Annotated in this window: 108 protein-coding genes, 3 tRNA genes and 1 riboswitch (1 of these 112 only partly in view); of the genes, 70 read left to right on the top strand and 41 right to left on the bottom strand. The window is 70.7% G+C overall.

Annotated features, from left to right (window positions below; all coding sequences use genetic code 11):
* A partial coding sequence (locus ACTWPW_RS02475) for a tRNA methyl transferase PRC-barrel domain-containing protein (RefSeq protein ID WP_443167835.1) occupies window positions 1–605 on the top strand: 605 nt, incomplete at its 5' end.
* Between the two features lie 28 nt (window positions 606–633).
* On the opposite strand, the gene ACTWPW_RS02480 is transcribed toward ACTWPW_RS02475, so the two are convergent.
* Window positions 634–1,266 (bottom strand): MBL fold metallo-hydrolase, encoded by a 633-nt coding sequence (locus tag ACTWPW_RS02480; RefSeq protein WP_443167836.1) that lies wholly within the window; start codon window positions 1,264–1,266, stop codon window positions 634–636.
* 24 nt (window positions 1,267–1,290) lie between these two features.
* Between ACTWPW_RS02480 and ACTWPW_RS02485 the strand changes: the two genes are divergently transcribed.
* The 7 genes from ACTWPW_RS02485 to gatB all read left to right on the top strand — a co-directional run bounded on the left by ACTWPW_RS02485 (window position 1,291) and on the right by gatB (window position 11,844).
* Window positions 1,291–2,283, top strand: coding sequence for a methionine synthase (locus ACTWPW_RS02485; protein WP_375111428.1), 993 nt, complete (start codon window positions 1,291–1,293; stop codon window positions 2,281–2,283).
* A gap of 64 nt (window positions 2,284–2,347) precedes the next feature.
* On the top strand, window positions 2,348–4,537 hold the full coding sequence (gene ligA, locus ACTWPW_RS02490) for an NAD-dependent DNA ligase LigA (protein WP_375111427.1): 2,190 nt from the start codon (window positions 2,348–2,350) through the stop codon (window positions 4,535–4,537).
* A gap of 266 nt (window positions 4,538–4,803) precedes the next feature.
* On the top strand, window positions 4,804–6,870 hold the full coding sequence (locus tag ACTWPW_RS02495; RefSeq protein ID WP_375111426.1) for a putative bifunctional diguanylate cyclase/phosphodiesterase: 2,067 nt from the start codon (window positions 4,804–4,806) through the stop codon (window positions 6,868–6,870).
* 83 nt (window positions 6,871–6,953) lie between these two features.
* The gene (locus ACTWPW_RS02500; RefSeq protein WP_443167837.1) at window positions 6,954–8,393 is read left to right on the top strand and encodes an ATP-binding protein; all 1,440 of its coding nucleotides are present in this window, start codon (window positions 6,954–6,956) and stop codon (window positions 8,391–8,393) included.
* Between the two features lie 97 nt (window positions 8,394–8,490).
* Window positions 8,491–8,790, top strand: a complete 300-nt coding sequence (gene gatC / locus ACTWPW_RS02505) for an Asp-tRNA(Asn)/Glu-tRNA(Gln) amidotransferase subunit GatC (protein WP_364117850.1) — start codon at window positions 8,491–8,493, stop codon at window positions 8,788–8,790.
* Entirely contained in the window at window positions 8,787–10,283 is a 1,497-nt protein-coding gene (gatA, locus tag ACTWPW_RS02510; protein WP_375111424.1) for an Asp-tRNA(Asn)/Glu-tRNA(Gln) amidotransferase subunit GatA, read from the top strand. The genes gatC and gatA overlap by 4 nt, the downstream gene beginning before the upstream one ends.
* Window positions 10,284–10,338: 55 nt before the next feature.
* Window positions 10,339–11,844 (top strand): Asp-tRNA(Asn)/Glu-tRNA(Gln) amidotransferase subunit GatB, encoded by a 1,506-nt coding sequence (gene gatB, locus ACTWPW_RS02515; protein ID WP_375111423.1) that lies wholly within the window; start codon window positions 10,339–10,341, stop codon window positions 11,842–11,844.
* A gap of 92 nt (window positions 11,845–11,936) precedes the next feature.
* On the opposite strand, the gene ACTWPW_RS02520 is transcribed toward gatB, so the two are convergent.
* Genes ACTWPW_RS02520 through ACTWPW_RS02530 form a run of 3 tightly spaced genes read right to left on the bottom strand, consistent with a single transcriptional unit; the run spans window position 11,937 to window position 14,900 of the window.
* Window positions 11,937–13,448: a tripartite tricarboxylate transporter permease gene (locus ACTWPW_RS02520; protein WP_375111422.1), complete on the bottom strand. Its 1,512-nt coding sequence runs from the start codon at window positions 13,446–13,448 to the stop codon at window positions 11,937–11,939.
* Window position 13,449: 1 nt separating this feature from the next.
* The gene (locus ACTWPW_RS02525) at window positions 13,450–13,935 is read right to left on the bottom strand and encodes a tripartite tricarboxylate transporter TctB family protein (protein ID WP_375111421.1); all 486 of its coding nucleotides are present in this window, start codon (window positions 13,933–13,935) and stop codon (window positions 13,450–13,452) included.
* Entirely contained in the window at window positions 13,935–14,900 is a 966-nt protein-coding gene (locus tag ACTWPW_RS02530) for a tripartite tricarboxylate transporter substrate binding protein (RefSeq protein WP_364117859.1), read from the bottom strand. Before ACTWPW_RS02530 ends, ACTWPW_RS02525 begins: the two co-directional genes overlap by 1 nt.
* Before the next feature lie 136 nt (window positions 14,901–15,036).
* Between ACTWPW_RS02530 and ACTWPW_RS02535 the strand changes: the two genes are divergently transcribed.
* The 3 genes from ACTWPW_RS02535 (at window position 15,037) to ACTWPW_RS02545 (ending at window position 19,363) form a co-directional block, all read left to right on the top strand.
* Window positions 15,037–16,611, top strand: a complete 1,575-nt coding sequence (locus tag ACTWPW_RS02535; protein WP_443167838.1) for an ATP-binding protein — start codon at window positions 15,037–15,039, stop codon at window positions 16,609–16,611.
* Window positions 16,608–17,264: a response regulator gene (locus ACTWPW_RS02540; RefSeq protein WP_375111419.1), complete on the top strand. Its 657-nt coding sequence runs from the start codon at window positions 16,608–16,610 to the stop codon at window positions 17,262–17,264. The genes ACTWPW_RS02535 and ACTWPW_RS02540 overlap by 4 nt, the downstream gene beginning before the upstream one ends.
* A 92-nt stretch (window positions 17,265–17,356) precedes the next feature.
* Window positions 17,357–19,363, top strand: coding sequence for a VanW family protein (locus tag ACTWPW_RS02545; RefSeq protein WP_375111418.1), 2,007 nt, complete (start codon window positions 17,357–17,359; stop codon window positions 19,361–19,363).
* 359 nt (window positions 19,364–19,722) lie between these two features.
* Here ACTWPW_RS02545 and ACTWPW_RS02550 read toward each other — a convergent pair whose 3' ends face one another.
* Window positions 19,723–20,784, bottom strand: a complete 1,062-nt coding sequence (locus tag ACTWPW_RS02550) for a PQQ-dependent sugar dehydrogenase (RefSeq protein ID WP_443167839.1) — start codon at window positions 20,782–20,784, stop codon at window positions 19,723–19,725.
* A gap of 38 nt (window positions 20,785–20,822) precedes the next feature.
* Between ACTWPW_RS02550 and ACTWPW_RS02555 the strand changes: the two genes are divergently transcribed.
* The 6 genes from ACTWPW_RS02555 to ACTWPW_RS02580 all read left to right on the top strand — a co-directional run bounded on the left by ACTWPW_RS02555 (window position 20,823) and on the right by ACTWPW_RS02580 (window position 29,192).
* Window positions 20,823–21,731 carry a 2-hydroxyacid dehydrogenase gene (locus ACTWPW_RS02555; protein WP_443167840.1) on the top strand — a complete coding sequence of 303 codons (909 nt, stop codon included), beginning with the start codon at window positions 20,823–20,825 and terminating at the stop codon, window positions 21,729–21,731.
* Window positions 21,732–21,967: 236 nt separating this feature from the next.
* The gene (locus ACTWPW_RS02560; protein WP_443167841.1) at window positions 21,968–24,586 is read left to right on the top strand and encodes a putative bifunctional diguanylate cyclase/phosphodiesterase; all 2,619 of its coding nucleotides are present in this window, start codon (window positions 21,968–21,970) and stop codon (window positions 24,584–24,586) included.
* 204 nt (window positions 24,587–24,790) lie between these two features.
* Window positions 24,791–26,530, top strand: coding sequence for an acetolactate synthase large subunit (locus ACTWPW_RS02565; protein ID WP_375111414.1), 1,740 nt, complete (start codon window positions 24,791–24,793; stop codon window positions 26,528–26,530).
* Window positions 26,523–27,047, top strand: a complete 525-nt coding sequence (ilvN, locus tag ACTWPW_RS02570; RefSeq protein ID WP_364117873.1) for an acetolactate synthase small subunit — start codon at window positions 26,523–26,525, stop codon at window positions 27,045–27,047. The genes ACTWPW_RS02565 and ilvN overlap by 8 nt, the downstream gene beginning before the upstream one ends.
* 23 nt (window positions 27,048–27,070) lie before the next feature.
* The gene (gene ilvC / locus ACTWPW_RS02575; protein WP_375111522.1) at window positions 27,071–28,054 is read left to right on the top strand and encodes a ketol-acid reductoisomerase; all 984 of its coding nucleotides are present in this window, start codon (window positions 27,071–27,073) and stop codon (window positions 28,052–28,054) included.
* A gap of 160 nt (window positions 28,055–28,214) precedes the next feature.
* Complete coding sequence (locus tag ACTWPW_RS02580) at window positions 28,215–29,192, top strand: NAD(P)-dependent alcohol dehydrogenase (protein WP_443167842.1); 978 nt, start codon at window positions 28,215–28,217, stop codon at window positions 29,190–29,192.
* Window positions 29,193–29,256: 64 nt separating this feature from the next.
* Here ACTWPW_RS02580 and ACTWPW_RS02585 read toward each other — a convergent pair whose 3' ends face one another.
* Window positions 29,257–29,511: a hypothetical protein gene (locus tag ACTWPW_RS02585; RefSeq protein WP_443167843.1), complete on the bottom strand. Its 255-nt coding sequence runs from the start codon at window positions 29,509–29,511 to the stop codon at window positions 29,257–29,259.
* Window positions 29,512–29,523: 12 nt separating this feature from the next.
* On the opposite strand from ACTWPW_RS02585, the gene ACTWPW_RS02590 reads away from it, so the two are divergent.
* From ACTWPW_RS02590 to ACTWPW_RS02610, 5 genes are all read left to right on the top strand, one after another.
* The gene (locus ACTWPW_RS02590; protein ID WP_443167844.1) at window positions 29,524–29,916 is read left to right on the top strand and encodes a PadR family transcriptional regulator; all 393 of its coding nucleotides are present in this window, start codon (window positions 29,524–29,526) and stop codon (window positions 29,914–29,916) included.
* Window positions 29,913–30,641 (top strand): siderophore-interacting protein, encoded by a 729-nt coding sequence (locus ACTWPW_RS02595; RefSeq protein ID WP_443167845.1) that lies wholly within the window; start codon window positions 29,913–29,915, stop codon window positions 30,639–30,641. Before ACTWPW_RS02590 ends, ACTWPW_RS02595 begins: the two co-directional genes overlap by 4 nt.
* A 63-nt stretch (window positions 30,642–30,704) precedes the next feature.
* Window positions 30,705–31,472: a type I methionyl aminopeptidase gene (gene map, locus ACTWPW_RS02600; RefSeq protein WP_443167846.1), complete on the top strand. Its 768-nt coding sequence runs from the start codon at window positions 30,705–30,707 to the stop codon at window positions 31,470–31,472.
* A 398-nt stretch (window positions 31,473–31,870) separates the two neighbouring features.
* On the top strand, window positions 31,871–32,152 hold the full coding sequence (locus ACTWPW_RS02605) for a hypothetical protein (protein ID WP_364117886.1): 282 nt from the start codon (window positions 31,871–31,873) through the stop codon (window positions 32,150–32,152).
* Window positions 32,153–32,413: 261 nt separating this feature from the next.
* Window positions 32,414–32,695, top strand: coding sequence for a hypothetical protein (locus ACTWPW_RS02610; RefSeq protein WP_375111409.1), 282 nt, complete (start codon window positions 32,414–32,416; stop codon window positions 32,693–32,695).
* A gap of 66 nt (window positions 32,696–32,761) precedes the next feature.
* Here the strand turns inward: ACTWPW_RS02610 and ACTWPW_RS02615 are convergent, their stop codons facing one another.
* Window positions 32,762–32,896: a hypothetical protein gene (locus ACTWPW_RS02615; protein ID WP_443167847.1), complete on the bottom strand. Its 135-nt coding sequence runs from the start codon at window positions 32,894–32,896 to the stop codon at window positions 32,762–32,764.
* Between ACTWPW_RS02615 and ACTWPW_RS02620 the strand changes: the two genes are divergently transcribed.
* Window positions 32,889–33,248: an ABC transporter permease gene (locus ACTWPW_RS02620; RefSeq protein WP_443167848.1), complete on the top strand. Its 360-nt coding sequence runs from the start codon at window positions 32,889–32,891 to the stop codon at window positions 33,246–33,248. The genes ACTWPW_RS02615 and ACTWPW_RS02620 overlap by 8 nt on opposite strands.
* Before the next feature lie 39 nt (window positions 33,249–33,287).
* The gene (locus ACTWPW_RS02625) at window positions 33,288–34,214 is read left to right on the top strand and encodes a hypothetical protein (protein ID WP_443167849.1); all 927 of its coding nucleotides are present in this window, start codon (window positions 33,288–33,290) and stop codon (window positions 34,212–34,214) included.
* Between the two features lie 437 nt (window positions 34,215–34,651).
* Here ACTWPW_RS02625 and ACTWPW_RS02630 read toward each other — a convergent pair whose 3' ends face one another.
* From ACTWPW_RS02630 to ACTWPW_RS02650, 5 genes are all read right to left on the bottom strand, one after another.
* On the bottom strand, window positions 34,652–35,542 hold the full coding sequence (locus ACTWPW_RS02630) for a CAP domain-containing protein (RefSeq protein ID WP_443167850.1): 891 nt from the start codon (window positions 35,540–35,542) through the stop codon (window positions 34,652–34,654).
* Window positions 35,543–35,677: 135 nt separating this feature from the next.
* A complete protein-coding gene (dacB, locus tag ACTWPW_RS02635; RefSeq protein WP_375111405.1) occupies window positions 35,678–37,225 on the bottom strand; it encodes a D-alanyl-D-alanine carboxypeptidase/D-alanyl-D-alanine endopeptidase in 1,548 nt (515 codons plus the stop codon).
* 99 nt (window positions 37,226–37,324) lie between these two features.
* Window positions 37,325–37,873, bottom strand: coding sequence for a DUF1707 and FHA domain-containing protein (locus ACTWPW_RS02640; RefSeq protein WP_364117896.1), 549 nt, complete (start codon window positions 37,871–37,873; stop codon window positions 37,325–37,327).
* 103 nt (window positions 37,874–37,976) lie between these two features.
* Window positions 37,977–39,338, bottom strand: a complete 1,362-nt coding sequence (locus ACTWPW_RS02645; RefSeq protein ID WP_443167851.1) for an MFS transporter — start codon at window positions 39,336–39,338, stop codon at window positions 37,977–37,979.
* Between the two features lie 59 nt (window positions 39,339–39,397).
* Window positions 39,398–40,252: a hypothetical protein gene (locus ACTWPW_RS02650; RefSeq protein WP_364117899.1), complete on the bottom strand. Its 855-nt coding sequence runs from the start codon at window positions 40,250–40,252 to the stop codon at window positions 39,398–39,400.
* A 240-nt stretch (window positions 40,253–40,492) separates the two neighbouring features.
* Between ACTWPW_RS02650 and serA the strand changes: the two genes are divergently transcribed.
* Window positions 40,493–42,082, top strand: a complete 1,590-nt coding sequence (gene serA / locus ACTWPW_RS02655; protein WP_375111403.1) for a phosphoglycerate dehydrogenase — start codon at window positions 40,493–40,495, stop codon at window positions 42,080–42,082.
* Between the two features lie 427 nt (window positions 42,083–42,509).
* Here serA and ACTWPW_RS02660 read toward each other — a convergent pair whose 3' ends face one another.
* Window positions 42,510–42,632 (bottom strand): hypothetical protein, encoded by a 123-nt coding sequence (locus ACTWPW_RS02660; RefSeq protein WP_375111402.1) that lies wholly within the window; start codon window positions 42,630–42,632, stop codon window positions 42,510–42,512.
* Window positions 42,629–42,859 carry a hypothetical protein gene (locus ACTWPW_RS02665; RefSeq protein ID WP_443167852.1) on the bottom strand — a complete coding sequence of 77 codons (231 nt, stop codon included), beginning with the start codon at window positions 42,857–42,859 and terminating at the stop codon, window positions 42,629–42,631. Before ACTWPW_RS02665 ends, ACTWPW_RS02660 begins: the two co-directional genes overlap by 4 nt.
* A gap of 195 nt (window positions 42,860–43,054) precedes the next feature.
* Here ACTWPW_RS02665 and ACTWPW_RS02670 point away from each other — a divergent pair, with 195 nt between their 5' ends.
* Window positions 43,055–43,444 carry an SSI family serine proteinase inhibitor gene (locus ACTWPW_RS02670; protein WP_375111401.1) on the top strand — a complete coding sequence of 130 codons (390 nt, stop codon included), beginning with the start codon at window positions 43,055–43,057 and terminating at the stop codon, window positions 43,442–43,444.
* Between the two features lie 72 nt (window positions 43,445–43,516).
* On the opposite strand, the gene ACTWPW_RS02675 is transcribed toward ACTWPW_RS02670, so the two are convergent.
* The gene (locus tag ACTWPW_RS02675) at window positions 43,517–43,921 is read right to left on the bottom strand and encodes a C40 family peptidase (RefSeq protein ID WP_375111400.1); all 405 of its coding nucleotides are present in this window, start codon (window positions 43,919–43,921) and stop codon (window positions 43,517–43,519) included.
* Window positions 43,922–44,119: 198 nt separating this feature from the next.
* Window positions 44,120–44,261: riboswitch (cyclic di-AMP (ydaO/yuaA leader) on the bottom strand.
* A gap of 99 nt (window positions 44,262–44,360) precedes the next feature.
* On the opposite strand from ACTWPW_RS02675, the gene ACTWPW_RS02680 reads away from it, so the two are divergent.
* On the top strand, window positions 44,361–45,407 hold the full coding sequence (locus ACTWPW_RS02680; RefSeq protein WP_375111399.1) for a 3-isopropylmalate dehydrogenase: 1,047 nt from the start codon (window positions 44,361–44,363) through the stop codon (window positions 45,405–45,407).
* 249 nt (window positions 45,408–45,656) lie between these two features.
* Window positions 45,657–46,754 (top strand): branched-chain amino acid aminotransferase, encoded by a 1,098-nt coding sequence (locus tag ACTWPW_RS02685; protein ID WP_375111398.1) that lies wholly within the window; start codon window positions 45,657–45,659, stop codon window positions 46,752–46,754.
* A 42-nt stretch (window positions 46,755–46,796) separates the two neighbouring features.
* Here ACTWPW_RS02685 and ACTWPW_RS02690 read toward each other — a convergent pair whose 3' ends face one another.
* Window positions 46,797–47,441: an O-methyltransferase gene (locus ACTWPW_RS02690; protein WP_443167853.1), complete on the bottom strand. Its 645-nt coding sequence runs from the start codon at window positions 47,439–47,441 to the stop codon at window positions 46,797–46,799.
* Window positions 47,442–47,500: 59 nt separating this feature from the next.
* On the opposite strand from ACTWPW_RS02690, the gene ACTWPW_RS02695 reads away from it, so the two are divergent.
* Complete coding sequence (locus tag ACTWPW_RS02695; protein ID WP_443167854.1) at window positions 47,501–48,148, top strand: DsbA family protein; 648 nt, start codon at window positions 47,501–47,503, stop codon at window positions 48,146–48,148.
* 222 nt (window positions 48,149–48,370) lie between these two features.
* Complete coding sequence (gene cimA, locus ACTWPW_RS02700; protein ID WP_443167855.1) at window positions 48,371–49,948, top strand: citramalate synthase; 1,578 nt, start codon at window positions 48,371–48,373, stop codon at window positions 49,946–49,948.
* Here cimA and ACTWPW_RS02705 read toward each other — a convergent pair.
* Window positions 49,945–51,573, bottom strand: coding sequence for a heparinase II/III family protein (locus ACTWPW_RS02705; RefSeq protein ID WP_443167856.1), 1,629 nt, complete (start codon window positions 51,571–51,573; stop codon window positions 49,945–49,947). The two genes, cimA and ACTWPW_RS02705, sit on opposite strands and share 4 nt — an antisense overlap.
* 151 nt (window positions 51,574–51,724) lie before the next feature.
* On the opposite strand from ACTWPW_RS02705, the gene ACTWPW_RS02710 reads away from it, so the two are divergent.
* The gene (locus tag ACTWPW_RS02710) at window positions 51,725–52,321 is read left to right on the top strand and encodes an HD domain-containing protein (RefSeq protein ID WP_375111393.1); all 597 of its coding nucleotides are present in this window, start codon (window positions 51,725–51,727) and stop codon (window positions 52,319–52,321) included.
* Window positions 52,322–52,326: 5 nt separating this feature from the next.
* Here ACTWPW_RS02710 and ACTWPW_RS02715 read toward each other — a convergent pair whose 3' ends face one another.
* The 7 genes from ACTWPW_RS02715 to ACTWPW_RS02745 all read right to left on the bottom strand — a co-directional run bounded on the left by ACTWPW_RS02715 (window position 52,327) and on the right by ACTWPW_RS02745 (window position 55,448).
* Window positions 52,327–52,671 (bottom strand): antibiotic biosynthesis monooxygenase family protein, encoded by a 345-nt coding sequence (locus tag ACTWPW_RS02715; RefSeq protein WP_364117921.1) that lies wholly within the window; start codon window positions 52,669–52,671, stop codon window positions 52,327–52,329.
* A gap of 16 nt (window positions 52,672–52,687) precedes the next feature.
* Window positions 52,688–53,275, bottom strand: a complete 588-nt coding sequence (locus tag ACTWPW_RS02720) for an alkaline shock response membrane anchor protein AmaP (protein WP_443167857.1) — start codon at window positions 53,273–53,275, stop codon at window positions 52,688–52,690.
* Window positions 53,272–53,907, bottom strand: a complete 636-nt coding sequence (locus ACTWPW_RS02725) for a DUF6286 domain-containing protein (RefSeq protein ID WP_375111391.1) — start codon at window positions 53,905–53,907, stop codon at window positions 53,272–53,274. The genes ACTWPW_RS02720 and ACTWPW_RS02725 overlap by 4 nt, the downstream gene beginning before the upstream one ends.
* Window positions 53,904–54,302, bottom strand: coding sequence for an Asp23/Gls24 family envelope stress response protein (locus tag ACTWPW_RS02730; RefSeq protein WP_375111390.1), 399 nt, complete (start codon window positions 54,300–54,302; stop codon window positions 53,904–53,906). Before ACTWPW_RS02730 ends, ACTWPW_RS02725 begins: the two co-directional genes overlap by 4 nt.
* Window positions 54,299–54,487: a hypothetical protein gene (locus tag ACTWPW_RS02735; RefSeq protein ID WP_364117929.1), complete on the bottom strand. Its 189-nt coding sequence runs from the start codon at window positions 54,485–54,487 to the stop codon at window positions 54,299–54,301. Before ACTWPW_RS02735 ends, ACTWPW_RS02730 begins: the two co-directional genes overlap by 4 nt.
* Window positions 54,484–54,777 (bottom strand): hypothetical protein, encoded by a 294-nt coding sequence (locus ACTWPW_RS02740; protein ID WP_375111389.1) that lies wholly within the window; start codon window positions 54,775–54,777, stop codon window positions 54,484–54,486. Before ACTWPW_RS02740 ends, ACTWPW_RS02735 begins: the two co-directional genes overlap by 4 nt.
* Before the next feature lie 164 nt (window positions 54,778–54,941).
* On the bottom strand, window positions 54,942–55,448 hold the full coding sequence (locus ACTWPW_RS02745) for an Asp23/Gls24 family envelope stress response protein (protein ID WP_375111388.1): 507 nt from the start codon (window positions 55,446–55,448) through the stop codon (window positions 54,942–54,944).
* Between the two features lie 180 nt (window positions 55,449–55,628).
* On the opposite strand from ACTWPW_RS02745, the gene ACTWPW_RS02750 reads away from it, so the two are divergent.
* The 3 genes from ACTWPW_RS02750 (at window position 55,629) to ACTWPW_RS02760 (ending at window position 58,651) form a co-directional block, all read left to right on the top strand.
* Entirely contained in the window at window positions 55,629–56,405 is a 777-nt protein-coding gene (locus tag ACTWPW_RS02750) for a fumarylacetoacetate hydrolase family protein (protein WP_375111387.1), read from the top strand.
* Window positions 56,398–57,771, top strand: a complete 1,374-nt coding sequence (gene gltX, locus ACTWPW_RS02755) for a glutamate--tRNA ligase (protein ID WP_443167858.1) — start codon at window positions 56,398–56,400, stop codon at window positions 57,769–57,771. Before ACTWPW_RS02750 ends, gltX begins: the two co-directional genes overlap by 8 nt.
* Window positions 57,772–57,832: 61 nt before the next feature.
* Window positions 57,833–58,651: an NAD(P)H-binding protein gene (locus ACTWPW_RS02760; RefSeq protein ID WP_443167859.1), complete on the top strand. Its 819-nt coding sequence runs from the start codon at window positions 57,833–57,835 to the stop codon at window positions 58,649–58,651.
* Between the two features lie 34 nt (window positions 58,652–58,685).
* Here ACTWPW_RS02760 and ACTWPW_RS02765 read toward each other — a convergent pair whose 3' ends face one another.
* Window positions 58,686–60,656, bottom strand: coding sequence for a M3 family metallopeptidase (locus ACTWPW_RS02765; protein ID WP_443167860.1), 1,971 nt, complete (start codon window positions 60,654–60,656; stop codon window positions 58,686–58,688).
* Between the two features lie 165 nt (window positions 60,657–60,821).
* On the opposite strand from ACTWPW_RS02765, the gene ACTWPW_RS02770 reads away from it, so the two are divergent.
* Window positions 60,822–60,893: transfer RNA gene (locus ACTWPW_RS02770), tRNA-Gln, on the top strand.
* 38 nt (window positions 60,894–60,931) lie between these two features.
* Here the strand turns inward: ACTWPW_RS02770 and ACTWPW_RS02775 are convergent.
* Window positions 60,932–61,876, bottom strand: a complete 945-nt coding sequence (locus ACTWPW_RS02775; protein ID WP_375111382.1) for an alpha/beta hydrolase — start codon at window positions 61,874–61,876, stop codon at window positions 60,932–60,934.
* A 109-nt stretch (window positions 61,877–61,985) separates the two neighbouring features.
* Here ACTWPW_RS02775 and ACTWPW_RS02780 point away from each other — a divergent pair, with 109 nt between their 5' ends.
* The 5 genes from ACTWPW_RS02780 (at window position 61,986) to ACTWPW_RS02800 (ending at window position 65,071) form a co-directional block, all read left to right on the top strand.
* Window positions 61,986–63,284 (top strand): sensor histidine kinase, encoded by a 1,299-nt coding sequence (locus ACTWPW_RS02780; RefSeq protein WP_443167861.1) that lies wholly within the window; start codon window positions 61,986–61,988, stop codon window positions 63,282–63,284.
* Window positions 63,285–63,391: 107 nt separating this feature from the next.
* The gene (locus ACTWPW_RS02785) at window positions 63,392–64,006 is read left to right on the top strand and encodes a response regulator transcription factor (protein ID WP_364117945.1); all 615 of its coding nucleotides are present in this window, start codon (window positions 63,392–63,394) and stop codon (window positions 64,004–64,006) included.
* Between the two features lie 238 nt (window positions 64,007–64,244).
* A complete protein-coding gene (locus ACTWPW_RS02790; protein WP_443167862.1) occupies window positions 64,245–64,823 on the top strand; it encodes a hypothetical protein in 579 nt (192 codons plus the stop codon).
* 81 nt (window positions 64,824–64,904) lie between these two features.
* Window positions 64,905–64,980 (top strand) — tRNA-Glu (locus ACTWPW_RS02795).
* A gap of 18 nt (window positions 64,981–64,998) precedes the next feature.
* A tRNA-Glu gene (locus tag ACTWPW_RS02800) sits at window positions 64,999–65,071 on the top strand.
* Window positions 65,072–65,462: 391 nt separating this feature from the next.
* Here the strand turns inward: ACTWPW_RS02800 and ACTWPW_RS02805 are convergent.
* A complete protein-coding gene (locus ACTWPW_RS02805; RefSeq protein WP_443167863.1) occupies window positions 65,463–67,172 on the bottom strand; it encodes a hypothetical protein in 1,710 nt (569 codons plus the stop codon).
* Between the two features lie 58 nt (window positions 67,173–67,230).
* Window positions 67,231–67,947 (bottom strand): IclR family transcriptional regulator, encoded by a 717-nt coding sequence (locus tag ACTWPW_RS02810; RefSeq protein ID WP_043618626.1) that lies wholly within the window; start codon window positions 67,945–67,947, stop codon window positions 67,231–67,233.
* Between the two features lie 62 nt (window positions 67,948–68,009).
* Here ACTWPW_RS02810 and leuC point away from each other — a divergent pair, with 62 nt between their 5' ends.
* From leuC to ACTWPW_RS02830, 4 genes are all read left to right on the top strand, one after another.
* Complete coding sequence (leuC, locus tag ACTWPW_RS02815; RefSeq protein ID WP_375111378.1) at window positions 68,010–69,395, top strand: 3-isopropylmalate dehydratase large subunit; 1,386 nt, start codon at window positions 68,010–68,012, stop codon at window positions 69,393–69,395.
* A 76-nt stretch (window positions 69,396–69,471) separates the two neighbouring features.
* Window positions 69,472–70,059, top strand: coding sequence for a 3-isopropylmalate dehydratase small subunit (gene leuD / locus ACTWPW_RS02820; RefSeq protein WP_443167864.1), 588 nt, complete (start codon window positions 69,472–69,474; stop codon window positions 70,057–70,059).
* Entirely contained in the window at window positions 70,038–70,277 is a 240-nt protein-coding gene (locus ACTWPW_RS02825; RefSeq protein ID WP_364117955.1) for a hypothetical protein, read from the top strand. Before leuD ends, ACTWPW_RS02825 begins: the two co-directional genes overlap by 22 nt.
* 99 nt (window positions 70,278–70,376) lie before the next feature.
* On the top strand, window positions 70,377–70,676 hold the full coding sequence (locus ACTWPW_RS02830; RefSeq protein WP_355428372.1) for an HU family DNA-binding protein: 300 nt from the start codon (window positions 70,377–70,379) through the stop codon (window positions 70,674–70,676).
* A gap of 47 nt (window positions 70,677–70,723) precedes the next feature.
* Here ACTWPW_RS02830 and ACTWPW_RS02835 read toward each other — a convergent pair whose 3' ends face one another.
* Both ACTWPW_RS02835 and cofC read right to left on the bottom strand, forming a co-directional pair.
* Window positions 70,724–70,930: a hypothetical protein gene (locus ACTWPW_RS02835; RefSeq protein ID WP_375111376.1), complete on the bottom strand. Its 207-nt coding sequence runs from the start codon at window positions 70,928–70,930 to the stop codon at window positions 70,724–70,726.
* A 355-nt stretch (window positions 70,931–71,285) separates the two neighbouring features.
* Window positions 71,286–71,921 (bottom strand): 2-phospho-L-lactate guanylyltransferase, encoded by a 636-nt coding sequence (gene cofC / locus ACTWPW_RS02840; RefSeq protein WP_443167865.1) that lies wholly within the window; start codon window positions 71,919–71,921, stop codon window positions 71,286–71,288.
* A gap of 130 nt (window positions 71,922–72,051) precedes the next feature.
* Between cofC and ACTWPW_RS02845 the strand changes: the two genes are divergently transcribed.
* The 3 genes from ACTWPW_RS02845 (at window position 72,052) to ACTWPW_RS02855 (ending at window position 74,886) form a co-directional block, all read left to right on the top strand.
* Window positions 72,052–72,711, top strand: coding sequence for a lysophospholipid acyltransferase family protein (locus ACTWPW_RS02845; protein ID WP_375111372.1), 660 nt, complete (start codon window positions 72,052–72,054; stop codon window positions 72,709–72,711).
* A gap of 4 nt (window positions 72,712–72,715) precedes the next feature.
* A complete protein-coding gene (locus ACTWPW_RS02850) occupies window positions 72,716–73,726 on the top strand; it encodes an NAD(P)H-dependent glycerol-3-phosphate dehydrogenase (RefSeq protein ID WP_364117964.1) in 1,011 nt (336 codons plus the stop codon).
* Between the two features lie 65 nt (window positions 73,727–73,791).
* Window positions 73,792–74,886: a D-alanine--D-alanine ligase family protein gene (locus ACTWPW_RS02855; RefSeq protein WP_443167866.1), complete on the top strand. Its 1,095-nt coding sequence runs from the start codon at window positions 73,792–73,794 to the stop codon at window positions 74,884–74,886.
* Here ACTWPW_RS02855 and ACTWPW_RS02860 read toward each other — a convergent pair.
* Together ACTWPW_RS02860 and ACTWPW_RS02865 are read right to left on the bottom strand one after the other, a co-directional pair.
* Window positions 74,869–75,300 carry a DUF3515 family protein gene (locus tag ACTWPW_RS02860; RefSeq protein ID WP_443167867.1) on the bottom strand — a complete coding sequence of 144 codons (432 nt, stop codon included), beginning with the start codon at window positions 75,298–75,300 and terminating at the stop codon, window positions 74,869–74,871. The two genes, ACTWPW_RS02855 and ACTWPW_RS02860, sit on opposite strands and share 18 nt — an antisense overlap.
* 13 nt (window positions 75,301–75,313) lie before the next feature.
* Window positions 75,314–75,547 (bottom strand): Lrp/AsnC family transcriptional regulator, encoded by a 234-nt coding sequence (locus ACTWPW_RS02865; RefSeq protein WP_106249262.1) that lies wholly within the window; start codon window positions 75,545–75,547, stop codon window positions 75,314–75,316.
* 47 nt (window positions 75,548–75,594) lie between these two features.
* Here ACTWPW_RS02865 and ACTWPW_RS02870 point away from each other — a divergent pair, with 47 nt between their 5' ends.
* The 3 genes from ACTWPW_RS02870 to thiD all read left to right on the top strand — a co-directional run bounded on the left by ACTWPW_RS02870 (window position 75,595) and on the right by thiD (window position 79,357).
* Complete coding sequence (locus ACTWPW_RS02870) at window positions 75,595–76,563, top strand: thiamine-phosphate kinase (RefSeq protein WP_443167868.1); 969 nt, start codon at window positions 75,595–75,597, stop codon at window positions 76,561–76,563.
* Between the two features lie 125 nt (window positions 76,564–76,688).
* A complete protein-coding gene (locus tag ACTWPW_RS02875) occupies window positions 76,689–78,545 on the top strand; it encodes a hypothetical protein (RefSeq protein WP_443167869.1) in 1,857 nt (618 codons plus the stop codon).
* Between the two features lie 8 nt (window positions 78,546–78,553).
* Entirely contained in the window at window positions 78,554–79,357 is an 804-nt protein-coding gene (gene thiD / locus ACTWPW_RS02880) for a bifunctional hydroxymethylpyrimidine kinase/phosphomethylpyrimidine kinase (protein ID WP_375111369.1), read from the top strand.
* A gap of 177 nt (window positions 79,358–79,534) precedes the next feature.
* On the opposite strand, the gene rpmB is transcribed toward thiD, so the two are convergent.
* Window positions 79,535–79,720, bottom strand: a complete 186-nt coding sequence (rpmB, locus tag ACTWPW_RS02885) for a 50S ribosomal protein L28 (protein ID WP_043618345.1) — start codon at window positions 79,718–79,720, stop codon at window positions 79,535–79,537.
* 243 nt (window positions 79,721–79,963) lie between these two features.
* Between rpmB and ACTWPW_RS02890 the strand changes: the two genes are divergently transcribed.
* The 8 genes from ACTWPW_RS02890 (at window position 79,964) to mutM (ending at window position 87,990) form a co-directional block, all read left to right on the top strand.
* Window positions 79,964–81,508: a DAK2 domain-containing protein gene (locus ACTWPW_RS02890; protein ID WP_443167870.1), complete on the top strand. Its 1,545-nt coding sequence runs from the start codon at window positions 79,964–79,966 to the stop codon at window positions 81,506–81,508.
* Window positions 81,509–81,630: 122 nt separating this feature from the next.
* The gene (gene recG / locus ACTWPW_RS02895; RefSeq protein ID WP_443167871.1) at window positions 81,631–83,817 is read left to right on the top strand and encodes an ATP-dependent DNA helicase RecG; all 2,187 of its coding nucleotides are present in this window, start codon (window positions 81,631–81,633) and stop codon (window positions 83,815–83,817) included.
* A 319-nt stretch (window positions 83,818–84,136) separates the two neighbouring features.
* A complete protein-coding gene (rsmD, locus tag ACTWPW_RS02900; RefSeq protein WP_443167872.1) occupies window positions 84,137–84,703 on the top strand; it encodes a 16S rRNA (guanine(966)-N(2))-methyltransferase RsmD in 567 nt (188 codons plus the stop codon).
* Between the two features lie 14 nt (window positions 84,704–84,717).
* Complete coding sequence (gene coaD / locus ACTWPW_RS02905) at window positions 84,718–85,194, top strand: pantetheine-phosphate adenylyltransferase (protein ID WP_364117981.1); 477 nt, start codon at window positions 84,718–84,720, stop codon at window positions 85,192–85,194.
* Window positions 85,195–85,248: 54 nt separating this feature from the next.
* Window positions 85,249–85,818, top strand: a complete 570-nt coding sequence (locus ACTWPW_RS02910; RefSeq protein WP_375111365.1) for a YceD family protein — start codon at window positions 85,249–85,251, stop codon at window positions 85,816–85,818.
* A 1-nt stretch (window position 85,819) separates the two neighbouring features.
* A complete protein-coding gene (gene rpmF / locus ACTWPW_RS02915) occupies window positions 85,820–85,999 on the top strand; it encodes a 50S ribosomal protein L32 (RefSeq protein WP_033409409.1) in 180 nt (59 codons plus the stop codon).
* A 212-nt stretch (window positions 86,000–86,211) separates the two neighbouring features.
* Window positions 86,212–86,931, top strand: a complete 720-nt coding sequence (gene rnc, locus ACTWPW_RS02920) for a ribonuclease III (RefSeq protein WP_364118032.1) — start codon at window positions 86,212–86,214, stop codon at window positions 86,929–86,931.
* A 213-nt stretch (window positions 86,932–87,144) separates the two neighbouring features.
* Complete coding sequence (mutM, locus tag ACTWPW_RS02925) at window positions 87,145–87,990, top strand: bifunctional DNA-formamidopyrimidine glycosylase/DNA-(apurinic or apyrimidinic site) lyase (RefSeq protein ID WP_375111364.1); 846 nt, start codon at window positions 87,145–87,147, stop codon at window positions 87,988–87,990.
* On the opposite strand, the gene ACTWPW_RS02930 is transcribed toward mutM, so the two are convergent.
* Complete coding sequence (locus ACTWPW_RS02930; RefSeq protein WP_375111363.1) at window positions 87,938–89,113, bottom strand: MFS transporter; 1,176 nt, start codon at window positions 89,111–89,113, stop codon at window positions 87,938–87,940. The genes mutM and ACTWPW_RS02930 overlap by 53 nt on opposite strands.
* A gap of 93 nt (window positions 89,114–89,206) precedes the next feature.
* On the opposite strand from ACTWPW_RS02930, the gene ACTWPW_RS02935 reads away from it, so the two are divergent.
* The 6 genes from ACTWPW_RS02935 to ACTWPW_RS02960 all read left to right on the top strand — a co-directional run bounded on the left by ACTWPW_RS02935 (window position 89,207) and on the right by ACTWPW_RS02960 (window position 97,849).
* The gene (locus ACTWPW_RS02935; RefSeq protein WP_443167873.1) at window positions 89,207–90,109 is read left to right on the top strand and encodes a LysR family transcriptional regulator; all 903 of its coding nucleotides are present in this window, start codon (window positions 89,207–89,209) and stop codon (window positions 90,107–90,109) included.
* 9 nt (window positions 90,110–90,118) lie between these two features.
* Window positions 90,119–90,409: an acylphosphatase gene (locus ACTWPW_RS02940; RefSeq protein ID WP_364117990.1), complete on the top strand. Its 291-nt coding sequence runs from the start codon at window positions 90,119–90,121 to the stop codon at window positions 90,407–90,409.
* A 190-nt stretch (window positions 90,410–90,599) separates the two neighbouring features.
* The gene (locus ACTWPW_RS02945) at window positions 90,600–90,794 is read left to right on the top strand and encodes a hypothetical protein (RefSeq protein WP_090938435.1); all 195 of its coding nucleotides are present in this window, start codon (window positions 90,600–90,602) and stop codon (window positions 90,792–90,794) included.
* Window positions 90,795–90,962: 168 nt separating this feature from the next.
* Window positions 90,963–94,676 (top strand): chromosome segregation protein SMC, encoded by a 3,714-nt coding sequence (gene smc / locus ACTWPW_RS02950; RefSeq protein ID WP_443167874.1) that lies wholly within the window; start codon window positions 90,963–90,965, stop codon window positions 94,674–94,676.
* Window positions 94,677–94,729: 53 nt separating this feature from the next.
* Window positions 94,730–95,905 carry a signal recognition particle-docking protein FtsY gene (gene ftsY, locus ACTWPW_RS02955; protein ID WP_375111360.1) on the top strand — a complete coding sequence of 392 codons (1,176 nt, stop codon included), beginning with the start codon at window positions 94,730–94,732 and terminating at the stop codon, window positions 95,903–95,905.
* 267 nt (window positions 95,906–96,172) lie between these two features.
* Window positions 96,173–97,849 carry a tetratricopeptide repeat protein gene (locus ACTWPW_RS02960; RefSeq protein WP_443167875.1) on the top strand — a complete coding sequence of 559 codons (1,677 nt, stop codon included), beginning with the start codon at window positions 96,173–96,175 and terminating at the stop codon, window positions 97,847–97,849.
* A 64-nt stretch (window positions 97,850–97,913) separates the two neighbouring features.
* On the opposite strand, the gene ACTWPW_RS02965 is transcribed toward ACTWPW_RS02960, so the two are convergent.
* From ACTWPW_RS02965 to ACTWPW_RS02975, 3 genes are read right to left on the bottom strand one after another with little or no spacing between them, the layout of a single operon-like run.
* On the bottom strand, window positions 97,914–98,705 hold the full coding sequence (locus ACTWPW_RS02965; protein WP_443167876.1) for an ABC transporter ATP-binding protein: 792 nt from the start codon (window positions 98,703–98,705) through the stop codon (window positions 97,914–97,916).
* Window positions 98,702–99,745, bottom strand: coding sequence for a FecCD family ABC transporter permease (locus ACTWPW_RS02970; protein WP_443167877.1), 1,044 nt, complete (start codon window positions 99,743–99,745; stop codon window positions 98,702–98,704). Before ACTWPW_RS02970 ends, ACTWPW_RS02965 begins: the two co-directional genes overlap by 4 nt.
* Complete coding sequence (locus ACTWPW_RS02975) at window positions 99,745–100,779, bottom strand: FecCD family ABC transporter permease (RefSeq protein ID WP_443167878.1); 1,035 nt, start codon at window positions 100,777–100,779, stop codon at window positions 99,745–99,747. Before ACTWPW_RS02975 ends, ACTWPW_RS02970 begins: the two co-directional genes overlap by 1 nt.
* A 101-nt stretch (window positions 100,780–100,880) precedes the next feature.
* On the opposite strand from ACTWPW_RS02975, the gene ACTWPW_RS02980 reads away from it, so the two are divergent.
* On the top strand, window positions 100,881–101,858 hold the full coding sequence (locus ACTWPW_RS02980; RefSeq protein ID WP_375111355.1) for an ABC transporter substrate-binding protein: 978 nt from the start codon (window positions 100,881–100,883) through the stop codon (window positions 101,856–101,858).
* Here the strand turns inward: ACTWPW_RS02980 and ACTWPW_RS02985 are convergent.
* Window positions 101,855–102,928 carry a PLP-dependent cysteine synthase family protein gene (locus ACTWPW_RS02985; protein ID WP_375111354.1) on the bottom strand — a complete coding sequence of 358 codons (1,074 nt, stop codon included), beginning with the start codon at window positions 102,926–102,928 and terminating at the stop codon, window positions 101,855–101,857. The two genes, ACTWPW_RS02980 and ACTWPW_RS02985, sit on opposite strands and share 4 nt — an antisense overlap.
* A 248-nt stretch (window positions 102,929–103,176) precedes the next feature.
* Between ACTWPW_RS02985 and ACTWPW_RS02990 the strand changes: the two genes are divergently transcribed.
* Window positions 103,177–103,761, top strand: coding sequence for a sigma-70 family RNA polymerase sigma factor (locus tag ACTWPW_RS02990; protein ID WP_364118007.1), 585 nt, complete (start codon window positions 103,177–103,179; stop codon window positions 103,759–103,761).
* On the opposite strand, the gene ACTWPW_RS02995 is transcribed toward ACTWPW_RS02990, so the two are convergent.
* Window positions 103,758–104,666: an anti-sigma factor RsbA family regulatory protein gene (locus tag ACTWPW_RS02995; protein ID WP_375111353.1), complete on the bottom strand. Its 909-nt coding sequence runs from the start codon at window positions 104,664–104,666 to the stop codon at window positions 103,758–103,760. The two genes, ACTWPW_RS02990 and ACTWPW_RS02995, sit on opposite strands and share 4 nt — an antisense overlap.
* A gap of 334 nt (window positions 104,667–105,000) precedes the next feature.
* On the opposite strand from ACTWPW_RS02995, the gene ACTWPW_RS03000 reads away from it, so the two are divergent.
* Genes ACTWPW_RS03000 through ACTWPW_RS03010 form a run of 3 tightly spaced genes read left to right on the top strand, consistent with a single transcriptional unit; the run spans window position 105,001 to window position 106,824 of the window.
* A complete protein-coding gene (locus tag ACTWPW_RS03000; protein WP_375111352.1) occupies window positions 105,001–105,306 on the top strand; it encodes a hypothetical protein in 306 nt (101 codons plus the stop codon).
* Window positions 105,307–105,336: 30 nt separating this feature from the next.
* On the top strand, window positions 105,337–106,131 hold the full coding sequence (locus ACTWPW_RS03005; protein WP_375111351.1) for a polysaccharide deacetylase family protein: 795 nt from the start codon (window positions 105,337–105,339) through the stop codon (window positions 106,129–106,131).
* A gap of 42 nt (window positions 106,132–106,173) precedes the next feature.
* Window positions 106,174–106,824: a DUF2461 domain-containing protein gene (locus ACTWPW_RS03010; protein WP_443167879.1), complete on the top strand. Its 651-nt coding sequence runs from the start codon at window positions 106,174–106,176 to the stop codon at window positions 106,822–106,824.
* A 61-nt stretch (window positions 106,825–106,885) separates the two neighbouring features.
* Here ACTWPW_RS03010 and ACTWPW_RS03015 read toward each other — a convergent pair whose 3' ends face one another.
* Window positions 106,886–108,085 (bottom strand): hypothetical protein, encoded by a 1,200-nt coding sequence (locus ACTWPW_RS03015; RefSeq protein WP_443167880.1) that lies wholly within the window; start codon window positions 108,083–108,085, stop codon window positions 106,886–106,888.
* Window positions 108,086–108,129: 44 nt separating this feature from the next.
* On the opposite strand from ACTWPW_RS03015, the gene ACTWPW_RS03020 reads away from it, so the two are divergent.
* Window positions 108,130–108,741 carry a hypothetical protein gene (locus ACTWPW_RS03020; protein WP_443167881.1) on the top strand — a complete coding sequence of 204 codons (612 nt, stop codon included), beginning with the start codon at window positions 108,130–108,132 and terminating at the stop codon, window positions 108,739–108,741.
* An 888-nt stretch (window positions 108,742–109,629) separates the two neighbouring features.
* Here ACTWPW_RS03020 and typA read toward each other — a convergent pair.
* Window positions 109,630–111,273: the 3' portion of a translational GTPase TypA gene (typA, locus tag ACTWPW_RS03025; RefSeq protein ID WP_443167882.1), read on the bottom strand. The gene runs 207 nt beyond the window's last position; 1,644 of the gene's 1,851 nt are visible here — the last part of the coding sequence; its start codon lies beyond the right edge, outside the window; its stop codon occupies window positions 109,630–109,632.

Raw genomic sequence — 111,273 nt, forward strand, 5'->3', positions numbered from 1 at the left:
GCGACTCGACCAAGGCCGAGGTGCGCGAGGAGGCCGCCAGGCGCGGCCTGACCGTCGCCGACAAGCCCGACAGCCACGACATCTGCTTCATCGCCGACGGCGACACGCGCGGCTTCCTGGCCGAGCGCCTCGGCTCGGCCGAGGGGCCGATCGTCGACGAGAGCGGCGCGGTCGTGGGCAGCCACCAGGGCGCCCACGGGTTCACGATCGGGCAGCGCAAGGGCCTGCACATCGACCGGCCGGCCGCGGACGGCCGGCCGCGCTACGTGCTGTCCATCGAGCCGGTGTCCAACACCGTCACGGTCGGCCCGCGTGCGGCGCTGCAGGTCACCTCGATCGTCTGCGGCAGCCCGGTCTGGAACGGGCCCGTCTCGAACGGGCCCGTCTCGAACGGGCCGGTCCGGAACGGGCCGGCCGCCTCCGACGACGTGACCGTGCAGCTGCGGGCCCACGGCGAGGTCTATCCGTGCACGTTCGAGGAGATCGCGGGCGGGCTGCGGATCGACCTGGGCCGGGCGGCCACGGGCGTCGCCGCCGGCCAGGCCGCGGTGCTCTACTCCGGCTCGACGGTCATCGGATCGGCGACCATCGTGTCCGCCGGCTGAAGCTGATTGACCAGCTGAGGGTGGCCGACTAGCTGAGGGTGGTCGACTCGCCGACCGCGAGGCGGCGGATGTCGGCGCCCTGCTTCTCCGCCTCCATCCGCAGCCAGTTGTCGACCAGGGCCAGGCCGATCTCGCTGTAGAGGGCGTCGTGGGTGGAATATGCGCGCGCCGGGCGGATCGTACGGAGGTATTCCACCATCTCCATCAGCTTCAGCCACGGCGCGCCGGTCGGCACCAGCAGCGTGGAGACCTCCACGTCCGGCACGGTCAGCGCGTCACCCGGGTAGAAGAGCTCGTCGTCGAGCAGGAAACCGACGTTCTGGACGATGCTCATGTCGGGGTGGTTCTTGGCATGCCACTCGCCGAACACCTTCACCCCGAAACCGGCCGTCTCGAACCCGTCGCCGTGCCGTACCACCTGGACCTTGCCCGGCACCTCGGTCAGCTCCGCAGCGACGCCCTCGCAGGTCCAGATCGCCAGGTCGGGCGAGGCGGCCTTCAGCTTCTCGACGTCCACGTGGTCGAAGTGCTGGTGGGTGATGAGCACCGCGTCGGCGCCGTCGAGCACCGGACCCTTGCTGAAGGTGCCGGGGTCGATGACCAGGACCTTGCCGTTCTTCTCCAACCGGACGCAGGCGTGGTCGAGTTTCGTGAGCTTCATTCGGCAGAGCCTACGCTGGTGCCCATGTCTACGTGGGAAGCCACCGGGGTTGGTTCGCATCCGGGTGAGGATCATCTTGAGGCGATCAGGATCGTGTTCGGCGAGGTGCCCGGCCTGCCGTACCTGCCAGAGCTGCCCGCCAGGGGCGTCGGGGCCGACATGGTCGGGCGTACGGCGGGGTTGCTGGTCGACCTGCACGTCGAGGTGCAGCCCTCCGGGTGGCGGCTGAGCGACCGGCCGGGGCGCGACCACCAGCGGGCCGTCGACCACCTGCGGCGCGACCTCGACGGGCTGGAGGAGATCGGGCACGACCACTCGGGGCCGCTGAAGCTGCAGGTCTGCGGGCCGTGGACGCTGGCGGGGTCGATCGAGCTCAAGTACGGGGACAAGATGCTCTCCGACGCCGGGGCCGTACGCGACCTGACCGCCTCGCTGGCGCAGGGGGTCGCGGATCACTGCGCCGAGGTGCGGCGCAGGGTGCCCGGGGTGACGGAGATCGTGCTGCAGCTCGACGAGCCCGGGCTGCCGGGCGTGCTGGCGGGCAACGTGCCGACCGCCTCGGGGTTCGGGCGGCTGGCGGCGGTCGAGGAGTGGCGGGTGGAGGAGTCGCTGCGGCTGTTCGACGAGCCCGTGGTGCACTGCTGCGCCCCCGCCGTGCCGTTCGCCGTGCTGCGCCGGGCCGGGGTTCGCGGGGTCTCCGTGGACGCCGCGCTGCTTCGGCGCAGGGACGACGACGCGCTCGGGGAGCTGTTCGAGGCGGGGATGGCGCTGTTCCTGGGCGTCGTGCCGGGCAGGGACGTGCGGCTGGCCGGTCCGGGGGTGGTGGCCAAGCCGGCGGTGGAGCTGTGGCGGCGGCTGGGGTTCGAGCCGGACCGGCTGGCCACCCAGGTCGTGCTGACCCCGGCGTGCGGGCTGGCGGGGGCCTCTCCCGCGTACGCCCGGGCGGCGCTGGCGGCCTGCAGGAAGGCGGCCCAGGTGCTCAGGGACGATCCGGCGAACGGGATGCCGGGCGACTGAGCGTGTCACCGTCGGTGCCCGGCGGTAGCGTTTGCTCAGGTTGTCGGATGGAAGGAGGGTCGGCGTGAGTGAGGCTGACACCGAGGTCGGAGGCGTGCCGGTGACCGCGCTCAAGCGGCATGCGGAGCTGAGCGAGCTGGTCGAGGACGCACGCTGGCGCTACTACGTGCTCGACCAGCCCACGGTGAGTGACGCCCAGTTCGACGAGTGGTTCAAGGAGCTGCTCACGCTGGAGGCGGCGCATCCGACGCTCCAGACGCCCGACTCGCCCACGCAGAAGGTGGGCGCGCCGGTCTCGGGCGATTTCGCCAAGGTTCAGCACCTCAACCGGATGGAGAGCCTCGACAACGCCTTCAACGCCGAGGACATGGCGGCCTGGCAGGCGCGGGCCGAGCGGCTGGCCGAGCGTGACCCCGGCCCCTACCTGTGCGAGCTGAAGATCGACGGTCTGGCGATCGCGCTGGTCTACCGCGACGGGAAGCTGGAGCGGGGCGCGACGCGCGGCGACGGGCGCACGGGCGACGACGTGACGGCCAACGTACGCACGATCAAGGGCATCCCGCACCGCCTCAAGGGCGACGACATCCCGAGCCTGGTCGAGGTGCGCGGCGAGGTCTACATCCCGGTCGAGGACTTCAAGAAGCTCAACGAGCAGCTGATCGAGCAGGGCAAGACGCCGTTCGCCAACCCGCGCAACTCCGCGGCCGGCACGCTGCGGCAGAAGGATCCGCGCATCACGGCCCAGCGGCCGCTGCGGATGCTGGTGCACGGCATCGGCCTCTGGGAGGGCGCGGCGGAGCCGCGGGCGCAGTCGCACGTCTACGACCGGCTGCGGGAGTTCGGCCTGCCGGTCAGCGACCTCTACCAGGTGCTGCCGGGGCTCGACCAGATCAACGAGTTCATCGAGCACTACCACGCGCACCGGCACGACCCGCCCTACGAGATCGACGGCGTCGTGGTCAAGGTCGACGACTTCCGGCTGCAGCGGGAGCTGGGCTCGACCTCGCGGGCGCCGCGGTGGGCGATCGCGTACAAATACCCGCCGGAAGAGGTCAACACCAAGCTGCTCGACATCCAGGTGGGAGTCGGGCGCACCGGGCGGGTCACGCCGTTCGCGGTGATGGAGCCGGTCGTCGTGGCGGGCTCGACCGTCGTGCGGGCCACGCTGCACAACGCGGCGATCGTGGTCAAGAAGGGCGTGCTCATCGGCGACACCGTGGTGCTGCGCAAGGCGGGCGACGTCATCCCCGAGATCGTCGGGCCGGTCACGGCGCTGCGTGACGGGTCCGAGCGGGAGTTCGTCATGCCGACGCACTGCCCGGAGTGCGGCACGGAGCTGGCGTACGAGAAGGAGGGCGACGCCGACCTGCGCTGCCCCAACGCGCGCGGTTGCCCGGCCCAGATCCGCGAGCGCATCTTCTTCGCCGCCGGCCGGCGCGCGCTCGACATCGACGGGCTCGGCTACGTCGCGGCCACCGCGCTCAGCCAGCCGCTGCCGCCGCAGGAGCCGGTCGTGCGCACCGAGGCCGACCTGTTCGACCTGACGCTGGAGCAGCTCATCCCGATCAAGTCGGTGGTCCGCGACCAGGACACCGGCCTGCCCAAGATCGACCCGAAGACGGGGGAGGAGAAGGTCGTCACCTTCTTCTCCAACATCAGCGGCGAGCCCAGCCAGAACGCGCTGCGGCTGATGGAGGAGCTGGAGCGGGCCAAGCAGTCCTCGCTCGCGCAGGTGCTGGTGGCCCTGTCGATCCGGCACATCGGCCCGCCCACGGCCCGTGCCCTGGCCGACGCCATGAGGTCGATCGACGCCATCATGAACGCCTCCGAGGAGGAGCTGGCCGCGGTCGAGGGCATCGGGCCCAGGGTGGCGGCCACGGTCAAGGAGTGGTTCGAGGTCGACTGGCACCGGGAGATCGTCGAGCGCTGGCGGGCCGCCGGGGTCCGGATGGAGGACGAGCCGGCTCCCGAGAAGGGGCCGCAGACCCTCGAAGGGCTGACGTTCGTGGTGACCGGCACGCTGGAGGGCTACACGCGTGACTCGGCCTCCGACGCGCTCACCAGCCGGGGCGGCAAGGTGTCGGGGTCGGTGTCGAAGAAGACCTCGTTCCTGGTGGCGGGGGAGAACGCGGGGTCGAAATACGACAAGGCGGTGAGTCTCGGCGTGCCCATCCTCGACGGGGCCGGGTTCGAGGTGCTGCTGAAGGAGGGGCCGGAGGCCGCGGCCGGGGCGGTGGTCACTCCGGAGGCCTGATCTCCGTTCTACCGGGGCTCGCTCGTGTGGACGAGCGGGCCCCCTTGTCGTGTGCCCCGCCGTGTGCCCCGCCGTGTGCCGCGTCATGTGTCGTGTCATGCGTCGTGTGGCGGGCCGCTCGGGTCTTAGCGTGCATGGTTTGCTACTGAGGGTGCTTTTTGGGTATATGTCGGAAAGGAGAAGTGACGGAACGTACGCGCTTGGTTTCGCGAAGTGGGGTGAAGGTCGTACCCTCCCATAGTGACCTAATGGGGGTTCTGTTACCGATGACTGACCCAACCGACACCCGCGACACTGGACCACGCGTCGGCACGCCACTGTGGGCGTTCCTCGCGGGCATCACCGTGATCGGCTTCACCGCCCTGGTGGTGGCCATGCTCAGGCTGGACCCGGCCGGTCTCGTCGAGCTCGCCCGCATGCCGTTGTTCTGGGTGCTCGGGGTGCTGGTGGTCCTGGGTGAGCTGCGGCCCGTGATGGTGTCGTCCGCGACGGCCGTGGGCGGCACATATCCGTCCACCATGTTCACCTTCGCTGTGCTGCTGCACTTCGGGCTGCCGGTGGCGGTGCTGATGCAGGCCGTCGCCGTGGCCATGAACGGCGTGGTGACGCGCAAGGCGTGGCACCGGGTCATGTTCAACATCGCCCAGTCCACCCTGGCGCTGACCGCGGCGGCCGTGGTGCTGGGGACGTTCGGGATCGTTCCGAGCCCGGCCGCGCCCTGGGTGCCGAGCGGGGCCGACCTGCTGGCGATCGCGCTGGCCGGGGTCGCCTACTTCGTCACCAGGGCCACCCTCGTCTCCGGCGCGGTCGCGCTGCACGAGCGGCGCTCGATCATGCGCGTGCTGAAGGCCACCGTGGGCCCGCAGGGTCTCGTCTACACCGGGCTGCTGGGCCTGGCCCCCCTGGTCGTCGTGGTCATGAACCACTCTCCCGGGCTCGTGCCCCTCTTCGTCGCCCCCCTGGCCGCCGTCTACTTCACCGCCACGCTCTCCATGCGCCGCGACCACCAGGCCCTGCACGACGAGCTGACCGGCCTGCCCAACCGCAAGATGCTCATCGTCAGCACCGAGGAGGCGCTGGCCGAGGTGCGCCAGGACGAGCGGGTCGGCCTGTTCCTGCTCGACCTCGACCGGTTCAAGGAGGTCAACGACACGATGGGCCATCCGGTGGGCGACCGGCTGCTGCAGATGGTGGCGCACCGGCTCACCCACTCCGTACGGCCCGGCGACGTCGTGGCCCGGCTCGGCGGCGACGAGTTCGCGGTGCTGCTGCCGTCCATCAGGGACGCCCACGCGGCCAGGGAGGTGGCGGCCCGGCTGCGGGCGGCGCTGACCGAGCCGGTGCGGCTGGAGGGCATGACCTTCGACCTCGACGGCTCCGTCGGGATAGCGCTCTATCCGGACCACGCCCCCGACTTCGAGCTGCTGCTGCAGCGCGCCGACGTGGCCATGTACCTGGCCAAGGAGGGCCGTACGGGCGTCGAGCTCTACCAGCCGGACAAGGATCGCAACTCCCCCGAACGCCTCACCCTGCTCGGCGACCTCCGCCGCGCCATCGACAACCGCGAGCTGCGCCTGCACTACCAGCCGAAGGTCGCCCTGGGCACCGGCGACGTGCAGGGGGTCGAGGCCCTGCTGCGCTGGCGGCATCCGGTGCACGGGCCGATCCCGCCGTCGGAGTTCGTGCCGCTGGCCGAGCAGTCGTACCTGATGCGGCAGCTCACGGCGTACGTGGTCGAGGAGGCCCTGGAGCAGGCGGCCGCCTGGTGGCACACCGGGCTGCGGGTGCAGATCTCGGTCAACATCTCCGCCCGCGACCTGCTCGCCTCGGCCCTGCCGGAGCAACTGGAAGTGGGACTGGCCCGGTACGGCCTGCCGCCCGCGGCCATCCAGCTGGAGGTCACCGAGCGCATCCTGACCGGCGACCAGGCCTACACCCAGGAGACCATCAAGGCCCTGGCCACGCTCGGCGTCCCCCTGGCGCTCGACGACTTCGGCACCGGCTACTCCTCGCTGATCCGGCTCCAGCGGCTGGCGGTGTCCGAGGTCAAGATCGACGCCTCGTTCGTCCGCCGGATCGCCGAGTCCGAGGACGACTACCGGATCGTCCGCTCGATCGTGGACCTGGTCCGCTCGCTCGGGCTGAGGTCGGTCGCGGAGGGCGTGGAGTCGGACGACGTGGCGATGCGGCTGGTGGAGATGGGCTGCGAGGTGGGCCAGGGCTGGCTGTTCGGCCGGCCGATGCCGGCCGCCGAGGCGGCGGTGTGGCTGCGCGAGCAGGCGGGGACGGCGGTCGAGTACGGCTACCAGCCCGAGGTCAGCAGCTCGGCCTGACCGACTGTCATTGATTGCAAGCAGAAGTATGGTTCTTAGAAGTACACTTCTCAGGAATCTACTTCTGTGCGCAGGGGATGCCGATGCTGCCGAAGCCCGGTGAGGTCTTCGCTCGCGACTTCGAATGGCAGCGGTTGGCCAGGTTCGCCGAGCGCTCCAGCATGCGTCCCAAGCTGGGTGTCGTCAGCGGGCGGCGCCGGCAGGGAAAGACCTTTCTGATGGTCTCGCTCGCCCAGCAGACGGGTGGCTTCTACTTCAGTGCGACGGAGGCCACGGAGACGGAATCGCTGCACCTGTTCGCCTCGGCCCTGGCCGAGCATGTCGGGGCATCGGCTCCGTTCAGCTTTCCGAGCTGGGATGTGGCGATCCAGCAGCTTTTCGCCACCAGCGCCGAGAGGCGAGAGCTCATGGTGATCGACGAGTTTCCCTACCTCGGCAAGGCCGCGCCGGCATTGCCGTCCATCATCCAGCGGGAGATCGACCGGGCGGTCTCGCGGAACTCGCCTGTGTCCCTGCTGTTGTGCGGGTCGGCGATGTCCGTCATGGGGCGGCTTCTGGCGGGTAACGCCCCGTTGCGTGGCCGGGCTGTGCTGGAGCTCGTGCTGCGTCCTTTCGACTTCCGCCTTGCCGCCCGCTACTGGGGCATAACTGATCGGCGATTGGCGGTGCAGGCCCATGCGATCGTGGGCGGCACCCCGGCGTATCTGCCCTTTGTGGAGGACGACGTGCCGAAGGGGCCCGATGACTTCGACGATTGGGTGCGGCGCACGGTCCTCGATCCCGGGACCCCTCTCTTCAGGGAGGCGCGCTATCTCCTCGGCGAAGAGGCGGAGATGCGAGACTCCGCGATGTATCACTCGGTGCTGGCGGCGGTGGCCGCGGGCAACCGCACGAGAGGTGCGATCTCCTCCTACGTCGGACGCAAGGCCACCGACATAGGCCACCATCTGAACGTGTTGGAGGACTGTTGCCTGCTGCGAAGGGAGCCCGACGCATTCCGCCCTTCCCGGTCGATCTACCGCATCTGCGAGCCGTTGGTCACTTTCTATGAGGTGATCATGCGGCCGCGCTGGGGCTTTCTGGAGAGCGGCCGTGCGGAAAACGTCTGGGCCGACTCCGGGGCCAGATTTCGCGATCAAGTGCTCGGTCCTCACTTCGAGGAGATGTGCCGCCAGTTCGTGATGCTGGAGCCGGACTACTTCGGCGGCCTCCCCGGAGAGGTGGGCTCGGGGATCGTCACGGACCCCGTACGCCGCGAGCAGATTGAAGTGGACGTCGTCGTCTTCGCGCCTGCCATGCCCGGCGAGCAGCGGCGGGTCCTCTCGCTGGGAGAGGTGAAATGGGGCAAGGCCATGGGCTCCGGGCATGTGGCGCGGCTCAGGAGGGCCAGGGACCTGCTCGACGCCAAGGGGTACGACGTGCGCGACACCGTGCTCACCTGCTACAGCGGCGTGGGGTTCGACGCCTCACTGTCCGGGGAGCGGGACGTGCGGGCGGTGGGGCTGGACGAGCTCTACGGGTGAGGTGGCCCCAGGGGCTTAATGGTTCGGGGCTGCTCGGTCAAGGCCCCTAGGATGGCAGTGTCCAAAGACTCCATCCACGAAACGGGTTCAACGACTCATGTCCGCCATAACCCGCGACGAGGTCGCACACCTGGCCCGGTTGTCCAGGCTGGCGCTGACCGGCGACGAGCTCGATCACTACGCCACCCAACTCGATGCCATCATCGAGGCGGTCGCGAAGGTGGCCGAGGTCGCCGCCGAGGACGTGCCGCCTTCGTCGCACGCGCTTCCGCTGACCAATGTCTTCCGTGCCGACGAGGTGCGACAGTCCCTGACGCCTGACCAGGCGCTCTCCGGCGCTCCCGCCGTCGAGGACGACCGATTCCGGGTGCCGCGCATCCTCGGGGAGGAGGCATGAGTTTGATCCGCAAGACCGCCGCCGAGCTGGGTTCGATGATCGCCGGTGGCGAGGTGTCGGCCGTCGAGGTGGCCGAGGCGCATCTCGACCGCATGGCCGAGGTCGAGCCCAAGGTCAAGGCCTTCCTGCACGTCGATCGCGAGACGACGCTGGAGCAGGCACGCGCCGTGGACGCCAGGCTCAGGGCCGGTGAGCGGCTCGGCCCGCTGGCCGGGGTGCCGATCGCGCACAAGGACATCTTCGCCACGCGCGACATGCCCACGACCGCCGCCTCCAAGATCCTCGAGGGCTGGCGGCCTCCTTACGACGCGACCGTCACCGCGCGCCTGCGCGAGGCCGGCCTGGTCATCCTGGGCAAGACGAACCTCGACGAGTTCGCCATGGGCTCCTCCACGGAAAACTCCGCCTACCACGCGACCCGCAACCCCTGGGACCTGACGAAGGTGCCCGGAGGCTCGTCGGGCGGTTCGAGCGCCGCCGTGGCCGCCTACGAGGCGCCGCTGTCCACGGGCACCGACACGGGCGGCTCCATCCGGCAGCCCGCCTCGGTCACCGGGATCGTGGGGATGAAGCCGACCTATGGCGGTTCGTCCCGCTACGGGCTGATCGCGTTCGCGAGCTCGCTCGACACGCCGGGCCCGTTCGCGCGCAACGTGCTCGACGCGGCGCTGCTGCACGAGGCGTTCTCCGGCTACGACCCGATGGACTCCACCTCGGTCGACGCGCCCGTGCCCTCGGTGGTCGAGGCGGCGAAGAACGCCGACATCGCCGGCATGCGGATCGGCGTCGTCAAGGAGTTCGCCGGCGAGGGCTACCAGGCCGGCGTGCTGGCCCGCTACCACGAGGCCGTCCAGCTCCTTGAGTCGCTCGGGGCCAAGGTCGTCGAGGTCTCCTGCCCGTCGTTCCTGACCGCGCTGCCCGCCTACTACCTGATCGCCCCCTCGGAGTGCTCCTCCAACCTGGCGCGCTTCGACGCCATGCGCTACGGCCTGCGCGTGGGCGACGACGGCACCCGCAGCGCCGAGGAGGTCATGGCGCTGACCCGGGCCGCCGGGTTCGGTCCCGAGGTCAAGCGGCGCATCATGCTGGGCACGTACGCGCTGTCGAGCGGCTACTACGACGCCTACTACGGCCAGGCACAGAAGGTCCGCACGGTCATCTCCCGCGAGTTCGAGGCCGCCTACCAGCAGGTGGACGTGCTGGTGTCGCCGACCACGCCGACCACGGCGTTCTCGCTCGGCGAGCGCACGGACGACCCGATCGCGATGTACCTCGCCGACCTGTGCACGATCCCGTCCAACCTGGCGGGCAACGCGGCCATGTCCGTTCCGTGCGGCCTGGCCGACGAGGACGGCCTGCCGGTGGGCCTGCAGATCATGGCCCCGGTCCTGGCCGACGACCGCTGCTACCGCGTCGGCGCGGCCGTGGAGCAGGCCCTGGAGAGCCGCTGGGGCGGCGGGCTGCTGGCCAAGGCGCCGGAGCTGCAGGGGTAAGAGGGGACTGCGGCGTGCTCACGCAAACGCAACGATCTGAACTAAGGACCTCACCATGACTGCCGGTACGCTCATGCCGTACGACGAAGCGCTCGACCGGTTCGAGCCGGTGCTCGGCCTGGAGACGCATGTCGAGCTGGGCACCAAGTCGAAGATGTTCTGCGGCTGCAAGACGACCTTCGGCGCCCCGCCCAACACGCAGGTCTGCCCGACCTGCCTGGCGTTCCCCGGGGCGCTGCCGGTGGCCAACGCCGCGGCCATCGAGTCGACGATCCGCATCGGCCTGGCGCTGAACTGCTCGATCGCCGAGTGGTGCCGCTTCGCCCGGAAAAACTACTTCTATCCGGACATGCCGAAGAACTACCAGATCTCGCAGTACGACGAGCCGCTCTGCTTCGACGGCTACGTCGACGTCGAGGTCGAGGGCGAGACCGTGCGGATCGAGATCGAGCGGGTGCACCTGGAGGAGGACACCGGCAAGTCCACGCACGTGGGTGGCGCGACCGGGCGCATCCACGGGGCCGACTACTCGATCGTCGACTACAACCGGGCCGGCATCCCGCTGGTCGAGATCGTGACCAAGCCCATCCCGGGCACGGACCGGCTCGCGCCGGAGGTGGCCAAGGCCTACGTCACCGAGCTGCGGGAGATCATGCGCTCGCTCGGCGTCTCCGACGTGCGGATGGAGGAGGGCTCGCTGCGGTGTGACGTGAACGTCTCGCTGATGCCGCGCGGCTCGTCCGAGTGGGGCACCCGTACGGAGACGAAGAACGTCAACTCCCTGCGCAGCGTCGAGCGCGCCGTGCGGAGCGAGATCGAGCGGCAGGCGGGCCTCCTCGCCGCGGGCGGGAAGATCGTCCAGGAGACCCGCCACTTCCACGAGGACACCGGCACCACCACGTCCGGCCGGTCCAAGGAGGAGGCGCAGGACTACCGCTACTTCCCCGAGCCCGACCTGGTGCCGATCGCGCCCGACACGGCGTGGGTGGCCGAGCTGAAGGCGGCCCTGCCCGAGCTGCCGTCGGTCAAGCGCAAGCGGCTGCAGGCCGAGTGGGGGCTGTCCGACCTCGACATGCAGGCCATGCACAACGCCGACGCGATCGACCTGGTCGAGGCCACGGTCGCGGCCGGCGCGCCGGCGGCCGACGCGCGCAAGTGGTGGATGGGCGAGCTGGCCCGGCGGGCCAACGAGACCGGCACGCCGCTGGCCGACCTGCCCATCACCCCGGAGCAGATCGCCAGGGTGACCGAGCTGGTGGCCTCGGGCGCGCTCAACGACAAGCTGGCGCGCGAGGTGCTCGAAGGCGTGCTGGCCGGTGAGGGCACGCCCGACGAGGTGGTCGAGCGGCGCGGGCTGCAGATCGTCAACGACGAGGGCGAGCTGTCGGCGATCATCGACCAGGTGCTGGCCGACAACGCCGACGCGGCCGAGAAGGTGCGGTCTGGGAAGATCGCCGCCGCCGGTGCGCTGGTGGGCGGGGTCATGCGGGCCAGCAAGGGCAAGGCCGACGCGGGCCGCGCCCGGCAGCTCATCCTGGAGAAGCTGGGCGTCTCCGAGTAGGCAGGCCGTCCGGTGGGCCCCGCCGATTCGGACAAATCGGCGGGGCCAGTCAGCCAAGAACCGCTTATCGGGGTTCCCGGCCGGAGCCGCGGTTACTCCTCACGTGAGGGTGCGAGTCCCCGGCGGGCCAGGAGCTTCCTGAACAGGGGCGTGAGCAGCGCCAGGGCCGCCAGCACCAGCAGCACGGCCGCGATCGGGCTGCGTACGAGCACGCTGACGTCGCCCGCGCCGATGGCCAGCGCCCGGCGGAGCTGGATCTCGGCCATCGGGCCCAGGATCATGCCGATCACCGCGGGGGCGACGGGCAGGCCGAAGCGCCGCATGGCGTAGCCGAGCAGGCCCAGCACGTACAGGACGAAGAGGTCCACCACGGTGCCGTTCAGCGCGTAGACGCCGAGGGCGGCGAACAGGACGATCCCGGCGTAGAGGTACGGGCGGGGGATGTGCAGGATCCGGGCCCAGAGCGGGGCCAGGGGCAGGTTCAGCACCAGCAGCATCACGTTGCCGATGAACAGCGAGGCGATCATGCCCCAGACCAGCGCCGGGTTGTGGTCGAAGAGCTGGGGGCCGGGCTGCAGGCCGTACTGCTGGAAGGCGGCCAGCAGGATCGCGGCCGTGGCGGACGTGGGCAGGCCCAGCGTGAGCAGCGGGACCAGGGTGCCGGCCGCCGAGGCGTTGTTGGCCGCCTCCGGGCCGGCGACGCCCTCGATGGCGCCCTTGCCGAACTCCTCGCGGGCCACGCCGCGCGCCAGGCGCTTCTCGGCCGCGTACGACAGGAACGTGGGGATCTCCGCCCCGCCGCCCGGCAGCGCGCCGAACGGGAAGCCGAGCGCGGTGCCGCGCAGCCACGGGAGCCAGGAGCGCCCCCAGTCGGCCCGGCCCATCCACGCCCGCCCCACCGGGATCACCTCGGGCGGTACGTGGCGCAGCCGGGAGGCCACGTACAGGGCCTCGCCGAGGGCGAACAGGCCGACCGCCACGATCACCACGTCGATGCCGTCGAGCAACTGCGGGATCCCGAGCGTCAGGCGGGCCTGGCCGGTCTGCTGGTCGATGCCGACCAGGCCGATCGCCAGGCCGAGGCCGAGCGAGGCCAGGCCGCGCACGATCGAGCGGGACAGCACCGAGGACACGGCCGTGAACGCCAGGACGGCCAGGGCGAAGTAGTCCTCGGGACCGAACGAGATCGCGAAGCTGACCACCGCCGGCGCGGCCACGACCAGCAGCGCCGTGGCGATGGTGCCGGCCACGAACGAGCCGATGGCCGCCGTGGCCAGCGCCTGGGCGGCCCGGCCGCGCCTGGCCATCTTGTTGCCCTCCAGCGCCGTGATCATCGACGCCGACTCGCCGGGCGTGTTGAGCAGGATGGAGGTGGTGGAGCCGCCGTACATGCCGCCGTAGTAGATCCCGGCGAACATGATGAACGCGCTGGCCGACGGCACCGTGAACGTGATCGGCAGCAGCAGCGCCACGGTCATCGCCGGACCGATGCCGGGCAGCACGCCGACGAGGGTGCCGAGCGTGACGCCGATGAGCGCGTACAGGAGGTTGACCGGGGTGAGCGCGGCGGCGAACCCGTCGAGCAGGAGCTGGAACGACGTCACCTCAGATCACCCCCTCCAGCGGCCCGCCCGGCAGCGTCACGCCGAGGCCCTTGACGAACAGCAGGTACGTCGCCACCCCCATGACCACCGCGATCCCCGCCGCGCGCAGCTTGTGCTCGGCGCCCAGGGCCACGGACAGGCCGAAGAACAGCAGGCTCGCGCCGATGATCCAGCCGAGCACGTTCAGCAGGGCCGCGAACGCCAGGAAGATGCCGCTGACCAGGCCGACGCTGCGCCAGTCCGTGGGCGCGGCGGCGTCCACGTCCTCGCTCTCCTCGGGGTCGCCGTGCCCGCCGCGTACGACGTCGGCGACGTAGAACAGGCCGATGAGCACCATGGCGCCGCCCACCAGCATGGGGAAGAACCGCGGCCCGATGCCGAGCTGGGAGGCCGCCGCGGAGACGTCGAGCGTCCCGACCACGACGAGCACGCCCAGCGCCAGCACGACGACCGCCAGCCCGAGCTCGGGCCGCCACCACCGAGTCATCAGGAGACGAGCCCCATCTCGGCGATGATCCCCTTGACCCGGGTCTGCTCGGAGTTGAGGTAGTCGGCGAACTGCTGGCCGGTCTGGAAGGAGTCGATCCAGCCGTTCTTGGCCACCGCGTCCTTCCACGGCTGCGAGTCGTGCATCTTGGTGACCAGGTCGGTCAGGGCCTTCTTGTCGGCGTCGGAGATCCCGCCGGGGGCGACGAAGCCGCGCCAGTTGGCCAGCTCGACGGCCAGTCCGGCCTCCTTCAACGTGGGCGCGTCCAGGTCGGGCAGCCGCTCGCCGGAGCTCACGCCCAGGGCGCGCAGCTTGCCCGACTTCACGTGCTCCGCGAACTCGCCCACGCCCGAGATGCCCGCGCTGACCTTGTTGCCGAGCAGCTCGTTCAGCGCCTCGCCGCCGCCGGAGTGGGCGATGTAGTTGACCTGCTTGGGGTCCACACCCGCGGCCTTGGCCATCAGGCCGGCCACGATGTGGTCGGTGCCGCCCGCCGAGCCGCCCGAGATGGAGACCTTCGCCGGGTCGGCCTTCCAGGCCGCGACCAGGTCGGCCAGCGACTTGTACGGGGAGGCGGCCGGGACCACGACGATCTCGTACTCCTCGGTCAGCTTGGCGATGGGCGTGGTCTCGGCCAGCGTGACCTTCGACTTGTTCTGCTCGATGGCGCCCACCATGACCAGGCCCATGGTCATCAGCAGGTTGCCGTTGCCCTTCTCGCCGGCGAGCTGGGCCAGGCCGATCGTGCCGCCGGCGCCGGGTACGTTGAACACCTCGACCTTGCGCTTCGGGTCGGCCGCCTTGAACGCCTGCTCGGCCGTACGGGAGGTCTGGTCCCAGCCGCCACCGGGCGCGGCCGGGGCCATGATGCGCAACGAGGCGTTGGCGGAGGTGCCCGACTCGCCGCAACCCGTCAGCGCGCCGAGGGAGAGTGCCGCGAGGGCGGCGAATACGCGCAAGCGCATGATCACTCCAAGGGGGGATTTCACGTCTATGGAACTGGCATGGTGAAGTTCCTTCCCCGCGGCGTCGAGGCTTTGCGCGGTTGCCGTCGTAGTGGTCGTATTGGTCGCGACCTGGACGTGACCTCCGTTTGTTTCCATGTGCAGGGTGAGACGGGTTCGTGACGCCTCCCTCGGGACCCAGCTGTTCGTGCTCCAGATGGTGATCGTGCTGCTCGCCGTGGGGGGCACCGGAGGCGTGTGGGCCGAGCACACGCGCGACCAGCTCGACTCGCTGCACCAGCAGCGGGCCCTGGCGATCGCCCAGTCGGTGGCCGGGCTGCCGCAGGTCCGCGAGGCGTTCGAGCTGGAGCATCCCGAGACGGTGCTGCAGCCGCTGGCCATGAGCGTCCAGCAGGAGACCGGCGCCGACTACGTCGTGATCGCCAACATCGACCAGAAGCGCTACGCCCACCCCAACGCCTCGCTGATCGGCAAGCAGCTGTCCACCGACGGCACCACGGTCCTGCGTACGGGCCGGAGCTGGGTCGGCACGGAGACCGGCACGATCGGCACCACGGTCCGCGGCAAGACGCCCATCCGCGACGAATACGGCACCGTCATCGGCCTCGTCTCCGTCGGCGTGTTGGAGACCACGGTCATCAGCCAGGTCTCCCGGGCCCTGCCGCCGCTCGTCTGGACCGCGCTGGCGGTGCTCCTCGCGGGGCTCGCGCTGGCCGCGCTGATCACCGCACGCGTGCGCAAGCAGACGTTCGGCCTGGAGCCGCGCGAGATCGCCGCGCTGCTGGAGCAGCGCGAAGGCGTGCTGCACGGCGTCAAGGAGGGCGTGCTCGCGCTCGACCTGGCCGGCCGGGTGACCCTGGTCAACGACGCCGCCCGCGAGCTGCTCGGCGAGGTCGGCGAGGACCTCACCCAGATGCCGGTCTCCGAGCGCATGCGCGACGTGCTCAGCGGCGCCGACCCGGGCGAGGACCGCGTGGTGCTGCACGGCGATCGCGTGCTGGTGCTCAACCGCACCCAGGTCTGGGTACGCGGGCGCCACCGCGGCTGGGTGGTCACCCTGCGCGACCGTACGGAGCTGGTCCGGCTGGCCCGCGAGCTCGACGACAGCAGCAGCGCCACCGAGGCGTTGCGGGCGCAGGCCCACGAGTTCGCCAACCGCATGCACACCGTCGTCGGCCTGCTGGAGCTGGGCGAGCACGAGGCGGCCATCTCCTTCATCACCCGCACCACCGGCGGCGCGTACGCCACCGACCTGCCCGAACGCATCCAGGACCCCACCCTCGCCGCGCTGCTCCTGGCCAAGTCCGCCGAGGCGGCCGAGCGCGGGGCCACGCTCGTGCTGTCGGAGGACTCCTCGGTGCCCTCGGGCCTGCTCGGCGACCCGAGGGACGCGGTCCTGGTGGTCGGCAACCTGGTCGCCAACGCCATCGACGCCCTCGACGGGGCCGCGGGCACGATCGAGGTGTCGGTGCGGGCCGACGACGGCGGGCTGCACGTACGGGTCGGCGACTCTGGCCCCGGCATCGCGCCCGACCTGGTGGAGGAGGTCTTCAGGGAGGGGTTCACCACCAAGGCCGCGCACTCGGGGCCGCGCGGGCTGGGCCTGGCGCTGACCAGGCAGGCGTGCCTGCGCAGGGGCGGCTGGGTACGCGTACGGAACTCGGGCGGCGCCGTCTTCACCGCCCTGCTCCCGGTCAGGGGGCACCCGTGATCCAGGTGCTGGTGGTCGACGACGACTTCATGGTCGCCCGCATCCACAGCGGCTATGTGAGCCGCGTGCCCGGGTTCAGCGTCGTCTCCGTCGCGCACAGCGCGGCCGACGCGCTGGCCGCGGTCACCGAGCTCCGGCCCGACCTCGTGCTGCTCGACATCTACCTGCCCGACATGTCCGGCCTGGAGGTGCTCAAGTCGCTCCACGACGTGGACGTCATCATGATCAGTGCCGCCCGCGACGTGCCCACCGTCAGGGAGGCCATGCGCGGCGGCGCGGTCAACTACCTCATCAAGCCGTTCACCGCCGCCGCGCTGACCGAACGCCTCCAGCAGTACGCCGACACCCGCAAGCGCCTGACCGCCATCGGCCCCGAGGCCCGCCAGGACGACGTGGACCGGCTCTTCGGCACCTTCATGACCGCCGCCCCCATGCCGAAAGGGTTGTCCTCGGCCACGTGCGCGCTGGTCGCCGATACCCTGCGGGAGGCGGGCCGCGACCTGTCAGCCGCCGAGGCCGCCCAGCTCACGGGCCTGTCGCGGGTGAGTGCCCGCCGCTATCTCGAATACCTGTGCGCGGCCGGGCAGGCCGAGCTCCGGCCGCGTTACGGCACGGCCGGCCGACCGGAACATCGCTACCGGTGGCTAGGTTGACACACTTCCGTAGTCATTTTCCGTGACATATGCGGATCCCCGTGCCTTACTGTTGCCTGAGACTTGGCTGCGGACCGGGAGGAGATTGAGGCGTGCGAAACGCCGGACCGATCGAGTCACCGACCGACCCGTTCGCCTCGGTGCCGTTACCCACGTCGGGCGTCTCCAAGAAGCCGCGGATCGAAGGGCTGCCTCCAGGTGTCTCCCGGGACATCTTCGGCCCGCCGGACCGGCAGGAGTCCCGGGGGAGCCAGGGCCCGAGCAACCAGGGCGGTTCGTCGGGCAAGGGCGCGCTGCCGCCGGTGGCCGCGCCCGCACAGCCCTGGCCGATGGCCGGCAAGGAGCCGCCGATCCCGCCCGCTCCCGTGTTCGGCGGGGGCGGTTCGCCGGAGCGGCCCTCCTCGTACGAGCCCGAGTCGCCCCGGCGCCGGCGCTTGCTGCCCGGCCTGATCGTGTTCGTGCTGCTGCTGGCGGCTCTGGCGTACGTGATCCCGGCCGTGCTCATGTCGGGATCGGTCTTACGCGGCACGCGCGTCTCCGGTGTGGACATCGGCGGGCTGACCGTGACGCAGGCGGCCGACAAGCTGCGCGGCGAGCTGGCCACCAAGCTCAGCAAGCCCGTCGTGGTGGACATCGGCGGCAAGAAGGAGACCATCCAGGCCGACGAGGCCGGGCTCGAACTCGACGTGGTCGGCACGATCGGGCAGGCGCCCAGCGGCTTCCCCAGCCCGGAGGAGGTGTGGCGCGGCCTGACCGGCACCACCGAGCTCCAGCCGAAGACCACCGTCGACTCCTCCCAGCTCACCAGGACCGTCGAGGGCATGGCCGAGGCCGCCGACAAGCGCGCGCACGAGGGCCGGGTGACCTTCATCGGGCTGCAGCCCAGGGCCCGGCAGCCCGAGGACGGCGTGCTGCTCGACAGGGACGACGCCGTACGCAGGATCAGCGCCGCGTTCCTCGGCGGGGGCGGCACGGTCGTCCTCACCCTCAGGCCCGCCAAGCCCGCCACCACCCCCGAGGCCGTCGAGGCCGCGCTGACCAAGGCGAGGGCCGCGGTCTCCGCCCCCCTGACGCTGACCCTCGGCGCCAAGCAGGCGCAGATCTCCCCGGCCATGATCGCCGCGAACCTGACGTACATCGCCGACGGCGACGGCGGCCTCGTGCCCCAGTTCAACGCCAAGGCGGTGCTGGAGGTCGTGGAGAGCAGCCTGGTGGACGCCGCGCAGCAGCCGCGCGACGCCACGTACGAGATCGTGGACGGCAAGCCGGTCCTCGTGCCCGCCCGCGCGGGGCGGGGGGTCAACGACAAGCTGCTGGCCAGGGATGCCGAGAAGGTGTTCGACCAGGGCGGGAGCCGTACGATCCCGGTCCGGCTGGGCACGGTCGCGCCCCTCGTGGAGACCTCGGAGATCCAGGGGCTCGGCATCAAGGAGCTCGTCAGCACGTTCACCACGAACTTCGACTGCTGCCAGCCCCGGGTGAAGAACATCCAGCGGATGGCGCAGGAGCTCGACGGCCATGTGGTGAAGGCGGGGGAGACGTTCTCGCTCAACGACGTCGTGGGCGAGCGGACGGCCGAGGACGGGTACGTCGAGGCGGGGCAGATCGTCGGCGGGCGGATGGTGAACATCATCGGCGGCGGGGCCTCGCAGTTCGCCACCACCATGTACAACGCGGCGTTCTTCGGCGGGTTCGAGGACGTGGCGCACCAGCCGATGGACTATTACGCGCCGCGTTATCCGGCCGGGCGCGATGCGGCGCTGCTGTATCCGGACCTGGACCTGAAGTGGCGTAACGACTCCGAGAGCGGTGTGCTGATCAAGACCGCCTTCACCGAGACGTCGGTGACGGTGACGTTGTGGAGCACGAAGCGGTACGACGAGATCACGGTCGTGGAGTCGGAGCGGCGGAACTTCACGCCGTTCCGGCGGGAGAGCAGCTCTGCGGCTGACTGCCTGCCTACGGTGGGGGAGCAGGGGTTCACGATCGATGTGACCCGGGTCTTCCACCAGGACGGCAAGGTGGTCAAGAAGGACAAGAAGCTGACCACCAAGTACCGCCCCCAGGCTCAGATGACCTGCACCGCCGTAACCCGCTGAGGCCCCCGGGGGTTCGGGGCGGATCGCAGCCGCCCCGGCTTCCCGGCTCGGGCCGCGTCCCCGGCGCTCAGCACTGCCGCGTCAACCCACGACTCCACCCGAAGGACCTCAGCCCCCTACGGCGCCGCAGCGGGCTGAGGTCCGTCGGAGTCCGGGGCGGGTGCGGCGCTGTCAGGCGCAGGGTCTTTCGGGGGTGCGACGCCGTGGGGCGCCGGGGTTCCTCGGGGGTGGGGTGTGGTGTGGCGCTGTAGCGCGACTCCGCCGCGTCAACGCACGACTCCACCCGAAGGACCTCAGCTCGCTACGGCGGCGCAGCGGGCTGAGGTCATTCGTCGCGCTGTAGGGCTTCGGGGATCGGGTCAGGACGGGGGGACCGAGAGGATGCGGTCGTCGCCGGGGCGGGGGGAGCCGCGGCCGTCCTTGTTGCTGGTGCCGACCCACAGGGTGCCGTCAGGGGACGCCGTGACCGCGCGCAGGCGGCCGTAGCGGTCGGTGAAGTGGGCCGCGGGGGTGCCGGCCGAGCCGTCCTCCCCGAGGGGGATCTGCCACAGCCGGGCCCCGCGCAGCGCGCCCACCCACAGCGAGCCGCTCGCGTACGCCATCCCCGACGGCGACGCCTCGCCGGTGGGCCAGGTGAGGATCGGGTTGACGAAGCGCCGGTCGTCGCCGCGCCCCTCGACCTCCGGCCAGCCGTAGTTGGCCCCTGGCCTGATCAGGTTGACCTCGTCGTAGGCGTTGGCGCCGAACTCCGAGGCGTACAGGCGGCCGGAGCCGTCCCAGGCCAGGCCCTGGACGTTGCGGTGGCCGTAGCTGTAGACGAGGGTGCCGAACGGGTTGCCGGGCGCTGGGGCGCCGTCCACGGTCATGCGGAGGATCTTGCCCCCGAGCGAGTCCCGCTGCTGGGCCAGGTCGCGGTCGCCGGTGGTGGCGTACAGGTAGCCGTCGGGGCCGAACTCGAGCCGGCCGCCGTTGTGGATGCCGCCCTTCGGGATGCCCCGCACGAGGAGTCGCTCGTCGGAAAGGCTGTCGCCGGACAGGCGGTAGCGGACGATCCGGTTGTCCTGTTCGGCGGTGTAGTAAAGGAATATTTGGCCGTCCTTGGCCGCCACGCCCATCAGGCCGCCCTCGCCGTCCGGCCGCGCCCCCTCGATCGTCGCCAGCTCCGTCACCTTGCCGGCCGGGCTCACCCGCAGCAGCCGGGCCGAGTCCCGCTCGGTCACGAGCGCGTCGCCCCCGGGCAGGAACGCGATCGCCCACGGCACGGACAGCCCGGTCGCCACGTCCTTCGGATCGCCGGGGGCGGCGCCGGCGGTCACGGCGGCCGTGGGGAGCACCTCACCGCCGCTGGAGCCGCCGCCGAAGCCGCCGCCGGAACAGGCCGTGAGGGTGGTCAGAAGCATGATCGTCAGGAGCTTCTTCATGTGTCCCATACTTCCCCTGGAGTCGTAAGGTTCTCGGCATGAAGATCTGGGTTCCGTCCGATTCGGTGGCTGATGTACTGTCCGAACTTCCCGGCGTCGAATGTGCTGTCTATGACGGCACGTCCTCGATGCCGGAAGGGGTGGACGAGGTAGAGGTATGGGTCCCGCCGCTGGTCACCGTGCCCGACGTGCCGGGGACGCTGGCCAGGATGAGCTCGTTGCGGCTGGTGCAGACCGTGACGGCCGGGGTGGATCCGTACCGTCCGCACATGCCCGAGGGCGCGCTGCTGTGCAACGCGCGCGGCGTGCACGACGCGGGGACCGCCGAGTGGGCGGTCGGGGCGATGGTGGCGGTGCTCAGGGAGTTCCCGGGGTTCGTGGACGCGCAGCGCAGGGGTGAGTGGACCTACCACCACACCGACGTGCTGGCCGACTCGACCGTCCTCATCGTCGGCTACGGCTCCATCGGCGCCGCGCTCGAAAGGCGGCTGGAGGGGTTCGAGGTGGACGTCGTACGCGTGGCCAGGAGCGCCCGCGACGGGGTGCACGCCATGGACGAGTTGCCCGCGCTGCTGCCCGGGGCGGACGTCGTCGTGCTGCTGGTGCCCGCCACCGCCGACACCGCCGGGATGGTCGACGCCGGTTTCCTCGCGCGGATGAAGGACGGCGCCGTGCTGGTCAACGCCGCCAGGGGCGGGATCGTCGACACGGACGCACTGATCGCGGAGCTCAAAACGGGTAGGCTACGCGCCGCGCTCGACGTGACCGCGCCCGAGCCGCTGCCCGAGGGGCACCCCCTCTGGAGCGCGCCGGGCGTGCTGATCACTCCGCACATCGCGGGCAGCACCCCCGCGTCCGGGCGGCGCATGCTGCGCCTCATCCGGGCTCAGTTGGAGCGTTACCTCGCAGGTGAGCCGCTGATCAACGTCATAACCGACTCGTATTGAGAGGATTCCTGAACGTGGCTGGTCCGTGACCTCCGGTGCGTACGGTTGCGTTTGCAGGGAGTTCCTGACTCACTGTCAAGGAGCTCTTGGCGGCAATTGGTCTGTCTGGTTATCAGATCGGTGACGACATCGCCGTTGTCACCACCCGCGCACCCGCGACAGCACACACTGGCGAAGTGATCGACCGGGCTTCGGCGGTCGCTGGTGCAGAGTTCGAGACGGGATGGGCAACGACTGTGATCCGCTGGCGTGATCCACGGGTGCCGCCGGCCGCCGCGGCGGCGGCAGGTGCGGTGGCGTTCGCCGCCGTCCTTCTGGCGCAGGCCCCGGCCACGATCACCGGTGCGGTCGCCGGAGGGCTCGCGGCGGTGATCGCCGCTGCCTCTCTGCTGGTTGCCTCGGTGAAGCAGGTCGCCACGCATCGCCCGACGGCGATGGGCGCGCGCTGGATGGGCGGCGGCGCCGTCGTCTGGGCCGCGGGAGTGGCGCTGAGGTCGTTCGCCGAGGGCTTCGTGGTCAGCTTCGCCGACATGTTCGTCCTGCTCGGCACGGTGATCACGGCGGGCGGGGCGCTGATCGCCGCCGACCGCAGGTTCCCGGCCAGGGTCGCCTTACGGCATCTCACCGACGCCTACCTGTGCGCCGCCTCGCTCTTCATGATCGGCTGGGTCGTGGCACTGCGGCATGTTTACGCCGAGTCCGCCGACCCGCCCACGTTCACGCTCGTCATGCTGCCGCCGATGATCGCGCTGCTCGTGACGTGCGCTGTCATACCGTCGGTGATCATGAGCCGGTCGTCCTCGTGGCTGCTCGGCCTGGCGGGGGTGGGCGTGCTGGCCACCATGACCCTGGCCGGGGTGGGCACGGCGGTGGCGCGGCTCCTCGACGGCGACCCGCAGCTCTGGAGCGTCATGCTCGCTCCCGTCGCCTTCCTGCTGGTGGCCGCCGTCCCGTGGGGCCCGCGGTTCGGGGAGGGCGGCCGGCCGGCCGCCGGTCACGTGGTCGGGCTCGCGCCGCTGGCGCTGGTCGGCGTGGCCACGATCACGCTGCTGGCCCACCAGGCGGGCGGCAACGCCGGGCCGCCGGTGTCCGGGGTCGTGGTGGTCGCCGCCTCCGTGGTGCTGCTCCTGCTGGTCCGGCTGTTCGTGGTCTCGGTCGCCAACGTACGCATGCGCGGCCTGGTCAGGCTGGGCGCCCGGCAGCTCAGGGAGCTGGCGGAGAGCACCGGCGACGTGGTGTTCACCTGTGACTACGAGGGTGAGGTCCGGGAGATCGGCGCCGGGGTCGAGGTCACCTACGGCTACCGCCCCGACGACCTGGTCGGCGGGTCGATCTTCGACTACATCCACCCGGAGGACGTGCCGGGCATCCAGGAAGCCATGCGCGCCATGCACCAGGACGAGGAGAACGCCGCCCCCGGCGCCTGCCTGATCGCCTGCCGCGTACGCGCGGCCGACGGCACCTGGCGGCCCACCGAGTCCGTCGCCACCCGCCACGTCGGCGGCGACGAGCTGATGCTCGTGACGACCAGGGACGTCAGCGACGAGGAGGCGCTGCGCAACCAGGTCGCCCACCTGACCTTCCACGACGGCATCACCGGGCTGCCCAACCGCGCCTACTTCGAGGAGCGCACCCGCGAGGTGCTCTCGGGGCGCACGTCGGGGAACGTGGCGGTGATCTTCCTCGACCTCGACGGGTTCACCTCGGTCAACGACTCGGTCGGGCACGCCAGCGGCGACTACCTGCTCGGGCAGGCGGCCCGCCGGCTGCGCGGGGCCGTACGCGCCGACGACACGCTCGCCCGCTGGGGCGGCGACGAGTTCGCGGTGCTCGTGGAGACCGGCGGCGAGGCGCAGGTCGCGGTGGACCTGGCCGAGCGGCTGGTCCGCGCGGTCTCGCAGGAGCCGTTCCGCGTCGCCGACCGCGACGTGGCGCTGACCGCGAGCGTGGGCGTGGCCTTCACCGAGGACGACATGCCGGCCGGCGACCTCATGCGCAACGCCGACGTGGCGATGGCGCGCTCCAAAGAGCTCGGCGGGCGGCGGGTCGAGGTGTTCGCCGCGCAGATGCACGCCGACGTGGTGCGCCGCCTGGAGCTGGCCGCCGACCTGCAGCGGGCGCTGATCGAGCAGCAGTTCGCGATCGAATACCAGCCGGTCGTGGACCTGGCCACGTCGCGGGTGACCGCGGTCGAGGCGCTGGTGCGGTGGTGGCGCGGGTCGGTGTTCGTGCCGCCCGAGCAGTTCCTCGGCCCGGCCGAGGACACCGGGCTGATCGTGCCGCTGAGCGAGTGGATCCTGCGCGAGTCGTGCCGCGAGGTGGCCGCCTGGCGGGCCTCGTCCTGGGACATCGGGCTGTCGGTGAACCTGTCGGCGCGCCAGATCATGGCGCCCAGGTTCGTCGAGACCGTCGAGGAGGCGCTGAGCGAGAGCGGGCTGCCCGCCTCCGCGCTCACCCTTGAGGTGATCGAGGAGATGCTGGTCGAGGACGCCGAGGAGACGATGAAGCGGCTGTCCGAGCTGCGCGCCCTCGGGGTACGCCTGGCGATCGACGACTTCGGCACCGGCTACGCGTCGCTGGCCTTCCTCCGGCAGCTCCCCGTGGACATGATCAAGATCGACCCGTCCTTCGTCTCCGGCCTCGGCAGGGACGACACGCTGACGCTGCTCACCCGCACGATCGTCCGGCTCGGGCACGACCTCGGGCTTATCGTGGTGGCCGAGGGCATAGAGCGTCCCGAGCAGCTCGAACTGCTGAAGCAGATGGGCTGCACGAGGGGGCAGGGCTTCCTGGTGGCACGGCCGATGGCGGCGCGCGGGGTCGACTCCTTGCGGCGGACGAGTCTCACTGTTTGAGACTTGTGTCCAGCAAGTTGACACTGGGGCGTTCCGAGCGGCTATGGTGTAAGCCATGCTTCGCAGTGAGATTCTCGTAGTACTTCGCCGGCGCGCAGGCCGATAGCGAAGCACGACGACCTGCGCGCCGCCCCAGACCCGCCACCTGGTGGGAAGGGGCCTTTTTTATGTCCTTAAGCGAGTAGCCACGCAAGGAACGAGCCGATGACCGAACGGATGACAGGTGCACAGGCCCTGGTGAGGGCGCTGGAGCATGTTGGAGTCGACACCGTGTTCGGGATCCCGGGCGGTGCCATTTTGCCGGCCTACGATCCTCTCTACGACTCGACCAAGGTCCGGCACGTGCTTGTACGGCACGAGCAGGGCGCGGGGCACGCGGCCGAAGGCTACGCGCAGGCCACGGGCAAGGTCGGTGTGTGCATGGCGACCAGCGGCCCCGGTGCCACGAACCTGGTGACGCCGATTGCCGACGCCTTCATGGACTCGGTGCCGATCGTGGCGATCACGGGCCAGGTGGCCGCTCCGATGATCGGCACGGACGCCTTCCAGGAAGCCGACATCTCCGGCATCACCATGCCGATCACGAAGCACAACTTCCTGGTCACCGACCCCGCCGACATCGCCCGGACGATCATGGAGGCCTTCCACATCGCCTCCACCGGCCGTCCCGGGCCGGTCCTGGTGGACATCTCCAAGGACGCGCTGCAGTCCGAGACCACCTTCAGCTGGCCGCCCACCATGCAGCTCCCCGGCTACCGCCCCGTCACCCGGCCGCACTCCAAGCAGATCCGCGAGGCCGCCAAGCTGATCGCGGAGGCCAAGCGGCCGATCCTGTACGTCGGCGGCGGCGTCCACAAGGCCCGCGCCTCGGCCGAGCTGCTGCAGCTGGCCGAGCTGACGAACATCCCCGTCATCACCACCCTGATGGCGCGCGGCACGTTCCCCGACAGCCACCCGCAGCACATGGGCATGCCGGGCATGCACGGCAGCGTCTCGGCCGTGGGCGCGCTGCAGAAGTCCGACCTGATCATCGGCCTGGGCGTGCGGTTCGACGACCGGGTGACCGGCCACCTGCCGTCGTTCGCGCCGTACGCCAAGGTCGTGCACGCCGACATCGACCCGGCGGAGATCTCCAAGAACCGCCACGCCGACGTGCCGATCGTGGGTGACTGCAAGGAGGTCATCAGCGACCTCATCGCCGCCATCCAGGCGTCCGGGCAGAAGGGCGACTACGCCGACTGGTGGACGGTGCTCAACGGCTACAAGCAGACGTACCCGCTGGGCTACGAGACGTTCGAGGACGGCTCGCTGGCCCCTCAATACGTCATGGAGCGGCTGAGCGCGATCGCCGGCCCCGACGCCTACTACGTGGCCGGCGTCGGGCAGCACCAGATGTGGGCCTCGCAGTTCATCGGCTACGAGAACCCCGGCACGTTCATCAACTCCGGCGGCCTCGGCACGATGGGCTTCGCCGTCCCGGCCGCGATGGGCGCGAAGATGGGCCGGCCCGACGCCACCGTGTGGGCCATCGACGGTGACGGCTGCTTCCAGATGACCAACCAGGAGCTGGCCACCTGCGCCCTGGAGGGCGTGCCGGTCAAGATCGCCGTCATCAACAACGGTAACCTCGGGATGGTCCGCCAGTGGCAGACGCTCTTCTACGAGGAGCGCTACTCCAACACGGATCTGCAGAAGGCGCGCCGCATCCCGGACTTCGTCAAGCTGGCCGAGGCCTATGGTTGTGTGGGCCTGCGATGCGAGCGTCCCGAGGACGTGGACGCCGTGATCAAGAAGGCCATGGAGATCAACGACGTGCCTGTGGTGATCGACTTCGTCGTCCACCAGGACGCCATGGTCTGGCCCATGGTCGCGGCAGGCACCAGCAACGACGACATCAAGATCGCCCGTGACATGGCGCCGAAGTGGGAGCACGAGGATGAGTAGGCACACGCTGTCAGTGCTTGTCGAGAACAAGCCCGGTGTCCTGGCGCGCGTGTCGGCGCTGTTCAGCCGCAGGGGGTTCAACATCGACTCCCTCGCGGTCGGACCGACCGAGCACGACGACATCTCCCGCATGACCATCGTGGTCAGCGTCGAGGAGCTGCCGCTGGAGCAGGTCACCAAGCAGCTCAACAAGCTGGTGAACGTGCTGAAGATCGTCGAGCTCGACCCGTCGCAGTCGGTGCAGCGCGAGCTGATGCTGATCAAGGTCAAGGCCGACGCCGAGAGCCGTTCCCACGTGCTGGAGCTCGTCCAGCTCTTCCGCGCCCGCTGCGTCGACGTGGCGGCCGACGCGGTGACCATCGAGGTCACCGGCACTCCCGACAAGCTCGAGGCGTTCGTCAAGGTCCTCGAGCCGTTCGGGATCAAAGAACTCGTCCAATCGGGCATGGTGGCCATCGGCCGCGGCGCCCGCTCCATCACCGACCGGTCCCTCAGGGCACTGGACCGTACCGCCTGAAAGGTTTTGAGCAAGTGACCGAGATCTACTACGACGACCAGGCCGACCTGTCGATCATCCAGGGACGCCACGTGGCCGTGCTGGGGTACGGCAGCCAGGGCCACGCCCATGCGCTCTCCCTTCGTGACTCCGGCGTGGACGTGCGCGTCGGCCTGCCCGAGGGCTCCAAGAGCCGCGAGAAGGCGGAGAACGACGGCCTGCGCGTGGTCACCCCGGCCGAGGCGGTCGAGGAGGCCAACCTCACGATGATCCTGGCGCCGGACCACATCCAGCGTCACCTGTACGCCGAGCACGTGGCCCCCAACCTGGTCGAGGGCGACGCGCTGTTCTTCGGCCACGGCCTCAACATCCGCTACGGCCTCATCGAGGCCCCCGAGGGCGTCGACGTCTGCATGGTCGCACCCAAGGGCCCGGGCCACCTCGTACGCCGCCAGTTCGAGGCCGGGCGCGGCGTGCCGTGTCTCGTGGCCGTCGAGAAGGACGCCTCCGGCAAGGCCCTCGACCTGGCGCTCTCGTACGCCAAGGGCATCGGTGGCACCCGCGCCGGCGCGCTGCGCACCACGTTCAAGGAGGAGACGGAGACCGACCTGTTCGGCGAGCAGGCCGTGCTGTGCGGCGGCGTCTCCGAGCTCATCAAGGCGGGCTTCGACACGCTCATCGAGGCCGGCTACCAGCCCGAGGTCGCCTACTTCGAGTGCCTGCACGAGATGAAGCTGATCGTCGACCTCATGTACGAGGGCGGCATCTCCAAGATGTACTGGTCGGTCTCCGACACCGCCGAGTACGGCGGCTACACCCGCGGCCCGCGCGTCGTCGGTGACCAGGCCCGCCAGGAGATGCGCCGCATCCTCGGTGAGATCCAGGACGGCACCTTCGCCCAGCAGCTCGTCGAGGAGTTCGACAGCGGCCAGAAGGACTTCCAGCGCTACCGCGACGAGCTGGCCGAGAACCCGATCGAGAAGACCGGTGCCAAGCTCCGTCCGATGATGAGCTGGCTCAAGGCCTGAGTTTCACACGCGCGACGGGCGGGAGTTGCTCCCGCCCGTCGCGCTTTTTCATGCCCGGGCGGGGAATGCGGTGACCCGTTCGCGGGGCGCTCGCCGAAGGGTGGTGCGAGGTATGGTTTTCATATGTCAGGAATTTCTTTCAGGTGTAAGAGGGAGCGCCATGACGATGAAGGCCATCCGCTACCACGCTTACGGGCCGCCTGAGGTCATCGAGCTGCAGGACGTCGGCAAGCCCACGGCCGGTGACGGGGACGTGCTCATCCGCGTACGGGCCGCCTCGGTCAACCCGGGGGACTGGCACCTGCTCAGAGGCAGCCCCTACATCTTCCGCGCCATGGCGGGGCTGACCCGGCCCAAGGCCCACGGGCTGGGCGCCGACTTCGCGGGGGAGGTCGAGGCGGTGGGCAAGGACGTCACCGCCTTCCAGCCCGGCGACGAGGTGTACGGCTGCGCCCCCGGAGCCTTCGCCGAATACGTCACCGTGCCCGAGGGCGGCCCGGTGGCCAGGAAGCCGGCCGGGCTGACGTTCGAGCAGGCGGCGGCCGTGCCCACGTCGGCGCTGACCGCCCTGCAGGCCCTGCGTGACAAGGGGCGGCTCAAGGCGGGGCAGAAGGTGCTGGTGAACGGCGCCTCGGGCGGGATCGGCACGTTCGCGGTGCAGCTCGCCAAGGCGTACGGGGCCGAGGTGACGGGCGTGTGCGGGAGCGGGAACGTGGAGCTGGTCCGCTCGCTCGGCGCCGACCACGTCGTGGACTACGCCAAGGAGGACTTCACCCGCACCGGGCGGCGTTACGACCTCGTCCTCGACAATGTGGGCAACCGCTCGTTGACGGACTGCCGGCGTGTGCTCACCCCGGACGGGGCGTACATCCCCAACGGCGGCTCCGGCGGCGGTCGCGTGTTCGGCGTCATTGGCCGCATCATCCGGGTGAAGGCGACGTCCGCCTTCGTCCGGCACCGGCTCCTGACGTTCATGACCAGCGAGAACGCGGCCGATCTCGACACCCTGCGCGAGCTGGTCGAGGCGGGCGGGCTCACCCCGGTCATCGACCGGGTTCATCCGCTGAGCGAGGTCCCCGAGGCCATCGGCCACGTCGAGCGGGGGCACGCGAGAGGCAAGGTCGTCATCACCGTCTGACACCCCACCCGCATCGGCTGTTCGACGGGTGAAAATCTGTCGAGCGCCGTGCGGCCGGCGGTGATCATCGCCCGATGAGCTGTGTCTTCTGCCGGATCGCCCAGGCCACCCAGGGGCACACGCTGGTGGTCCCGAGCTCTGAAGCCGCCGTTTCACGAAACTCACGATACGACGTGTTTACTCCGATATATCGTTCGATATAGCCTGCGATACATGATGAACGCACGTCGCAGTCCAGGGAGGCCCCACGGGGCGTTTCTTCGGGCCGGGCGAGCTGCGCCTGGCCGTCCTGGCCCTGATCGCCGAGCAGCCCGGCCACGGTTACCAGGTCATGAGCCGCCTCGCCGACCGCTTCAACGGCACCTACGAGCCGAGCGCCGGCTCCATCTACCCGACCCTGCAACTCCTGGAGGACGAGGGCCTCGTCCGGGTCGAGCCCGTGGACGGCCGCAAGGTCCACCACGTCACCGACGAGGGCAGGCGCGTGGCCGAGGAGCACGCGGCGGAGATCGCGCGGCTGTGGGGCCGCGCGGCCAGCAGGGGCGAGTGGGGGATGTTCCGCGAGCCCGAGGCGGCGGAGATCATCGGCCCCGCGCTGCGCCTGGTCAAGGCGGCCGTGAAGACGCTCGCCCACTCCCACGGGGATCCTCGGGTGATCGAGAGCATCCAGGAGATCTTCGTGGACGCCCGCCACCGGATCGAGGACCTCAGGAGGCAGGTGTGAGGCGCACTCTTGCCCGCAGGCTGCTCGACCGGATGTTCCTCACGGGAGAGGTCGTCGAGGTCGAGCAGCTCACCGCCCGCATGCGGCGGGTCCGGATCGGCGGCGGGGACCTGTCGAACCTGCGGTGGACCCCGGGCCAGCATGTGCGGCTGCTGGTCGGCGACGGGAGCGGCCCGCTGGGCGGTGTCCTGCGCACCTACTCGATCTGGCAGTACGACCCCGCCTGGGAGGCCGTCGAGCTGATCGGCTACGACCACGGCGGCGACGCGCCGGGCGCCTCCTGGGTCAGGAACGCGCGACCGGGCCAGGAGGTCGCCTTCACCCGCCCGGACGGGAGCTTCGTGGTGCGGCCCGAGGCTTCCTATCATCTGTTCGCCGGCGAGGAGACGGCGTCGGTGGCGTTCGGGGCGATGTTGCGGGCCCTTCCCGAGGGTGCGCGCGCGTGCGGCGTGGTGGAGGCCGAGGGGCCGGGCGAGCATCTTGACCTGCCCGGCGGCGGCCTGGTGCGGGTGAACCGGGACGGCGCGCCCGCGGCGCGTTCCGAGGTGCTGGTGAACGCGGTCAGGGAGCTGGACCTGCCCGCCGGGCCGGGGGTGGCGTACCTGGCGGGGGAGGCCCGTACGATCCAGGCCGTGCGCGCCCATCTGGTCGGCGAGCGCGGGTGGAACCGCAGGGACGTGCGGACGAAGCCGTTCTGGACCCCGGGGAGGAAGGGCATGGACTGACCGGGGCGGGGACTCGTCGATCCGTGATAATAATACCGGTATAGTTATCGACGAGGAGGGGTCGTGATCGAGCTCAAGTCAGCCGGTGAGATAGCGGCGATGCGCGAGGCGGGCAGGGTCGTGGCCGCCGTCCAGGCCGCGGTGCGGGACCGGGCGGCGGTCGGGGTGTCGCTGAAACAGCTCGACGAGGTGGCCAGGACGGTCATCGAGGAGGCGGGAGCGGGGGCGTCGTTCCTCGGGTACCACCCGTCGTTCGGGGCGATGCCGTACCCGGGGGTGATCTGCACGTCCGTCAACGGGGTCATGCTGCACGGGCTGCCGACACCGTACCGCCTGCGGGACGGAGACGTGATCAGCGTGGACTGCGCCGCGTACGTCGACGGGTGGCACGCCGACGGCGCGGTCAGCTTCGCGGTGGGGCAGGGCCGCGCGGAGGACCTCAAGCTGATCAGGGTCGCGGAGGAGACGCTCGCCGCGGGCATCGAGGCGGCCCTGCCCGGCGGCCGGATGGGCGACATCGGGCACGCCATGTCCACGGTCGGGCGCGGCGCCGGATACGGCATGCAGAACGACTTCGGCGGCCACGGCATCGGCCGGGCCATGCACGAGTCGCCGTTCGTGCCCAACGAGGCCCGCCGGGACCGCGGGCTGCGGTTGCGGCCGGGGCTGGTGATCGCGATCGAGCCCAGCCTGATGGCCGGGGGCGGCGACGACTACTACATGGCCGACGACGGCTGGTCGGTGTGCTCGGGCGACGGCAGCAGGAGCGCGCACGTCGAGCACACGGTGGCCATCACCGCGGACGGCCCGGTCATCCTGACCTTGCCGTAGGTTCGCGCATCCGAACGGGAACCTCGTGCCCCTGCTCGCCGCGCCCGGCCGGGCGCAACCCCGCCCCGCGCATCGCGTCGAGTTCGGGGCGACGTTTGGAAATAACGAATAGTCCGATATGTGTGGTTATGATCCTCTGCCTTCCCCGTGACGCGCACCAGTGTGACGCCGCACGAGAGCGTGATCCAGGGTCATGGACTGGTAAGGATCGAGGCGGTCGTTTTCCCCCTGCGCACACATAATCGTCAAGTTGAGCGATCTTCATCCACCGTTCGACCATGCGTGCATTTCTGCAGGTCAAGAGCGAAAATATAGGTGTTTGTCAAACTTGAGCAGAGGGCAGATCTTCCTCCGATAGCTACGGAGAGTAGTCGAGAGTTATCCAGGGGAGAATCGATATGTACAGACAACGGCTCATTCTGGCCGGCCTCGTCGGAGGGCTGCTCATGTCCGGCGGCGCCGCGTTCGCCAACGACGACGAGACCGAGATCAACCAGGACCGCGCGCACGCTCCTCAGAGCAGCCTGAGGAGCGTCGACATCTGCTCCAACGGCGACCTCACCCTCGCCGGGGGCGACGTCAACCAGGGCACGGAGGGCGTTCTCGTCCTTGAGACCGGCGACATCCTGAGCCAGATCCTCGGCATCAAGAAGGAAGAGCGGAACTGCTCGATCGGCTGACGTCGATTCTCAGCGGCCGGGAAGCGTAACCCAGGGGCCCGCCTGCAGGGCGGGCCCCTTCCCCGCGCTCACTGGGGCGGCCGATTCTCCTGCCGTCCGCAGCTGATCGCCAAGTAGCACGATCTTCGTCATCTTTTCTCCCGGATCCGGTAATTCCGCGGGTCAAGAGCGAAATATAGGTGTTTGTCAAACTTGGGCGAGGGGCAGATCTTTCTCCGGTAGCTACGGAGAGTAGTCGAGAGTTATCAGAGGAGAATCGATATGTACAGGAAACAGCTCATTCTGGCCGGCCTCGTCGGAGGGCTGCTCATGTCCGGCGGCGCCGCGTTCGCCAACGACGACCAGACCGAGATCGACCAGGAGCACGCGCGCGCTGCTCTGAGCAGCGTGAAGACCGTCGACATCTGCTCCAACGGCGACCTCACCCTCGCGAAGGGCGATGTCAACCAGGGCACGAGCGGCGTCATCGTCCTCAAGACCGGCGACATCCTGAGCCAGATCCTCGGCATCAAGGGCGAAGAGCGGAACTGCTCGATCGGCTGACGTCGATCCTCAGCGGCCGAGAAGCCCAACCCAGGGCCCGCCTGCAGGGCGGGCCCTTCCGCGTGCTCACGCTTCGTACGCGAAAGAGGCGTCGAAGGTCGGCAGGTCGATCCGGTTACGCCTGGCCAGCTCGACGACGAGCTCGGGTTCGAGGGTGCCCTGCGATGTGCAGGTGGTGTTCTTCCCCGCGCTGGTGAACATCGCCTTCGGCCTGAGATCCGCCTCGCCGCAGGCCACCGACCTGATCATGGCGTACGGCGGCACGCGCCTGACCGTCCTGCGCGAGGTCGCCGTGCCGACGGCGATGCCCTCCGTCTTCGCCTCGGCCAGGATCTCCGTGCCCGTCTCGATCATCGGCGCGCTGATCGCCGAGCGGCTGGACACCGGGCAGGGCACCGGCGCCGAGATCCTGCGGGCGATCGGCGGGTTCCGCCATGACGAGGTGTGGGCGGACATCGTGCTCGTCACCGGGGTGTTCATCCTGGCGTACGCGGTCGTGGGCGTCGTCGAGCCGCTCGTCCTGGCCCGCTTCTCGGACCGGCCCGCGGAGTGAGTTGCGCCTGACACCGTGTCAGGCCGTTCACTGGCGACCATGCTCGCCTACCTGGGTTCAGGACCCTACTGTTACGCCCATTCGCTGGCCATGGTGCTCGGCCCCGCGTCGCCCGAGGTCGGGGTGATCGAGACGCTGACGGGGTCGCCGTTCGGGATGCGGCTCGTCGGCGGCACCCGGCCGTTCTTCGACCCCTACGGCTGGGACCCGGAGCTCGGGGTCGACGCCGCCGTCGAACTGCTCGGGTGGCGGTGCGAGCGCAGCCACGGGGGCCCGCCCGGTGAGGCGCTCGACCGGCTGCGCGCCGCGTGCGCGCGGGGGCCCGTGCTCGTCGGGCCCGTGGACATGGCGCTGCTGTCGTACGTGCCCGGCGGGGCGGGGGACCACTACCTGGTGGCGTTGGCCGTCGAGCGTGACACCGTCGTGCTGCACGACCCGCACGGGCACCCCTGGGCCACGCTGCCCACCGCCGACTTCCTGGCCGCCTGGCGGGCTGACGCGGTGGAGTATCTGGACACGTCCTACGTGATGCGTACCGGCTTCGTACGGGCGAGGCGGACGTCCGTGCCGCGGGCGTTGCGCGCCTCGCTGCCCGCCGCCGTCCGCTGGCTGTCGGGCCGGGACGACCTGCCGGTGCCGCCCGGCACGCTGGGCGGGGCCGCCGCGGCGCTGCGGCTGGCCGAGCTGGTGGAGGCCGGCCTCGACGAGGCGGTCCGGGGGACGCTCGTGCACTTCGGCGTACGGGTGGGCGCGCGGCGCCTGGCCGACGCCGCCACCTGGCTCCAGAACCTGGGCCTACCGGCAGCGGCCACCGCCGCCGCCGACCAGGCCCGCCTGCTCGGCGCCCTCCAGCACCCGCTGGTCACGGGCGACGACCCGGCCGTCGCGGCCACCCTCCGCCGCCTCGCCCCCGGCTACGACCGCCTCCGCACAACCCTGACCACCTCCGTCGCGACCCCGTCCTGAGCGCCCTGCCCCTCGGCGTCCCCACGCCCGGTCCCGCGCGAGCTTAGCCTTTACGCTCGACGCCCGCGTCCTCCCGAGGCACCAGCACGGGAGCCTGCGCATGAACCCGACCGTTCCCCAAGGGACCTCAGCCGAAGTGTGGTGGGAAGGGTCGGGTCGGCGGGTTGGCGTGTGCGGACCCGGTCGCGGTCCCGCGCTGAGCGCCGGCCGTCCGGCTGCCTGCGCGTGAACCCGACCGCTCCTCAAAAGGACCTCAGCCGAAGTGCGGTGGGAAGGCGCGGGGTGGCGGGCTGGTGGGTGCGGACCCGGTCGCGGTCCTGTGTGCGGGGGGAGGCGCGACCGGGTCCGCCCGGAGGGGAGCGTTTGGGCGTGCGGTGGGAAACCGGCTCGGGGTGGGGCCGGTGGAAGCCCGACGCTCCCTTGGTTCGGGGGCTGCCCTAGCGGGCGGCGAAGTCCTGCGTCCAGGTGGGTCCCTTGGCGTTGTGACCGACGCCGATGTGGGTGTAGGAGCAGTTCATGATGTTGGCCCGGTGACCTGGGCTGTTGAGCCAGGCCTTGACCACGGTGGCGGCGCTGGGCTGGCCCTTGGCGATGTTCTCGCCGGCTATCCGGAAGACGAAGCCGGCTGCCTTGATCCGCTGGTCGAACGTGCGGCCGTCGCGCGAGTCGTGCGAGAAGTAGTTGTTGCGCGCCATGTCGGACGAGTGGCGCTCGGCGGCGAGGTGCAGCTTGGCGTCGTGGACGAGGGGCCGGCAGCCGTTCTTGGCGCGGGCCTGGTTGGTGAGGGTGACGACCGCTGTCTCGGGGGCGGAGGCGAAGCCCCCGGCCGAGGCCGGGCGCCCGCACGACAGCTTCACCGAGCGCGAGGTGTCGACCCGGCCCTGCGAGTCGAGTGCGACCACGTAGTAGCGGCGCGGGGTGCTGGTGCAGCGCACGTTGGCGGTGATCCGCCCGTTGCCGATGACCTTGGAGCCGCTCTTGACGACGGGGTCGGTGCCCTTCACGGCGACCTGGACGCGCACCCTGAGCCGGGCCTGGTCGGCGCAGCCCGTCCGGGCGACCGTGCCCCGTACGGTGCCCTTGGAGACGAACGGCTTGGACGCGACCACGCGGCACGCCAGCCGCGCGCCCTGCGTGACGGGCTGGGCGGCGGGTCGTACGGCAGGTCGCACGGCGGGCTGTACGGCCGCGCTGGAGGCCGTGGCGGGCGCGGGGATGCTCAATGCCGCCAGACTCCCGAGGCAGGCCATCGCCTTGAGCTGTCCGCGCATCATGTCCTCCGGTTTGGGGCTCGACACTGCGTCGAACCCGAATTCTGGCCCGCCCAAGTCGGCTTTGTACGGAAATTCCCGCCGTTACCTGGAGCTCCAAGTCGCTGAATCGTAATATGACCTGGTCTGAGACCCGGTAAACCAGAACGGCCCCCTGAGCGTCAGGGGGCCGCAAGGTGGGTCAGCGGGCCGTCAGCACTGCGCGGGCTTGAGCCACGAGCACTCCAGGTCGCCCGCCGCGCCTGGGACCGCGGCCCGGAGCTGGGCGGCGGCGTCGCCGGCGGCCGCCGTACGGGAGAACTGGGCGAGCCGGACCGCGATCTTGTCCTCGATGTCCTTCGGCGAGGCCGACAGGTACTGGTTGAGCATGATCGAGAAGATCAGCGGCTCGCCGTCGGCGCTGGTGACGTAGCCGGAGAGCGCGGTGACCCCGGTCAGCGAGCCGGTCTTGGCGTGGACGTTGTTCGCCGCGGGCGTGTTGCGCATCCGGCTGCGCAGGGTGCCGCCCGTGAACCGGTCGGCGTTACCGGCGATGGGCAGGGACTCGTACCAGGTGGTGAACCACGGCTTGCCCCGTACGGCGGACAGGAGCTGCACGATCGAGCCCGGCGAGAACCCGTCGCGCCGCGACAGCCCGGAGCCGTCCCGCATGTTGATCACCTGCACCCCGTTCGCCCTGGCGAAGTCGGTGCTGACCTTGAGCCCGGCCGACCAGGTGCCCTGGTTCGCGACCTTGCGGCCCATGGCCTTGGTGAGGATCTCGGCGTGGATGTTGTTGCTCAGCTTCATGAACGGCACCAGCAGCTCGCCCAGCGTCATCGACTCGTGCCTGGCCAGCTCCTTGGCCCCCGCGGGCGCCGCGCCCGCGACGGTCGGGCCGAGCACCTTGACGCCGTGCCCGGCCAGCGCCTTGCGGAACAGTGCCGACACGTACGCCGTCGGGTCGTCCACCGCCACCCACTCCTGGTACGGGTCCGCCACCGTGCCCGTGATGACCACCGTCCGGGTGCCGTGCTGCCGCTCGATGAGCACGTCGGTCTCGGCGCCCACCGTGGCCCGGTTGACGATCTTCAGGTAGTCGGTCTCGGGCGTGGTGGACACCTTGACCTTGTCCCCGTCGGCCGCCACGGCCACGATCACCGAGCCGGCGTCGTAGTCCCGGTCCGGCGAGGCGGTCAGGGCCGAGATCGGCGCCGCGTAGTACGCGGTCTCGTCGTCCCAGGCCCAGTCGTTGCCGAGCCGCTGCGTGTCGAACCAGGTGTCGTCGGCCACCAGCTTGCCGGTGACCACCTTCACGCCGGCCGCGGCGACCTCGGCGGCCAGCGCGTCGTAGTCCGCGGCCAGCATGGTCGGGTCGCCGGTGCCGCGCAGCACCAGGTCGCCGGCCAGCACCGAGCCCGCCTTGCGGCCGGTGTTGAGCACGGTCGTGGGGAAGCGGTAGTCGAGGCCGAGCGTCTCCGCCGCCGCGGCGGAGGTGAACAGCTTGGTGTTGGAGGCCGGGAGCAGGAGCTTGCCGGCGTCGGTGGCGTAGAGCTCCTCGCCGGTCTGTGCGCTCTTGACCACGACACCGGCCCTGGCGATCGTGAGCCGCGAGTCGCTGAGAATCTGGTTGAGGTCCTGGGTCAGGTCCGCCACGCCCACGGAGGGGTCGAGCGCGACGGCCGGGGAGGAGGGTCCGGACGCCCACGCGAGGGCCGCGACGAGCGCGCCCGCGACGAGGGAGGCTGAGGTGCGCCGCATGGGGTCTCCAAGTGACTGGGGGATCGCATGAGAGCATGGATCAGCGCAGTCAGCCTGTAATCCGCAAATATCCGTATTTATCGGGTGTGGCGGGAGCTGTCAGGACGGCTGGTGCGACGTCACCATGAACCCGCAGTCGCCGAACGAGATCTCGTCGCCCGACTTCACCCTGGCCGGCCCCACCAGCCGCCACCCGTTGAGCCGGGTGCCGTTGAGCGAGCCGAGGTCCACCAGCATCCACCCGCCGTCGCCCTCGCGGCGCAGCTCGGCGTGCACGCGGGAGACCGTCAGGTCCGACAGGACGAGGTCGCAGGCCGACCCGCGGCCCACCACGTAACGCAGCCGGTCGTCGTCGGGCAGGGCCAGCCGGGGCAGGCGCGGGCGCCGCCACGCCGACTGCAGCCGGGTGGTGAACTCGGAGACCGACGCCACCGCGTCGGTCAGCCGCTGCCGGAACGTCTGCCGTTGCGGCAGGTCGGCCACCAGTTCGTCGAGCTCGTGCCGGTTGCGTGCGCGCAGCGCCTGGTCCACCCGGCCCACGAACGTGTCGTGTGAGATCCGGCCCTCCACGGCACGGTCTCTGAGCTCGTCGATCGCACGGTCACGTTCCCCATCGGAGGCGCGAAAGGGCGGATGCGTGGAGCTCATGTAGCGAGTATCGGCCTGAACCTCGCCTCGTGTCCAGAATACGCGGATCAGTTGCGATAGGCATGCGTCGTGCCCGGCCCGCCGCCGCCCTGGCGGGGGCTGTTCACGCGGACGTGTCCGGCACCGGCGGGACGGGTGGCGGCAGGCGGTACTTCAGCGTGATCAGCACCGACGCGAAGATGATCACCGCGGGCAGCGCGGTCTGCCCGATGAGGACCGCGGTCACCGCGCTGTCCGGCTGCTGGACGGGCGTGCTGGGCTCGGACTCGATGAAGCCGCTGATGGACAGGATCACCCCGAAGATCAGCGCCCCGAACGAGCTCACCCCGCTCTCGATGGCCGTCCACAACCCGGTCAGCACCCCGGCCCGCCGCTTGCCCGTCCGCGCCGCGTCCACCGCGATCACGTCCGCGAGCATCGAGAACTGCATGAGCTGCACGCCCGCGTACCCGATGCCGACCAGCAGGATCATCACGTGCGCCCACACCGGGCCGAACAGCGGCGTCGCCATGGCCGCTGTCGTTCCGGCCCCGAACAGCGCCGCCGCCAGCACCATCGCGCCGCGCTTGTCGAACCGCCTGGCCAGCCGCACCCACAGCGGCATCGTCAGCAGGATCGGGCCGACGAGCGCGGCGAAGAGCGTCTGCGTGGCCCCGGCCGACCCGAGCGTGTACGTCGCGAAGTACGGCGCCGCGGCCAGCATCATGCTGACGGCCAGCATCTGCGTGCAGGCCAGCACCGTCAGCCAGAGGAACGGCGGGTTGCCCCTGATCGCGGCGAGCTGCTCACGCCACCCGCCGCGATCCGGCTCGGGGGCGCCGGTCATGGGGGCGCGGGCCGTGCCGAAGAACGAGCCGAGCATGGCCAGCAGCAGGATGACCGCGATCGTCAGCGCCATCACCCGGTAGCTGCCCAGCGTGCCGTCCTCGCCCTCGCCGGTGGCGATGGCCGGCGCGAGCACGCCGCTGATGGCGGTGGCCACGCCGATGAACACCATCCGCCACTGCAGCAGCGACGTGCGCTCGTGGTAGTCGTGCGTCATCTCGCCGGGCATCGCCTTGTACGGCACCTCGAACAGCGCGTACGCCGTCGCCGTCGCCAGGAAGCACACGCCCACGTACGCGGCGGCCGCGTAGCCCGTCAGCGACGGGCCGGCGAACACCAGGAAGAACGCGATCGGCAGCGTGCAGGCGCCCGCCAGCATCCACGGCCGCCGCGGCCCCATGCGCGAGCGGGTCCGGTCCGACCACCGCCCCACCAGGGGGTTGATCACCAGATCCCACACCTTGGGCGCGGTGACCACCACCCCGGCCAGCCACGCGGGCACGGCCAGGAAGTTCGTCATGTAGTACAGGAGGAGCAGTCCGGGCACGGCGTTGACCGTGGCCGTGCAGAACGAGCCCACCCCGTAGCCGACCCGCACGCCCCTGGGGACAGTGGTCGCGGGCACCGCCGGTGCGATCATGCCCTCATTGAAGCGGAGCGAGGGCTTGTTCGGGAGGGCCCACTTTCGCGGGCCCTCCGTCAGTCGCTGACGTTCGCGCAGACCACGTGGGCGCCGATCTCGATCATCCGCCGCTCGCTGCGCGCGTCCGCCACCCTGGCCATGAGGATCGGCGCCCCGGAGGCGGCGAACTGCGGCAGCCGGGCGCGTACCAGGCGGTGCAGGTCGCGTACGACGTCCTCGGCGGCCGACATGTGCACCTTCACGTGCAGCATGATCCCCGGCGCCCCGGAGGCCGTGCGGGCCTCGGAGATCCAGACGTGGTGCACGAGCGGGAAGTCCATGAGCAGGTACGCGATCGCCTGCCGCAGCGCGGGCAGGATCGGATGCGTGCACCGCCGGTAGCCCGGGTCCACCTGCTGCATCGGCCCCGACAGATGCGGCCTGGGCGCGGGCACCCAGGGGAACGTGGGAGCCTCCGGAGCCGGGGGAGCCACCTGGGCCAGCGCGGCACCGCGCGACACGGTGGCCATCGCCCCTGTCGCGTAGGCGGCGGGCACCGCCCCCGACAGGACGGGCGTGGGCCCCGTGCGCGTCGTGGTGAGGAAGCGCTGCAGATCGTCGATCGGCACGGCCGCGGCGGCTGGTCCGGCCGCGTCGATCACGATCTCGCGCACCCCGGTGACGCGCTGGATGTCCAGGATGGTGTCGGCGTCGCAGGCCGACAGGGAATGGCTGCCGCGGTGCCTGGCATAGGTAGCGGGGCCGGTGTATCCGAGCAGCACCCGGTCACCGGCCTGGGTCGTCCCCAGGACGACGGAACGATCTGGTCGCACTGCCACCAGGACTCCACCGTCGGCAAGAGCGCCCAGCAGGCGGTGCGGCGTGCCATGCTGAGCGAGCACGTCGGCAAGCGCAGGATTCCCGATGCTCATATGACGAACCATAGGTAGTCGGCCACGGCTTATCAGGCTAATGGCGAATAAATCTCCCGATCAAGACAAAGATGTGCGCAGAGTGGATGAGTTTGCCGAGCGCTGGGTACGGCGGTCCTCGTCTCACATCGTGAGTCCCTCGTGAACGCGTTCACAAGCGCCGGATAGACTCAGTGGGACCGCCGGGGGGATCCGTGGACGTGTCCCCCCAAGCCCGCCGTGCCTTAAGGATCCACACCAGTGAACAAGCCCGTCGTTCTGGTCGCAGAGGAGCTGTCCGAGGCTGGCCTCGCCGTACTCGGAGCTGATTTCGAGGTCCGCCACACCGACGGCGCCGACCGTTCCCAGCTGCTGCCCGCCCTCGCCGAGGTGGACGCGCTGATCGTCCGCTCCGCCACGCAGGTCGACGCCGAGGCCATCGCCGCGGCGCCCAAGCTGCGCGTGGTCGCGCGCGCCGGCGTCGGCCTCGACAACGTCGACGTCGAGGCGGCCACCAAGGCCGGTGTCATGGTCGTCAACGCGCCGACCTCCAACATCACCAGCGCCGCCGAGCAGACCATCGCCCTCATCCTGGCCAGCGCCCGCAACACGGCCCAGGCCCACGCCGCGCTGAAGAACGGGGAGTGGAAGCGCTCCAAGTACACCGGTGTCGAGCTCGACGAGAAGGTCGTCGGCATCCTGGGCCTGGGCAAGATCGGCCAGCTCGTGGCGCAGCGGCTGCAGCCGTTCGGCGTCGAGCTGATCGCCTACGACCCCTACCTGCCGCCGGCCCGCGCCGCGCAGATGGGCGTCAAGCTGCTCAGCCTCGAAGAGGTGCTCAAGCAGGCCGACTTCATCACCGTTCACCTGCCCAAGTCCAAGGAGACGCTCGGGCTCATCGGCGACCGGGAGCTGCACCAGGTCAAGCCGTCCGTCCGGATCGTCAACGTCGCGCGCGGCGGGATCGTGGACGAGGGCGCGCTCTACTCGGCGATCAAGGAGGGCCGGGTCGCGGGAGCCGGCCTGGACGTGTTCGCCAAGGAGCCGTGCACCGACAGCCCGCTGTTCGAGCTGGACCAGGTCGTCGCCACGCCGCACCTGGGCGCCTCCACGCACGAGGCCCAGGAGAAGGCCGGCACCCAGGTCGCGCGGAGCGTGAAGCTGGCGCTGGCGGGCGAGTTCGTGCCCGACGCCGTCAACGTCCAGGGCGGGGCGGTCGCCGAGGACGTCAAGCCGGGCCTGCCGCTGGCCGAGAAGCTCGGCCGGGTCTTCACCGCGCTGGCCGGCGAGGTCGCCACCAAGCTCGACGTCGAGGTGCGCGGCGAGATCGCCTCCCAGGACGTGCGGGTGATCGAGCTGGCCGCCCTCAAGGGCGTGTTCGCCGACGTGATCGAGGAGCAGGTCACCTACGTCAACGCCCCGCTGCTGGCCAAGGACCGCGGCATCACCGTCGAGCTGGTGACCAGCTCCGAGAGCCCCGACTGGCGCAACGTGGTGACCGTGCGCGGCGTGCTCGCCGACGGCCGTACGGTCTCGGTCTCCGGCACGCTCTCCGGGCCGCGCCAGATCACCAAGATCGTCGAGGTCAACGGCTACGAGATGGAGATCGAGCCGACGGCCCACCTGTGCTTCTACACCTACACCGACCGTCCCGGCATCGTCGGCGTGGTGGGCAGGCTGCTCGGCGAGCACAACATCAACATCGCCTCGATGCAGGTGGCCCGTGACGTCAAGGGCGGCAAGGCGCTCATCGCGCTGACCGTCGACTCCGCCATCCCCGCCGAGGTCGTCGAGCAGATCGGGGCCGAGATCGGCGCCGAGAGCGGCCGTTCGGTGGACCTGGAGGACTGACCTCCCACACCGGCCGGGGGCCGTCACCCGTCTTGGGTGACGGCCCCCTTGCGTCTCACGATGCGAGATAGTAGGACATCCAAGCAGCATGCTCGGGTACTGTGACGGGTAATGCGCCAGGTTCTCGTACTCATTACCTGCCGCGGCGGGGCCTGTTAGGGCAGGTCGACGACCCGCCGCGGAGAGCGGCGTTGGCGTCGGCCACTAAGTCCCTTCGTCCGGTCCGTGACCCGGACCACGAGATCAGGCCCGGTCGGATTCGCGACCGGAGTCCGGCTTCCCCCTTCAGGAATTCTGGAACGCGCCCGCGAGAAGAGATGAATCGCATGTACGAGATGTATGCCTGGAACCGTGCCGAAGACCACGACGACGAGGCGGCCGAGGCCGTCCAGACCGCGCTGGACCGCCGCGACAACGGCGGCGCCCCTCAGAACTCCAGCCGGTAGAACACGGCCGTCCGCCTCATCGCCGGCAGGGCGCCGACGATCCAGGCCGAGATGCGGTGCGTGATCGACAGGCGGTCGAATCCGTCGAGGTCGAACGCGCTCACCGCCGACAGGCCCGGCCCGGGAAGCGCTCCACGATCGCCCGCGGCAGCGCGGCGCCCTCGGCCGGGTCGAGGTAGTAGAGCAGGCCCTCGGTGACCACCAGCGCGGGAGCGTCGCCGGGGACCCGCTCCAGCCACGCCAGATCGGTGACCGATGACCCGATCGTGGCGTGGCCTGCGCGCCCGGGGAACAGCCTGTCGCGCAGCTCGATGACCTCCGGGTAGCCCACGTCGTACCAGCTGACCGACGGCGGCTGAGCGCCACGGCCTGGCGCCGCCGGGTCCGATGCCCGTCCCGGTGAAGTCGTGGTCGATCCGCCGCCACGCTACGCCTGGGACAGGGGGTACGGACACCTGCCGTTGTGGATACGGAGAGTGCTGGTAGCGTCGCGCTGCGTATCCATTCCATGAGGAGGTTCCCCCCCATGCACGCTTCCCTGACCGCGATCCGCCGCGCCGTCGCCGTCGCCGTCCCCGCGCTGGCCACCGCGGCCCTGCTCGCCGCTCCCGCCCACGCGCAGGCGGCCGAGCTGACCATCACCAAGTACCACGGTGGTGTGGCCCAGCGCTGGGTCCTGATCTGCGACCCGGACGACGGTAACCACCCCGACCCGTTCGCCGCCTGCGACAGGCTGCGCGAGATCGGCGGTGACCTCGACCAGATCCGGTTCCGCCCGGACGTCCCGTGCCCGCGGATCTTCGACCCCGTCGATGTCCAGATCCACGGTCATTTCCACGGCGAGCCGCTGGACCTCGCCGAGCAGTACCCGAACCCCTGCTTCGTGGAGCGCCTGGCCGCCCCGATCGTGCCCTGACGACCTGGAAGAGAGCCCCTGAGGCGACCTGAAAGAGAGCGGCCCCGGGCTCGCGGGGCCGCTCTCGGCTTCTCAGAGGGTGGCGGTGAGCGTGGCCGGGGCGGAGGACCGGCGCTGCTTCAGCACCTCGGTCCACTGGCGCACGCCCTTGGGATCCGGCCGGACCGCTCCCACGAACGCCTGTCTGCGCCAGGTCGAAAGCTTCTCCTCCTTCACGACGTCGCCCGTGCGCGGCGCATGCACCATGTAGCCGGGCTTCGAGATCATCCCCACGTGACCCAGGTTGCTGAAGAACACCAGGTCACCGGGCTCTAGATCGTTCCATGCGATTTTCCTGGAAAATGCCCCGTACTGTTCGCGGGCGGTGCGCGGCAGTTCGATGCCCGCGGCTTCGTAGGACCTGAGCATGAGCCCGGAGCAGTCGTACCCGCTCCTGCTGGTCCCGCCCCAGACGTACGGGGTGCCGCGTTTGTCCATGGCGTAGTCGAGGGCGATCTTCCAGGCGGGCGTGGGGGCCTGCGCCTCCTGGATGCGCTTGATCTCGGCGCCGGTCAGGGTGGTGGTGTCTTTGTCCGTGGTGGCCCGGGGTCCGTCGGTGGCGGCCTGGGCGGCTGGGGTGGCCAGGATGAGCCCGGCGACACCGGCCGCCAGGGCAATGGCGATGCGAGACAGAACACTGTCCTTCCATGCGGCCGACCGGGTTAGCTGACGGGCTCGGGCCTGGAAGACGGCCCTACGGCGGTGCCGATTCGCCCCTGGGGGAAAGTTGGGTCCCCGGCTCCACGCAGCGGCTGCGTGGATTAGGCCAGACGGACTCTAACGAAACGGTCAAAAGGTCGCAAATGCCTCAAAACCGGACGTCCGAAAAATGAGATGATGTGTTCGTCAGACGAGACGAGCCGGTAAGGTACCGCCCATGGAGTCGCGTAACATCCGCTTGGCCGTCATCCCCGGGGATGGCATCGGCACCGAGGTCGTGGCCGAAGGACTCAAGGTCCTGGAGGCCGTAGGCACGAAGATCGAGCCCACGCACTACGACCTGGGCGCCGCACGCTATCACCGCACCGGCGAGACGCTGCCGGACGCGGTGCTCGACGAGCTGCGCGGCTACGACGCGATCCTGCTCGGCGCCATCGGCGACCCCAGCGTGCCGCCGGGCGTCCTCGAGCGCGACCTGCTGCTGCGGCTCCGGTTCGAGTTCGACCACTACGTCAACCTGCGGCCGGTCAAGCTGTTCCCCGGGGTCGAGACCCCGCTGGCCGACACGCCCGCCGAGGACATCGACATGATCGTCGTCCGCGAGGGCACCGAGGGCCTCTACGCCGGCACCGGTGGCACCATGCGGCGCGGCACGCCGCACGAGATCGCCACCCAGGAGTCGCTCAACACCGCCCACGGTGTCGAGCGCGTGGTGCGTTACGCGTTCGAGAAGGCCAAGTCGCGGCCGCGCAGGAAGCTGACCCTCGTCCACAAGACCAACGTCCTCACCTACGCCGGCGACCTGTGGCAGCGCACGGTCAACCGGGTGGCCGAGGAATACCCCGAGGTCACCACCGACTACAGCCACATCGACGCGGCCTCGATGTTCTTCGTCACCCAGCCGGAGCGCTTCGACGTGGTCGTCACCGACAACCTGTTCGGCGACATCATCACCGACCTCGGCGCGGCCGTCGCGGGCGGCATCGGCCTGGCCGCCAGCGGCAACATCAACCCTGAGCGGACCACGCCCAGCATGTTCGAGCCGGTCCACGGCAGCGCGCCCGACATCGCCGGCCAGGGCAAGGCCGACCCCACCGCGACCATCCTGTCCGTCGCCATGCTCCTCGACCACCTGGGCCTGCACGCCGAGGCGGCCAGGGTCGAGCAGGCGGTCGCCGACGACATCGTGGAGCGCCTCGCCGGCTGGGCCGGCCGCACCACGACCGAGATCGGCGACGACATCACCGCGCGAGTATCCGGCTAGGACCGCCTAGCCCCGAAACAGCGCCTGGCGGTCCGAGAGGACTCGCCAGGCGCTTTTTCGCGTCCGCGTTCCGGCCGTGGAATGGGCTTATCACCCCCATTGGCCGCTTGCCATCCCATATGGCGAGACAATAGGAAGTACGGACTGCCCTCCCGGCCACGGCCGCTCACCGCCACCGGCTCGCAGATCCGCAGACAGTGGGCAGATTCCGGTAGATTTCGGTAGATCGCAGAGAGAAGGACCTCCGTCATGACCATCGCTCAGAAGCTCAGCTTCGACGTGCAGCTATCCGACCACGCTCGCACCGCGGCCGAGCGGGAGCAGGTACTGGCGAACCCCGGTTTCGGGCAGACCTTCACGGATCACATGATCTCGATCGACTACACCGAGGGGCAGGGCTGGCACGACGCCAGGCTCATGCCGTACGGGCCGCTCTCGCTCGACCCGGCCACCTCGGTCTTCCACTACGCGCAGGAGCTGTTCGAGGGCCTGAAGGCCTACCGCCAGATCAGCGGCTCGATCGTGACGTTCCGCCCGTACGCGAACGCCTCCCGCTTCAACCGCTCGGCGCTGCGCATGGCCATGCCCGAGCTGCCCGAGGAGACGTTCGTCGACTCGCTCGAGCTCCTCGTCGAGACCGACAAGGAGTGGGTGCCCACCACCGAGGGTCACAGCCTCTACCTGCGCCCCTTCATGATCGCCACCCAGGCGGGGCTCGGGGTCAACTACCCGTCGAAGACGTACAAGTACATGGTCATCGCCTCGCCGGCGGCCTCCTACTTCACCGGCGGGATCAAGCCCGTCTCCGTCTGGCTGTCCACCGAGTACACGCGGGCCGCCCCGGGCGGCACCGGCTTCGCCAAGTGCGGCGGCAACTACGCCGCGGCGTTCGTCGCGCAGCGGCAGGCGGTGGAGAACGGCTGCGACCAGGTGGTGTGGCTGGACGCGGGCGAGCACAAGTACGTCGAGGAGATGGGCGGGATGAACCTGTTCTTCGTCTTCGGCAACAAGCTCGTCACCCCCGAGCTCACCGGCACGCTGCTGCCCGGCATCACCAGGGAGTCCATCCTGGAGCTGGCCGGCGACCTGGGCCTGGAGACCGAGGAGCGCCTCGTCTCGGTGGACGAGTGGCAGTCCGCGTGCGAGTCGGGCGAGCTCACGGAGGTGTTCGCGTGCGGCACGGCCGCCGTCGTGACGCCGGTGGGCGTGGTGAAGGGCGCCGACCGCTCCTGGACCGTCGCCGACGGCACGCCCGGCCCGGTCACCATGCGGGTGCGCGAGGAGCTGGTGGGCATCCAGTACGGCGCCCGCCCCGACGCCCACAACTGGATCCACAAGATCGTCTGATCGTGTCCCCTCGGGGCGGCAGGCCCGCCCCGAGGGCCCGCGCTAGTTCTTCCTGATCATCGTCATCCCGTCGGCCACGGGCAGCATGAGCACGCTCACCCGGGGATCCGCGATCACCAGGTCGTTGAACTGCCGTATCTCGACCGTCGTGATCTCCTCGTGCGCCGGGTCGGCTACCCAGCCCCTGCGCAGCGTGTTGTCCGCCAGCAGCAGCCCGCCCGGCCGCAGCCGGTCCATCAGCAGCTCGTAGTAGGCGGGGTAGCTGCCCTTGTCGGCGTCGATGAAGGCCAGGTCGACCGTCTGGTCGAAGGTGGCGAGCGTCTCCTTGGCGGGCCCGATCGTGAGCGTCACCCGGTCGGCCACCCCCGCCTCGTGCCAGTAGCGGCGGGCCACGGACGTCCACCGCTCGCTGATGTCGAAGCAGTGCAGGGTGCCGCCGGACAGTCCGCGGGCGATGCACACGGACGAGTATCCGGTGAACGTGCCCACCTCCACGACCACCTGGGGCGCCATGAGCTGCGTGATCATGGTGAGGAATCGGCCCTGGTCGGGGGAGATCTGCATCGCCGCGTTCTCGCCCGCGATCTCGGCCGTCTCCTTCTCCAGCTGCTCCAGCAGGGGGTCGGGTGGAGTGGTGTGCTCGAACACGTATCTCGCTACGGCAGAGTCAAGGAGGTATGCCTTCATGCGGCCATTGTTTCCCCTTCGGATAGGGTCTGCGCGATCGACGAGGTGAGAGTGGGCTGATGATGAAGCGGTTGATGGCGGTGGCGGCGGCGTTCGTGGCGATCGTCGTGCTCGGGGCGCTGTCGTTCTTCTCGGGGACCGGTGTGTCGTCCGAGGGGGTGACGCTGACCCGGCAGGCGGACGGTTCGATGATCCTGGCCGACCTGGCGAGCGAGGCTCCCGTGCTGGACGTGTTCGAGGACTTCGACTGTCCCATTTGCAAGGACATGCATGCCAAGGTGGACGGCACGATCCAGAAGCTGGCGCGGGAGGGGAAGGTCAAGGTCGTCTTCCACGCCGTGACGATCTTCCAGGACGAGCCCATGCGCTCCAACTCCATCCGCGCCGCGGCGGCCGCCCGCTGCGTCCCGGAGACGAACTGGCTGGCGTTCAGGGACGAGGTGTACGCCATGCAGCCCGCGCCGCACGGCGAGGCCTCCGGGTTCACCGTCGAGGAGCTGGCCAAGGCCGCCAGGAAGGCCGGGGCCTCGGTGGACTCGTGCGTGACGTCGCAGTCGTACGCGAAGGCGCACGTGGCGGAGACGGCCAAGATCCGGCTGGAGGGCACGCCGACCGTGCTGCTCGACGGGCGGTTGCTGGGCAACGAGGCGTTCGACCCGGCGGCGCTCGAGCAGGCCATCACGGGAGGCGACGGGGTCCAGGTCTGAGGCCCAGGTGTGACGTGCGGTGTCCCAGGACGTGAGACCGGTGTGCCGAATGGTGAATTCATGTGGCAGACTGGGCGGCACCATGTTCTACGGTCTGCTCATTATCGGCAGGCGCGCTGGCTGACACAGGGACACCGCCAGCGCGCAGACCTCTCACGTCCGTGAGGGGTCTTTTTGTTTTCCCGGACACCACAAACCTTCTTCCAGAGAGAAGAGAGACTCATGGCCGACGACCGCTTCCACGTATACGACACGACGCTGCGTGACGGCGCACAACAAGAGGGCCTCAACCTCACGGTCGCCGACAAGCTCGCCGTCGCGCGTCACCTGGACAGCCTGGGCGTCGGCTTCATCGAAGGGGGCTGGCCGGGCGCCAACCCCAAGGACACAGAGTTCTTCAGACGAGCTCGAACAGAGCTCGATCTGAAGCACGCGCAACTAGCCGCGTTCGGCGCGACCCGCCGGGCAGGTGTCAAGGCAGCCGACGACCCATTGGTAGCCGCGTTGCGCGAATCCGGCGCGCCGGTCGTGACCCTTGTCGCCAAGAGTCACGACCGGCACGTGGAGCTGGCCCTCCGCACGACTCTCCAGGAGAACCTCGCGATGATCCGCGACACGGTCTCCCACCTCCGTGCGGAGGGACAGCGAGTCTTCCTCGACGCCGAGCACTTCTTCGACGGTTACAAGTCCAATCCAGCCTACGCGCTGGAGGTCCTCAGGACCGCGGCCGAAGCCGGGGCCGACGTCATCGCCCTGTGCGACACGAACGGCGGCATGCTCCCCGACGAGCTGGCCGAGATCGTCCTCGACGCCGTACGCACCAGCGCCCGGGTCGGCATCCACTGCCACGACGACACGGGCTGCGCCGTGGCCAACACGCTGGCCGCCGTCAAGGCGGGCGCCACGCACGTACAGGGCTGCGCCAACGGCTACGGCGAGCGCTCGGGCAACGCCAACCTCTTCACGGTCGTGGCGAACCTGCAGCTCAAGCGCGGTTTCGACCTCGTTCCCCAGGGCGCGCTGGCCGACATGACCCGCATCGCCCACGCGATCACCGAGGTCACCAACGTCACCCCCAACTCCCACGCCCCCTACGTCGGCATGTCCGCCTTCGCCCACAAGGCCGGCCTGCACGCCAGCGCCATCAAGGTCGACCCCAACCTCTACCAGCACATCGACCCCGCCCAGGTGGGCAACGACATGCGCATGCTGGTCTCCGACATGGCGGGCCGCGCGTCGGTGGAGCTCAAGGGCCGCGAGCTGGGCTACGAGCTGACCCCCGAGCACACCAAGACGCTCGTGGAGCGGGTCAAGGACCTGGAGTCGAGGGGCTTCACGTTCGAGGCCGCCGACGCCTCCTTCGAGCTGCTGCTGCGCGACACCGTCGAGGGCGAGCGCAGGCGCCACTTCGAGGTCGAGTCCTGGCGCGTCATCGTGGAGCGCACGAAGGGCGGCGAGCTGGTCAGCGAGGCCACGGTCAAGCTGCACGCCAAGGGCGAGCGCATCGTGGCCACCGGCGAGGGCAACGGCCCGGTGAACGCCCTGGACAAGGCCGTCCGCCTGGCGCTGGAGAAGCTCTACCCCGAGCTGGCGAAGCTGGAGCTGGTGGACTACAAGGTCCGCATACTCGAGGGCACGCACGGCACCGACGCCATCACCAGGGTCCTCATCACCTCCAGCGACGAGACCACGGAGTGGGCCACGGTCGGGGTGGCGGAGAACATCATCGACGCGTCGTGGCAGGCCCTGGAGCAGGCGGTCACGTACGGCCTGCTCCGCGCCGGCCGGGACTGCGGCTAGATCAGCCCGGCGGAGAAGGTCACGCCGTCCACCGTGACCTTCCCGCCCGAGCACGACACCTTGGGCGAGTCCGTCCCCGGCACGACGATCGTCAGCAGCGACTTCGCCGCCGGGGACACCACCACGTTGGTCGCCTGCTTCGACAGGTACGTCGGCGACACCCAGCCCAGCTTGCCGCCCCGCTCCACCTTCTGCCCGCCGGCCCGGTCGCACGACGCGAGCTGCAGCAGCGTGACCTTGAACTTCCCGTCCGCCAGGACCACCTTGCCGCCGCCCTTGGAGACGACCTTGAGCGACGGGGCGAACCGCCACACGTTCCGGACCTTCTTGCCGCCCGACGCGGTGTCCAGCACCGCCATCAGGTCCTCGCCGTGGTTCACCAGCACCGACCTGGTACGGCTCACCCCGTACGCCTTGTCGGTCAGCTTGAACGCCTGCCGGTCCTTGCCGTAGTCGGTCTCGACGAGCTTGCTGGCCGTGCGCGGCCTGAACCCGGCCCCCACCACGGTCGGCACGTTGTGCGCCTCGGGCGAGAGCGTCCAGTAGCGGTAGGAGCTCTTCTCGTAGGAGTGGAACCCGCCGTCCACCAGGATGTCGCGCCCCTGCGCGTAGTACGTCACGCCCAGGTGGTCCTCGTGACCGTGGAACTTCATGCCCGGCCCGAACCGGATCGAGTAGTAGGCCGACTCGGGCTTGCCCCACGCGGTGCGCCCGAAGACGTACCCGGCCCGGTAGGCCCTGACCTCCTCCTTCGGGGTGCCCGTGTCCATCTTCGGCTCGGTCTCGGCGCTGCCGTCGCCGATGGGCACCATGTAGCCGTTGGGCATGGTCGAGTGGGCGATGAAGTCCTTGAGGGCCTCCGCGCGCTCGGCGATCTCACCGGGCACCTTGCGGTCGCACGCCTTCATGTTGGTCATGGCGACCTGGAGCCGGCCGTACACGTAGACGGCGTAGCGGGGGGCCTGCTCCATCAGCGCGCCCTGCGCGTCCACGTCCAGCTTCACCGTGCCGGTCAACCGGCTGGAGGCCAGGTTCGCCCAGTCCTTGCGGCCGTACCGGCAGCCGATGCCCATGAGCGCGATGTCCTGGTCGATGCCGTGGTTGTGGCCCTTCTTGTACAGGCGGGCGTCCGAGAGGAGCTTGGCGTGCACGGCCAGGCTGTCCTTGAGCCAGCCCTCGTTCACGTGCCTGCTCAGGCAGAGCAGCGGCTGCGTGCGCAGCGAGACCGGGTGGTCCTTCCAGACGTACGGCTGCGTGCCGCGGGCGCCGTACTTGTTGCCGGCCACCCAGTCCTTGGCGATCTCGGTGGCGCGGTCGAGGTAGCGGCGCTCGCCGGTGTTCTCGTACTCGACGACGAGGGTGCCCATCCAGCGCAGCGACTGGAACACGAACTCCCACGACCGGTTCTTGTACGGGCTCGCGTCCCAGTTGATGTCTTTGCCAAGCTTGTACGCCGGCAGCCCCACCAGCGAGATCTCGCCCTTCATGACGTCCTCGGCCGTCGGCGTGCCGGGCAGCCAGTCGCCCTGGCACTCGGCGGTGCGGGCCACCCTGTCGGCCTGCGCGGGGCTCACGAAAGCGCCGAGTGCGAGCGTGAGGGCAAGAGGGATCGCGAGCCGGCGCACGCCAGTTCCTTCCGGGACAAAAAGACGAGGGCGGGACATGCTTTCGGAATCGCGATCAACTGGTCAAGTTGAGTTCCCGATTCGTTAGCCGCCCGATGCTGTGCCGCACCCCGGCTGGCGAGCGCGTGTCCGCCGCGACATGCTGGTACACGTGAGATTCGACGACCTGGTGATCCCCGACACGCCCGCCTGCCGCGGCGCGCTCGAGGTGGCCACCCGCTACCACACGCCTTCGCTGCTCAACCACTCGATCCGCGCCTACCTGTGGGCGGCGGCGTACGCGCAGGGCAACGGCATCGCGTTCGACGCCGAGCTGCTGTACGTGTCGGCCATGCTGCACGACATCGGGCTGGTGCCCGAGTTCGACAGCCACACGGTGCCCTACGAGGAGGCCGGGGGGCACGTGGCCTGGGCGTTCTGCGCCGGGGCCGGCTGGTCGCCCGAGCGGCGGTCACGCGCCTGCGAGGTGATCATCAGGCACATGTGGGAGGAGGTCCCGCTGGAGGAGGACCCCGAAGGCCACCTGCTGGAGCTCTCGACCGGCATGGACATCTCCGGCCGCCGCACCGACGAGCTCCCCGCCCTCGTGCGGGAGGAGGTGCTGGAGCGCCATCCGCGGCTGGACATCGTCAAGGAGTTCAGCGTGTGCATCGCCGACCAGGGCGCGCGCAAGGAGTCGAGCTTCGCGGCCGCGTTCGTCCGCAACGGCATCGTCGACCGCATCCTACGCAACCCGCTCGACGGCTGAGGCCGCTACTCCTTGGGGCCGGTGCTCTCGGCGACCTCGAAGGTCCACACCTCCGAGCCCGTCGCCGCGGGCCCCTGCCCGTGCCCGTGACCCTGCGCGCCGGCGGCCTGGGCGGCCTGCGCGTGGCCGCGCCGGAAGGCCTCGCCCTCCTGCCACTTCTGGAAGTCAGCCTCGCTGCGCCAGCGCGTGTAGACGAGGTAGCGCTCGGTGCCCTCCACCGGCCGCAGCAGCTCGAACCACTCGAACCCGTCGGCCGACTCGACCATCCCGGCCCGGTTGGAGAAGCGCTTCTCGAGCTCCTCGCGCATCCCGGCGGGCACGGTCAGCACGTTGATCTTCACGACGGACAACAGAGGACCCCTCTCGTCAGCGCACGGCTCGGTGCGGTGAAGGTGCGGGCTCCAGGCTAACGCGGGCCACCGCCGGGACCTGATCCCGGTCCAGCGCGTCCCGCATGTGCGGCAGCGCCACCGTGGAGAGGTGCCGGCTGAGCTCGCCCATCGGCACCGACTCGTCGGCGACCACGCGCAGCCGTACCTCGGGGCGGGTTTGCGGGCCCACCAGGTTCGCGTCGGCGCTCAGCACGGCGGGGCTCGACTCCACGTCGGCGGCCACCGCCTGCGCCATGCCGCCCGCCGACACCTCCGTGACGCCGGTCGGGCCGTCCTCGACGCGCAGCGTCCTGCGCGTCTGCCTGCGTCCCTGCGCGAACAGCCAGCGCAACGCCAGCAGCGCGACGACCAGGGACGCCAGGGCCGCCAGCCACCAGATCCAGGGGCTGTTGCGGGCGAAGAACCCCACCACGTTGCCGTCCACGACCGGGGTCCGCGCGGCGGCCCAGTCCTGCGAGAACGCGCCCAGGCCGCGGGCCAGGGCGGAGCCTCCCAGGAGCGTCAGCACCAGGCCGACCAGGGCCAGCCCCCACCGGTTGCCCCGGCCCGTCCTCCTGTTCATCGCGTCCGCTCCTTCACGTTCACCGCCACCCGGTACGGCTCCACGAGGTCCAGCCCGGCCAGCCGGGCCAGCACGGCACCGCGTACGTCCTGGCCGAATCTGTCGGGGTCGTGCCCGTACGTGGTGGGCGTGACGGCGACCGTGTGGCCGCGCAGGGTGGCCCGGGCCGAGCGCACGCCGGGCACCTCCTCGGCCGCGTGCGCCAGGGCCCGGGTGACGCTCTTCGGGCGCAGGCCGATGATCAGGTCCGGGTCGCCGCTGCGTACCGGCACCATGCTCGGCCGCCCCGGCACCAGCGCGGTCAGCAGCAGGGCCAGCCCCACCAGCGTCACCACCAGCGAGCCCAGCAGGACCAGCGGGTCCGACCACAGCGTCGAGGAGGCCCAGGACAGCAGGCCGTCGTACGGGATCCAGCGCAGCGGCCGGCCGGCCAGCGCCGAGATCGTCTCGGCGGCCACGAGCAGGCCGAGCAGCGCGAGGAGGGCGGCGACGATGATCGCCGGCGTCCTCCGCTGCGGCCGGAACGCCCGCATCGCGGCCCGGTCGGCGGCCCTCGAACGCGGCGGCTCGACCACGGCCCGATGCGCGCCCGACGGCTCGGGCGGCACCGCGCACACCTCCTGCGCGCTCATGGCAACTCCCGGCCGGTGGGGACGACGCCTCGCCCGGACGTGGTGACGTCCAGGTCGGTCATGGTGATGTCCAGGCGGGTGACGCGCAGGCCGGTCTGGAGGGCGACGCGCCGCATCACGTGCTCCCTGAGCCGCCCCGCCACCGCGCGCAGCGGCGCCGGGTAGGCCACGCGTACGTTGAGCCGGACCACGGCCTGCCCGCCGTGCACCTCGCCGCTCGACGCGGGCGCCCACGGCAGCGCGCGCAGGTTCACCTCACGCACCTCGGGCACCTCCCTGGCGGCACAGCAGGCGATCTTCGTGACCACCCGGTCGGCGACCTCGGTGCGCCCGCGTCCCTCAGGAGCCGGCAGGGGAGCGGGGCGCTGCGCGGGAACCGTGGACAGGGCGGTCATTTCCGCCTCACGGACAGGCCGGACAGGTTGACCTCGCCGGTCTCGGCGATGCGTCCGACCAGGAAGCCGATCGCGCCGAGCACGAGGACGAGCAGGAACGGGCCCAGCCCGCCGAACGCCCCGACCAGCCCGAGCACGATGCCGACGGCCATCCCGATCAGCGGCGTCCACTGGATGTTGTTCATGATCCCTCCACGATGTCGATGGCGCCGTCGATGATGTCGTCGATGCGCACGTTGACCGGGCGGTCCCCGGCCAGGTCCGCCACGGCCCGCCGGACGCCCTCGGCGGTCTCCGGCAGCGGGCGGGCCAGCGTCGCGACGATGGCGATCTCCACCTCGCGCTCGTCCACGGACACGCCCGTGACCCGCTCGCCCGGCAGGTACGTGGCCACCGTCCCGAACGGCCCGCCGGACAGCCCGGCCACCCCCGGACACCCCCGCGCCCGCTCGGCGATCAGCCGCGCCTCACCCACGGCCCCGCCCGGCCCGCCGGCGCGAGACCGCCTCCCAGCGTGGGACGGCCCCCCAGCGTGGGACGGCCCTCCGGCGCGAGACCGCCCCCCGGCGTGGGACGGCCCCCCGACATGGGACGGCCCCCCGGCGCCGGGGTGGGCGCCGGCGTCGGCCGGGCCGCCTGTCATTGGACCCGGGGCTCCTGCCCCGCGTCCGTCCTCTGCCCGTCGTGCCCCCGATCTCTGTCTCTGTCCTGGTCGGGCAGGTGGACGTCGTCCACCCGGATGTTGACCTCGGTCACCTCGAGGCCGCACATCCGCTCGACCGCCCCGATCACGTTCTTCCGCACGGCGGCGGCCAGGTCCGGGATCGCGGTCCCGTACTCGGCCACCAGATCGAGATCGACGGCGGCCTGCCGCTCGCCCACCTCGACCGTCACGCCCTGGGAGACGCTCGGGTCCCCGCCGACGATGCCGCGCATGCTGCCGAGCGCCCGCGCCGCGCCCGCGCCCATGGCGTACACGCCGGACACCTCCCGGGCCGCCAGCCCGGCGATCTTGGCGACGACCCCGTCGTCGATGCTCGTGGTGCCCTTGTCCGTGACCAGCGAGGTCGCCGAGCCGGCGCCCTCCTGGGTCCTGGCCCGTGGCACGGTTCCCGTCGCACCGGCTCCCGTGGGCCGATTAGACATCGTGTCCGACACGATCCGTCACCCCCTAGATGTCTCACTAGAAGGCAGATAACCGCTGCTAAACGACTGAAGCCTAACAAAACGGACTCTAGGTCCATTAATGGACGGTTCCTGACTTGTCCGGGGCAGGTGGTGCCAGAGGTGGGCGGACCGTTCCGGCGGCGGCGATAGCCTTGTCGGGTGCGTATAGCGAGGTTCTCCACAGGCGAAGGCGTCTCGTTCGGCGTGGTCGAGGGCGGCCCCGGCGAGGAGTTCATCTCCACGGTCTCCGGCCACCCGTTCGGCCAGGTGCAGTTCACGGGCGAGCGGTTCCCGCTGTCCCAGGTGAAGCTGCTGGCCCCGATGTTGCCGAGCAAGGTGGTCGCCATCGGCAGAAACTACGCCGAGCACGCGGCCGAGCTGGGCAACGAGGTGCCCGAGGAGCCGCTCATCTTCATGAAGCCGTCCACCACGGTCATCGGCCACGGCGAGAACATCGCCTACCCCACGTCGCTGTCCGACCGCGTCGACTACGAGGGCGAGCTGGCCGTGGTGATCGGCAGGCTCTGCCGGGAGGTGCCGGTCGAGCGGGTCAAGGACGTCATCTTCGGCTACACGTGCGCCAACGACGTCACGGCGCGCGACCTGCAGAAGAAGGACGTGCAGTTCACCCGGGCCAAGGGGTTCGACACGTTCTGCCCGCTCGGGCCGTGGATCCAGACCGACCTCGACGCGAGCGACCTGGCGCTGACGACCACGGTCAACGGCGAGATCCGGCAGAGCGGACGCACGAGCCAGCTCATCCACGACATCCCCGCGCTGGTCGCCCACGTCAGCGCGGTCATGACGCTGATCCCCGGCGACGTCATCCTGACCGGCACCCCGGCGGGCGTGGGCCCGCTCGAGATCGGCGACGAGGTCAGCGTCGGCATCGAAGGCATCGGCACACTCACGAACAAGGTGGTCTCCCGTGACTGACGTACGGGTGCGGTTCGCCCCGTCACCAACCGGCATGTTCCACGTGGGCAGCGCCCGCGCCGCGCTGTTCAACTGGGCTGTGGCCGAGCAGTCCAAGGGGCGGTTCATCCTGCGCATCGAGGACACCGATGCCACCCGCAACCGGCCCGAGTGGACCGAGGGCATCATCTCGGCGCTCGACTGGATCGGCATCAACGGCACCAACCCGGTCTTCGAGGGCCCCTACTTCCAGTCGGCCTACGAGCCGCAGCACCGCGAGGCCGTGGCCAAGCTGCTGGCCGACGGCAAGGCCTACTACTGCGACTGCACCCGCGAGCAGGTCCAGGAGCGCACCGGCTCGAAGGACAAGGGCTACGACGGCCACTGCCGCGAGCGCGGGCTGAGCGCGGGCGCCGTCCGGTTCCGCACGCCCGACGAGGGCGTCACGGTGGTCGAGGACCTCGTGCGCGGCCGGGTGGAGTTCCCCAACAACGCGCAGGAGGACTTCGTCATCGCGCGCAGCGACGGCTCGCCCCTCTACGTGCTGGCCAACGCCGTCGACGACATCACCCAGGGCATCACCCACGTGGCGCGCGGCGAGGAGCACCTGCCCAACGCCGCCAGACAGGAGCTGCTCTGGCCCGCGCTGGGCGCGACCCCGCCGGTCTGGGCGCACCTGCCGGTGATCGTCAACGAGCAGCGCAAGAAGCTGTCCAAGCGCCGCGACAAGGTGGCGCTGGAGGACTACCGCGCGGAGGGCTACCTGCCCGAGGCCATGGTCAACTACCTCATGCTGCTCGGCTGGGGCCCCGGCGAGGACCGCGAGATCCTGCCGTGGTCGGAGATGGTGCCGCTGTTCAGGCTGGAGGACGTCAACCCGTCCAACGCGTTCTTCGACGAGAAGAAGCTGCGCGCGTTCAACGGCGAATACATCCGGGCGCTGCCGCTGGAGACGTTCGAGGAGCGCTGCGCCCCCTACCTCGACCCCTCCTGGGACCACGAGCTGTTCAGCAAGGTCGCGGCGCTGGCCCAGACCCGCATCGCGGTGCTGTCGGAGATCCGGCAGAACGTCGACTTCCTCTTCCTGGACGAGCCGGTCTTCGACCAGGCGTCCTGGGACAAGGCGATGAAGAACGCCCCGGAGGAGATCCTCTCCGGCTACCTCGAGCGCCTCGAGGCCGTGAGCTGGGACCCGGAGTCGCTCAAGGAGGCGCTGGAGGAGGTCGGCACGGCCCACGGGCTCAAGCTCGGCAAGGCCCAGGCCCCGGTGCGGGTGGCGATCACCGGCCGGACGGTCGGCCTGCCGCTGTTCGAGTCGATCGAGGTGCTGGGCCGCGAGCGCGCCCAGGACCGCCTGCGCGCCGCCCTGGCCCGCCTGCGCGGCTGACTTTCGATCGCCGAGCCATCGCGGAACCAGACGTTCCGCGATGGCTCCTGACGTCACCGTCATGACTTACTTGGTGACGGGAGCCACCGGCTCCGTAGGCAGGCACGTCGTCGCCCACCTCCTGCGGGCGGGCCACCGGGTACGCGCCCTGACCCGGGACCCCGGCAGGGCCCGGCTGCCCCGGGAGGTCGAGGTCGTCCAGGGTGACCTCGGCCGTACCGACACCCTCGTCCCCGCCCTCCGGGGCGTCACGGGCGTGCACCTGATCGACGTCGCCGACTCCGCGTACGCGCCGCTCCAGAACGGCCGGGAGATCGTCGAGCTGGTCCGGGACGCGGGCGTGCGCAAGGTGACGCTGCTCAGCGGCTGGTCGGCGGGCACGCTGGAGCCGGCCGTGATCGGGAGCGAGCTGGACTGGACATACGTGCAGCCGACCGAGTTCATGGCCAACGCCCTGGCCTGGGCCGAGCCGGTGCGTACGCGGGGCGTGGTCGAGGAGCCGTTCGGCGCCACCAGGACCGCGATCGTGCACGAGGCCGACATCGGCGCCGTCGTCGCCACCGCCCTCACCGAGGACGGCCACCGCGGCCACTCCTACGGCCTCACCGGCCCCGAGCTGCTCGACGTGCCGGCCAAGGTCAGGATCCTGTCAGAGGCGATCGGCCGCGAGATCGCCTTCGTCGAGCTCACCGTGGACGAGATGCGCGAGCGCTACCGCGCGCAGGGCGTGCCGGAGGAGATGATCGAGTTCCAGATCGAGGTCTTCGGCAACGTGCCCGCGGACGCCTACCGGGTCACGCCCACGGTCGAGCAGGTGACGGGGCGGCCACCGCGCACGTTCGCGCAGTGGGCCGCCGAACACGTCGACCGGTTCAGCTGAGGCCGGCGAAGGACCAGCTGAGGCCGTACAGGATTCAGATGAGGCCGCGGCGGGCGAGCAGCGGCTGGATGCTCGCCTCGCGCCCCCGGAAGTTGCGGAAGGCCGTCAGCGGGTCGATGCTGCCGCCCCGGGAGAGCAGCTCGCGGCGGAAGTGGTCGCCGTTCTCCCTGGTGAGCCCGCCGTTCTCCTTGAACCACTCCACGCTCTCCGCGTCGAGCACCTCGCTCCAGATGTAGGAGTAGTAGCCGGCGCTGTAGCCCCCGGAGAAGATGTGCGCGAAGTAGTTGGTCCGGTAGCGCGGCCTGACCAGCGGGAAAGCGATCTGGGCGGCCTCCAGGGCGGTCGCCTCGAACGCCTCGGGGTCGGCCACGATCTCTCCCGGGGCCAGCTTGTGCCAGGCCCAGTCGAGCAGCGTCGCGGCCAGGTATTCGACGGTCTGGAAGCCCTGGTTGAACTTCTCGGCCGCCTGCAGCTTCTCCACCAGCTCGGCGGGCATCGGCTCGCCCGTCTCGTGGTGCTTGGCGTAGTTGGCCAGGATCTCCGGCCAGGTCACCCACATCTCGTTGACCTGCGACGGGTACTCGACGAAGTCGCGCGGCACGCTGGTGCCCGACACGCGCGGGTAGCGCACCTGCGAGAACAGCCCGTGCAGCGCGTGGCCGAACTCGTGGAAGGCCGTGTTCACCTCGTCGTACGTCAGCAGCGTCGGCCCGGAGGCCGGCTTGGTGACGTTGAGGTTGTTCATCACCACCGGCCGCAGCCCGAACAGGAACGACTGGTCGACCAGGTTGTTCATCCACGCGCCGCCGCGCTTGCTGTCCCTGGCGTACGGGTCGAGCACGAACAGCCCCAGCCGGCTCCCGTCCTCCTCGAACACCTCGAACACGGTCACGTCGGGGTGGTAGCCGCTCAGGTCGGGCCGCTCGGCGAAGGTGATCCCGTACAGCTTGGTGGCCGCGAAGAACACGCCGTCGCGGTAGACCCGGTTCAGCTCGAAGTACGGCCGCATCGCTGAGCCGTCGAACTCGTAGCGGGCCTGGCGCACCTTCTCGGAGTAGTAGGACCAGTCCCACGGCTCGATCGCGAACCCGGCCTGCTCCGCCAGCGCCTCGGCCTCCTTCTTGGCGTTGCGCACGGCGGGGCCGACGAGCTGGCCGAGCATCTCCTCGACCGCCTCGACGGTCTTGGCCGTCTGGTCGGCCACCGAGTAGGCCGCGTGGCTGGGGAACCCGAGCAGCGCCGCCCGCTCGGCCCGCAGCATCGCCATTCTGGCCGCCAGGTCGAAGTTGCCGGGCGCCCGGCCGACACTCAGCTCGTACAGCCGGCGGCGCACGTCACGGTCGGTCAGCTGGGCCAGGCCGGGCTGGGCGGTGTAGTTCAGCAGCGGCAGGACGTACGTGCCGTCGTCCTTGCGCAGCGACTCGATCCTGGCCTCGTCGAAGCCGTCGAGCTCCTTCGGGTCGGTCACCACCAGCGCCGACTCGGTGGACGCCTTCAGCAGGCTCTGCGCGAACTCCGTGGAGAGCTTCGACAGCTCCTCGTTGAGCGCGCGCAGCCGCTCCTGCTCCGGCTCGGACAGGTCGGCCCCGGCCCTGATGAAGTCGTCGCGGTACTTCTCCAGCAGCCACGACTCCTCGGCGTCCTCGGTGGTCACCTGTTTGATCCGGGCCCACAGCGCCCGGTTCAGCCGGATGGCGTCGCTGTGCCGGGTCAGCTGGGGAGAGATCTCCTTCTCGATCTCCATGATGCCGTCGGTCGAGTCGGACGCGGCGATGCTGAAGAAGACCGTGGCCGTGCGGTCGAGGATCCGGCCGGATCGCTCCAGCGCGGCGATCGTGTTGGCGAACGTCGGCGGCTCCGTGCCGCTCGCGATCGCGTCGACCTCGGCCAGCTGCTCGGCCATGCCGCGCTGGAACGCCGGCAGGTAGTGCTCTTCGCGGACGTCCGCGAAGGGGGGCAGCTCGTACGGCAGGTCGCTTGGTGCGAAGAACGGATTCTCGGCCAACGCTCGGGCTCCTCCACGTGGTGTTTTGTCCCCTTCAGCTTGGCACGACCGAGTGCCTCCCTGACGCGGCGGAGCGCGGGTTCAGCAATCGTTTTGGTCTTACCCCCCGAGCTGGGCTATTCTTTCGGACGTCGCCAAGCGCGCTCCGCGAGGAGCTCGCAACGGTGGGGTATGGTGTAATTGGCAGCACGACTGATTCTGGTTCAGTTAGTCTAGGTTCGAGTCCTGGTACCCCAGCATTTAACGGATGTCTCCTCATGGAGGCGTCCGTTTTTTCATTTCGCCAGCCGGTCGAGGATTTCGGTGATCTGCCGATAGGTCCGGTGGGTCGGCGCGTGCGGGCCCTCCACCGTGAAGACCTTGAACCTGTTCTCCGGCGTCGCCTCGTCCGCCTCCCTGATCATGCGATCCTGCAGGGCCGGCGGGATCACCCGGTCCAGCGTCTGCTTGACATACACCCGCCGCACCCGCCCCCAGGCGTCCTTGCGGCCCCGGGCGTCCGCGCTGGAGACCTGCAGGCTCTCGTCCGGCAGCGACGAGTTGAGCATCGCGAGAAACTCCCCGTCGGTCCCCTCTGCCATGAACGCCGCCTTGGCGCCGTCCAGGAACTTCTTGTCGTTGGTACGCCAGTTGATCCGGATCGCCTTGAGCACCCGCGGATCACCGATGACACCCGGCAGGATGGCGCTCCCGAGGCTCGTCCTGCCCTCCGGCGTCTCCAGGTACGCGGCCGGCGAGCTCAGCTTCGTGCAGCAGTAGGCGCCCACGTAGACCAGGCGGTCGATCAGGTCGGGCACCTCGTCGGCCGCCTTGGTGATCGTCGAGCCGCCCAGGCTGCCGCCCACGAGGATGACCGGGCCGTACCGGGAGACCCGGCGCACGACGTCCACCGTGGCCTCCACGTAGTCGTCCAGCGTCACCCCGGCCATCGGGGAGGGGAGCGCGGCGAGCTTCGCCAGGTCCTGCGGGGCCTGGTAGGCCCGGTGGAGCTGCTCCTCGGGGCCGTGCCCCGGCAGGCTCACGCCCACGGTGCGGTGGCCGCGCAGCGACAGCTCCGAGTCCCCGGTGGCCACGCCGTTCGAGCCGGTCACGAAGACGAACGTGGTCACCTCCTTCCGCCTGGCGGCGCCGGCGACCCCGGCTGCGGTGACTGCACCGGCTGTGCCGGCGGCTCCGGCGGCGGCGAGCTGGAAGGCGGTTCTGCGGGTCAGTTCGTTCATGCCTCGATGCTCGCCGAGGCCAGGGTCGCCCCACATCGCCCGCCCGGACGGAGAAGCGGTTGACGCCGGACATCAACCGATCGGTGGATGCCGTGCCAGGCTGGACCCCATGAGCCGGCTCGACGGCCGCGAACGCTGGGCCTTCCTGGGACTCGCCTACGCCCTGCTCGCGGTCTCCTCGATCGCCGCCGCCCTCATCGAGGGGCGCGGCCCCGCCGCGCTGCGCAGCTTGGCCGACCCGATCCTCACCTGGCTGACCGACCCCACCACCGGGCCTGGTTCGGAACCCACCACAGGACCTGATGCGGGACCCGCCACGGGGATCGTTTCGCTGATCACCGGCCTGCCCTGGCCCGTACTCGCCGTGGCCGCCGCCGTATGGCTGGCCCCGATCGCCTGGCTCCACCCCCGCCGCGACACCCGAAGCGTGCTCGTCGTGGCCCACTACCTCGTCCTCATCGCCCTCGCCGGCGCGCTGACCGCCGAGAACGCGGCCTTCATCCTGTTCGCCTCGGTCGGCTACCCGCTCGCCATCGCCCTGCTCCCCGCCCGGCTGGTCATGGCCGGCGTGACAGTCACCGCCATCGTCAACGTGGCCGCCCAGTCCGCCCCTGGAGACCGCACGGCCCTGCTCACCGTGATCGCCGGCGTCGCCCTGCCGCTGATCGTGGCCGGCTGGTACGTCTCCGCCGAGCACGACAAGCGCCGCCGCCTGGTCCAGCGGCTGCGCACCGCCATGGACGAGAACGCCGACCTCAACGCCAGGCTCCTCGACCAGGCCAGGCGCGCGGGCGTGCTCGACGAGCGGCACCGCGTGGCCGGCGAGATCCACGACACGGTCGCGCAGGACCTCGTGGCGCTGATCGGCCAGCTCGACGCCGCCGGCCGCGCCACCCGGGACGAGTCCCGCCGCGGCCACCTCGACCGCGCCGCCGAACTCGCCCGTCGCGGCCTGGCAGAGACCCGCAGATCCGTACGCGCGCTGCGCCCCCGGCCGCTGGAGGACGCCAGGCTGCCGGAGGCGATCGGCCACATGGCCCGATCGTGGGCCGAGGCGGCCGGCGTGGAACTCCGGCTCGAGATCACCGGCACCCCGGTCGCCCTGTCCGCAGACGTGGAGACCGCCCTCTTCCGCGTGGCTCAGGAGGCACTGGCCAACGTCGCCAAGCACGCCAGAGCCACCAGGACGGCGCTCACCCTGTCGTACACGGACGAAAACGTCCTTCTCGACATCCGGGATGACGGAGCCGGCTTCTCCCCGCAGGAGCCCGCTGACGGCTTCGGCCTGGACGGCATGCGCCAACGACTCCGCAGCGTCGGCGGCACCCTGGAGATCGAGTCAGAACCGGGCCACGGCACCACCATCGCCGCCGCCGTACCCGCGATCCCAGCGGACGACGAGGGATGAGACGATCCCGGTCTGAGGGGGAGTCCGTTCAGAGGGGTTCAGAGGGACGCCCGTCCCGAAGGGAAGACCCGCTCAGAGGGGAAGGTTCGTTCGGAGGGGAAGGCTCGATGCCACTACGGCTCCTGATAGCCGACGATCACCCGATCGTGCGCGACGGCCTGCGCGCGGCCCTCGACGGCGAGCCGGACATCGAGGTCGTCGGAGAGGCGGCCGACGGGGAGGAAGCCGTGCGCCTGGCCGCCGAACTCACCCCCGACATCGTCCTCATGGACCTGCGCATGCCCGGCCTGGACGGGGTGAGCGCCATCCGCCGGCTCAGCGGCACCGGCCCGCGAGTGCTGGTGCTGACCACGTTCGACACCGACGTCCTGCCCGCGCTCGAAGCGGGCGCCAGCGGCTACCTGCTCAAGGACGCCCGGCCGGAGGAACTGGTCAGCGCCGTGCGCGCCACCCACCGCGGCGAGACCGTCCTCGCCCCCGCCGTAGCCGGCCGCCTGGCCGACCACCTGCGCAGGCCCGCCAGGGGCAGGCTGAGCAAGCGCGAACTGGAGGTGCTCCGCCTGGTGGCCGGAGGAGCCACGAACAAAGAGGCGGCGGCCAGCCTGTTCATCAGCGAGGCCAGCATCAAGACACATCTGCTGCACATCTACACCAAACTCGACGTCCGCGACCGCGCCGCCGCCGTCGGCGAGGCCTACCGCCGCGGCCTCCTCACCGACTAACCCCAGCCTTCAGCCCGCCCCCTGGGATCGCCAGCCGAGCCGGCGCACCCGAGTCCGCCCGCTGGCTCCACCCATTGGCTCCACCCAGTGGCCCCACCCGTCTGGAGGTTGCCCTCCGCCTGAGGCCGCCTCCGCCTGAGGCTGGGCGCTTGAGGCCGGGCGCCTGTCGGACGTCGCTCGCCTGGGGGGTGCGCCCCTGCCTGTGGGGCAGAGCATCGGGTAGAGTCCCGCCGCACTTATGGCTGAATTCCGTATTCGCGCGGGCAGCTTCCCGCGCTTCCTCGCCCCGTTCATCGCCCCGCTCGTCCTGTTCTTCGCCGTCTGCCTCCTCCTGGGCGCCATCCTCACCGGCAGCACCCCGCTGGGCGCCGTCCTCGGTGCGCTGGCCACCGGCGTCCTGGTGGCCGTTCTCGCCGCCAAGCACCGCCGTCTGGCCTCGGGCACCGTCGTCCGCTTCTCCGCCGACGGCGTCGAGCTGACCGACTCGTACGGCTTCCGCGTCCGCCTCCGCTGGCCCGACATCACCAGGGTCGACGTCGTGGACACCCAGCTCGCCAACCCTCGCCGCGTCGGCCGGCCGGGTGGGATGCGGGCGCGCGTTCAGCCGTTGCGCTCCGTGGGTCTCATCGGCTGGGGCGAGCGTACGGTGCCGCCCCGGATCCCCGGCTGGATGCGCGACCGCCTGGGCCGCGTGCCCGTGGACCCCGTCACCGGCAGGCCGGAGGTGGCGATCCCGCTCGGGGAGTTCGATCCGCTCTGGGAACGCGGGCCGATGGGGGACTGGGTACGACGCTACAGAGCCGATCTGGTGGGCTGATAAGCGGTTTGGTGTGGTCTTCCGGGTGCGGTAGAGTTACCTGCGTTGCCGGGGAGGCCCGGCACACCAGCTTGTGGACAGGGTCCCGTCGTCTAGTGGCCCAGGACGCCGCCCTCTCAAGGCGGTAGCGCCGGTTCGAATCCGGTCGGGACTACCACTGTCACAAGCTTGCGAAGGTCCCGTCGTCTAGTGGCCCAGGACGCCGCCCTCTCAAGGCGGTAGCGCCGGTTCGAATCCGGTCGGGACTACGTCTGCAACTACCGCTCCGTGCGCTCCGCGCCCGGGGCGTTTTGCTTTTCCATGGGTGCTGGGACTTCCGTTTTCTCGCCTGTTGCCGGCCCTCGTGTCGCCCTGCGGGTAGTCGCCCCGCGGGTAACAGCGCTCTCGTTCCTCGCTGGTTCCCGACTCTCACGTCGTCGGCCGGCGGTGCGCACGTAACGGCGCCCGGCCCCGTGAACCGGAGGAGCGTTTCCCTGGACGGGGCCCGGCCATGTGCGGCGGGTGGGGTCGCCCGCCGCCGGCGTAAAAGCTGGACGCCCCCGCCACGAACGGCGGAGGCGTCTCACATCCGGCGCCCGACTCCCGCGCGCCAGACCCAGCGATGCAAAGCAAACCACCTAAGCGATTCAAAGCACCGCGTCACATCGAGCGGGCCTTGAACAGGGCTCGGCGGGCGGCCTTGGCCACCTGCTTGTCCGGGTGCACCTGCGAGATCAGGTCGAGCAGCTCCTCCACATGCGCGTGCGGGATCTTCCAGATCACCTCGAGCAGGCTGTTGACCATGTCCGGCCCGATGTCCCGCAGGCTGCTCACGAACTCCGAGCGCCCCAGCCCGGCCGAGATCGTCCACATGTCGAGGATCAGCCAGTGCGTGTCGTCCTGCGTCGGCTCGGGCGCGCCCTCCACCCCGAGCTGGCTCAGATGCGTCGCCGCGTACGGCCGCAGCGACGCCTGCTTGAGCGCCGCCTGCCAGGCCGGGACGGCGGCCTCGCCCAGCGTGCCGACCACGCTGGCCGCCTGCACCCTGATCAGCGCGTCGCTCTCGTCCTCGGCGGCGGCGTCCAGCAGCTCCTCGGCGGCCTTGCTCGGCTCGCGCAGCTGCATCCACGCCGCGAACTCCGCGTCGGCCTCCTCCTCGGGCAGCTCGGCGCTCAGCGCGAGCAGCTCGTGGGCGCTCATGGACTCGATCGCCGGGCGGGCGTCGACCTCGATGTCGGCGTCGTCGACCAGGTGGACGACGCCCTCGGTGCCGAGCGGGGTGAGGCGGATGGTGCCGTCCTCGACCTCGACCATGCCGTAGCCGGTCAGCCAGTCGATCGAGGACGCCAGCGGGTCGCCCGCCGCCTCCCACGCGTCGGTCCCCAGCTCGTCGAGCTCGGCGGCGGCCTCGGACAGCTCCTGCGCCAGCTCGGCGAGGTCGCGCGAGCCGCCCGCGAGCAGCAGCCGGACGAGCAGGCCCCGGGTCAGGCCGGCCAGGGCCATCGTCAGGTCGTCGTCGTCCAGCTCCGGGTCGCCGTAGTCGACCGAGTGCAGCCCCAGCATCCAGGCGTCGAGCACGTCCTCGTCGTCGTCGAACGGCCACTCGGCGGTGTCGTCCTGCACCGCCACCGTGCCGCCCTCGCCCGGCTCCAGGAACTCCAGGTCGACGGCCAGGTTCCAGACGTTCCAGAGCTGGGGCACGGCCTCGGAGACAGGCCCGTCGGTCTCGGGCCTGGGCAGCCCGGTGGCCGTCAGCGCCTCCTCCACCTCGGCGTCGGTGAGCTGGGTGTCCTCGCCCACCCGCCGGCCGGAGCCGACCCACACGGCCAGATCGCGGGCCTTGGCCACCAACGGCACCTGGCGGGCCGCCGCGGCGAGCTCCGAGTCGGGCCGCAGCCTGATCGTGTCGAGCTCGGCCAGCTCGTCGGCGAACTGCTCGAAATCGCCGAGGTCGCCGGTCTCGTCCTCCTCCTCGTCGCCGTCAGCGTCGTCCAGCAACTCCTCCATGAGATCGACGAACTCGTCCTCGACGTCGTCGAGCTCGGCCTGCAGATCGGCGAGGGAGTCCGAGCCGTTGGCCAGCCGGCCGGTCTGGGAGAGGAACGTCAGGTACGCGTCGACGGCCGGGAGCATCCCGTCGGCGGCGGCGTCGGGATCCTCCACGACCTTGGGCATGCGGTCGAGCAGCAGGTTACGCAGGTCGGCGCGCTTCCACGTGCCGAGGTCCTGCGAGAAGGCGAGACGGTGCCACAGGGCGGCGGGCCCCACGAGCTCGGGGTCGCTTCCGGGGGCGTTCGCACGCGCCCACATGATGAACTCTTCGAGCAGGGGTCGCAGCTCAGTGGCGGCTACCTCGATGCGATCTGTCACGCACTCAGGCTAGTGCGCCCGCGAGGCACTCGGCTCCCCAAATACATCCTTTTGCTGATCATGACGTGCGACGCATCGCCTCGGTGATCCGTTCGGCCGCCGCCATGACGGGCACCGCGTGCAGCCGCCCGGGGGCCCTCGTCAGGCGTTCGATCGGCCCGGAGACGGACACGGCCGCGATCACCTTGCCACCGCTGCCCCTTATCGGCGCGGAGACGCTGGCCACCCCCTGCTCGCGCTCGCCCACGCTGTGGGCCCAGCCCCGGCGGCGTACGGAGGCCAGCGTGGCGGCGGTGAACTTGGCCCCGCGCAACCCGCGGTGCAGCCGGTCGGGCTCCTCCCACGCCAGCAGGATCTGCGCCGCCGAACCAGCCGTCATGGGCAGCGCCGATCCGACGGGAACCGTGTCACGCAGGCCGCTGGCCCGCTCCGCCGCGGCCACGCACACGCGTTCGTCGCCCTGGCGGCGGTAGAGTTGCGCGCTCTCGCCGGTAAGGTCTCTGAGCTGCATCAGCACGGGTGCGGCCACCGCCAGCAGCCGGTCCTCGCCGGCCGCGGTGGACAACTCGGAAAGCCGCGGGCCCAGCACGAACCGGCCCTGCGTGTCACGACTCACAATTCGGTGGTGCTCGAGGGCGACGGCCAATCGATGGGCCGTGGGCCGGGCCAGGCCGGTCGCCTGGACGAGCTGGGCAAGTGAAGCGGGTCCCGCTTCGAGGGCATTGAGTACAAGAACTGCCTTGTCGAGTACTCCGACTCCGCTAGAGTTGTCCATACACCGATACTGCAGTCTCGACATATGAGAAAGCAAGTCGGAGGATTCTCAAGGAGGAGATCATGGGTCGCACACTGGCCGAGAAGGTCTGGGAGCAACACGTAGTCCGTCGCGCGGAGGGTGAACCGGACCTGCTCTACATCGACCTGCACCTCATTCACGAGGTGACCAGCCCTCAGGCGTTCGACGGGCTGCGGCTCGCCGGCCGGAAGGTGCGACGACCCGATCTCACCATCGCCACCGAGGACCACAACGTCCCGACCGTGCTCGGCCCGATCTCCGACCCGGTGTCGAAGACGCAGGTCGAGACGCTGCGCAAGAACGCCGCCGAGTTCGGCATCCGGCTGCACCCGATGGGTGACGCCGGCCAGGGCGTGGTGCACATCATCGGCCCGCAGTTCGGCCTGACGCAGCCCGGCATGACGATCGTCTGCGGCGACTCCCACACCTCCACGCACGGCGCGTTCGGCGGCATCGCGTTCGGCATCGGCACCTCCGAGGTCGAGCACGTGCTGGCCACGCAGACGCTGCCGGCCTACCGTCCCAAGACGATGGCCATCGAGGTCTCCGGCGAGCTGCCCCCGGGCGTCACGGCCAAGGACCTGATCCTGGCGATCATCGCCCAGATCGGCACGGGTGGCGGCCAGGGCTACATCGTGGAATACCGCGGTGAGGCGGTGCGCAAGCTCTCCATGGAGGGCCGCATGACCGTCTGCAACATGTCGATCGAGGCGGGTGCGCGGGCCGGCATGATCGCCCCGGACGAGATCACGTTCGACTACCTGAAGGGCCGCCCGCACGCGCCGCAGGGCGACGCCTGGGACCAGGCGGTCGAATACTGGAAGTCGCTGCGCACCGATGACGACGCCGTGTTCGACAAGGTCGTGGAGATCGACGCCTCGACGCTGACCCCCTACGTCACGTGGGGCACCAACCCCGGCCAGGGCCTGCCGCTGGGCGAGTCCGTCCCGAGCCCCGAGTCCTTCGCCGACCCGGTCGCGCGCTCGGCCGCCGAGCGGGCACTGGAGTACATGGGCCTGACCGCCGGCACGCCGCTGCGCGAGATCGAGGTCGACACGGTGTTCGTCGGCTCGTGCACCAACGGCCGCATCGAGGACCTGCGCTCGGCCGCCGAGATCCTGCGCGGCCGCCAGGTCAGGACCCGCACGCTGATCGTGCCCGGCTCGATGCTGGTCAAGCTGCAGGCCGAGCAGGAGGGCCTGCACGAGGTGTTCAAGGCCGCGGGCGCCGAGTGGCGCGAGGCCGGCTGCTCGATGTGCCTGGGCATGAACCCCGACACGCTCCAGCCGGGCGAGCGCAGCGCCTCCACCTCCAACCGCAACTTCGAGGGCCGCCAGGGCAAGGGTGGCCGCACCCACCTGGTGTCGCCGCAGGTCGCCGCCGCGACCGCCGTCACCGGCCGCCTCACCGCCCCCGCGGACCTCTAGCGCGGTCACCGGTGAGGCGGCCAGGCCGCCGCACCGACGTGATCGCCCTATGCCGACCTGTAAGGAGACAACGCAGATGGAAGCCTTCACCACCCACACCGGTACGGCGGTGCCGCTGCGCCGCAGCAACGTCGACACCGACCAGATCATCCCGGCCGTCTGGCTCAAGCAGGTCAGCCGCACCGGTTTCGAGAAGGGCCTGTTCGCCGCCTGGCGCGAGGACCCGACCTTCGTCCTGAACGACCCCGCCTACGAGGGCGGCTCGATCCTGGTCTCCGGCCCCGACTTCGGCACCGGCTCCTCGCGCGAGCACGCCGTGTGGGCGCTGCAGCAGTACGGGTTCCGCGCCGTGATCGCCGCCCGCTTCGGCGACATCTTCCGCAACAACTCCACCAAGATGGGCCTGCTGCCGGTCGTCCTGCCCGCTGACAAGGTCGAGGCCCTGCAGACGGCCGTCGAGGCGGACCCGAAGCTGGAAGTGACCGTCGACCTGGCCGAACGCCAGGTCCGGTGGGCCGATGAGGTCATCCCGTTCGAGATCGACGACTACACGCGCTGGCGGCTCATGGAGGGCCTCGACGACATCGGCCTGACCCTGCGTCACGCCGAGGACGTGGTGGCGTACGAGAATGGTCGGCAGCCATGGCTGCCGACGACCGTCTAGAAGACGACGAACTGGCGCGGCGGTTGCGCGAGGCGCACCGCCGCGTCCGCATGCTCCCCGCCACCGAGAAAGAACGCCTTTCGCGCCGCTATCTTGCGATCTGTGACCTGGCCAAACGCGATCCGGAAAGAGCGGCGGTACGCCTCCAGGCGTTTCTGGCCTCCCTTGACGACGCGTTCGACACGCCACGAAAGGAGGAAAACACGCTGGGTGATTGAGTTCCCCCGCGATCCCGCCTACTTTCGAGCGCGTAAGGGGTTTCTACGTCGAAGTCGTGAGCTGGAACCCCGTGCCGTAACTGGGGGAGCAGGACTTTCATGAACAAGCGAGAACTCGTCGAGGCCATCGCGGATCGGGTGGGCGACAGGAAGACGGCCACCGAGGCCGTCAACGCGGTCATCGACGCCATCCAGAAGGCCGTGGCCGGCGGCGACAAGGTCTCGATCACGGGCTTCGGCGCGTTCGAGATGGTGAACAAGCCCGCTCGCACGGCCAGGAATCCGTCGACCGGTGCGGAAATCAACGTCGCCGAGAGCTGGGCGCCCAAGTTCCGTCCCGGCTCCGATTTCAAAGAGCTGGTGAACGAGGGCGGCAAGAAAATCGGCAAGAAGAAGTAAACGCAGCGGACCAAGTGCGCCCGGGCCACGGCCCGGGCGTCCGCATTTCAGGCGTCCGGCACCGGGAAAGTCGACAGCGTGATGTAGCTGATTTCCCCTCCGGACATGCCGAGGTTGACCCGCTGGCCCGTGCGCAGCAGCCGCAGCGGGCCCGCGTCGAAGGCGGAGGTGGCGAACTCCAGCACGGTCCCGTCGTCGAGGAAGACCGTGCCCGAGCGAGTGCTCTCGTCGAAGCTGCGTACCGTCGCCTGCACGCGACCAGCCTAAACCGTTTGCCGCGCGCCGGACGAGAGCGCACGATCACGTCATGGGCCCGCGGGGGGATTTCTGGCGCTTCGCCTGGGCGAACGGGATCACCCAGCTCGGCACCCAGGTCACGGTCGTCGCCCTGCCGCTGACAGCCGTGCTGACCTTGCGGGCGGGCGCCTTCCAGCTCGGGGTGCTGTCCGCCGTCCAGATGGCCGCGTTCCTGGTGATCGGCCTGCCCGACTGCTGGGGGAGTGGCTGGGCGGCTACGGGGCCTTCGCCGCCGGCGTCGCCACGCTCGGCCTGTCGTACCTCGCGGTCGTCACGGCTCCCCGCCTCGGCCGCACGCGGAGCGGCTGAGGCTCACGTGTCCGGCCACAGCTCCCTGACCACGGCGGCCGTGTGCGGGCCGAGCCCCAGCGAGATGGCCGCGCGCAGGTCGTCGGGCGTGTCCACGTCGCGCCTGACCGAGTCGATCCCCGGCACGCACAGCTCCTTGGCCCCGCCGGCCAGGTGCTTGGCCCGCGACTCGCCGCCGAACATCGGCGTGAACGGCCTTCCGGGCAACACCCCGTAGAACGTCGTCCCCACGTCCAGCGCGTCGGGCACGAACGACTGGTCGAACTCGGCCGCCGCCTCCAGCGCGCGGGCCAGCTCGGCCGGCCGCAGGGCGGGCAGGTCCGCCTGGAGCGCGCCCACGGCGTCGCCGGGCGCCAGGCGTACGGCATGCGCGGCCCCCGTACGCAGGGCCGTGTTCAGCCCCCGGTCGGGGTCGGGCACCACGTCGGCGCCCAGTGCGGACAGCGGCCCCGCGGCGGCCGGGTCGGCCGTGACCACGATTACCCGCGCGACCCGGGGGCAGGAGAGCGCGGCCGCCACGGTGTCGCCGGCCACGGCCACGGCCAGCCGGGTGCGATGGGGGCCGGTGGCGGCGGCCAGCCGGGTCTTCGCCGCGACCAGCGTCTTCACCGGAATGACCAGGGACCAGCGGATGCTCATAGGGTAAGCATCGCGCCTCGACATCCCACGCGGCCAACCGGGAGACTTGGGGCGCATCCCGTACGTGTTGGAGGAGACCATGAGCCGCCCCACGCGACCATCGCGTTCCTGGGAAACCTTCGCTGTAGCGGTGGTGAAGCCGCTGTCCCGGCTCCTGGTCAGGAAGGACTGGCGCAACGGGGACCGCATCCCCCGCACCGGAGGGGTGATCATCGCGGCCAACCACCTGTCCTGGGCCGACCCCGTCCTGCTGTCGCACTTCCTGTACAACAACGGCCGCTGGCCGGTGATCCTGGCGAAGTCGGCCCTGTTCAGGGTGCCCTTCCTGGGCCGGGCCGTGTCGAGCCTGCTGGCGATCCCGGTCGACCGGGGCAGCAGCGAGGCCGCCAAGTCGCTGCGCATCTCGGCCGAGCGGCTCGGCGACGGATGCGCGATCCTGTTCTACCCCGAGGGCACCTGCACCCGCGATCCCCGCCTGTGGCCGATGGTGGGCAAGACGGGCGCGGCCCGGCTGGCGCTGGAGAGCGGCGCGCCGGTCATCCCGGTGGCCCACTGGGGGGCACAGGAGCTGCTGCCGTACGGTGAGAAGAAGCCCAGGCTGTTCCCGCGCAAGACGTTCCACGTGACCGTGGGGCCGCCGGTGGACCTGTCGAAATACGCGGGCCGGCCGCCGCACGGCGACGTGCTGCGCGAGGCGACCGCCGACATCATGGCGGCGGTCACCGAACAGCTCGCCGAGCTGCGGGGCGAGAAGGCCCCGGAGACTCCCTACGACCCCGCCGGACGGTGATGGCATGACAAAGGTGGCCGTTTTCGGTGCGGGCTCGTGGGGCACCACGTTCGCCATGATCCTCACGGAGGCGGGCAACCGGACCACGCTGTGGGGCCGGAGGCAGGAGGTGGTGGACGCGATCAACGACGCGAACACCAACCCCGACTACCTGCCCGGCGTGGTGCTGCCGGCCGGCCTGCGGGCGACGACCGACCCGGCCGAGGCCCTCGACGGGGCCGACTTCGTGGTGCTCGCCGTGCCGTCCCAGACGCTGCGCACCAACCTGGGGGCCTGGCGGGAGCTGATCCCGTCCGAGGCGGTGCTGGTGAGCCTGATGAAGGGCATCGAGCTCGGCACCACCAAGCGCATGAGCGAGGTGATCCGCGAGGTGGCGGAGGTGCCCGAGCAGCGGGTGGCGGTCGTCTCGGGGCCGAACCTGGTCCTGGAGATCGCCCAGCGCCAGCCCGCCGCGACCGTGGTGGCCGCCACCGACGCGTCGGTCGCCGAGCGGCTGCAGGCGATCTGTCATCTGCCGCCGTGGTTCCGCCCCTACACCAACCCCGACGTGGTCGGGGTCGAGCTGGGCGGCGCGGTGAAGAACGTGATCGCCCTGGCCGTGGGCGTCTCCGCGGGCATGGGCATGGGCGACAACGTCAGCGCCATGCTCATCACCAGGGGCCTGGCCGAGATCTCCCGTCTGGGCGCGGCTCTGGGGGCCGATCCGCACACGTTCGCGGGGCTGGCGGGCATGGGCGACCTGGTGGCGACGTGCACGTCCCCGCTGTCGCGCAACCGTACGTTCGGGGAGAACCTGGGCAGGGGCATGACCCTGGCCGAGGTCGTCGCCGCGACCAAGCAGACCGCCGAGGGCGTGAAGTCCTGCGAGTCGGTGCTCGAACTGGCCAGAAAACACGACGTCGAGATGCCGATCACCGAGGTCGTCGTCGGAGTCGTGCACGACGGCATGTCTCCGTCGGAAGCGGGCATGCTGCTCATGTCCCGCTCGCCCAAACCCGAGCGGTACGGGTTGTGAGAAAGACCTGAATACGGCGTGCTCGACTCGCTGTTGACAGGGACACCCCGGTAGATTCGGACACCATGAGCAAGCCACGCGTCGCCGTCGTTTTCGGAGGTCGCAATTCGGAGCACGCCGTGTCCCTGATGGGCGCGGGCAGCGTGCTGGATGCGATCGACAGGAGCAAGTACGAGGTGATCCCCATCGGGATCGCCCAGGACGGCAGGTGGGTGCTGGCCGCTTCCGACCAGCGGTTCGCCATCGAGGAAGGCGAGCTGCCGGTCGTCGTCACCACGGGCGCGGCGCTGGCGCTGCCCTCGGGCGGCAGCTCGCTGGTGGCCTACGACCCCGGCAGCATCCCGGTGGAGCTCGGCTCGGTGGACGTGGTGTTCCCCGTGATGCACGGGCCGTTCGCGGAGGACGGCACCATCCAGGGGCTGCTGGAGATGGCCGGGGTGCGCTACGTCGGCTCCGGCGTGCTGGCCAGCGCCGTGGGCATGGACAAGGCCCACATGAAGACGGTCATGGCCGCCGCGGGGCTGCCGACGGGCCGCTACGTCGTCGTACGCGACCGCGACTGGCGCCTCAACCGCGAGTGCGTGGTCAAGGAGGCCGAAGAGCTCGGCTACCCGGTGTTCGTCAAGCCGGCCAGGGCGGGCTCCTCGCAGGGCATCTCCAAGGCCTCCGACCGGGCCGAGCTGGAGGCGGCCGTGGACTTCGCCAGGCAGCACGACCCCAAGGTGCTCATCGAGGCCGCGATCGTCGGCCGCGAGATCGAGTGCGCGGTGCTGGAGTCGCTCGGCGACGAGCCCGCGACCGCGTCGATGCCCGGCGAGGTGAAGGTCGAGGGCGGGCAGGAGTTCTTCGACTTCGAGGCGAAGTACTACCCCGACCAGATGTCGCTCACCGTGCCCGCCGACATCCCGCAGGAGACGGCAGAGGAGCTGCGGGCGATGGCCGTGCGCGCGTTCGAGGCGCTCGAATGCGAGGGCCTCGCCCGGGTCGACTTCTTCTACACCCCCGACGGCAAGGTGATCTTCAACGAGATCAACACCATGCCGGGGTTCACGTCGCTGTCGGTGGCCCCGCAGTTGTGGGCGGCCTCCGGCCTCTCCTACCCCGCCCTGGTGGACCGGCTCGTCCAGCTCGCGCTGCGGCGGTCACCGGGTCTGCGGTGAGATCTCGGCGATCGGCTTCGACAGGTCGGCCAGCACCTCGGCGGCGACGTGCTCGCCGCCGACCGTGACCTCCACGTAGGCGGTGTCGGTCACGGCCGTGAACAGCGCGGGCCTGTCGGGGTCGGCGAACCATCCCACGCCGCTGATCTCCTGGAGGGTGTCGGTGGGCGCCATCCTGACCGGACGGCCCACCCCGCAGCGCAGCGCGATGGTGCCGGAGCCCCAGACGGCCACGTACGGCGACTCGGGCGTGGACGTCCCACGCTCGTCGCCGTCGAGCGTCGAGGGCAGCAAGGTGGCCAGCTTGTCGCAGGCCGCGACCGCCTCGCCCTGCGGGACGGGCGGATCGACCTGTACGGTGCCGCCGCAACCGGCGAGTGCTAGGAGAACGAGCAGGGCGGCGGCGGCACGCATGCGACGACTACCTTTAGATGTGGACGATCGGACACGTAAGAGTACGCGTGATGCCCTCCACCGCCTGAATCTGCGCGACGACCAGCTTGCCCAGCTCATCGACGTTGTTGGCCTCCGCGCGCACGATGACGTCGTAGGGCCCCGTCACGTCTTCCGCCTGTGTGACCCCCGGAATCCCGGAGATCTCGCGGGCCACGGCGGCGGCCTTGCCGACCTCGGTCTGGATAAGGATGTAGGCCTGCACCATCACGTCCTCCCGGGCGATTCGATCACGCCGAAGGGCCACCGTACCCTGTGTGCGTCAGGAGGTGCGTCATCACAGTCGGAGATCTCGGCGAATTCGGTGTGGTAAATCGTATTACCGGACGTCTGCCCCAAGGGGCCGCGGTAATGCTCGGCCCGGGTGACGACGCCGCCCTCATCGGCGCGCCCGACGGGCGCGTGGTGGTCTCAACGGACTTGCTGATCGAGGGTAGGCACTTCCGCCGCGATTGGTCCAGCGGTTATGACGTGGGCCGCAAGGCCGCCGCCCAGAACCTGTCCGACGTGGCGGCCATGGGCGCGGCGCCCACGTCCATCGTGGTCGGGCTCGGCATCCCGGCCGACCTGCCGCTGGACTGGCTGGACGCGCTGACCGACGGGTTCAGGGACGAGTGCGCGACGGTCGGCGCGAGCGTGGCCGGGGGCGACGTCACCCGCTGCGACCTGGTCGTCATCGGGGTGACCGCGCTGGGCGACCTGGGCGGGCGGGCTCCCGTCAAACGCTCCGGGGCCAGGCCGGGGCATGTGGTGGCGGTGGCGGGCCGGCTGGGGTACGCCGCCGCGGGATGGGCGCTGCTGGAGGCCGGCGTGCCGGTGGAGACCCCCGCGCTCCAGGAGGCCGTGGCCGGGCACCGGCGGCCGAGCCCGCCGTACGCGATGGGGCCCGCGGCGGCCGAGCTGGGCGCGAGCGCGATGCTGGACGTCAGCGACGGGCTGCTGCAGGACCTCGGCCACATCGCCGAGGCCAGCGGCGTACGCGTGGAGCTGGATCCCCAGGCGTTCGCGGTGGGGGAGCCGGTGGCGGCGGCGGCCAAGGAGCTGGGGGCCGACCCGCTGGAGTGGGTGCTCACGGGTGGCGAGGATCACGCCCTGGCGGCCGTGTTCCCGGCGGAGGTACGGCTGCCGGCGGCCTGGCAGGTGGTGGGCCGCGTGGTCGAAGGTGCGGGAGTTGTGGTGTATGGGCGCGAAATCGGGCAACGCGGATGGGATCACTTTCGGTGATGAGATGTCCCGATTTACGTGATATTTTCCCCGTTTGGGGTATGACTAGTGGGATTGCTGTGACAACGGCGTAGCAAAGGTGTTATGAAGATTGGCGGCCACTGTAACCGGCAGAAAGGGCAGCCATGGGCCGCCACGGCACAGGTGGATCCGACGACGGGGACGAACGGGGGAACGGCAGCGCATTCTGGGGTCCTGACGAGCCGGACGAGGCACCGGGCTGGCCTTCGCTGCCCGACCGGCCCGAGGTGACGGGCCAGTGGGCTCCGATGCCCCGGCGCACCGACGGGCCGCCGCCGCGCGCGCCGCAGTCGGAGCCGTACGAGACCACCGGGGCCTTCGCGCTGCCCACCGACTCCGCCAGCGGCTTTCCACCGGCCAACGACCCAGCGGGCGCCTTCCCGCCACCGCCGGCTCCCAAGGGTCCTGAGGCCGGGCCGTTCGAGACGACGGGCGCGTTCGCCCGCCCACCCGAGTGGGAGCAGCCCTCGGACCGCCCCTTCGGCGAACCGGGCCCCTTCAACGGCCCCGGGCCCCACAACAGCTTCTTCGACGGCCCGGCCGACCAGACGGGCTTCTTCGCCGGCCCCGCCGATCGCCCCGGCGCCTTCGACGGGCCGGGCGACCGTGGGCTGTTCGACGAGCCGGGCCGGCGCGGGCCGTACGACGGACCCGCGGACCAGACGGCGCGGTTCGACGGGCCTGCCGATCAGACGGCGCGGTTCGACGGGCCCGCCGACGGCACGGCGCGGTTCGACGGGCCCGCCGACGGCACGGCGCGGTTCGACGGGCCCGCCGACGGCACGGCGCGGTTCGACGCGCCCTTCGGCCGCCAGGAGCCCTTCGGCGACCCGTTCGGCCGCCCCGACTCCTTCGACGGGCCCGCGGACCGTACCGCGAGGTTCGACGCCCCCTCCGGCCCCAACCCCGTCCACGGCGTGCCGCCCGAGCCGGGCGACATCAAGGTGGCCGGCGAGCCCACGGCCGTGCAGGCCCCGGCCTGGGCGGACGCCGAGACCGGCTTCCTCGGCTCCGGCTGGTCGAACGACGGTGCGGACGAGCCGGACGAGCCCCGGGGCCGCCGCGGCCGCCGCAGGTCGGGACGCGGAGGCGGAGACGGCGGAGGCGGAGACGGCGGAGGCGGAGGCGGCGATGACGTGCTGGCCGCTCCCTCGGGAGCCGGCAAGGGCCGGGTGGCGCTGCTCTCGGTCGCCGCCGTGGCCGTCGTGCTCGGCGGCACCGTGGCCGGCGTCAAGTTCATGAGCTCCGGCGAGCCCGCCAAGTGCGAGGGCACGAGCTGCGCGGCCGTACAGGCGACCACCAGCCAGCCCGGTCCCAGCGTCTCCGACCCCGCCGAGGAGGAGGCGGAGGCCGCCCCCGAGGAGGAGCCGTCGGAGGAAGGCGAGGGCGATCCCGCCGCCGAGACCCCGACGCCCACGCCCACGTTCAGCGCCCGCCAGCCGAGCCGCACCGCCTCCGCCACGCCGACGCCCACCAAGACCCGGGTGAAGAAGCAGGCTGAGCCCACGGAGGACCCGACGGACGAGCCGCCGGCCGACCAGACCGCGTCGGAGGCGCCGAGCGAGGAGGCCTCGACGCTGGACGAGGACGACACGGGCGGCGCGTCGGGCACCGAGCCCACCCCGGTCCCCACCGCCACGGGCACGATCGAGTCGGCGAGCGGCGCCTCCGTCAACGTCAAGCAGACGATCCGGCAGCGCCTGACCACCTACAAGGCCGACCTCACGCTCTCGAACACCTCCGCCGAGACCCTGGCGGCCCCGACGGTCTCCGTGCCCGTGGACGGCACGGTCGTGGACGTGGACGGCGCCGAATGGACGCAGGACGGTGATCTGCTGATCCTGGACCTCACGGCGTCGGTGGCGGCCGGGGACTCGGTCCAGGTCACGTTCACGGCCACGGGGAGGGGCTCCAAGGCCCAGAACTGCGGGCTCGTCAGCGGGGAGTGCGCCGTCATCTGAGTGGTTGGATGGGGTACATGACGGTTTCGACCCCTCCACGCGTGCTGACCGTCGCCGGCTCCGACTCAGGGGGCGGCGCGGGCATCCAGGCTGATCTGAAGACCATGCTGGCCATGGGTGTCCACGGCATGAGCGTCATCGCCGCGGTGACGGCGCAGAACTCGCTGGGCGTCCAGGGCTACTGGGAGCTGCCGCCCGAGGCCGTGCGCGCGCAGCTCGACTCGGTGCTCGGCGACATCGGCGCGCAGGCGGTGAAGACCGGCATGCTGGCCTCGCCCGCGCTCGTGGAGACGGTCGCCGACGTGCTGGCCTCGTACGCGGCTCCGCTGGTCGTGGACCCGGTCGGGGTGTCCAAGCACGGTGACTCGCTGCTCGCGCCCGAGGCCGTCGAGACCGTACGGACCCGCCTGCTGCCCCTGGCCACCGTGGTGACGCCGAACCTGTGGGAGGTCGAGCAGCTCACGTCGGTGAAGGTGGAGGGCGAGGACGACCTGAGGCGGGCCGCGGACGCCGTGCTGGAGCTGGGGCCCGCGTGGGCGCTCATCAAGGGCGGGCACCTGCCGGGACCGCCGGTCGACCTGCTCACGGACGGCACCAGCGAATACCGCTTCGCCGCCGACCGCCTCGACAACCGCCACACCCACGGCACGGGTTGCACGCTCGCCTCGGCCATCGCCTCCCGTCTCGCCCAGGGCGACGACGTGCCGGAGGCGGTGGGCAAGGCCAAGGAGTACGTGACGGGCGCGATCGCCAGAGGCTTCCCCCTGGGCGCCGGCATCGGCCCGGTGGACCACGCCTGGCGCTGGCGCTGACCCCGACGGCCCCGGCCCACCACGGTCAGCAGCAGGGGCTTTGGCCGCTCGTGGTCCATCGGCCGTCCCTGCTGCCCAAGGACCTTTACCGGAATCCGGTGGGGGAGGGAGGAGCCTCCGGGCATGACGAAGGCCCGCTACTCCCTAGGGGGAGGCGGGCCTTCGTGGAAGTGAGAACTAGCGGGTGACCTTGCCCGCCTTGATGCACGAGGTGCACACGTTCAGCTTCTTCGGCGTGCCGCCGACGACCGCGCGAACCGTCTGGATGTTGGGGTTCCAACGACGGCGGGTGCGGCGGTGCGAGTGGGAAACGTTGTTGCCGAAGGTCGGCCCCTTGCGGCAGACATCGCAGACGGAAGCCACGGTATCGCTCCTTAAAACAGTCGATGTAGCCCTGTCCGCTGATGCTTTCCGGGCGGAGGGCATGCCGGGACAACCGGCCAGCCAGACGAGAATATCTGATCCACCCCGATGGGCGCGAACCAGAGCACCTGGACCGGGCCCCGAGCGGGGATATCCTCCTCGGACAACGGTAGCGCATCCGGGGCTGGAGTTCGGTCGGCCCGGTTGGCCCGGTTCGGTCGGGGAGACAGTCGGAGGGCGCAGATGAAGATCCTCGACCCACCCGCCGTGCGGCGCTGGGCCCGCCTGGCCGCCGACGCGCTCGGCCAGGCCAGGACGGAGATCGACGCACTCAACGTCTTCCCGGTGGCCGACGGCGACACCGGCACCAACCTGCACCTGACCATGCTGTCCGCGGCCGAGGCCGTCGAGTCGCTGCCCGAGGACGTGGACGTCGCCGTGGTGTGGCAGACGCTCTCGTACGGGGCGCTGGTGGGCGCGCGCGGCAACTCCGGGGTGATCGTCAGCCAGGCGCTGCGCGGCCTCGCCGAGGTGCTGAAGGACGGCCAGGACCTGCGGGCCGGGCTGCTCAGGGCGGCGCTGCTGGCCAGGGAGGCCGTCGCCAGGCCGGTCGAGGGCACGGTGCTGAGCGTGCTGGAGTCGGCGGCGCGGGCCGTGCAGGGAGTGGAGGGCGACCTGCCCGAGGTGGCGCGGCAGGCGGCGGGGGAGGCGCGGGCGGCCCTGCGCCGTACGCCCGACCAGCTGGAGGTGCTGGCCCGCAGCGGCGTCGTGGACGCGGGCGGCGCCGGGGCGGCGATCGTGCTGGAGACCCTGGCCGCGGTGATCACCGGCTCCGGCGTCGGCCACTACGACGTGCCCGCGCCGACCGCGCGGGTCTCGCCGATGACCGAGGTCGGGGCGGGTTACGAGGTGACGTACCTGCTGGACGCCGACGACCGGGCGGTGGCGGGGCTGCGCGAGGAGCTCGACGCCATGGGCGACTCGCTGGTCGTGGTCGGCGGCGAGGGGCTGTGGAACGTGCACGTCCACGTCCCCGAGGCGGGTCCGGCCGTCGAGGCGGGGATCCGGGCGGGCCGGCCGCACCGGATCAGGATCACGTACCTGGCCGAGCGCACCCACCGGGCGAGCGCGGGCCGGGGCGTGGTGGCGGTGGCCGCGGGGGACGGGATCGCGGCGCTGTTCGAGGAGTGCGGCGCGGTCGTCGTACGGCGCGCGCCCGGCACCAGTCCCACGCTCCCCGCCATGCTGGTCGCGATCAGGCAGGCGGGCACCGAGGTCGCGGTCCTGCCGAACGACGAGGGCGTCCGTTCGGTCGCCGCCGCGGCGGCGGAGGTCGCCCGCGAGGACGGGGTGGCGGTCAGCGTGCTGCCCACGAAGGCGACCGTGCAGGGCCTGGCCGCCCTGGCCGTGCACGACCCGCTGCGCCGCTTCGACGACGACGTGGTGGCGATGACGGACGCGGCCGGGCACACGCGGTACGGGCATGTGACGGTGACCGACAGGGCCGCGTTCACGAGCGCCGGGGTGTGCCGGCCGGGTGACGTGCTGGGCATGATCGACGGGGACGTGGCGCTGATCGGCGGGTCGGTCGAGGGCGTGGCCGTCACGGTGGTGGACCGGATGCTGGCGGGCGGGGGCGAGATGGTCACGCTGGTCACGGGGGCGAAGGCCCCGGAGGGGCTCGCGGGTCTCGTGGAGGAGCACCTCGGGCATACGCGGCCGGACGTGGACCTGGTCGTGTACGACGGCGAGCAGGACGGCTACCCGCTCCTGATCGGCGTGGAGTGACGGCGCCCACCCCCATGAGCCGTGGCTCCTGAGCCGCCGCCACCCGCTCTTCGGCGACCCCGAGCGACACTGGCGGCGTCATCGGGGATTCCTGTCGGCCGCAGGCGGTAGAACTTATTGCCGTGAGCCGTTTCGACGAGCCTCTGACGAAGGCGCTCGACCCGAAGACCGCCAAGCTGCTGCACAGCGTGCTCGACCTGGAGACGGTCGGCGACCTGCTGCGCCACTACCCGCGGCGCTACGCCGAGCGCGGCGAGCTGACCTCGCTGGACGCGCTGGAGGTCGACGAGCACGTCACCGTGGTCGGCGAGGTCACCAGGCTCATGCGCAAGCCCATGCGCAACCGCGGCGGCACCTGGCTGGAGGTCGAGGTCGTCGACGGCAACCGCAACAAGATCTACCTGTCGTTCTTCGGCAAGGGCTCCCACGTGGCCGAGTCGCGGCTCAAGCCGGGGCGGCGCGGGATGTTCGCCGGGAAGGTGGGGCTGTTCGGGTCGCGCACCAGCCCGCGCTGGCAGCTCGCGCACCCGGAGTTCGAGCTGTTCGAGGAGAGCGAGGCGAGCGCGGAGGAGTTCGCGTCGGCGCCGGTGCCGATCTACCCGGCGGGCAAGGACCTGACGCCGTGGGCGATCAGGCGCGCGGTCGGCGTCGTGCTCGACACGCTCGGGCCCCTGGACGATCCGCTGCCCGCGGACCTGCGGGCCCGCCACGGGCTGCAGGACCTGGGCGAGGCGCTGGTGGCCATCCACCGGCCGAAGGAGTTCGCGGAGGTGGGGCGGGCGCGTCGGCGGCTGAAGTTCGACGAGGCGTTCGTGCTGCAGGCCGTGCTGCTCCAGCGCCGCCAGGCCGCCACCGCCTGGCCCGCCAAGGCCCGTCCCCGGCGCTCCGACGGGATGCTGGCCGACTTCGACACGCGCCTGCCGTTCTCGCTGACCGAGGGGCAGGCGCAGGTGGGCGAGGAGATCGCCGCAGACCTGGCTCTCGAGCACCCGATGCACCGGCTGCTGCAGGGCGAGGTCGGCGCGGGCAAGACGGTGGTGGCGCTGCGCGCGATGCTCCAGGTGGTCGACGCCGGGGGGCAGGCGGCGCTGCTGGCGCCCACGGAGGTGCTGGCCCAGCAGCACCACCGCTCGATCACGAACATGCTGGGCGACCTGGCCCAGGGAGGCATGTTCGGGGGCACGGCGGTCACGCTGCTGACCGGCTCGATGGGCGCCGCGGCCCGCCGCTCGGCCCTGCTCGACGCGGCCTCGGGCACCGCGGGCATCGTCGTCGGCACGCACGCGCTGCTGCAGGAGCACGTGCAGTTCGCCGACCTGGGGCTGGTCGTGGTGGACGAGCAGCACCGGTTCGGGGTGGAGCAGCGGGACGCGCTGCGCGAGAAGGCGGGCGGGGGCCGGCCGCACGTCCTGGTCATGACCGCCACCCCGATCCCGCGCACGGTCGCCATGACGGTGTTCGGCGACCTGGAGGTCTCGACGCTGTCCCAGCTCCCGTCGGGCCGCGCGCCCATCACCACCCACGTCGTCCCGGCCGCCGAGAAGCCTCACTACCTGGAGCGCACCTGGCAGCGGGTCAGGGAGGAGGTGGCGCTGGGCCGGCAGGCGTACATCGTGTGTCCCCGCATCGGCGACCTGGAGGGTGACGAGGGCGACCTGGCGGCGGCCTCGGAGACGACGGCGGGCGAGGAGCGCAGGCCGCCGCTGGCCGTCCTCGACGTGGCCGACCTGCTGACCCAGGGCCCCTTCCACGACCTGCGGGTGGGCACGCTGCACGGCAAGCTCCCGCCGGAGGAGAAGGACGCGATCATGCGCTCGTTCACGCGGGGCGAGCTCGACGTCCTGGTGGCCACGACGGTCATCGAGGTCGGCGTGGACGTCCCCAACTCCTCCGTGATGATCATCATGGACGCCGACCGCTTCGGGGTCTCCCAGCTCCACCAGCTCCGCGGCCGCGTGGGCCGCGGCGGCCTGCCCGGCCTCTGCCTCCTGGTCTCCGACTTCCCCGAGGGCACCCCGGCCCGGGCCCGCCTCGACGCGGTGGCCGCCACGCTGGACGGGTTCGAGCTGTCGCGGGTGGACCTGGAGCAGCGGCGCGAGGGCGACGTGCTGGGGGCGGCGCAGTCGGGCAAGCGGTCGTCGTTGAAGCTGCTGCAGCTCCTCCGCGACGAGGACGTGATCGCCACGGCCCGGGACGAGGCGGCGGAGCTCCTGGCCGAGGACCCGGAGCTGACCGGGAACGCGGGACTGCGGGCGGAGATCGACCGGCTGCTGGAGGACGAGCGGGCGGAATACCTGGAGAAGACCTGACGGGCGCGGCGGAGCGCCGGGACCTCGCGGCGGGTGCGGGGCCGGTCAAGGTGGGCTCGCCAAAGAAAAATGGGCCCCAGCCGCGGGGACGGCCTCCCCCCGAATGCCGTCCCCGGCTGGGCCCACCCTCGGGTCAGGTGCCGAGGGAACCGGCGTGCGGAAGGGCTCACGATCACGCCGGTCGGCCTTCATGTGGGTCACCTTGAAGGCCGCAGACTCATCATGCGGGCCCACCGGCCCGATGTGAATCACCCTTGCGTAGTCGAGGCAGACACTTGTCCACTCTTGACCTGCGCGAACATGCGGAACAATGGGTCACATGACGCGGATCATCGCAGGCACGGCGGGTGGGCGGCGGTTGGCCGTGCCACCTGGGCGCGGCACGAGACCTACCAGCGACAGGGCGCGAGAAGGCATCTTCTTGACGCTCGACTCACTGTACGGACTCCACGAGACCCGCGTCCTCGACCTGTACGCCGGCTCGGGCGCGATCGGCCTGGAGGCGCTGTCTCGCGGGGCGGCCGAGGCCGTGCTGGTCGAGTCCGACCCCAAGGCGGTCCGCACGATCAAGGCCAACGTCCAGTCGCTCGCCCTCGAAGGCGCCCGCGTGGTGGCCGACAAGGTCGAGCGGATGCTCGGGAAGGCGCCCGACGCGCCGTACGACATCGTTTTCGCCGATCCGCCCTACGCCGTGTCCGACGACGAGGTCCAGAGGGCGCTTGAGCTGCTGCGGGACAACGGGTGGCTGGTTGATGGGGGCTTGGTGGCATTCGAGAGGGAAACCAGGGGAAAGCCGCTGATATGGCCTGAAGGGTACGTTGAGGAGAGGGTCCGTCGATATGGCGAAGCGTCCGTTTGGTACGGTCGCGCCGCCGGGAACCCGTAGACCTGGGAGGCGTCTTGCGCCGCGTAGTCTGCCCGGGGTCGTTCGACCCCATCACCAATGGCCACCTCGACATCATCGGCCGATCAGCACGGCTGTACGACGAGGTGACCGTGGCAGTCCTCATCAACGTCGAGAAGAGCAGCTTGTTCACGGTGGACGAACGGATCGAGATCCTGCAGACCGTGACCAAGGAATTTCCGAACGTCAAGGTCCGGAAGTTCCACGGCCTGCTGGTCGATTTCTGCAGGCAGAACGGCATCCCCGCCATCGTCAAGGGCATCAGGGTGGTCAGCGACTTCGACTACGAGCTGCAGATGGCGCAGCTCAACTACCGCCTGTCCGGGGTGGAGACGCTGTTCATGCCCACGAACCCCGAATACTCGTTCCTCTCCTCCTCCCGGGTGAAAGAGATCGCCCGATACGGTGGGGACGTCTCGGGCCTCGTGCCCGATCTCGTCCACAAGCTGCTCATCGAGCGGCTCAGGGGCTGAGCGCGACCTGCTATCCTTTCATTTCGGCCTTGTAAGACGGCGATCGTTTTCGCCATGCCTAGCGAGAGCAGGATGACTCAGCACCTCGACCCCCGCTCCCCTTGGGTGATCTCGACCCACGACCTGGGAAAGCGGCCGGGGACGATGCGGCAGATGACCCTGACCCTCCCGGCACCGGCGGATCTCGGCGTCGACATGATCGGTGTCCCCAAGGATGCCGAAGTCGAGCTGGATCTCCGGCTCGAAGCAGTGATGGAAGGCGTGCTCGTGTCAGGCACGGCGCAGGCCCCGCTCGCCGGGGAGTGCGCGCGGTGTCTCGACCCGGTCACCTCGGAGATCGAGGTCGACCTGCAGGAGCTGTTCTTCTACTCCGACGAGGACGCCTCGGAGGAGGACTCACTGCTCGACGGTGAGCTGCTCGACCTCGAGCCGACGTTCCGCGACGCGGTGGTGCTGGCACTGCCGCTGAGTCCCGTGTGCCGCGAGGAATGCGCGGGGCTCTGCACGGAATGCGGGGTCAAGCTGGCCGAGGCCGGCGAAGCCCACCGGCACGAGAAGATCGACGCCCGCTGGGCGTCGTTGCAGGGTCTGATTTCCGACAAAGATAACGATCAGGAGAAGTGACGTGGCCGTCCCGAAGCGAAAGATGTCGCGGAGCAACACCCGCGCCCGTCGCTCCCAGTGGAAGACGACTGCTGTCGCCCTGGTGAGCTGCCCGCAGTGCCGTTCGCCCAAGCAGCCGCACATCGCGTGCCCCACCTGCGGCACCTACAACCGTCGTCAGGTCATCGAGCCGTCCGCCTGATCCGCCAGTTGACGTGATGCCGACCGGGTGCCAAAGTGCCTCGGTCGGCGTTACCGTCTCAGATGCGTGCGGCGGCGGTTCGCCCGCGGTCGTGGTGGACGCCGGGGCTACGCGTTACCCCGACGCCCACCACGTTTTCGGGCATCATTCGCAGCCGACGCGCCATGTGAAGATGTCCGAGGAGGAAGCACGTGGGCGCAGGTCCTAAGCCGGTGGCCGTCGAGGTCGCCAGAGACGAGTTGGAGCGGGTCCTGTCGGTCGGCCTGGACTCCGACATCCTCGAGCGGGCGCTGACGCACCGCTCCTACGCGTACGAGAACGGTGGCCTGCCCACCAACGAGCGCCTGGAGTTCCTGGGCGACTCGGTGCTGGGCCTGGTGGTCACCGACACCCTCTACCGCAACCACCCCGACCTGCCCGAGGGCCAGCTGGCGAAGCTGCGCGCCGCGGTGGTCAACATGCGCGCGCTGGCCGACGTGGCCAGAGACCTGGGCCTGGGCCGGTTCCTGCGGCTGGGCAGGGGCGAGGAGGGCACCGGCGGGCGCGACAAGTCCTCCATCCTGGCCGACACCCTCGAGGCGCTGATCGGCGCGATCTACGTCGACAAGGGCCTCGACGAGGCGTTCCGGGTGGTGCACGTGCTGTTCGACCCGCTGATCGTGCGCTCCGCCTCGCTCGGCGCCGGGCTCGACTGGAAGACCTCGCTGCAGGAGCTGACCGCCTCCGAGGCGCTCGGCGTGCCCGAATACCACGTCGAGGAGAGCGGGCCCGACCACGCCAAGTCGTTCACGGCGATGGTGCGGGTCGGCGGCGAGTCCTACGGCTCCGGCACCGGCCGCAGCAAGAAAGAGGCCGAGCAGCAGGCGGCCGAGGCGGCGTGGACCCGCATCCGGGCCCGCCGGGAGCAGCGCGAGAGCCAGCCGGCGGGCTGAACGCCCGTCCGGAGACTCTGCGCGATCCCTTCGGCCGGACAGCCGGCGAAGCCGCGGAGACAGCGGTCCGGAAGTGTCCGTCAAGGGCCTTCCGGGCGGTCACGGAGGCACCGCCCGGGACGCGCGATCCCGGAAGCGGGAAGGGCCCGCGGAACGTTGTCCAAAAGGTGAGATCTAGGTTCCCCCAGAGTTCTTCAGAGGGCGAGGTCCGAAGTGCCTGAGCTGCCTGAGGTCGAGGTCGTCAGGCGCGGCCTCGCGCAATGGGTGGTCGGGCGCGAGATCGCCGTCGCGGAGGTGCTGCACCCCCGCGCCATCAGGCGTCACGTGCCCGGTCCCGAGGAGTTCGCCGCGCGGCTGAAGGGCCGCGCGGTGCTGTCCGCGGAGCGCCGCGGCAAATACCTGTGGCTCCCCCTGTCCGGCGGCGAGGACGCGCTCATGGCCCACCTGGGGATGAGCGGCCAGCTCCTGGTCGTGGACTCCGACTCGCCGCTGGAGAAACACCTGCGGGTACGCCTGCGCTTCGAGGACGGCGGCCCCGACCTGCGCTTCATCGACCAGCGCACGTTCGGCCATATCATGCTCAGCCCCCTGGTGAACGGCGTGCCGGAGCCGATCGCGCACATCGCGCCCGACCCGTTCGAGGCGGTGTTCGACGAGGCCGAGTTCACCCGCAAACTCAGGGCGAAGCGCACCGAGATCAAGCGGGCACTGCTCGACCAGTCTCTGATCAGCGGCGTCGGCAACATCTACGCCGACGAGGCCCTGTGGATCGCCAGGCTGCACTGGGCCCGGCCCACCGAGACGCTCACCCGGCCCAAGGTGGCCGAGCTGCTCGCCGCCGTACGCACGGTCATGGCGGCGGCGCTGGAGCAGGGGGGCACGTCGTTCGACAGCCTGTACGTCAACGTCAACGGCGAGAGCGGTTACTTCGAGCGCTCGCTGGAGGCGTACGGCCGCCGCGACCTGCCCTGCTCCCGCTGCGGCACGGCCATCATGCGCGAGGCGTTCATGAACCGGTCGTCCTACTCCTGCCCCAGATGCCAGCGACGGCCGCGCTGAGCACCGCGAGCCCGGCACCCGTCCACATGACGGCGGAGATCGACACGCCGTCCACGATCCGGCCCCCGGCGAACGCGCCCAGCGCGATGGAGACGTTGAAGGCGCCGACGAAGAGCGCGGTGCCGAGCTCGCCCCCGCCCGCCCGCATGATCCACAGTTGCAGGGTCACGCCGACGCCGCCGTAGCCCAGCCCCCACACCACGAGCGCGGCCAGGGGCGGCAGGCCGGTCAGCGCGAGGGCGGCCGTGGCCAGCGCCATGAGCGTGGCCAGCACGATCAGCGTGGCCCGGGGGCTCCTGGCCGCCCGCGCCCCGGCGGCGAAGTTGCCCGCCACGCCCGCGGCGCCATACAGGAGGAGCGCCGTGCCGACGAGGGCGGGGCCGGCGTGCGAGACCTGCTCCAGGAACGGGCGTACGTAGGTGTAGGCCGCGAAGTGGCCGGAGACGGTCAGGGTGGTCAGGACGAGGACGACCTTGAGCGGCCCTGAGAGCCACGAGAAGCGCTTTTCCGGCGCGGGGGACAATTCGGGCCCGGACGGCGGCCTCAACGGCGGCAGCGTGGCCGCCAGCAGCGCCAGCAGGGCGAGCGCCAGCACCCCCGTGGCCGCGAACGCGCTGCGCCACCCCGCGAACGACGACACGAACGTCGCCGCCGGCACCCCCAGCACCGACGCCACCGACACCCCGGCCAGGATGATCGACGTGGCCCGCCCCACGGACCGCCCGGGCACCAGCCGCGTCCCGATCCCGGCCGCGAAGGCCCAGAACCCGCCGATGCTCACCCCCGTCAGCACCCTGGCGGCCAGCATGACGGGGTGGTTCGGCGCGAGCGCGGCGGCCAGGTTGGCCACCGCCAGCAGCGCCATCAGCCCCAGCAGGAGGGCGCGCCGGTCGAGCCGGCGCGCGGTGACCGCCAGCGCGGGCGCGGAGACGGCGGCCACCAGCCCGGGGGCCGACATGGACAGCCCGGCCGTGCCCGCCGACACCCCGAGGTCCGAGGCGATCGAGGTCAGCAGGCCGACCGGCAGCATCTCGCTGGTCACAACGGTGAAGGTGCCCACCGCGACCGAGGTCACGGCGAGCCAGCGCGCCCGTAGAGGGCTGGAAACGTCAGTCATGGTCATGCGGCCCAGCCTCTTGCCGGTCCCCGCGCGGGAACAATGGCGAAGGCCGAAGGCTTGGTTTAGGTGAGCTAAGCGATCGAGCCGGAGGCGGGGATGGAGTTCAGGGAGCTGGAGTGCTTCATCGTGCTCAGCGAGGAGCTGCACTTCGCGCGTACGGCCGAGCGCCTCTACCTGTCGCCCGGCCGCGTGAGTCAGCTCATGCGCTCCCTGGAGACCAGGATCGGCGGGCGGCTCTTCGACCGGACGAGCAGGCGGGTGCGGCTCACCCCGCTCGGCGAGCGTTTCCTGGCCGACCTGCGCCCCTCCTACGACGGTCTGGCGGGCGCCGTGAGCCGGGCCAAGGCCGCCGCCCGCGAGGTCACAGGGGTGCTCAGGGTCGGGTTCCTGGCCACGCCGACGGACGTCGTCACGGGCAGCGTACGCGCGTTCGAGCGCCGCAACCCCGGCTGCGCGGTCGAGCTGGTGGAGATCCCGCTCTCCGACCCCTTCAGCAGGCTGCGGACGGGGCAGGTGGACATCGCGTTCACGCTCCTGCCGGTGGACGAGCCCGACCTGGCGACGGGCGGGGGCCTGAACCACGTCTCCCACCGGCTCGGCCTGTCCGTCCGCCATCCCCTGGCCGGCCGGGCGGGCATCGGGGTGGAGGAGCTGGCCTCCGTACCCCTGATCGGGCTGGACGGCCCGGCGCCGCGCTCGTGGCAGGAGCGGATCGCACCCTCCGTGACCCCTTCAGGACGCCCGATCCCGCTGGCCGGCAGGGTGGCCACCACTCAGGAGGGGCTGACCCAGGTGGCGCTGAACAGGGGTGGCATGCTGTTCTGCACGCCCACGGCGGCCCAGCACAGCCGGCCCGACATCAGCTTCGTGCCCGTCACCGGGTTGCCCGCGTCGATCTTCGGGCTGGCCTGGGTCAAGGGCCGGGAGACGGCCGCCGTCCGGGCGTTCAACGAGGCGGCCGTCGGGCAGGCGGCCACGGTCGAGGCCCTGGTGGCGTGAGGAGACGAGATGCCGGAGAGCGACGGGGAGAGTGCCCGGCTGACCGCCTGGGTGCGGGGCCGGGTCCAGGGGGTCGGCTTCCGCTGGTGGACCCGGGCGCGGGCGCTGGAGCTCGGCCTGACCGGGTGGGCCCGCAACACCACCGACGGCCGCGTCGAGGTGGTCGCGGAGGGGCCCCGTGAGTCGTGCGTCAAGCTGCTGGAGCTGCTCAGAGGTTGCGACACGCCGGGCAGGGTGGATGGAGTAGTGGAACGCTGGAGCGAACCACGAGGTAGTTTGGCCGGTTTTGTAGAGAGGTAGCCGCTTTCGTTAAACCGCCCAAATAGGGTATAGTTGTATGTCGGGAGTGCCCATCAGTAGGGCGCAGCGGTTCGTTCGACTTGACCGCCCACACTGCCGGTGCGACTCTTGTTAGGTACCACGCGCACCCCTCCCGCGGAATAGAAGTGCGCGAACCAGTCTGGTCACTCAGCGTGGAGGACCCTTTACCATGGCGAAGGCTCTACTCGGCCACGTCGGCGGTCCTGACCCTCGAATGGTCTCGGAGATGCGCCGCCTGCAGCAGCGTATCCGGGATCTGGAGGCAGAACTCATCCGACTTCAGGCCACCAATGACGCTCTTGCGGCGCAAACCCGCGACGAGGCGCTAAGCCGCATGCAAGAGCGCGAGCCGGCACTCACCTGAGAGTGATCGGAGCGCAAGACCCAGGGACGTCTCTGAGAGGCGTCCCTTGTTATTTGCCCTGAAAACGGAAATTCCTGGTCAAGCGTGGTCGCGACTGTAGATGCCCACGTGGGGCAGTGATGACCAGTAGGCTTTTCCGAAGTCCGTTCAGGGAGAAGGGGGTCGCGCTTGTATTTGAAGACCCTCACCCTGCGCGGCTTCAAGTCCTTCGCCTCCGCGACCGCCCTGCGGTTCGAACCGGGCATCACCTGTGTGGTGGGTCCCAACGGCTCCGGCAAGTCCAATGTCGTCGACGCCCTGGCCTGGGTCATGGGCGAGCACAGCGCCAAGTCGCTGCGCGGCGGCAAGATGGAGGACGTGATCTTCGCCGGCACCTCCTCCCGGCCGCCGCTCGGCCGCGCCGAGGTGACGCTGACCATCGACAACTCCGACGGCGCGCTGCCGATCGACTACACCGAGGTCACGATCAGCCGGCTGATGTTCAGGTCGGGGCAGAGCGAATACGCGATCAACGGCGACACCTGCCGCCTGCTCGACATCCAGGAGCTGCTGTCCGACTCGGGCATCGGCCGAGAGATGCACGTGATCGTCGGGCAGGGTCAGCTCGACGCCGTCCTGCACGCGGGCCCCGAGGACCGGCGGGCCTTCATCGAAGAGGCCGCGGGCGTCCTCAAGCACCGCAAGCGCAAGGAAAAGGCGCTGCGCAAGCTCGACGCCATGCAGGCCAACCTGACCCGGGTCCAAGACCTCGCCACCGAGCTGCGCCGCCAGCTCAAACCGCTGGGCCGCCAGGCGGAGATCGCCCGCAAGGCCGCCGTCATCCAGGCCGACCTGCGTGACGCCCGCCTGCGCCTGCTGGCCGACGACGTGTGCATCCTGCGCGCCACGCTGGAGCGCGAGGCGGCCGACGAGGCCGCGATCACGGCCAGGCGACACCAGGTCGAGACCGAGCTGGCGGAGGGGCAGCAGCGCGAGGCGGCGCTGGAGGCCGCCGAGGCCGAGACCCAGCCGCGGCTGGCGGCCGCCCAGGAGACCTACTTCAGGCTCTCGTCCCTGCGCGAGCGCATCACCGGCCTGGAGCAGCTCGCCTCGGAGCGCCACCGGCACGCTCTCGACGCCGCCGCCATCGAGCGCCGCGGCCGCGATCCCGAGGACCTCGAACGCGAGGCGGCCGAGGTGCGCGAGCGGGAGCTGATCCTCAAGGCCGAGCTGGAGCAGGCGGAGGAGCTGCTGGAGGAGGCCGTCCAGCGGCGGGCCGAGGCCGAGGCCGGGCTGAGCGCCGAGGAGCAGCGGCTCGCGCTGGCCGCCAGGGCCGCCGCCGACCGCCGCGAGGGCCTGGCCAAGCTGCGCGGCCAGGTCGATTCCGTACGCAGCCGGGCCCGGGCCGCCGAGGAGGAGATCGGGCGGCTCCAGCAGGCCGTGGCCGGCGCGGCCGAGCGCGAGCGGCGGGCCAGGGAGGACCTGGAGGCCCAGCGGCTGGAGGAGCCGGCCGTCGATCCGGCGCTGACCGAGGAGCTGGCCACCGCGCAGGCCGTGGTCGAGGAGGCCAGGGCGGCGGCCGACGAGGCGCGGGCGGCCTTGGAGGAGGCCAAGTCCGGCCTCGACGCGCCGCGCGCCGCGTTGCAGGCCGCCAAGGCGGGCGTGGGCACCGCCCGCGCCACCGACCAGGAGACGCAGCGCTCGGTGGCGGCCCTGGCCGCCCGCCGTGACGCGCTGGAGCTGGGGCTGGCCAAGGGCGACGGCGGGGCGGCGCTGCTGGAGGCCGACCTGGGCGGGGTGCTGGGGCCGCTGGCGGCCTCGATGCAGGTGACGCCCGGGGCCGAGCCCGCGGTGGCGGCCGTGCTGGGGCCCGTCGCCGAGGCGATCGCGGTCAAGACCCTCGACACCGCCGTGGAGGCCCTGGAGCTGCTCCGCACCCAGGGCTCGGGCCAGGCCACCCTCCTGGTGGCGCTCGGCGGCGGCACGGACGGTGAAGGAGGCGCGGCGGCTCCCGGCCGGGGGCAGAGCACGCGCGCGGCGGCTCCCGGCGGTGGCCGGTGGGCGGCCGACCTGGTGACGGTGCCCGACCACCTGCGTCCTGCCCTGGAGCACGTGCTGGCCGACGTCGTGGTGGTGGACGACCTGGAGACGGCCCGCACCGTCGTCGACCGCCACCCCCGGCTGCGTGCCGTCACGACGCAGGGCGACCTGGTGGGCGCCCACGTGACCACCGGCGGGTCCGAGGGCGGCACCTCCGTGCTCCAGGTGCGGGCGGCGCTCGACCAGGCCGTCAGGGACCTGGAGGAGGCCGAGGCCAGGGCCGAGGAGAGCGCCACGGCGCTGGACGAGGCGATCGCCGGCGAGCAGGCCGCGCAGACCGCCCTGGAGGCCGCCCAGGCCCACGTCAGCGAGGCACAGACGGCCGTCACCACCGCCCAGGCCGGCGTGAGCGCCGCCCAGGGCGCGCTCGACCAGGTCAGGGGCCGCCAGCGGGAGGCCGACCAGCGCAACGCGGCGGCGGCCAAGCGGCTGGCCCAGATCGAGGCCGCCGCCAACGCGGCCCGCGACGAGGCCGAGCGCCTGGCCGCGAGCGTGGCGAGGGCGGAGGAGGGGCGCGCCGAGCGGCTGGAGGAGCTGGCCGAGCTGGAGATCCGCCTGGCCGAGGCCGAATACGCCCAGGAGCTGGAGTCCGAGCCCACCACCGACCTGCGCGACGATCTGGCGAGCGCCTGCGAGGCCGCCAGGCAGCGCGAGATGGACACTCGGCTGCAGGTCCGCACCGCCGAGGAGCGCGTCAAGGGCATCGAGGGCCGCGCCGACGGCCTGCTGCGGGCCGCCAGGCGCGAGCGCGAGGAACGCGCCCAGGCGGCCGCTCAGCGCGCCAGGCGCAGGCGGCAGGCCGCCGTGGCGGAGGCCGTCAGCAAGGGCGCCAAGCAGGTGCTCGGGGCGCTCTCGGCGTCCGTCCAGCTGGCCTCCAGGGAGCGCGACGAGGCCGACCTGGCCAGGGTGGCCGTCGACGCCGAGCTCAAGCAGGTCCGCCTACGGGTGCGCGAGCTGGGCCAGGAGCTGGACAAGCTGGTCAACCGGGTGCACGGCAACGAGGTCGCCCGCACCGAGCAGCGGCTGCGGCTAGAGCAGATGGAGCAGCGGGCGCTGGAGGAGTTCGGCGTGGAGTCCGAGGCCCTCATCGCCGAATACGGCCCGGAGGCCCCGGTGCCGGGCGAGCCGCCCGTCCCGTACGTGCGCGAGGAGCAGGAGAAGCGGGCCAGGGCCGCCGAGCGGCAGATGAACCAGCTGGGCAAGGTCAACCCGCTGGCGCTGGAGGAGTTCGCGGCGCTGGAGGAGCGGCACACGTTCCTCAACTCGCAGCTGGAGGACCTCAAGAAGACCAGGCGCGACCTGCTGACCGTGGTCAAGGAGGTCGACGACCGGGTGGAGCAGATGTTCACCTCGGCCTACGAGGACGTGGCCAGGGAGTTCGAGCAGATCTTCACCAGGGTCTTCCCGGGCGGCGAGGGGCGGCTGGTGCTCACCGAGCCCTCCGACATGCTGACCACCGGCATCGAGGTCGAGGCCAGGCCGCCGGGCAAGAAGGTCAAGCGGCTGTCGCTGCTGTCGGGCGGGGAGCGCTCGCTGACGGCGGTGGCGTTCCTGATCTCGATCTTCAAGGCGCGGCCGTCGCCGTTCTACGTGATGGACGAGGTCGAGGCCGCGCTCGACGACACCAACACGCAGCGGCTGCTGAGGCTGTTCGAGGAGCTGCGGCAGAGCTCGCAGCTCATCGTGATCACCCACAACAAGCGCACGATGGAGATCGCCGACGCGCTCTACGGCGTGTCGATGCGCGGTGACGGCGTGACGCAGGTGGTCAGCCAGCGGCTCCGGGAGCGCGAGTCCGCCTGATCGGTGTGGCCTTGGGCATGAGCATGCCGGTCGATCTGGAAAACTGACATCTTGTGGATGGTTACCTCGGCGTCATCGTGATCGTGGCCGTCGTCGCCCTGTTGGCGGCCGGCGGTCTCTTCCTGCTGTTCAGGCCGGGGCGCAAGGCACCCCCGCCGGTCAAGCCGCCAGAGGCCCCCGTGCTTCCCGAGGAGGGGAAGCGGCCCGCGGGAGCGGGCGAGGAGGCCGAGGGCGCGACCACCACGCTCCCTCCGCCGGTCAAGCCCGCCGAGCCGATGGTCGTCGAGCCCGAGATCGAGGTCCCGCCGCCGTCCGCGGGCCGGATGGTCCGGCTGCGCTCGCGGCTGGCCCGCTCGCAGAGCGCGCTCGGGCGCGGGCTGCTGGAGCTGCTGTCCCGCGACCGTCTCGACGACGAGGTGTGGGACGAGATCGAGGAGAGCCTGATCACCGCCGACGTGGGCGTCGCGCCGACCCGCATGATGGTCGAGGAGCTGCGCACCAAGGTCAAGGTGCTGGGCAGCCGCACCCACCAGGAGGTTCGCGCCCTGCTGAAGGAGCAGCTCCTCGCGCAGGTCAACCCCGACCTCGACCGCACGCTGCACGTGCAGAAGCACGGCGAGCGGCCGGCGGTCGTCCTCGTCGTGGGCGTCAACGGCACCGGCAAGACCACCACCACCGGCAAGCTCGCCCGCTCGCTCATCGGCGACGGCAAGAAGGTCGTGCTGGGCGCGGCCGACACCTTCCGCGCCGCCGCCGCCGACCAGCTCCAGACCTGGGGCGAGCGGGTCGGTGCCGACACCGTGCGCGGGCCCGAGGGCGGCGACCCGGCCTCCGTGGCGTTCGACGCGGTCGCCAGGGGCATCGAGGAGAAGGTCGACGCCGTCATCGTCGACACCGCCGGCCGCCTGCACACCAAGACCGGCCTCATGGACGAGCTGGGCAAGGTCAAGCGGGTCATCGAGAAGAAGGCCACGGTCGACGAGGTGCTGCTGGTCCTCGACGCCACCACTGGCCAGAACGGCCTGCGCCAGGCCCAGGTGTTCGCCGAGGTGGTCAACATCACCGGCATCGCGCTGACCAAGCTCGACGGCACCGCCAAGGGCGGCATCGTGATCTCGGTGCAGCGGGAGCTGGGGGTGCCCGTCAAGCTGGTGGGGCTGGGTGAGGGGCCGGATGACCTGGCGCCCTTCGACCCCGAGGTGTTCGTGGACGCGATCCTGGGCGAGTAGTTCCGGTTGCGCCGTAATTACCGTTGAATTAGCCCTTACCAGATAAATGTTGATCGGCGACTTTTCAATGTGTTGACATGTATCGGTCATCAATGATCGTTCGGTCCCGCATGTACGTGAAAGGCCGCCCATGAAGAAGATCGTCGTTCACCGGCCAGGAACCGTGAAGCCGGCCGCAGCCGCGGCGCCTAGGCACAACGCCTGAACCGCCAAGGGCCGGCGTCCCCCGCGGGGCGCCGGCCGCCGCACCACGGAAGAGCAGCCCGCGTGGACACGATCATTCTTGACGCGGACCGCCGCATCGGCGGCCCCTACACGCTGGGTGCGGCACTGCTCACCCACGTGGTCCCCCCTGCGCTGGAGCGCAGGCCCGACCTGGTCGCCGCACACGACATCGAGATCCGGGCCGCCGCGCCGGGCCTGCGCGACATCGTGCCCGCCCGCCGCCGGTCGCTGGCCGACGACCTGCCCCGGGAGCAGCGCGTGCTCGTGCCGGGCGCCCGCCGCAGCCTGCGGATCGCCAACGGGCTGGCCGAGTTCGTCCACGACCACCTGGCCCGCACCGGCCCCCTCACGCTGACCGTCTCGAACCTCGGCGAGGCCGACCACACCGACGTCGAGCTGGTGACCGTACTGCGCCGCCGGATCGACCCCGACCTCCTGACGATCGAGGAAGGGCCCTCGGCCCCCGGCACGGGATCCCTGCCGGCCGACTTCGACCGTTACCGCGACGAGGGCTTCCACCACGCCATGGACGAGTCGGGGCTGGAGGCGCTGCGCGGGCTGGCGTACGAGGACGGGCCGGAGCGGTGGCAGCACCTGCTGCAGCGGGTCGCCGCGTCCCTGGAGGCGATCGAGCGCGAGGACGAGGCCCGCGAGCTCTACGACCGGGCCAGGCGCGTGAGCACCGATCCCAAGCACCGCGCCACCGCCGCGTACGCCACCGCGATGATCCTCGTGCGCCACCACGACCACGCCCGCCGCGACCCCGAGCAGGCCCTGGCCTGGATCAACGAGGCCATCACGATCACGTCCCTGCTGCCCGACCCCCGCGAGCGGGCCTTCCACCTCGGGTTCGACCTCAACGGCAAGGCCCTGGTCGAGGTGCGCCGGGGCCGCCACGACGCGGCCATGGACCTCGTACGGCAGGCCATCGAGCTGGCCGAGACCCACCTGCCCGACGAGCACCCGATCCACCGGCTGGTCCTGTACGCCAACAGGGGCCAGCTCCTGGCCCTGGCCGGGCGGCGGGAGGCGGCGCTGGCCGACTACACGCGGGCCATCGAGGCCGACCCCGGCTACCCCGACTACTACCTCGACCGGGGCAACCTGCTGCACGAGCTGGGCCGGTCGGAGGAGGCGCTGGCCGACTACGAGGCGGTCATGCGGCTCAGCCCGCCCTTCCCCGAGGCGTACTACAACCGCTCCGAGCTCCGCTACGCCGCCGGCGACCTGCCGGGCGCCCGCGCCGACCTGGACCACACGCTGGAGCTGGACCCGGAGTTCGCGCCCGCGTACGTCAACCGCTGCGGCCTGCACGTGGCCGCCGGCGACTACGTGCGGGCCCGGCGGGACGTGGAGCGTGGCCTGGCCCTCGCCCCCCGCGACGCCCACCTGCTGTGCGTGCTCGGGCAGGTGGAGCTGGCCGAGGGGTTCTACCCGGAGTCGCGGGTGGCCTTCGACCAGTCCCTGGAGCTCGATCCTGAGCTGGTGGCGGCCTGGGCGGGGCGGGCGGAGCTGGCCTTCGAGCGCGGTGACAACGAGGCGGCGCTGGGCGACCTGTCGCGGGCGCTGAAGCTGGAGGAGACCGCCGAGCTGCTGTTCAACCGGTCCCTGGTGTACCGGGCGGCGGGTCTGGTCCGGCAGGCCCGCCAGGACCTGCTCAGGGCCGCGGAGCTGGCCCCCGAGGACGAGGACGTCGCCCATGCCCTGTCCGAGGAATGAGCCGAGGAATGAGCCCAGGGATGCCCGGCCGGGCGCGCGGGGCCCGGCGGCTCTCGCCGAGCGGTCAGGTGCGAGGGGAGAGCGGGCCGATGGGGACGACCAGGGGAGTGCCGGCCACCGGATCGGCGATGATCTTGGCGTCCAGCTCGAACACCTCGCGCAGCAGCTCCTCGGTCAGCACCTCGTGCGGGGTGCCGGAGGCGATCACCCGGCCGGCGCGCATGGCCACGAGGCGGTCGGCGTAGCGGGCGGCCAGGTTGAGGTCGTGCAGGACCATGACGACCGTGCGGCCGGCCTCCTGGTGCAGGTGCCGGACGAGCTCCAGCACCTCCACCTGGTGAGCCAGGTCGAGGAACGTGGTCGGCTCGTCGAGCAGCAGCAGGTCCGTGCCCTGGGCCAGGGCCATGGAGATCCACGCCCGCTGCCGCTGCCCGCCCGACAGCTCCTCCAGCGGCCGCTCCGCCAGGTCGGCCAGGCCGGTCATGTCCAGCGCCGCGGCGACCGCGCCCTCGTCGTCGGAGGACCACTGCCGGTACCAGGTCTGGTGCGGATGCCGCCCCCTGGCCACCAGGTCGGCCACGGTCAGCCCCTCGGGGGCGGTGGGCGCCTGGGGGAGCACGCCGAGGATCTTGGCCACCTCGCGGGTGGGGATCTTGTCGATGCGCTTGCCGTCCAGCAGCACCTCGCCGCCCTGCGGCTTGAGCAGCCGGCCGAGGGCGCGCAGCAGCGTGGACTTGCCGCAGCCGTTCGGGCCGATGATGGTGGTCACGGTGCCCGCCTCGATGCCGAGGTCGAGTCCGTCCACGATGACGCGATCGCCATACCCGAGCTTGACGCCGGCGGCCTGCAGTCTCACTTTCGCGACCTCCAGATCAGATGGATCAGGTACGGGGCGCCCAGGACGGCCGTGACGATGCCGACGGGCAGTTCGAGCGGGGAGAACGCGGTCCTGGCGATCAGGTCGGCCGCCGTGGTGAGCACGCCGCCGATGACCGCCGAGCACAGCAGCGGCGGCTGGGCCGAGCGGGCCAGCCGCAGCGCGATCTGCGGCGAGGCCAGGGCCACGAACGCGATCGGGCCCGCCGACGCGGTCGCCACGGCGGCCAGCAGCACGGCGGCCAGGATCATCAGGGCGCGCGCCAGGTTGACCCGCACGCCGAGCGCGGTGACCGTGTCGTCGCCGAAGCGCAGGGCGTCGAGGGAGCGGGTGCCGAGCAGGGTGAGCGGCACCAGGACGATCAGGGCCAGCGCCGTGGGCGTCACGTGCTCCCAGCCGCGGCCGTTGAGCGAGCCGCTGATCCAGACCATGGCGCGGCTGGTGTCGTTCACGTCGCCGATGGTCAGGAGCCAGAACTTGACGTTCGTGAACACGGCGGCCACGCCGATGCCGACCAGCACCAGGCGGTAGCCGTCCAGGCCGCGCCGCCAGGCCAGGCCGTACACGACGGCCGCGCCGAGCAGGCCGCCGAGCAGGGCGAGCGCGGGGATGCCGAGAGTGGCCAGCAGGCCGCTGGCGCCGCCGAACACGCTGCCGGTGGCCACGACGCCGGCCACCACCGTGACCGAGGCGCCGGTGGTGACGCCGAGGATCTCGGGGCTGGCCAGGGGATTGCGCACGATCGACTGGATGATCGCGCCCGACAGGGCCAGCGCGGCGCCGACCAGGGCGCCGGTGAGGGCGCGCGGCAGGCGCAGCTCCATGATGACGAAGTGGGCGGCGCTGTTGACGTCGAACGTGCCGGCGACCACCTCCGGCAGCGTCATCTCGATGTCGCCGATGCGCATGTTCAGAGCCATGAGCAGGACGAGCAGGACGAGGCCGGTTGACGAGATGGCGACGCCGCGGATCCGTACCTGCCAGGACAGGCCGCCGACGCGAAGGGGGAGAGTGGTCATCACAGTCGTACGGGCTTCCTGCGGCGTACCAGGGCGACGAAGAAGGGGGCGCCCAGCAGCGCGAGCACCACGCCCACCTCCAGCTCGCCGGGCGGGGCGACCACGCGGCCGATCACGTCGGCGATCAGCAGCAGCGCCGCGCCGACCAGCCCCGAGTACGGCAGCAGCCACCGATGGTCGGTGCCCGACAGCGGGCGGGCCAGGTGCGGCACGATCAGCCCCACGAACGCCAGCGAGCCGCAGGCCGCGACGGACGCGCCCGACAGCAGCGTGACGGCGGCGACGCCGACGGTCCGGGTCAGGGGGATGTTCTGGCCGAGGCTCCTGGCCACGTCCTCGCCCAGGGAGAGCGCGTTGAGCCCGGGGGCGTTCACCATCGCGAGCACCAGCCCGACCAGGATGAACGGCAGCACCTGCCACACCACGTCGGCGCCCCTGGCCGCGATCGAGCCCGCCTGCCAGAACCGGAACACGTCCATCGCCTGCTCGTCCAGCAGCACGATGGCCGAGGTCAGCGCGTACAGGAAGGCGCTCACCGCGGTCCCGGCCAGCGCCAGCGTGACCGGGGTGGGCCCGCCCCGGCCGCCCACCATCCCCAGCGCGAACACCGCCACGCTGGCCACCAGCGCGCCCGCCAGCCCGAACCAGATGTAGGCGAGCAGGCTGGAGGCGCCGAGCAGGACGATCGAGGCCACCATCGCGAACGCCGCCCCCTGCGTGACGCCGAGCAGGCCGGGGTCGGCGAGCGGGTTGCGCGTGTGGCCCTGCATGAGCGCGCCGGCCACGCCGAGCGCGACCCCGGCGAGCACTCCTAGGACGGTCCTGGGGACGCGGAGCGAGCGGATGACGATGTCGTTCTCGGTGCCGGTCGGGTCCGTGAGGGCGTGCCAGGCGTCGGCGAGCGGGACGGACTTGGAGCCGATGGTGATGCTCAGCACCACCGCGACCGCCACGGCGGCGAAAAGGACCAGCAGGACGGTGAGCCGGCGGTGCCGGATGCCATGAAGACGCGGGGCGATGGCGGTTGCGCTCACCCGTGTCCTCCTCATCGTTTGCCCGATCCTGGTGAAGTATGCCAGCTTAGGCAGGGCTAACCTAATTTAGGTTTGCCTTACTTTTTCGGGAAAGGGATCTGATGAGACCGTTGCGCACGCTGGTCGGGGCGCTCCTCGTGATGGGACTGGCCGCCTGCGGCTCGGCGGAGCCGGCGGGCGAGGCCGCCCCTTCCGCGAGCGCGGCCCCCTTCAGGACCGTCAAGCACGCGATGGGCGAGACGGTCATCCCGGCGCAGCCCAAGCGGGTGGTGGCGCTCGACCAGAGCTTCGTCGACGCGGTGCTGACGCTTGAGACGCCGGTGGTGGGCTACACCACGTACCGGTCGATCGACACCAAGCTGCCCGACTACCTCGGGACGGTCGCCCAGCAGTACGGCAAGGAAGCGACCCCGGTCGGCACGCTGGAGCAGCCGAGCCTGGAGAAGATCATGGCGCTCAAGCCTGACCTGATCGTCTCGGCGAAGGTCCGGCACGAGGCCCTGTACGACAAGCTCACGAAGATCGCGCCGACCGTCTTCAGCGAGACCACCGGGGCCATCTGGAAGGAGAACCTCCGCCTCATGGGCCAGGCCCTGGGCAAGGAGGAGCTGGCCGACACGAGGATCAAGGCGTTCGAGGAGCGGGCGGGCAAGATCGGTACGGCGATCAAGGAGAAGGACGGCGAGCTGCCGACGATCTCCATCGTGCGCTTCGCGGGTGAGCCGACGACCCGGCTGTACGTGGAGAACTCCTACTCGGGGGTGGTCATGAAGGACGTCGGCTTCCCGCGTCCCGAGGGCCAGCCGACCAAGCAGGACGCCATCGCGGTCGACGTGAGCCAGGAGCGCATCGCGGACCTGGACGCCGACCACATCTTCGTCGCGACCTACCCGGACCCCGCGTCCGAGGGGCCCAAGGAGAAGTTCGTCGGCAACCCGCTGTGGGGCACGCTCAAGGGCGAGAAGCACGAGGTCAGCGACCTGACGTGGATGAGCGCGGTGGGCATCCAGGGCGCGCACGCGATCCTGGACGACGTGGCCGGGCTGTTCGGCGTCGACCCGGCCACGCCGGCCTCCTAACCCGTCAGGAACGCGCGCAGCTCCGCCAGGTGGGGCTCGATGTCCAGGCCGTTGGCGGCCAGCCAGCCAGGGTCGCCGTAGGTGCCCTTGTAGCGGTCGCCGCGGTCGCACACCAGGGTCACGATGCTGCCCGGCTCGCCCGCCGCGCGCATCTCCGAGATGAGGTCCACGCAGGCCGCCATGTTCGTGCCCGTCGAGCCCCCGACGTCCAGGCCGGTCACCTCGCGCGTCCAGTGCATGGCCGCGATCGAGCGGGCGTCCGGCACGGCGATCATGCGGTCGATGACCATGGGCTGGAACGAGGGCTCCACGCGGGGGCGGCCGATGCCCTCGATGCGCGAGCCCGGGGCGGTGACGGAGGTGTCGCCCGCCGTCCAGCTCGGGTAGAAGGCCGAGCCCTCCGGGTCGACGACGGCCAGGCGCGTGGGGTGGCGGCGGTAGCGGATGTAGCGGCCGATCGTGGAGGAGGTGCCCCCGGTTCCGGCCCCGACCACGATCCAGGCCGGCTCCGGGTGGGGCTCCAAGGACATCTGGGAATAGATGGATTCGGCGATGTTGTTGTTGCCGCGCCAGTCGGTGGCCCGCTCCGCGTAGGTGAACTGGTCCATGAAATGGCCGCCGGTCTCGGCGGCCAGGCGGTGAGATTCGTCATAGATCGCACCGGGATCGTCGACCAGGTGACACTTCCCGCCGTAGAACTCGATGAGGTGGATCTTCTCCGGCGACGTGGACGCGGGCATCACCGCGATGAAGGGCAGGCCGAGCAGACGGGCGAAATACGCCTCGCTGACGGCGGTGGATCCGCTCGACGCCTCCACCACGGTCGTGGCCGGGCCGATCCAGCCGTTGGCCAGGCCGTACAGGAATAGGGACCGGGCAAGTCGGTGTTTCAGTGAACCTGTTGGGTGCACTGACTCGTCTTTCAGGTAGAGGTTTACTCCCCAGTGCGAGGGAAGCGGAAAGACGTGCAGATGTGTGTCGCAACTACGGTTGGCGTCGGCCTCGACCTTGCGTATGGCCTCAGCCACCCAGCGGCGTGTGCCCGTGTCGTGACGGTCCACGAAACTCATCCTCATACGCTATCCCATGTGACCCTCGCCACTATTACTGCAATATTGGGTGGGTAGTGTTATGATACTGAGACTTGTCCGGCCGTGGACGTGACCACGCACGCCGCGAGCAGATGGACGGAAGCCCCTTCTGGCCAAGACGGAACCTCCCTAACGCGTCCCTTACCTGGGTCTTGCGATGATGGAACCGCCGTCAGGCGGCTTGTGCCGAAACGGGGGATAGCGCAAGGGGGAATGAATTGATCACTATGACCGATGAGCAGCGTCAGGACTGGTTCGAGCGCGATGTCGTGCCCGTGACGTCGCAGCTGTTCGCCTCCGCCATGCGCCTGACCCGTAACACCGCCGACGCGGAGGACCTGGTTCAGGAGACGGTGGCCAAGGCGTACACCTCGTACCACCAGTTCCGTGAGGGGACCAACCTCAAGGCGTGGCTGCACCGGATCCTGACCAACAACTTCATCAACGACTATCGGAAGAAGCAGCGCTCGCCCAAGTTGTCCGCCGCCGAGGACATCGAGGACTGGCAGCTGCACGCCGCGGAGTCGCACAGCTCGACCGGCCTTCGATCGGCCGAGACCGAGGCGCTCGACCGGCTGCCCGACAGCGTCGTGATGAACGCCCTGCGCTCCCTTCCGGAGGACTTCCGCGTCGCCGTCTACCTGGCCGACGTCGAGGGGTTCGCCTACAAGGAGATCGCCGACCGCATGGGCACTCCCATCGGCACCGTGATGTCGCGGCTGCACCGTGGTCGCCGCCAGCTCCGGGTGATGCTGGAGGAGTACGCCCGCGAGGAGGGCGCCGTCCGCCTCCCCGCCCAGCGTGCCGCCTAGGCCCCCATGTCGAGATGAAGGCGGACGCGTAACACGCCGCCTTCCGTGCGCAGCTCCACGAGGTCGCAGAGCTGCCTGCTGATCCAGAGCCCGTATCCCCGTGGGGACTCGGGCTCCGGTGGTATATAGCCGGGTAAGGGGTCGTCCAGCGCGCCCCCGGGGTCGGCGATCTCGCAGATCAGCTCGCCGCCGTCCACCCACATCGCGATCGTGCCGTAGCCGGCCCCGTGCTCGACGCTGTTGGCGGCGATCTCGGACACGCTGATCACCAGCGAGGTGATGAGGTTGCGGTCCATCCCGGCGGCCCTGGCGTAGTCGCCGACGCTCTGGCGTAACCGCTTCAGCTCGCGGGCGGTGAAGCGGATCGTCTCGGCATCCCTCCCCGGCGCGGGGAGCGGGGCGTGGTCGTCGCTCAGCACCAGCTCGTGGGGCTCGACGAAGCGGGTGCTCGTCACCTCGCCGTCCGTGCCGAGCAGCACGGGGTGGTTGACCGGCCCGAACTCCAGCACGCTCTCGGGCACGTTCCTGACGTCGTACAGGCACAGCATGATCGTGGCCGCCGCGCGGAGCGCGGCGTTGATCACGGAGTCGCAGCGGATGAGCTCCCTGACGCCCCGCTCGCTCCTGTCCGCCCAGCCGGGCTCGCCGATCACGAGGGTGCGGCGGCCGCGGGTGTACTCGTGGTAGGCGGCCAGCATCCGGTACGGGTGGTCGTACCAGGAGGTGGGGGCGCGGCTGTCGATGCGCCCGGCGTCGCGGCCCAGGGCGCCGGTCAGCAGGGCCAGCTTGGCGGGGCGGGTGATCACCAGCACCTGCCTGCCCTCGTCCAGCGCGGAACGCACGCGCGGCACGGTCAGGTCGAGAAAGGACTCATCCGAGTCGTACGGCACCGCGACGTGCTTCAACGACTCACCATCGGAACGTGCCCGGTCAGGGCGCACGGGCGAAACGTAGCAAGGCTGGAGATGCTGTGCAACGGCTATGAGCGCCACCGTGGTGAGCGCGCACGCCACGCCGGCCACCTGGACGGTCCGCGGCCGCTCCCCGGAGCATCCGCCCGCCCGGCGGGCTCTTCACCGCCGATCGCACGACGAATAAGCCGGAACGCCCACGGGATCACCCGGCGGAGTTTCATGATTACTCCATGTCTTGGACGGCTGATGCCCGTTGCTGGGTACATCCCTTGTATGCGGTGACCGCGCTGTGCGCGCACGGTGAGACGTCGGCAGGGGGTGGCGTGTGAGTGAGGCCAGAGCGGCGACGGAGAAGCTCCAGGTGGAGCTCCATGGTCTGGGCGTCACCACCGCCTACGAGGTGGGCGACGACGAGACCGTCTCGGTATGGATCGGGCTGGTCGTCCGCTATAGGGACGGGTTTTACCGGTGGCAGGAAGGACCGGTGAAACGTCGGCATCTGGGTACGGATCCGGTCGGATGTGCCATGCGCGTGGCGCGCCGCTACCAGGAATTGCAGACGGATATCCCAATCTGGTGGGACGACCTGGCCAGGGAGCTGCGGGGGGCACCGGTCCAGGATTATCCGTAGGCCCCCGCATGCGGTGTTTCGGGGGGAAGCATGCGTGTGTGGGCCTTGCCGCTGGCCCTGCTCGCCCTGGTGAGCTGTGTCACCCAGTCGGTGTCGCATCGCCAGCAGCAGTCCAAGGCGCCGGTCGTCCCGTTCAGGCCGATCGTCATCGATCCTGCCGCCCTGGCCAAACGGCTGGTGTCGATGCAGTCCGGCTGGCCGCGCAGCCGCAAGTTCGACTGCGGGCGGCTCAAATGCGTGGCCCTGACCTTCGACGACGGCCCGGGAGAGCACACCGGCCGGCTGCTCGACCTGCTGCGCAGCCGGGACGTCCGGGCCACGTTCTTCGTCATCGGGCAGATGGTGGCGGCCGACAAGGGCGGGCACACCGTCCGGCGCATCGTGGACGACGGGCACGAGATCGGCAACCACTCCTGGAGCCATCCGCCGCTCGCCGAGGTGCCGCACGACGAGCTCAAACGGCAGCTCAAGCACACCGAGGACATCGTGCGGCGGCTCACGGGGGTGCGGATGCGGGTGATGCGGCCGCCGTACGGGTCGACCGACGCCCAGGTCGAGGCCGAGACGCGGCGGGAGGGTCTGGCCCAGATCCTGTGGAACGTCGACACCCTCGACTGGCGGGACCGGGTCTCCTCGACCGTGGCCAAGCGGGCGGGGGAGGCCAAGCCCGGCTCGATCATCCTCCTGCACGACATCCACCGCACCACCGTGGACGCCGTGCCCAAGATGCTCGACACGCTCGGCAAGAAGGGCTACACGTTCGTCACGGTGTCGGAGTTGTACGGCAAGACGCCCGCGCCGGGCCGCACGTACACCGAGCGGTGATCCGCCTCACGGGTTGTCGGTGCGGCGTGGCACCCTGGTGACATGGGTTTCACCGGCTTCCCCGACGAGGCGTTCCTCTTCTACGAGGGGCTTGAGGCGGACAATTCGAAGACCTACTTCGCCCGGCACAAGCAGCTCTACGAGGACGCCGTGCGGGCGCCCATGCTGGCGCTCACCGACGAGCTGGCCGCGGAGTTCGGGGCCGCCCAGCTCTTCCGGCCCTACCGGGACGTGCGCTTCTCCAAGGACAAGTCACCGTACAAAACGCACCAGGGTGCCTTCGTGGACCTGATGCCCGCGATCGGGCTCTACGTGGAGATCAGCGCGGCGGGGTTGTTCACGGCGGGCGGCGTCTACTCGACCGCCTCCGACCAGCTGGCCCGCTACCGGGCGGCCGTGGACGAGGACCTGTCGGGCAAGCCGCTGGAGGCGATCGCGAGCACGCTGGTGGCCGAGGGATACGAGCTGGGCGGGGAGCGGCTCAAGACGCGGCCGAGGGGGTTCGAGGAGGACCATCCGCGGATCGAGCTGCTGCGGCACAAGTCGCTCTATGCCGGGATGCGGTTCGAGCCGGAGGAGTGGGTGCACACGGCGCAGGTGCGGGAGCACGTGGAGCGCACGTGGCGGGCCTGCGGGCCGCTGGTGGAGTGGTTGTGCACCCACGTGCGGGGCAGCGAGCTGCCCCGCCGCTGAGGGCCGGGCCGCTGAGAGCCGGGCCGTCGAGAGCCGGGCCGTTGAGCGCCGGGCACGGCCGTCAGCGTTGCTGGAGGGTGGTGATCTGGTCGCCCTTCAGGATGCGGTCCACCGTCTGCCCGGCCGCCGAGGAGGCCGCCGTGGTGCCCGCCGCCAGCACCAGGGCCAGCGTCGGCGCCGCCAGGCTCCGCACGCTGCGCAGGTTGCGCACGCGCGCCCACGGCTCCCCGGCCAGGTGCATCAGGCGCCACTCCCAGAAGAGGCCGAGCCCGATGCACACCATCATCACCTGCCCCACCACGATGCCCACCACCTGCGCCTTGTCGACCGCCCCGATGTCCGGCTCCGCCAGCGTCGACAGATAGCCCGACAGCTCGGTCAGCAGGGCCGCGGCCGTCAGGTGCAGGGCCTTGGTCATCGGCTGGGTGCCGCGGACACGGGGATAGAAATAGCCGAACAGGAACCCGAAGGCGGGCAGCGTGATCAGGTAGCGCCCGTCGAAGACGAAGCTGGTCAGGTCCACGCCCTCCGGCCAGCCGTACACCAGGGCGAACGGCAGGCTCAGCAGCAGGCTGACGGTGAAGGCGTGCACGCCGTTGTGCCAGGGCGTGCACCCGGCGGCCGTGGCGAAGGCCGTCTCGGGGTGCCCGCCGTGCCGGTTCATCGCCCCCTCCAGGGCGTTGCGCTGCTGCTCGAAGTCGGCCATCGTCAGCTCGCCGGCGCCGATCCTGCCCCGCCCGATCCGGTAGAGCTCCTGCTCGGAGACGAGCAGCAGCCGCTTGTGCAGGGCGGCCCTGACGAGCCTGCGGTGCTCCTCCTGGTCGCCGGGCTCGACGACGGTCAGGCGCGGGCCGGTGAGCAGCCAGCGGGCCGTCGCCCAGGCGACCAGCGAGGTGATGGCCAGCAGGGGCAGCGGCACGTCGATGTCGGCCAGGGTCGTGCTGCCGCCGGGCGTGATGTACAGCACCATCAGCACCGCGATCATGGTGGACTCGGCCACCGGGCTGTCGATCGTGGACAGGTGCCCGCCGAGCCGGCGCAGCCGCAGCACCAGCATCACGAACCCGAGCAGCAACAGCCCCAGCACCCCGCGCACGATCGGGGTGAGGGTGAGGCTGCCGATCGCGGGCTCCGGCCGCAGGTTCGCCAGGCTCCACGACCCGGAGTCCAGCCACTCGGTCGGCCACCCCTGGACGAGCAGGCTGATGAGCACCGCGCCCACGACGGCCTGCCGCTTCCACTGCTTGGTCGCCACCGCCATCGCGGAGATCGATCAGGGCCCAGCTCAGCGCGAGGACCAGCCGGATGCTGTCGGGCGGGTACACCCCGCCCAGCAGCGCCCGCAGCCACAGGGCCAGGGCCAGCAGCCCGATCGCCGCCTCGGCCGACAGCACGGCCAGCCGGACGATCACCGGCCGCACGCCCAGGTCCACGCTGAACGCGATGGCCGAGCCCGCCGCGGCGACGGCGGCCACCGCCCCGCCGGCCATCAGGGCCTGGCCCGACAGCTGCCCGTGCAGCCACGACCAGATCAGCATGCCCAGCCCGACCAGCAGGCCCAGCCCGGTCACCAGCAGCAGGTCACGGCTGTTCCACGGCGGGCTGGTGGGCAGCACCCGCCCGGCGTGCCGCAGCGTGAGCAGCGGAACGGCGACGAAGAGGATGACGTACGCCACCGGCGACCAGTCCTCCGCGAACAGCGGGATGAGCAGCGTGGGCGCCGCCAGCGCCAGCCCGATGACCAGCTCCCTGTTGGGCAGCCGGGTCCACCAGCCCCGGCCGAGCGAGCGCAGCAGGAAGACGGCGAGCGCTATGGCGGTCAGCACGCCGAGCGCGGTGGCCCAGGAGAAGTCCTCCTCCACGACCACGTCGGCGAACCCGTACGAGTCCGGGGCCAGCGTCATGCTCACCGGATAGACCCCGACCGCGAACGTCAGCCGCTCCTCCTGCTCGTAGTCCGGCGTGATGCCCTCCAGCCGCAGCACGGTCCACTCGCCGGGCAGCACGGTGATCGAGCGTCCGGTCACGATCGGGGGATACGCGCCGGGCTTGCTGAAGTGCACCTTCAGCAACTCGTCCCTCTCCAGCTGCCGCAGCAGCGTCACCGTGAACCTGGCCGTGGTCACCGCACCGTCGGTGGTGAGGACGGGCGCAAGCCGCGTGGTGGGCGCCAGGCCGGTGCCGTCCACCTTGACGGCGCCGAACGCGGCGTCGACGACCTGCTGGAGCGTGCCGGGGAAACCGGCTCCCTGGCGTAACGCCTCGATGAGCGGGTCCTCGCGGCTCATCCGGAGCCGGTGCAGGACGGTGACCTTGAGCTGCCGCTGCCGGGGGTCGAGCCGCCCCTCAGGCACCGGCTCCAGGTCGTCCTCGAGCGCTCTGGTGACCGTCACCTCGGAGGCGGCCCTTCGGGCCCACTTCAGGGTCTGGTCGGCGCGGGCGGCGGCGGCCACCCAGGGGTTGGGCGCTGCGGTGCCCTTGGGCGGCGCAGGCCCCGCCACCGGTCTGGCTGCGATGGTGCACCAAACGATCGCCCCCAAAGACACCAGAGCCAGCCCGAACGCGATTGCCATCCGGAGCTTTCCCACAATTTGGATGATTCTCCGGCATACGCGATTGTTCTAATGTCGCGGGGTCACGGTGTGATTACAGCTGCTCCCATGACAAGTTTTCTTTACGGTGTGACACGGGAGAGTCCATCCATCGCACGTGGCGGAGCTGGCGGGCTTACCGCCCGTACTTACCCGAAAGCCGCGTTTTGCTCGCAAAAAGCGAGCAAAACGCGGCCGGTTTGTGAAATTCCCGTCATCCACGCTTGGCGCGGGCGGCGGCGCGGCCCCGGACGGAGGCGTCGAGCACCAACTTGCGGATGCGCACGGCGTCCGGGGTGATCTCCACGCACTCGTCCTCGCGGATGAATTCGAGGGCCTGCTCCAGCGACAGGTTGCGCGGCGGGATCACCTTCTCCGTCTCCTCGGAGGTGGAGGAGCGCATGTTCGTGAGCTTCTTCTCCTTGGTGATGTTCACGTCCATGTCGTCGGACCGGGAGTTCTCGCCGACGATCATGCCCTCGTAGACCTCGGTCGTCGGGGAGACGAACAGGGTGCCACGCTCCTGCAGGTTGAGCATCGCGAACGCGGTCACCGGGCCCGACCGGTCGGCCACCAGCGAGCCGTTGTTGCGGGTGCGCAGCTCGCCGAACCAGGGCTCGTAGGAGTCGAACACGTGGTGCACCAGGCCGGTGCCGCGCGTCTCGGTCAGGAACTCGGTGCGGAAGCCGATCAGGCCGCGGGCCGGCACCACGAACTCCATCCGGATCCAGCCGGTGCCGTGGTTGGTCATGTGCTCCATGCGGCCCTTGCGCACGGCCAGGAGCTGGGTGACCGCGCCGAGGTATTCCTCCGGGCAGTCGACCGTCAGCCGCTCGACCGGCTCGTGCACCTTGCCGTCGACGACCTTCGTGACCACCTGGGGCTTGCCGACGGTCAGCTCGTAGCCCTCGCGGCGCATCTGCTCCACCAGGATGGCCAGCGCCAGCTCGCCGCGGCCCTGCACCTCCCAGGCGTCGGGCCGGTCGGTGGGCAGCACGCGCAGCGAGACGTTGCCGACGAGCTCCTTCTCCAGGCGGTCCTTGACCATGCGGGCGGTGACCTTCGAGCCCTTGACCTTGCCGACCAGGGGCGAGGTGTTGGTGCCGATGGTCATGGAGATGGCCGGCTCGTCCACCGTGATCAGCGGCAGCGGGCGCGGGTCCTCGGGGTCGGCCAGCGTCTCACCGATCATGATCTCGGGGATGCCGGCGATGGCGATGATGTCGCCGGGGCCGGCCTCCTCGGCCGGCTTGCGCTCGAGGGCGTCGGTCATCAGCAGCTCGGTGATCTTGACGCGCTGGATCGAGCCGTCCGTGCGGCACCAGGCCACCTGCTGGCCCTTGCGCATGACGCCCTGGTGGATCCGGCACAGCGCGATGCGGCCCAGGTAGGAGGAGGCGTCGAGGTTGGTGACGTGGGCCTGCAGCGGCGCGTTCGGGTCGTAGGTGGGCGCCGGGATCGTCGACTTGATGATGTCGAACAGCGGCTCGAGGTCCTCGGAGTCGGGCATCCCGCCGTCCGCCGGGCGCTCCAGGGAGGCCCGGCCGGCCTTGGCGGAGGCGTAGACGATCGGGAAGTCGATCTGCTCCTCCGTGGCGTCGAGGTCCATGAACAGCTCGTAGACCTCGTCCACGACCTCCTTGATGCGGGCGTCGGGGCGGTCGACCTTGTTGATGCACAGGATGACCGGCATCTTGGCGGCGAACGCCTTGCGCAGCACGAACCGGGTCTGCGGGAGGGGCCCCTCGGAGGCGTCGACCAGCAGCACGACGCCGTCGACCATCGACAGGCCGCGCTCGACCTCGCCGCCGAAGTCGGCGTGGCCGGGCGTGTCGATGATGTTGAGGGTCATGCCGCC

It is taken from the genome of Nonomuraea sp. KM90 (assembly GCF_052246675.1).
Classification (GTDB): Bacteria; Actinomycetota; Actinomycetes; order Streptosporangiales; family Streptosporangiaceae; genus Nonomuraea.

Coding starts and splice junctions, on each gene's coding strand:
- ACTWPW_RS02480 (WP_443167836.1), bottom strand. CDS start 1,266: ATGAAGCTCACGAAACTCGACCACGCCTGCGTCCGGTTGGAGAAGAAC.
- ACTWPW_RS02485 (WP_375111428.1), top strand. CDS start 1,291: ATGTCTACGTGGGAAGCCACCGGGGTTGGTTCGCATCCGGGTGAGGAT.
- ACTWPW_RS02495 (WP_375111426.1), top strand. CDS start 4,804: ATGACTGACCCAACCGACACCCGCGACACTGGACCACGCGTCGGCACG.
- ACTWPW_RS02500 (WP_443167837.1), top strand. CDS start 6,954: ATGCTGCCGAAGCCCGGTGAGGTCTTCGCTCGCGACTTCGAATGGCAG.
- gatC (WP_364117850.1), top strand. CDS start 8,491: ATGTCCGCCATAACCCGCGACGAGGTCGCACACCTGGCCCGGTTGTCC.
- gatA (WP_375111424.1), top strand. CDS start 8,787: ATGAGTTTGATCCGCAAGACCGCCGCCGAGCTGGGTTCGATGATCGCC.
- gatB (WP_375111423.1), top strand. CDS start 10,339: ATGACTGCCGGTACGCTCATGCCGTACGACGAAGCGCTCGACCGGTTC.
- ACTWPW_RS02525 (WP_375111421.1), bottom strand. CDS start 13,935: ATGACTCGGTGGTGGCGGCCCGAGCTCGGGCTGGCGGTCGTCGTGCTG.
- ACTWPW_RS02530 (WP_364117859.1), bottom strand. CDS start 14,900: ATGCGCTTGCGCGTATTCGCCGCCCTCGCGGCACTCTCCCTCGGCGCG.
- ACTWPW_RS02535 (WP_443167838.1), top strand. CDS start 15,037: ATGTGCAGGGTGAGACGGGTTCGTGACGCCTCCCTCGGGACCCAGCTG.
- ACTWPW_RS02550 (WP_443167839.1), bottom strand. CDS start 20,784: ATGAAGAAGCTCCTGACGATCATGCTTCTGACCACCCTCACGGCCTGT.
- ACTWPW_RS02555 (WP_443167840.1), top strand. CDS start 20,823: ATGAAGATCTGGGTTCCGTCCGATTCGGTGGCTGATGTACTGTCCGAA.
- ACTWPW_RS02565 (WP_375111414.1), top strand. CDS start 24,791: ATGACCGAACGGATGACAGGTGCACAGGCCCTGGTGAGGGCGCTGGAG.
- ilvN (WP_364117873.1), top strand. CDS start 26,523: ATGAGTAGGCACACGCTGTCAGTGCTTGTCGAGAACAAGCCCGGTGTC.
- ACTWPW_RS02580 (WP_443167842.1), top strand. CDS start 28,215: ATGACGATGAAGGCCATCCGCTACCACGCTTACGGGCCGCCTGAGGTC.
- ACTWPW_RS02590 (WP_443167844.1), top strand. CDS start 29,524: ATGAGCCGCCTCGCCGACCGCTTCAACGGCACCTACGAGCCGAGCGCC.
- ACTWPW_RS02605 (WP_364117886.1), top strand. CDS start 31,871: ATGTACAGACAACGGCTCATTCTGGCCGGCCTCGTCGGAGGGCTGCTC.
- ACTWPW_RS02610 (WP_375111409.1), top strand. CDS start 32,414: ATGTACAGGAAACAGCTCATTCTGGCCGGCCTCGTCGGAGGGCTGCTC.
- ACTWPW_RS02615 (WP_443167847.1), bottom strand. CDS start 32,896: ATGTTCACCAGCGCGGGGAAGAACACCACCTGCACATCGCAGGGCACC.
- ACTWPW_RS02625 (WP_443167849.1), top strand. CDS start 33,288: ATGCTCGCCTACCTGGGTTCAGGACCCTACTGTTACGCCCATTCGCTG.
- dacB (WP_375111405.1), bottom strand. CDS start 37,225: ATGCGGCGCACCTCAGCCTCCCTCGTCGCGGGCGCGCTCGTCGCGGCC.
- ACTWPW_RS02640 (WP_364117896.1), bottom strand. CDS start 37,873: ATGAGCTCCACGCATCCGCCCTTTCGCGCCTCCGATGGGGAACGTGAC.
- ACTWPW_RS02645 (WP_443167851.1), bottom strand. CDS start 39,338: ATGATCGCACCGGCGGTGCCCGCGACCACTGTCCCCAGGGGCGTGCGG.
- ACTWPW_RS02650 (WP_364117899.1), bottom strand. CDS start 40,252: ATGAGCATCGGGAATCCTGCGCTTGCCGACGTGCTCGCTCAGCATGGC.
- ACTWPW_RS02670 (WP_375111401.1), top strand. CDS start 43,055: ATGCACGCTTCCCTGACCGCGATCCGCCGCGCCGTCGCCGTCGCCGTC.
- ACTWPW_RS02675 (WP_375111400.1), bottom strand. CDS start 43,921: ATGGACAAACGCGGCACCCCGTACGTCTGGGGCGGGACCAGCAGGAGC.
- ACTWPW_RS02680 (WP_375111399.1), top strand. CDS start 44,361: ATGGAGTCGCGTAACATCCGCTTGGCCGTCATCCCCGGGGATGGCATC.
- ACTWPW_RS02685 (WP_375111398.1), top strand. CDS start 45,657: ATGACCATCGCTCAGAAGCTCAGCTTCGACGTGCAGCTATCCGACCAC.
- ACTWPW_RS02690 (WP_443167853.1), bottom strand. CDS start 47,441: ATGAAGGCATACCTCCTTGACTCTGCCGTAGCGAGATACGTGTTCGAG.
- ACTWPW_RS02695 (WP_443167854.1), top strand. CDS start 47,501: ATGATGAAGCGGTTGATGGCGGTGGCGGCGGCGTTCGTGGCGATCGTC.
- cimA (WP_443167855.1), top strand. CDS start 48,371: ATGGCCGACGACCGCTTCCACGTATACGACACGACGCTGCGTGACGGC.
- ACTWPW_RS02720 (WP_443167857.1), bottom strand. CDS start 53,275: ATGAACAGGAGGACGGGCCGGGGCAACCGGTGGGGGCTGGCCCTGGTC.
- ACTWPW_RS02725 (WP_375111391.1), bottom strand. CDS start 53,907: ATGAGCGCGCAGGAGGTGTGCGCGGTGCCGCCCGAGCCGTCGGGCGCG.
- ACTWPW_RS02730 (WP_375111390.1), bottom strand. CDS start 54,302: ATGACCGCCCTGTCCACGGTTCCCGCGCAGCGCCCCGCTCCCCTGCCG.
- ACTWPW_RS02735 (WP_364117929.1), bottom strand. CDS start 54,487: ATGAACAACATCCAGTGGACGCCGCTGATCGGGATGGCCGTCGGCATC.
- ACTWPW_RS02745 (WP_375111388.1), bottom strand. CDS start 55,448: ATGTCTAATCGGCCCACGGGAGCCGGTGCGACGGGAACCGTGCCACGG.
- ACTWPW_RS02760 (WP_443167859.1), top strand. CDS start 57,833: ATGACTTACTTGGTGACGGGAGCCACCGGCTCCGTAGGCAGGCACGTC.
- ACTWPW_RS02775 (WP_375111382.1), bottom strand. CDS start 61,876: ATGAACGAACTGACCCGCAGAACCGCCTTCCAGCTCGCCGCCGCCGGA.
- ACTWPW_RS02780 (WP_443167861.1), top strand. CDS start 61,986: ATGAGCCGGCTCGACGGCCGCGAACGCTGGGCCTTCCTGGGACTCGCC.
- ACTWPW_RS02785 (WP_364117945.1), top strand. CDS start 63,392: ATGCCACTACGGCTCCTGATAGCCGACGATCACCCGATCGTGCGCGAC.
- ACTWPW_RS02790 (WP_443167862.1), top strand. CDS start 64,245: ATGGCTGAATTCCGTATTCGCGCGGGCAGCTTCCCGCGCTTCCTCGCC.
- ACTWPW_RS02810 (WP_043618626.1), bottom strand. CDS start 67,947: ATGGACAACTCTAGCGGAGTCGGAGTACTCGACAAGGCAGTTCTTGTA.
- leuC (WP_375111378.1), top strand. CDS start 68,010: ATGGGTCGCACACTGGCCGAGAAGGTCTGGGAGCAACACGTAGTCCGT.
- leuD (WP_443167864.1), top strand. CDS start 69,472: ATGGAAGCCTTCACCACCCACACCGGTACGGCGGTGCCGCTGCGCCGC.
- ACTWPW_RS02825 (WP_364117955.1), top strand. CDS start 70,038: ATGGCTGCCGACGACCGTCTAGAAGACGACGAACTGGCGCGGCGGTTG.
- ACTWPW_RS02830 (WP_355428372.1), top strand. CDS start 70,377: ATGAACAAGCGAGAACTCGTCGAGGCCATCGCGGATCGGGTGGGCGAC.
- cofC (WP_443167865.1), bottom strand. CDS start 71,921: ATGAGCATCCGCTGGTCCCTGGTCATTCCGGTGAAGACGCTGGTCGCG.
- ACTWPW_RS02850 (WP_364117964.1), top strand. CDS start 72,716: ATGACAAAGGTGGCCGTTTTCGGTGCGGGCTCGTGGGGCACCACGTTC.
- ACTWPW_RS02855 (WP_443167866.1), top strand. CDS start 73,792: ATGAGCAAGCCACGCGTCGCCGTCGTTTTCGGAGGTCGCAATTCGGAG.
- ACTWPW_RS02860 (WP_443167867.1), bottom strand. CDS start 75,300: ATGCGTGCCGCCGCCGCCCTGCTCGTTCTCCTAGCACTCGCCGGTTGC.
- ACTWPW_RS02865 (WP_106249262.1), bottom strand. CDS start 75,547: ATGGTGCAGGCCTACATCCTTATCCAGACCGAGGTCGGCAAGGCCGCC.
- ACTWPW_RS02875 (WP_443167869.1), top strand. CDS start 76,689: ATGGGCCGCCACGGCACAGGTGGATCCGACGACGGGGACGAACGGGGG.
- thiD (WP_375111369.1), top strand. CDS start 78,554: ATGGGGTACATGACGGTTTCGACCCCTCCACGCGTGCTGACCGTCGCC.
- ACTWPW_RS02890 (WP_443167870.1), top strand. CDS start 79,964: ATGAAGATCCTCGACCCACCCGCCGTGCGGCGCTGGGCCCGCCTGGCC.
- rsmD (WP_443167872.1), top strand. CDS start 84,137: ATGACGCGGATCATCGCAGGCACGGCGGGTGGGCGGCGGTTGGCCGTG.
- ACTWPW_RS02910 (WP_375111365.1), top strand. CDS start 85,249: ATGCCTAGCGAGAGCAGGATGACTCAGCACCTCGACCCCCGCTCCCCT.
- ACTWPW_RS02930 (WP_375111363.1), bottom strand. CDS start 89,113: ATGACCATGACTGACGTTTCCAGCCCTCTACGGGCGCGCTGGCTCGCC.
- ACTWPW_RS02935 (WP_443167873.1), top strand. CDS start 89,207: ATGGAGTTCAGGGAGCTGGAGTGCTTCATCGTGCTCAGCGAGGAGCTG.
- ACTWPW_RS02940 (WP_364117990.1), top strand. CDS start 90,119: ATGCCGGAGAGCGACGGGGAGAGTGCCCGGCTGACCGCCTGGGTGCGG.
- ACTWPW_RS02945 (WP_090938435.1), top strand. CDS start 90,600: ATGGCGAAGGCTCTACTCGGCCACGTCGGCGGTCCTGACCCTCGAATG.
- ACTWPW_RS02970 (WP_443167877.1), bottom strand. CDS start 99,745: ATGACCACTCTCCCCCTTCGCGTCGGCGGCCTGTCCTGGCAGGTACGG.
- ACTWPW_RS02980 (WP_375111355.1), top strand. CDS start 100,881: ATGAGACCGTTGCGCACGCTGGTCGGGGCGCTCCTCGTGATGGGACTG.
- ACTWPW_RS02985 (WP_375111354.1), bottom strand. CDS start 102,928: ATGAGTTTCGTGGACCGTCACGACACGGGCACACGCCGCTGGGTGGCT.
- ACTWPW_RS02990 (WP_364118007.1), top strand. CDS start 103,177: ATGACCGATGAGCAGCGTCAGGACTGGTTCGAGCGCGATGTCGTGCCC.
- ACTWPW_RS03005 (WP_375111351.1), top strand. CDS start 105,337: ATGCGTGTGTGGGCCTTGCCGCTGGCCCTGCTCGCCCTGGTGAGCTGT.
- ACTWPW_RS03010 (WP_443167879.1), top strand. CDS start 106,174: ATGGGTTTCACCGGCTTCCCCGACGAGGCGTTCCTCTTCTACGAGGGG.
- ACTWPW_RS03015 (WP_443167880.1), bottom strand. CDS start 108,085: ATGGCGGTGGCGACCAAGCAGTGGAAGCGGCAGGCCGTCGTGGGCGCG.
- ACTWPW_RS03020 (WP_443167881.1), top strand. CDS start 108,130: ATGCTGTCGGGCGGGTACACCCCGCCCAGCAGCGCCCGCAGCCACAGG.